This window comes from Herbaspirillum sp. 1173 (assembly GCF_031455335.1).
Classification (GTDB): domain Bacteria; phylum Pseudomonadota; class Gammaproteobacteria; order Burkholderiales; family Burkholderiaceae_D; genus Herbaspirillum; species Herbaspirillum huttiense.
Genome location: NZ_JAVDSP010000004.1, coordinates 1 through 115,343 on the forward strand (window position 1 = coordinate 1; position 115,343 = coordinate 115,343).

Consider the following 115,343-nt stretch of genomic DNA (forward strand, 5'->3'; position numbering starts at 1 on the left):
TTCTTCAACGTGATCCTGGGCGGCTTTGGCGGTGAAGCGGCGGCCGCCGGTGGCGGGGCGCAGCAGCAGCGCAACGTCAAGTCGGGATCGGCCGATGATGCGGCGTTCCTGATGGGAAATGCAGAAACCGTCATCATCGTGCCGGGTTACGGGCTTGCCGTCGCACGCGCGCAGCACGCACTGAAGGAACTGACCGAAAAGCTGACCCACAACGGCGTGACCGTGAAATACGCAATCCACCCGGTGGCAGGCCGCATGCCGGGCCACATGAACGTGCTGTTGGCCGAAGCCGAAGTGCCCTATGACCAGGTGTTCGAGATGGAAGACATCAACAGCGAATTCGCCCAGGCCGATGTGGTGCTGGTGCTGGGGGCCAATGACGTGGTCAATCCGGCGGCCAAGGATCCCAAGTCGCCGATTGCGGGCATGCCGATCCTGGAAGCCTACAAGGCCAAGACCGTGATCGTGAACAAGCGCTCCATGGCAGCGGGTTATGCAGGTCTGGACAATGAACTGTTCTACATGGACAAGACCATGATGGTCTTTGGCGATGCCAAGAAGGTCATCGAAGATATGGTCAAGGCGACAGAAGGATGAGAGCAGACATCATGGACCACAAGACTTTGCAAACTGGATCGAGCCTCCCTGCTGGCGTAGCAGCCTTCAATCTCACCGGCCGCATTGCGCTCATCACCGGCTCTACCAGTGGCATCGGATTTGCCCTGGCGCGCGGTCTCGCGCATGCTGGTGCCCATGTGGTACTCAATGGGCGAGACATGGAAAAACTTGCAGTCGCCGTGGAGCGGCTGTCAACAGAGGGGGGGCGCGTCACCGGGATGCCCTTCGATGTCACCGAGGCGGCTTCCGTCAATGCGGCTGTGCGGCGCATCGAGGAAGATGTCGGTCCCATCGAGATCCTGGTCAACAATGCGGGCATACAGCGCCGCTCGCCACTGGAACAGTTTTCCGAAGAGGACTGGCATGCGCTGATCCGCACCAACCTCGACTCCGTGTTCCTGGTGGGGCAGACGGTCGCGCGCGCCATGATCGAGCGAGGTCACGGCAAGATCATCAACATCTGCTCGGTCCAGAGTGAACTGGGCCGTCCGGGTATCGCGCCCTACACCGCTACCAAAGGGGCGGTGAAGATGCTGACCAAGGGCATGGCGATCGATTGGGGCAAGTACGGCATCCAGGCCAACGGCCTGGGGCCTGGCTACTTCAAGACCGAACTGACGGCACCGCTGGTGCGCGATCAGGTGTTCACGGACTGGCTGGTCAACCGCACCCCCTCGCGACGCTGGGGAGATGTCGAAGACCTGGTGGGGGCGGCCGTCTTCTTGTCCAGTCCAGCCTCTGATTTTGTCAACGGTCACATTCTCTACGTCGATGGCGGCGTCACCGCCACCCTTTGAATCCCGACCTCATTCAGGAGAACCATCATGCAGGCCATCATCGTTCATGCTCCCCATGATTTGCGCATCGAAGAAATTCCCACGGCCGAACTGGCCCCCCATCAACTGAAGGTACAGATCAAGGCCGGTGGCATTTGCGGCTCGGACCTGCATTACTACCATCACGGCGGCTTCGGGACGGTGCGCATCAAGCAGCCCATGGTGCTGGGCCATGAAGTCTCCGGCGTCGTTCGTGCCGTGGGCGAGGCGGTGCAGGATATCGCTGCGGGCACGCGTATTGCGGTGAGCCCGAGCCATCCGTGTGGCGTGTGCCGCTACTGCCAGGAAGGCAAGCAGAACCATTGCCTGGACATGCGTTTCTACGGCAGTGCCATGCGCATGCCCCATGTTCAGGGCGCGTTCCGCCAAGAGATCGTGATCGAGCGCCATCAGGCACACCCGGTGGCCGATCATGTCAGCGATGGCGTGGCGGCCATGGCCGAGCCACTTTCGGTGGCCCTGCACGCCGTGCGCCGGGCAGGTTTACTGGTGGGCAAGCGGGTCCTGGTCACGGGATGCGGGCCGATCGGTGCACTGGTCATCATCGCTGCGCGGCGTGCCGGGGCCGCGGAAATCGTCGCTACCGACATTGCGCCCAAGGCACTGGAAGCCGCCCGTGTCGTCGGGGCCGACCGTATCATCAACGTGGCGACCGAGGCCGAGGTGCTGCAATCCTATGCGCAAGGAAAGGGCAGCTTCGATGTGCTGTTCGAGGTCAGCGGTACCGAACGTGCACTGCGTGCTGGCCTGGAAACGATGCGTCCTGGCGGTGTAGTCGTGCAGGTCGGATTGGGCGGTGATGTCAATTTCCCGGCCAATCTGCTGGTGGCGAAGGAGCTGGAATGGCGCGGTGCCTTCCGCTTCCATGAAGAATTCGCCATGGCGGTGGAGATGATGAATCGGCGGCTGGTCGACGTGGCACCCCTTATCACGGCGAGCTTCCCTTATACCCAGGCGGTAGATGCGTTCAATGTGGCAGGGGACCGTAGCAGCCAGATGAAGGTACAACTCGCGTTCTGAAATTGGGAGCGAGACGATGTCGATGAGATTGCTGCGCAACCCCACCTTGGCCGTCAAACTGATGGCCTCATTCCTTGTTGTATTGGCCCTCACCGCTGTTCTCGGTGGCTTTTCGCTGATGCAGATCGGCCGGGTGCACGATGCGACGGGCGATCTGATCGTGCGTTGGACACCTGCCCAGCATATTCTGCTGGATCTGCGCAGCGAGTTTGCGCGGTTTCGGATAGAAGAATTTCGCCACATGCTGGCCACGCGCAACAGCGAGGCACGGGCCGCCGAGACGGTGATGCAGCAGATCATGCGTCGGCGGGAAGCGCTGGAGCAGCAATTCCAGGCGTTGCCCCTGACCGAGGATGAACGAAAGGTCTGGCGCGGGTATGGGGAATCCATCAAGCGCTACCTGGTCCTGCACGAAAAGCTGTTGAGCCTGTCGGATCAGGGGCGCACCGAGGAAGCCAAGGCCCTGGCGCAGGAGCAGGGTGCGGCCCTGGACCAATCCGTAGGGAAATCCTTGTCCACTCTCCTTGCTGCGGTCGAGCAAGGTAGCCATGCAAGCGGCCAGGAAGCCGATGCGACCTTCGGCCAGGCCCGTGTGGGAGTGGCTGCCTTGCTCGCAGTGGCCCTGGTGTGCGGATTGGGCTTGTCCTGGTTGATCGCACGCCGCGTCAGCAAGCCGCTCAATGAAGCCGTGGGAATCGCCAGTGCGGTGGCGCGAGGCGATCTGGCCAGCAGGATCCATGTGGCCTCACGCGACGAAACGGGCAGGATGATGGCGGCCCTGTCCGCCATGAATCGCAGCTTGTCGCAGATGATCAGGGAGGTCACGGTTCACGGGAAACAGATCGCGGCAGGAATAGAACAGTTGAGCACCGGCAACTCGGCGCTTTCGGCGAGAACCGAGGAGCAGGCGGCATCGCTGGAACAGACCGCTGCCTCGATGCAGGACATGGCACACACCGTGCGATCCAACTATGAAGCAGCGCAGGAGGCACGCTTGGCTGCCGACCGCGCCTGCGCACTGGCGCAGCGGGGAGGCGCGATGGTGCAACAGGTGGTAATGGCCATCGCTGCCATCAAGACATCCTCCGGCAAGATCAATGACATCATTGGCGTGATCGATGGCATCGCCTTCCAGACCAACATCCTTGCGCTCAACGCAGCGGTGGAGGCGGCGCGGGCAGGCGAACAGGGAAGGGGGTTCGCCGTGGTGGCTTCCGAGGTGCGCTCACTGGCGCAACGCTCAGGGGCGGCTGCCCGCGAGATCAAGCAGCTCATTGAAAGCTCGACCGGTCAGATCGCCTCCAGCAATGAGTTGGCCGCCGGGACGGGCGATGCCATGAAGGAAATGGTGGATGCAGCCAACCGGGTCAACGACTTGATGAGCGAGATCGTGCAAGCCGGCGACAGCCAGACGGCTGGCATTGATCAGATCGCGCAGGCAATTGTGCAGCTTGATGGCATCACCCAGCGCAATGCTGATCTGGTTGAGCAGGCAAGCGCGTCGGCTGGATTGCTCAAACATGAGATTGATGGAATGTCCAATGCCATCGGCAGATTTACCTTGGGTTCAGACTAGGGCTTGTTCACAGTCAATCTGAGAGTTGGCCTTCGATTGACTACTGCCCGGCCTGCGGCGGCCGCAACTCATCCAGCGGCCAGCGCGGACGCACGCCAAAACCGTATTCCTTGCGCGCCGCACCCGGCTCCTCGCGCAGGCGCATGGCACCGGCGAAGGCGATCATGGCGCCGTTGTCGGTGCAGAATTGCAGCTCCGGGTAAAACACTTCATAACGCCGCTTGGCCGCTGCCGCATTGAGGGCCGCGCGCAGCTGCGCATTGGCGCCGACGCCGCCGGCGATGACCAGACGCTTCAGGTTGGTCTGTTTCAGGGCCGTCATGCACTTGGCCACCAGTACATCCACGATCGCATCGACGAAGCCACGCGCGATGTTGGCCTTGTCCTGTTCGCAGATGTTGGCGCTGTGCTGCTTGACCACGGTCAGCACTGCCGTCTTCAAGCCCGAGAAACTGAAATCCAGATTCTTGGAATGCAGCATCGGACGCGGCAACTGGTATGCGCCTGGATCGCCGAACTCGGCCAGGCGCGAGATCGCTGGTCCGCCCGGATATCCCAGTCCCAGCAACTTGGCCGACTTGTCAAAAGCTTCCCCGGCGGCATCATCCAGCGTCTCGCCCAGCAGTTCATAGCGGCCCACGCCATCGACCCGCATCAGTTGCGTATGCCCGCCCGAGACCAGCAGCGCGATGAAGGGAAAGCGCGGCGGCTTGCTCGCCAGCAGCGGCGAGAGCAGGTGGCCTTCCAGGTGATGGATGCCCAGTACCGGCTTGTCCAGCGCCAGACCCAGTCCGCAGGCCACCGATGCGCCGACCAGCAGCGCCCCAGCCAGTCCCGGTCCTTGCGTGTAGGCGATGGCGTCGATGTCGGCGGCTTGCACCTGCGCATCGGCCAGAGTTTGCTGCAGCAGGGGAATGGCGCGGCGGATGTGGTCGCGCGAGGCCAGCTCGGGGACTACGCCGCCATATTCCTGGTGCATGGCAATCTGCGAATGCAGGGCATGCGCCAGCAGGCCGCGCTCGGTGTCGTACAGAGCAAGGCCGGTTTCGTCACAGGAAGATTCGACGCCGAGAACTAACATGGGGATGGACTCAATGAAGCCGCCGCAAAAAGAGCCCGGTGGGGGCCATGCGGCAAAGGCGCTATTGTAATGGAAAGCCACCGGGCAAGCGCCCCGGCTGCGGCAGGCGGCGGTTTTGGTGTACCCTTCGGCCATGCAAAACGATGCCCACATTCCTGCTCCGGCTGCCGCCGTCGAGCCTGTCGCCAGTGCCGCTGCCTCGTCACCGGCCCCGTTCGCAGCCGCCCGTTTCATCAAGGAAATCGGACGCGGCAAGGACGGTGCCCGCAGTCTTTCGCGCGAGGATGCGCAACTGATGTATGCCGCCATGCTCGATGGCCGCGTGAGTGATCTCGAACTTGGCGGCATCCTGCTGTCCATGCGCATCAAGGGCGAGTCGGTCGAGGAGATCGCCGGTTTCCTGGCGGCCGCCGAGGCCTCCTTCACGCCCCTGCATGCGCCGGCCGGTCCCTATGCGCCGGTGGTGCTGCCCAGCTACAACGGCTCGCGCAAGATGGCCAACCTGACGCCGCTGCTGTGCCTGTTGCTGGTGCGGCGCGGAGTCCCCGTGCTGATGCACGGCGTCACCCACGATCCGCAGCGCGTGACCAGCGCCGAGATTTTCACTGCGCTGGGGGTACCGCATGCGGCCTCCGCCGCCGAGGCCGAAGCGCGCATGGCCGCCGGCCTGCCGGCCTTCATCCCGATTGCTGCGCTGGCCCCGGCCGTGTCGCGCCTGCTCGATCTGCGCCGCATCCTCGGCGTGCGCAACTCCACGCATACGCTGGTCAAGATCATGCAACCGTTTGCGCAGCCCGCCTTGCGTCTGACGTCGTATACCCATCCGGAATACCTGGAGATGCTGACCGACTACTTCAGTCACGCCGCCCCGCATGATCGCGGCGACGCCTTCCTCATGCGCGGCACCGAAGGCGAGACCGTGGCCAATGCGCGGCGCGCCCAGCGCATCGACTGGTTCAGCCGCGGCACCCGCACCGTGCTGGTGGAAAAGCAGAGCGTGGCGGAGGAATTGCCCGACCTGCCCGAAGGCCAGGACGCCGCCGCCACTGCCGGCTGGATCAACGAGGTATTGGCGGGGCAGCGCCCGGTACCGCAAGCCATCGCCGAGCAGGTCGATCACTGCGTCGACGTGGCGGCACGCGTGGGAAATTGATGCACTGCTGCGTGGGTGATTCGCCACAGCCACTCCCGTCACGCGGGAAGCTGACAGATTGACAGGCGGGACGCGCGCAGCAGCACATGCCGGTGGCGGATCGCACGCGGGCGGAACAAGAACAAGAAAGGAAGGAAGCAAGATCCCAGGGGGGAGCGGGATCGTGATTCGGGAGGGGGAGAAATCTCGGGAAACGACACGAGAGGAGCACGCAGCGAACGCTGCGGGAGCGCGTCTTCAGGTGCGGGTGCGGCGGCGGGTGGTGGCGGTCTTGGTCGGTGCAGCGGCTTTTTCTGACGCCTGGATGGCGACTTGCGAGAAGGCGAAGATCACTTCCTTGACGATCTTGCGCTGGGGCGCAGGCAGATTGATGAAGGCTTCGAAAGCTTCGCGCTCGCGGTAGCCGATGGCTTCTTCCCAGCGCGCGCGGCGCTTGTCGATGCGCTTGCTGATCTCCTCGCCGAAGCGCAGATGCTGTGGCGTCACGATCAGCCATTCGGCCAGCGTTTCCAGCTTGTCCTGCTTGGGCATCGACTCGCCCAGCAGCCAGCGGCGTACGCCGTGCAGCGTCATCGGCTTGCCCCAGTAACGTAGATTGAATTCCCGTTCCAGAACGGCGGGCTTGGGTTCGTATCCTGCTTTTTCCATCGCTGCGCGCAGGCGCTTTGCGAATTTTTGATTGGCGGTTTCCATGATTTCGAAGGTACTTTGAGGTAGCGCTTTCCGGGGTACGTTTGCTTCCGAGGTGAGTTACGCCGCAAACGTGATTTATACTCACTGGTCGGAAAACGGGCGCCATCGCTCCTGCAGCGGTCCGCGCGTGATCGCGCCGAAGCAGTGCCGACAGGCATTTCCGGCCGATGGGAAAGCGTCCATGTGCAAGTCTCCAAAAGAGTCTTTGGTGCAACGAGCAGCCGCATTTGGCACGGGTCACCGTGCACAGATGTCAGGTCATCAGGCCACTGCAAGTACGTCGCGCGGAGCGCATGGCAGGGACTGGCCTGGTGCATCGCATGCTTGACGCAGGAGGGACGATGCCGGTCTTGTGATGCAGGCATTGTCGGTCCAACTCTCCTGCCTGTGCATCGGCAGGGCGCAATTTTTTAAGGTTTGTGTCCGCCGCGAGACACGCCGCAAGGAGCGAGACACGGCGTTCCAGATCTGATGCGACGCGGCATCTTGCGGCCGAAGCGCGCTAGAATAGCGGGAGATCGAAAAGCGCACCGGGCATCCGGTGAATGAATAGCCGATATCTTTCCCATTCCACGGGATGGAGTTTTTGTTAGATAATCCGGCCCGAGCTTTTGGGGGGCGACACCGTCCGGCGTCTTGCCGGGGAGTCACACAAGCAGCACGCTGGTTGCAACGAATCGAATAAATCAAAGAAGTCAGCAGCATCCCTGTGGTACGTTTTGGTTACGTAACTTTTTGAGGTTCCCGGAATGACGTCGGCGCGCGTCGTGGCAGCGGCATGGTTTCCTGCCGCGCACGAGGTGTGCGGGCGCTTTCCGGGATGGAACGCGGCGACCCGTTGCCCGGCAACGGCGATCGACTGACGTCCTGCGGCCCGCTGCGCCATGCTGCCAGCGCGCTCGTCGCCAGGACGGAACGGCCGCGATACCGAGCAGGCGTCCTTTCCTGCGGGCTCCCAGCGATCGCCCGCGTGGAAGGTGCGCACCCGAGCCCAGGTTCGACAATGTCAGCTTCCTTTCATTTCCTGCTGTTGGCCTTCGCCTTGCTGGTCGCCAGCCTCTCGGCCTACGCGGCGCTGGAGGTCTCCGAGCGCATCGTGCTGCAGGAGTCCCAGCACCGGCGCTTGTGGCTGGCCATCGGCGCGGTGGTATTCGGTCTCGGCGTGTGGGGCGCGATGCTGCTGACGGTGGCGTCGCTGGACGCGCCCATGCCGATCGCCTTCGATGCGCGCATGGTGGTGCTCACCCTGCTGCTGTGCCTGTCCAGCGCTTTCTACCTGATGCATCTGACGGGCATGCGGCGTCCGCAACCGGCCCGGCTGGTCATTGGCGGGCTGGCCATCGGTGCCGCCTTCAATGCCGCCTTCCATATCGCGCTCAAGTCGATGACGCTGGTGCCGCCGCTGGTGTATCACACGCCCTTGCTGATCGTGGCCCTGGTGGTGTCGGAAGTGGTGGCGGTCTTCATCGTCACGCTGTTTTCCGCCAGCAACGGACGCAAGCCCATGACCGGTTCGCTCAATTCCCAGCAGGCGCGGCGCGTGCTGGCGGCGCTGCTGGTGGGGGCCGGGCTGGTGTCATCGGCGGCCGCCGGACTGCGCGCACTGCTGATCGACCCGCAGGCGCAAAGCCTGGCCGGGGAAGGCATCACGCGCGAACACCTGGTCAATGGCCTGGTGTTCCTGGCCTTTCTGGCGATGGCCATGGCGCTGGTGGTCAGCGGCGTGCAGCGCAATCAGGTCTTGAAGAAGATCGTTGGCCGCACCAATGACAAGCTGCTGCACTTCGCCACCCATGATGTGCTCACCGGCCTGCCCAATCGCGCCTTGCTGGCGGACCGCATCCAGCATGCGGTGGAAGTGGCGCGTCGCAACGGCAAACCGTTCGCGGTGCTGTTCATGGATCTCGATGGCTTCAAGGCCATCAATGATTCGCTCGGCCACGCCGTCGGCGATGGCTTGCTGGTGGCGGTGGCGCAGCGCATCCGCGCCTGCATCCGTGGCGAGGACATGGTGGCGCGCATCGGTGGCGACGAGTTCGTGGTGGTGATGAGCAATCTGTCCACGCCCGAGGTGGTGGAGCAATTGTCGGAGAACATCCTGGCCGAACTGCGCCTGGATTTCCAGATCGAGGATGCGACCTTGCGCGTGACCTCCAGCATCGGCATCGCGGTCTATCCCAACAGCGGCGAGTCGGTCGATGCCCTGATGAAAAATGCCGATGCCGCCATGTACGAAGCCAAGCAGAGCGGACGCAATACCTATCGCTTCTTCGAGCCGGCCATGCATGCCAGCGCCATGCGTCATCTGCAGGTGCGGCAGGCGCTGCAGCAGGCGATTGACCAGCAGCAGTTCCGCCTGCATTTCCAGCCCAAGTATCGCGGTGCCGGCAAGGAACTGACCGGGCTGGAAGCGCTGCTGCGCTGGCATCATCCGGAGCTGGGCGAGATGGCTCCGTCCGAATTCATTCCCATTGCCGAGCGTTCGGGGCAGATCCTCTGCATCGGCGACTGGGTATTGCACGCGGTGTGCCGGCAGATCGTGTGCTGGGATGCGGCCGGCGTGAAGCCGGTCAAGGTGGCGCTGAACCTGTCGCCGCTGCAGATGCGCAGCGATTTGGTGGAGCGCATCATCAAGGTGGTCAGTGCGTCCGGCATCGCGCCGCAGCGGCTCATGTTCGAGATTACGGAGACCGCCGCCATGAAGGATGTGGAACGCACCACGCGCGTGGTGCGCGAACTGCAGTCGCTGGGCTTCGACATTGCCATCGACGACTTTGGCACCGGCTATTCCAGCCTGGCCTACCTGGCGCAGTTCCACTGCCGGCAGGTCAAGATCGACCGTTTCTTCACCTCGCGCCTGGATCTGGACGATCACTCCGGACGCGCCATCGTGGCCGCCATCATTGCGCTGGCACATGCCCTTCAGATGGAAGTGGTGGCCGAAGGCGTGGAGACCGAAGGGCAGCTGCGCGAACTGCAGCTGCTGCATTGTGATCAGGTGCAGGGCTTCCTGCTGGGGCGGCCGGACGACGCGGTCAGCGTGCCCGGTCTGGTCGACGCCAGCAATGACGATCTGTTTGCCGCCGGCGGCGTGATCAAACGCTGAGTTCGCCGCGCTGCGCGCGGCGCTGGATCACGCGCAGATAGGCCAGCAGGCCGAGGGCCACTAGGCCCAGACTCAGGCTGTTGGCCAGCCAGAACCCGGACGGGCCGCGCAGCGCCGGCGGTGCCACGCCCAGCGGATCGAGTCCCAGCAGATAGCCGCCGCCCAATCCCACTCCCCACAGCGTGACCGCGTAGATGACGGTGGGCACCACCGCCACCTTGTAGGCGCGCAGCACGAAGGCCGTGGTCACCTGCATGGAATCGAACAGCTGGTAGAAGGCGATGTAGAGGAACAGCGGCAGCGCCGCACCGACGATCACCGGATCGGGCGTGTAGGCGCGAATGATGTGTTCGCGCAGGAACCACACGATTACCCCGATCACCACCGACAGCGACACGGCCAGGCGGATGCCGGCGCGGCCGATCTTCTTGGCCTCCGCCATGTTGCCGCCGCCGATGGCTTGCGCGACCAGGGTGCTGGTGGCGCTGGCAATGGACAGCGGCAGCATGTACAGCACCGTGCCGACGTTGGCCGCGATCTGGTGGCCTGCCACCGGGACCGCGCCGAGGCGTGCGATGAACACGGCCATCAGCGTGAAGGCGGTCACTTCGATGAAGTAGGACATGCCGATCGGAATACCCAGCAGCAGCAGCGTGCGCTGGCTCTTCCACGAAGGCGCGACGAAGCCGCTGCCGAACAACTTGAGCGGACGATACAGCGGCAGGCGCGCCACCAGCAGCCAGGCGGCGATCATCATCAGCCAGGCGATCAGCGTGGTGGCAATGGCGCAGCCGGGGCCGCCGAAGGCCGGCAGGCCGAGCCCGCCGAAGATGAGCAGGGCGTTCAGCGGCAGCTTCAGCAACAGGCCGCCCAGCTGCAGCGCCATCACCATCTTGGGCCGTGCCAGGGCGGTGTTGAGCGAGGAATAGACGCGGAAGAACAGCGTGGCCGGCAGCGCCAGCGCTTCGATGCGCAGGTACAGCGTGGCCTTCTCCACCAGTTCCGGCGAGGCCTTGGCCACGGCCAGGAACAGCGGCGAAAACATCAGGATCAGCGAGCCCACGATGGACAGCAGCACTGCCAGCCACATACCTTGCTTGACCTCGTTGCCGATCTCGCCCACGCGGCCTGCACCGTACAACTGGCCGATGGTCGGCTGCAGTGCCTGCAGCACACCCGAGAGGCCGACGAACACGCTCACGTAGATCGACACGCCCAGCGCCAGCGCACCCAGGTCCAGCGCCGAGAAGCGCGAGACCATGGCGGTATCGATGACGCCATTGGCGATGATGGCCAGCTGCCCGATCAGCAGCGGCCACGCCAGCCGCGTGATGCGGCCGACGTGATGGCGGGAGGAGAGGGCGGGCAGTTCAGTCGTCACGCGGCAGCCAACCTTGCATCAGCGACCGGCACGGCGGTACAGGCGGAAGCGCTCGTCGCGGTCGGAGGGGCGGCGGCCTTCCCAGACCATGCGCCAGTTGCCGGGGTACTGGCGCAGCATGATGGAGGCATCCTGATTGCTGACGTCATCCTGCAGCAGCAGGTAGTCGCAGCTCTGGTCGCGCTCGTCGGCAAAGCGCACGTTGCCGAAATAGGCGAAGGAGGCGCGCTGCGCCGGTCCCACATTGCTCTGCACGCACTGCTTGACCGAAGTCAGTTTCGATTCGATCTGTTCGGCCACGCCGGCATAGCTCTTGCCGTAGTTGACCCAGGGCAGCCACAGCGTCATCAGCAGCACCCAGCACAGGATCACGCCACCCGACGACAGCACCACGGCCCGCCACAGCACCGAGGGACGGCGCGAGATGCGCCAGTGCACCACCAGGATCCAGGCGATGGTGGCGGCCACCGCAATGGCCAGCGAGATCCATTCGAAGCCGGGCTTGAAGCCGGGCGCGAGCTTGTAGGCATTGCGTGCGATCTTGGCCGGCCAGCCGGTTTCCTTGGCGATCCAGCCGATCCAGATGAAGGCCGCCGAGGTGGTCAGCGTCATCACCGAGAACCAGTCCACCGCATTGATGGCACCGCGCTTCATGGTCGGCAGGCCGAACGCGGCCAGGATCGCCAGCGCCGGCAGCAGCGGCAGCAGCATGCCCTCTTCGCGATGCACGTTGACCAGGATCAGCAGCGTGATGGGAATCAGGAAGGCCAGCGGCAAGGCGATGTGCAGCGAGCCCAGCTGGCGGCGCCAGGCGTACAGTGCCCAGCCGGCGAAGGGCCAGGCGGGCCAGGCGAACCACACGCCGTATTTGCCGAGGAAGGCCAGGGTGGCCAGCGTCGGGCGGTTGAGCTGATAGATGTTCCAGCTCATCCACAGCTCGAACTGGCTGGCCGCTTCAGCCGGGATCAGGCGGTGCAGCGCGGCCACCCAGGCGGCGCTGATCAGCAGCGCCATCGGCAGTGCCAGCAACAGCAGCAGGCCGAGGGCGCGGCCATCCTTGCGCAGGGCGGCCAGCAGGACCAGCGCGATCATCACGCCGACCGGCAGCAGCCAGCCATAGGTCAGCACCAGCATGCCCAGCGCCAGGCCCAGCCAGATGCCATGGCGCAGCTTGCCGGCATCGAACACGCGCGCCGCGCCGAACATGGCATAGGCCACCAGGGCGATCTGCAGGGTCTTGGGGCTGGTCTCGTGGCTGTGCAGCAGCAGGCCGAGGAAACCGAGATAGATCAGGAAGGCACCATCGGCCAGCGTGCGGCCGAAGTCCTTGGGTTCGGGCTGGCCGCCGAAGGCCAGCTTCAACGGCTGCGCTTCGGCGCGGCGGCCCAGCAGGTAGGTGGTGTACCAGATCGACAGCGAGCCGACCAGGAAGCAGCCGATGATGGAAACGCGGGCTGCCAGCGGGTCGCCCAGCAGCCAGCCGAACAGTTTGATGCAGATTGCACCAAACCAGTAGGCCAGCGGACTTTCCGCCGGCAGCGGCAGGCCGGCCACGTTGGGGGTGAGCCAGTCGGCCAGGTTGCCATGGGCCATGGTCCACATGATGCCGAAGCTGGTGGCATCCTCGTTCTTCCATGGATCGCGGCCGATCAGGCCGGGCAGGATGTAGAGGAGGGCGAGCGCAAGCACGGCCAGGCGCGGAAGCGCATTGGTCGCGGCGGCGGGAAGACGGACTGGCTTCATCAAGATCTTGTTGCTCTTGTTCTGTGCTGCGTGTTGGGTGATGCGCGGGCTGGGGTGGCCTGGGCCGCGCGGTCGCCGTTGTCGGCGGCTGGTGTTTTTGGCTGGTGTTTTTTTAGCAGGCCCTATTGTGCAGGAAAACCCGGTAAATAGTTGTTTCTGTCTGCTACATGATGGTGCAGCCCCTGATGCTGCCCCACCGGTGAGCCCAACAAAAAAGGCAGCCGGAGCTGCCTTTTTTGGAGGAAGTACTGATTACGCCTTCGAGACAGCAGTCTTCGAACCGACGGAACCGAACTTCTGGCGGAACTTCTCGACGCGGCCAGCGGTGTCGACGATCTTGTGCTTGCCGGTGTAGAACGGGTGCGATTCGGAGGAAACTTCGATCTTCACCAGGGGATATTGCTTGCCTTCGAACTCGCCGGTTTCGCGGGTGCCGATGGTGGAGCGGGTGATGAACTTGAAGTCGTTCGACATGTCGTGGAACAGGACTTCGCGGTAATCCGGGTGGATGCCTTCTTTCATGATTGCCTCAAGAGTAGTTTGGTAGCCAATCGCCACTTCGTCGGTCGCCCTGCTTCTTGACCCGATTGATGATCACTTGCCGGTTTGGAAAAGTCCGAAATTATACAGTGGAATCAGGGGCTTGGGTCAAGGCGGCCGACCGACCGGGCCGGCGCGGCGTGGTATTTCAGATGAAAATGCACATCCCTTGTTTCCCAGGGGGCAATGAAAAACGGCACGCCCGCTGAGAGACATGCCGTTTTCCGAACCTGCCAAAGACTTAGTTGCTTTTAAGAACTTAGTTGCCTCGACGCATCATGTCGAAGAACTCGGCGTTGTTCTTGGTGGACTTCATCTTGTCGAGGATGAATTCCATCGCCTCGATTTCATCCATGTCGTACATGAGCTTGCGCAGTACCCAGATCTTTTGCAGCTGGTCCGGCTTGATCAGCAGCTCTTCGCGGCGGGTGCCGGACTTGGAGAGGTTGATGGCGGGGTAGACGCGCTTCTCGGCCAGGCGGCGCTCGAGGTGCACTTCCATGTTGCCGGTACCCTTGAATTCTTCGTAGATCACGTCATCCATGCGCGAGCCGGTTTCGATCAGGGCGGTGGCGATGATGGTCAGCGAGCCGCCTTCTTCGACGTTGCGGGCGGCACCGAAGAAACGCTTCGGGCGCTGCAGCGCGTTGGCGTCGACACCGCCGGTCAGCACCTTGCCGGAGGCCGGGATCACGGTGTTGTAGGCGCGTGCCAGACGGGTGATCGAGTCCAGCAGGATGACCACGTCCTTCTTCATTTCCACCAGGCGCTTGGCCTTTTCCAGCACCATTTCGGCGACCTGCACGTGACGCGTGGCCGGTTCGTCGAAGGTCGAGGCGACCACTTCGCCGCGCACCGAGCGCTGCATTTCGGTCACTTCTTCCGGGCGTTCGTCGATCAGCAGCACGATCATCACGGTGTCCGGATGATTGGTGGTGATGGCGTGGGCGATGTGTTGCAGCATCACCGACTTGCCCGACTTGGGCGAGGCCACCAGCAGGCCGCGCTGGCCGCGTCCGACCGGGGCGATCAGGTCGATGATGCGGCCGGTGATGTTTTCCTCGCCGCGCATGTCGCGCTCCAGCTGCAAGAGCTTGTTGGGGTGCAGCGGCGTGAGGTTTTCGAACAGGATGCGGTGCTTGGAGGCTTCCGGCGGTTCGCCGTTGACCTTGTCGACCTTGACCAGGGCGAAATAGCGCTCGCCGTCCTTGGGCGTGCGCACTTCACCTTCGATGGAGTCGCCGGTGTGCAGGTTGAAACGGCGGATCTGCGAAGGCGAGATGTAGATGTCGTCGGTGGACGCCATGTAGCTGGCGTCGGGCGAGCGCAGGAAGCCGAAGCCGTCAGGCAACACTTCGAGGGCGCCATCGCCAAAAATCTGTTCTCCTGATTTTGCGCGCTTCTTCAGGATGGCAAACATCAGCTCCTGTTTGCGCAGGCGCGCAGCATTCTCGATGTCCAGGCTGATGGCCATTTCCAGCAAGGCAGAGACGTGCATCGCTTTTAGTTCTGATAAGTGCATATGAGTGTCCCGGGACGGGATAAGTAAAGGTGGGGGAGGGAATTGCGTGGTGTGGATCTAGGATAAAGCCGGGCACCGTGTGCCGGGCGGACGGCAGCGCGAGCGCGCCGCCGTCGGATGTTACATCAGAATCAGATGTTGCTGTCGATGAACGAGACCAGTTGGCCCTTGGCCAGTGCGCCGACCTTCTGGGCAGCGGCTGCGCCGTTCTTGAACAGGATCAGGGTCGGGATGCCGCGGATGCCGAACTTGGCCGGGATGGCTTGGTTGGAATCCACGTCCAGCTTGGCGATCTGCAGCTTGCCGTCGTATTCCTTGGCGACTTCTTCCAGGATTGGGGCGATGGCCTTGCAGGGACCGCACCATTCCGCCCAGAAATCAACCAGCACGGGCTTGTCGGACTTCAGCACATCGGCTTCGAAAGAGGCGTCAGTAATATGTTTGATATGTTCGCTCATGGCATTTCCTCGGTATGAGGCAGTGGTGTAATTAGTCAATCAGCGCCGTGGACAAATACCATCAGGCCTGGCGTGAGCCATCAACGCTTCCGGAGTTGCTAGGTCTACGTGGAGTCGTTGCGCGCCGATTCAAGTTGTAATTGAAGCGCGGCAGAGGTAAGCGGCGGGGTACAGGGGCAATCATAACCCATTTTGAGGGAAAGTGTGGACGCTCGCTCCGTGGCCTGTTGTCACCCGTCCTCATCCTGTTCATTGCAGCGCTGCGCGAGCACCGGCGCGGCTTTGCCCGTTGCGCCCGCAAGGCCGGCAGGGGGCCGTCTGGCATACAATGCGCAGCATCGTCTGCTCCGGCGCGATTGAAAAAATCTGTCGGAGCAAGAGAAAAATACAATGGCTGCACGGTCCGCTGACGCTCTTGTGCCGCCTCGGCCGTGTCCATACGCGCTATCCTCACCAGCCCTCATTGAATCCAGAGAACGCATGCTGCTTGCCACCGTACCGATCCCGCCCACTCCAGATTTCTGGCAACAGGCCGTGCGCGCGCTGCTGCGCGAGGGCCAGCCGCTGGGGCAGGCGCTGCAGGCGCAACAGCAAGGGGCGCTGGATTTCTCGGGCGTGCAATTGATGGTGCCGGCGTTTTCCCACGCCCAGAATTTCAAGGCGGCGCTGTCGCGCGAACTGCGCCGGCCCTACATCGCCCCGCGCATCAATACGCTGTCCGGCCTGCTGGCGATGCAGCCGCCGGGCGAGAGTGAGCCGCCCTCCGAGAGCGAGCGGCTCATGCAGCTCTATGCGCAACTGCGCGAACATGGCTGGCTCAAGAAAATGTTTTCCGCCCGCCGCAATGCCGACCTGCTGCCGCTGGCGCAGACGCTGCTGTCCCTGTCCGATGAGCTGACCCTGGCGCTGCTGCCCGAGATCCGCGCCAATGCGGATGGAGAAGAGGCTGCCGTTGGCCGCTGGACCCAGGCCCTGGCGCAATTGCTGGAGCCGCTGGCACCTTCTGCGCACGGCATGCTCTCCGACGAAGCGGCGCTGGTGTGGCAGGTGTGGAAGACGCAGCTCGATGCCCATGACCGCATCGTGCAACGTTTCGACGCGATGCTGGCGCTGGCGGACCAAGCCAGCCTGCCGCTGGTGTGGGTGAGCCCGACCGAACCGGAACCGCTGGACGCGGCCTTCCTGTCGGCCTACGCCCAGCGCCAGCCGGTGCGCATCGTCACGCTGGACTGGAGCCGCGCGGTCATCGCACCGCTGCATCCGCTGTATCTCTCGGCTTGGGAAGAGCTGGTGCGCGACGATGATGGTCTGCCGATGGAAGCGGACCAGGCTGCGGTCTCCCCCTCGCATCCCATCGCGCTGCCGCGCCTGTGTCCGGCCGGCGACCTCGAAAACGCCGCCATCCAAAGCGCGCAGATTGTGCTGCGCTGGCTGCAGCAGGGCAAGACCGACATCGCCATCGTGGCCCAGGACCGCGTCACCGCACGTCGCCTGCGCGCCTTGCTGGAACGCGCCGAAGTGGCCGTGGCCGATGAGACCGGCTGGAAGCTCTCCACCACCCGCGCCGCCGCTGCGCTGGCCGCGTGGAATGACCTGGTCTCGGCCCGCGGTGAAACCAATGCGCTGCTCGACCTGCTGAAGTCGCCCTTCGTTTTCCCCGATGATGCCGACCGCAGCGACCGCGTCATGCGCATCGAAGCCCGCCTGCGCCGTACCAATATCGCCGGCGACTGGCAGGCACTGCAATCGGCTTTCGCCGAAGCCGGGCAGGCCGATGATCTCGCTTGCATCATCACGCTGGCCAAGCAGGCTGCACGCTTCGGCGGCCGCAAGACGCTGGCGCAATGGTGCGAGACGCAGCGCGGCCTGTGCCAGGCGCTGGGCATGGAAGCTGCGCTGCGCGCCGATGGCGCGGGCGAGCAATGCCTGCTGATGCTCGACGAGATCGCCGCCGAGCAGGGCGGGCTGAGCGATACTTTCAGTTTTGCGGAATGGCGCGCGCTGCTCAATTTGCGTCTGGATGCCACTTCCTTCATGCCGCCCATCAAGGACCGTCGTGTCGTGATGCTGCCCCTGAACGGCGCGCGGCTGCGGCGTTTCGAGGCGGTGCTGGTGATTGGTGCGGATGCGGCGCACTTGCCTTCACCGCCGCAGGAAACCCTGTTCTTCTCCAATGCCGTGCGGCGTGAACTGAACCTGGCCACGCGCGCCACGCGTCAGCGCCAGCAGCTGCGCGACCTCACCGAATTGCTGTGCGTGAATCCGGACGTGGTGCTGTGCTGGCAGACCCATCAGGATGGCGAGCCCAATCCCGTGAGCCCGTGGATCCAGCGCCTTGAACTGAAGCTGGCGCAGCAGGGTGCCGCGCCACTGGAACGCGTGACGCTGCCGCCGCCGCTGAAACCACTGCGTGCGGTGCTCTCCACCATGCCGATGCCGAGCGCACCGGATCTCTTGCCGGCCTCGCTGTCGGCCAGCGGCTTCGGCAGTTTCCTGGCCTGCCCATATCAGTTCTTTGCGCAACGCATGCTGCGCGTGGCGGTGATGGATGAATTGTCGGACATGCCCGAGAAGCGCGACTACGGCAGCTGGCTGCACGAAATTCTTTACCGCTATCATGCCCATCTGCGCGACAACGACACCCCGCTGCCAGCCCGCGCGCCCTTGCTGGCGCAGCTTTCCGAGGAAGTGTTCCAGCGCGAGATGCAGCGCCATCCGGCCGCGCTGGCCTTCCATGCGCGCTGGCAGAAGGTGATGCCGGCCTATCTGCTGTGGGCCAACGAGCGCGAAGCCGAGGGCTGGCAATTCGCGTTCGGCGAAGAGTCGCAATCACACGCCCTGCAATGGCAGGATGGCGGCATCGAATTGTATGGACGCCTCGACCGGGTCGACCGCAATGCCGACGGCGAGCGCGCCGTGCTCGACTACAAGACCCGGACCGCCGGCGACCTCAGAAAGAAGGTCAAGGAAGCGGATGACCACCAGCTGGCCTTCTATGGCCTGCTGGCCGGTGGCGCGGTGGAACACGCGCATTACGTCGCCCTCGAACTGGGCCCTGACAAGAAGACCGGCGCCGCCGCCGCCCCCGATTTCGCACGCCAACAGAAGATGCTCCAGCAACAGATCACCACCACCATGCAAGCCGTCGCCCACGGCGCGGCGCTGCCGGCCAACGGCATCGAATCCGTCTGCCAGTATTGCGAGATGCGCGGCCTGTGCCGCAAGGGAGCCTGGCTGTGAGCGCCGCCGACAAGCAAGCAGCGGCCTATGAGGTCAATGGCGATGCCGTCGACGCCGCCGTCTTCACGCGCGCCGCCTGCGATCCGCGCCATTCGGTGGTGGTTGAGGCCTGCGCTGGCAGCGGCAAGACCTGGCTGCTGGTGGCGCGCATGTTGCGCTTGCTGCTGGCCGGGGCGCAGGCACCGGAACTGCTGGCCATCACCTTCACCCGCAAGGCCGCGCAGGAAATGCGCGAGCGCCTGCTCGAACTGCTGCACGAACTGGCCCTGGCCGACGATGCCCAGGCCGCCACGCTGTTGCGCGAACGCGGTGTGGCCGAGCCCGACTTGCCCCGCTTGCTGCCGGTGGCACGCGGGCTTTACGAGCGCATCCTCTCGTCTGAGCAGAGCCTGTCCATCGACACCTTCCACAGCTGGTTCGCCCGTTTGTTGCAGATTGCACCTTTGGCCTCGGGCGTGCCGCACGGCTATACGCTGACTGAAAAGAATGGCGAGCTGATCGATGAAGCCTACCGCCGCTTCATGCAGAAACTGCGCGAGCCCGAGGGCGCGCCTGTCAAGGCGGCACTGCTGGAACTCTATGAACTGGCGGGTGACTTCAATGCGCGGCAGTTGCTCGATGCCTTCATCGACAAGCGCGCCGAATGGTGGGCGGCCACGCAGGACGACGATGGCGAGGAAGACGAAGAGACAGCCGACATGCCATCGCCCCTGCGCTGGCTGGAATACCTGTGCGGCCCGGATGCCCAGCGCGATGCGCGCCTGTCGCTGTGGGACGATGCGGCACTGGTCGCGCGTGCCAGCCAGATCGCGGTCCTGCTGGGCCAGGGGGGGAGCGCCAACAAGACGCGCGCGGTGGCCATCGAGTCGGCCTTGACGGCGGGTTCCGCGCTGGAGAATTTCGACGCCCTCTACAGCCAGTTCTTCGATGACAAGGACAAGCCGCGCAAGAACGGCAAGGTCAAGTCGCTGCTGGCCGCCCTGGTGCAGCACTTCGGCAGCAGCGAGGAAGCCGCGCTGACGGCCTTTGAAGAAGAGTTCAATGCCATCGGCAACGCACTGCGCAAGCTGCAGGGACGTAGCAAGGAAAAGGCGGTCCTGCAACTCAACCGCGCCCTCTTCACCGCTGGCCGCACCTACCTGGCCTGCTATCAGGAGGTGAAATCCGAACAGCGCGTGCTGGACTTCGCCGACCTCGAATGGCAGGCCTACCGCCTGCTGCGCAACGAGGCCAGCGCCGCCTATCTGCAGACCCGGCTGGATGCGCGCTACAAGCACATCCTGCTGGACGAATTCCAGGACACCAACCCGCTGCAATGGTGCATCGTGCGCTGCTGGCTCGATGCATACGGTGGCGATGCGGCCCAGCCCAGCGTCTTCGTGGTGGGCGATCCCAAGCAATCCATCTATCGCTTCCGCCGCGCCGAGCCGCGCGTGTTCGTGGCCGCGCGCGAGATGCTGCGCGCGCAGGGGGCCGCCATCCTGCGCGCCAACCAGACGCGCCGCAATGCTTCGGCCGTGGTCGATGTACTGAATCGTTCATTCGTCATGGGCGGCAATCCGCTGTTCGCGCAGCAGACCACGCTAGGCCTTGCGGGGGGCGAGGTCTGGCGGCTTCCCCTGGCGCGGCAGGACGAGGATGCAGAAAACGTCATTTCGCCTGAAACCGCCGAGGAAGCTGTCTCCCCCGAGTCCACGGAAAACGCCGAGGACATCATCCCCTGGCGCAACCCCCTGACCACGCCGCGCGGCGAGGAAGATGATGCGCGCCGCCTGCTGGAAGGGCAGGCGCTGGCGCAGGCTTTGCTCAAAGCCTGCCGCGAAGTGCCGGTGGCCGACGGCAAGGGAACGCGCCCCATGCGCTGGGGCGACATCATGCTGCTGGTCCGCAAGCGCACGCACCTGGCGGCCTATGAGAGTGCCTTGCGCGCTGCGGGCATTCCCTTCATTTCCGACAAGCGCGGCGGCCTGCTCGAATCGCTGGAGATCGCCGACCTGATCGCGCTGCTGACTTTCCTCATCACGCCCAACGACACGCGCGCGCTGGCCCACGTCCTCAAGAGCCCGATCATCGGCGCGGCCGATGAGGACCTGGTGCAGATCGCGCGCCGTGTCGCGCAAGCCGAGGGCGGACACTGGTGGCAGCATCTGCAGGGCATGCAGGAGGAGGGCAGTGCTTCGGCCGCTCTGGTGCGTGCCGTGACCCTGCTGCAGCGCTGGCTGCAGGCGGCACCGCACCTGCCGGTGCATGACCTGCTGGACATGATCCTGCATCAGGGCGAACTGGTGGCGCGCTATGCGCAGCATGCCTCGCCGCTCACGCGCAGCCAGACCTTGGGCAACATTGCGGCCTTCGTGGAGCTGTCGCTGAACATGGATGCCGGGCGCTATCCGAGCTTGCCCAAATTCATCGATGCCTTGCGCGTCCTGCAGCGCACTTCAGGTGGCGATGCGCCGGACGAGGCGAGCGTGGATGCCAGCGCCGATGCCGTGCGCATCCTCACCGTGCACAGTGCCAAGGGACTGGAAGCCCCGGTGGTGGCCATCCTCGATGCCAATCACAGCGATTCGGTGGAAGACAATCTCGGTATCCTCTGCGCCTGGCCGCAGGATCAGGATGCACCCACGCACTTCTCGGCCTTTGGCCGGCGCAGCGAACGCGGCTGTGCGCGGGATGATCTGTTCGAGGAAGAAGAAAGCCTGAAGACCCAGGAAGACTGGAACCTGCTGTACGTCGCCGTCACGCGCGCCAAGCAATTGCTGCTGGTCTCGGGCGTGGCCGGTAATCGGGGGGCGGGCGAGGGCGGGGTGGTGGAAGGCAGCTGGTATCAGCGTCTCTTCGCCAGCGATGCGCCGGTGCGCGAGTTCAGCGAGGAAGCCGTTCACGGTGCCGATGCTGCCGCCATCGAAGAGCAATTCTCGCTGGCGCTGTTCGATCCCAAGCCTGTACCGATGTCGCTCTTCGGCGCAGGGCAAGAGGAGGAAGATGCGCTGCCCGAGGTCGATGCCGATGGCACGCTGGTCAGCACCGAGGCCATCGATGAAGGCGTGGCCCTGCATGCGCTGCTGGAACGGCTCACGCACGGCAACGCATGGCCGCTGCACTTGCCCTCGCCGCCTGCTCTGGTGCGCTGGCTGGGCATCTCCGCGGAGATGGCACAGGTAGTGCATGCGCAGGCGCGCGTGGTGCTGGCACAGCCGGAACTGGAGCGCTTCTTCAATCCGTCGTTGCATCGCTGGGCGCGCAATGAAATGGAGATCGTCGCCCCGTCTGGCGTCATGCGGCTGGACCGCGTGGTCATGTTCGACGACGAAGTCTGGGTCATCGATTACAAGCGCCGTCTGCTCGACAGCGAGCGTGCCGATTACGCAGCGCAGCTGGCCCGCTATCGCAGTGCGCTCGTGTCAGTCTTTTCTGACAAACGAATCAGGTCTGCTCTGATTACCGCTGACGGCATCCTGACGGAGCATTGAGGCTCCCCTAACTACATTCATCTTCTCAATGCGCTTCGGATAACTTCCAGAAATTCAATAAATATCAAATCAGGAAATTCAGATTTCCGTTGTAGGTAAAAAAAAGATCATCGCGTAGAGCAAGAGTGATATCTTCTGTACTCCGGTTTTTTGATGAGAGATTTTTTTCTTCAAAAATCTTCTTGTAAAAATCGGGCCCGATCTCGTCGGGCTGCTCGTGCCGCACATGCCCGGCATGTTGCTTACGCGATCCGCAACATGCATGTCATCGTCGAATGATAGTGTGCTGCTGCGGTTCAACACCACATCGTTACAGGAGGAGATATGGAGTGGGCTCTTCCGTCGTTCACCCTCGCACAGACGCTGCAATGGAATGCCCTGCTGGTATTCGGCGGCCTGCTGCTCTTCGGGCTGATCGCGGGCTACGTAGTTTCCAAGTCCCCATGGGTGCCTCGCATCACGGGTTATCTGCTGGTCGGTTTCCTCTTGGGTGCCGGCGGGTTCAATCTGCTTTCCGGTGAAGTCCTCAAGGTCACCAACATCTTTGCCGACATTGCCGTCGCGCTGGTGGTGTACCAGTTGGGACGCTACGTCGACATCGGCTGGCTGCGCCGCGAAAAATGGCTGATGATCACGGTCGCCGTCTCGGCCGTGCTGTGCTTCGGTTTCGTCAGCATCGCCCTGACCTGGTTCGGTACCGATTCGGTCATGGCTCTGCTGGGTGGCGTGATGGCCATTGCCACCGCACCGGCCGTGGTGCTGGTGGTGCTGCGCGACCTCAAGGCGGAAGGCCAGGTCACGCGGCGCCTGGCGGCCATGACCGCGCTCAACAACTTCGTGGCCGTGCTGGCCGCCTATGCGCTCTTGCCGGTGATCGCGCATGAGGCCGGTACGCCCGTCTGGACGCTGATCCAGCACACCCTGTATTCGCTGGTCGGCTCGGCCATCCTGGCCTATCTGACCTACTGGCTGATGATGCCGCTGGCGCGCCTGCTGGGCCGCGAGAACAGCTCGCAGTTCGTGCTGGTGATCTCGGTGATCGCACTGGCCATCGGCGTGGCGCATGCGCTGCATCTGCCGGTGATGCTGACCATGCTGATCTTCGCCATCCTCTCCAAGAACCTGGATCGCCAGTTCGATCTGATGGAGCTGGAGTTTGGTGTCGCCAATGAGTTGTTCGTGGTGATGCTGTTCGTCACCGTGGGCGCATCGATGAAGCTGTCGGACTTGAGCCTGCTGGGCTTCTCGGTGCTGATCCTGATCGCGGCGCGTTTCCTGGCGATGGGCTTGGGCGTGTTCCTGTTTGCCCGCTTTGCCCGCATGAACTGGCGCCAGGCCGGCCTGCTCACGCTGGGCACCTTGCCCATGACCGAGGTCGGCGTGGGCCTGATGCAAACCGTTTCGTCGCTGTATCCGCACACCACGGCCAATGTCTTGCCGCTGCTGGCGGGCAGCATGGTGGTCCTGGAATTCCTGGGGCCGGTGGCAACCCAGTTTGCCCTGATCAAATCTGGAGAGAGTGGACGCGAATGAATACCGAGACACTGATCCGCAACGAACAAGAGTCCCCCGGTACCCAGGCCCACGTGGCCGGTCCGCAGGGCAGCGCCGGCATCCTGCCGTTCGGTTCTTCCACGCCCTTCACCATGGGCATCGAGCTGGAACTGCAACTGGTCAACCGCCGCAACTACAACCTGGCCAGCGATGCGGTCGATCTGCTGAACTGGATCGAGCCGCGTGACCTGCAAAAGCAGATCAAGCTGGAAATGACGCAGGGGATGATCGAGCTCAACTCAGGCATCCACACCCGCGTGGATGAACTGATCGAGGAATTGAAGGGCTTGCGCGGCGCCTTGAACCGTGGCGCGCAATACCTCAACATCGATGTCTCCGGCGGTGGCGCGCATCCCTTCCAGCACTGGAACGAGCAGCGCATCACGCCCAGCGAGCGCTTCCATTACCTGCACGAGAAATACGGCTACCTGGCCAAGACCTTTACCGTCTTCGGCCAGCACATCCACATCGGTGTGGAGAACGGCGATGATGCGCTGTATCTCACGCACGGCTTCTCGCGTTACGTGCCGCACTTCATCGCGCTGTCGGCGGCGTCGCCCTTCTACCAGGGCGCGGACACCAAGTTCGATTCCTCGCGCAGCAACGTGGTGCGGGCGTTCCCGCTGTCGGGAACGGCACCGGTGCATACCAAGTGGGCCGAGTTCGAGACGTATTACGATGAACTGCACCAGATGGGCATCATCGCCAGCATGAAGGATTTCTATTGGGATATCCGTCCCAAGCCGGAATACGGCACCGTGGAAATCCGCGTCTGCGATACGCCGCTGACCATCGAGCATGCGGCGCACCTGGGTGCCTATGCGCAATTGCTGGCGCGCTGGATCCTCACTGAGCGGCCTTTCGTGGTCGGCGATGATTTCTATCTGCTGTACCAGTTCAACCGCTTCGAGGCCAGCCGCTTCGGGCTCAACGGCCAGCTGGCGCTGCACGGCGCGACACCTTCGCAATCGCGCAAGCTGCCCATCTATGAACACCTGCTGCAGCAATTGCAGTTGCTGGAACCCTATGTGGCCAACGAGGCCGAGCAGCAGACCATCACGCGCCTGCGCCGCATCGCGCATGATCGCTTGTCCGATGCCAGCTGGCTGCGCCAGATGTTTGCGCAGCGGGGCTCGCTCAATGACATGATGCGCTTGTCCTCGGAATTGTGGATGGGCGTGGAGCCGCCGCCGTATTTTCAGTAAACGATATAAATGATTTAAATTGCTGGTTAGGATAAAGTTGCACCAAAGTTGAGGCACCTGGCATTCCGCGTGTTTGCAGAGCACGCGGGATGATGGGAGGAAGAAGGCGAAGGGCCGGTATCGCAAGATGCCGGCCCTTGGTCTTTGTGGCTTCCCGAGCGCGCGTTGTTTCCTGGCTCTTGTGTTTTCGGGGCGGGATCGCGGACAATCACGGCTTTGAAGCGGCCTCGGGCTGCACCGAGATGCGTGCCGGAGGAAGCATGAGCAAGAACAATCCCAATCAATTTGATGTCGCCATCATCGGCGCCGGTGCGGCCGGCATGATGTGTGCCGCCGTGGCCGGCCAGCGCGGCCGCCGCGTGGTGCTCATCGACCATGCCGGCAAGCTGGCCGAGAAGATCCGCATCTCCGGCGGCGGCCGCTGCAATTTCACCAATGTGGGGGCGGGTCCGCAGCACTATCTCTCGCAGAATCCGCATTTCTGCCGCAGCGCCTTGTCGCGCTATACGCCGCAGGATTTCATCGGACTGGTCAAGCGCCATCGCATCGGTTTCCATGAGAAGCACAAGGGGCAGCTCTTCTGCGATGACTCCGCCGAAGACATCATCGCCATGCTCAAGGCCGAGTGCGAGGCGGGCAACGTCAGCTGGCGCATGCCCTGCACGGTGCAGGAGGTCGGCAAGAGCGGTGAACAGTTCCGCATCGCTACCAGTGCCGGCGAGATCCAGGCCAGCAGTCTGGTGATTGCGACCGGCGGCTTGTCCATTCCCAAGATCGGGGCCACCGATTTCGCCTATCGCATCGCGCGCCAGTTCGACCTGAAGCTGGTGGAGACGCGTCCCGGCCTGGTGCCGCTGACCTTCGACGGCAAGGCCTGGCAGTCGCTCACCGAACTGGCCGGCATCGCGCTGGAGGTGTCGGTGGAGACCGGCGAGAAGAAGGAGCGCGGACATTTCCTTGAAGACCTGCTGTTCACCCATCGCGGGCTGTCCGGGCCGGCCATCCTGCAGATTTCCAGTTTCTGGCGGCCGGGCACGCCGCTGCGGCTCAATCTCTTGCCGGAACTGGATGTGGCCCAGTTGCTTATTCACGGCAAGGGCACGCTGAAGAAGAATCTCGGCAATCTGCTGTCACAGTGGCTGCCCAACCGCCTGGCCGAAGGCTGGCTCAAGATCAATGGCTTCGATGCCAACGCGCGCATTGCCGACATGCCCGACAAGTCGCTCAAGAAGCTGGGTGACTCGCTCAATCACTGGGTGATCCTGCCCAGTGGCTCGGAAGGTTATCGCAAGGCCGAGGTCACGCTCGGCGGCGTGGATACGCGTGAGTTGTCGCAGCAGACCATGATGGCCAACAAGGTGCCGGGACTGCACTTCATCGGCGAAGCGACGGACGTGACCGGCTGGCTCGGCGGCTACAATTTCCAGTGGGCGTGGGCCTCAGGCGTGGCGGCGGGTTCCGCGGTGTGAGGGCGGCCTGGAAGGCAGGTGTTGGACTTTTTCCTTCATTTGCCCTTGACTTCAGGTGAAGGATCATCTTGACTGTGATAAGTGCCTGATTCTTATCCGTTTTTTACCACGGTGGTGGAAAAAATGCCACGTTTGGCCTTCCAATCGGGTGCCAGTCCTGCTACAATCGCTTTCTTTGCTAATCCAACCTAACCTTTCTGGTTTGAATTTACATGACCACTATTCGCGTTAAAGAGAACGAGCCGTTCGAAGTTGCAATGCGTCGCTTCAAGCGCACCATCGAGAAGACCGGTCTGCTGACCGAACTGCGCGCACGCGAGTTCTACGAAAAGCCGACCGCTGAGCGCAAGCGCAAGCTGGCTGCTGCCGTGAAGCGTCACTACAAGCGTATCCGCAGCCAACAGCTGCCGAAGAAGCTGTACTAAGAATTTCTCGCCGCGCACTCGTGCGGCCGATGTGTAAACCCGCTCCGGTGTTGGTCCGCAGCGGGTTTTCGCATTTATTCCCGATTTGTCGAGGTGTTTTCTCCGGGTGCCTGGCTGGCCTGGTTTTTCCTGTTGGCAGCCCCAAATAGGAAGGAAAGCACCAATTCGGGCTGGCGATAAGCCCATCCATGTTCTACGATGCCAAGACCGGGCCCTGCTTTGTTGCTGCCCGGAATACTGGATGCGGGATGGCGCCAGATCGCAGAATACTCATCCACCTCATCTTCGGAGTACCCCATGGGTTTGAAAGAGCAGATCACGGAAGACATGAAGGCCGCCATGCGCGCCAAGGACATGGGCAAGCTGGGCACCATCCGCCTCTTGACCGCCGCGATGAAGCAGAAGGAAGTCGATGAGCGCGTCGAACTGACCGACGCCCACGTGCTGGCCATCATCGACAAGATGGTCAAGCAGCGCAAGGATTCCATCTCCCAGTTCGAAGCCGGCGGCCGCCAGGACCTGGCTGACGTTGAAAAGGCCGAACTGGCCGTGCTGGCCACCTACATGCCGGCCAGCCTGTCGGATGACGAGATCAAGGCTGAAGTCCAGGCCGCCGTGGCTGCCACCGGTGCTGCCGGTCCCCAGGACATGGGCAAGGTCATGGGCGTGTTGAAGCCCAAGCTGGCCGGACGTGCCGACATGACGGCCGTGTCCGCCCTGGTCAAGGCCGCGCTGGCTGCGTAAGCAGCCCCTTCGCCTCGTTGCCTAACGCCTCGCTGCCCAGGTGATTCCTCAGTCGTTCATCCAGGACCTGCTCAACCGCGTCGACATCGTCGACGTGGTCGGTCGTTATGTGCAACTGAAGAAGGGCGGCGCCAACTTCATGGGCCTGTGCCCCTTCCACAACGAGAAATCCCCCAGCTTCACCGTCAGCCCGACCAAGCAGTTCTATCACTGCTTCGGCTGCGGCGCGCATGGTACGGCGATCAGTTTCCTGATCGAGTACTCGGGGATGGGATTCGTGGAAGCGGTGAAGGATCTGGCCCAGAACGTGGGCATGGTGGTGCCCGAGCGCGAAGACAACATCCCCCTGGCGCAGCGCCAGGAAAAGCAGGCCAAGAGCATGGCCCTGTCGGACGTGATGACGCGCGCCAACGATTTTTATCGTCATCAGCTGCGCAGTGCCCAGCCCGCGATTGCCTATCTCAAGGGCCGCGGACTGACCGGCGAAGTCGCTGCCCGCTTTGGCCTGGGCTATTCGCCGGACGAGTGGGACAGCCTGCGCCAGGTCTTCCCTGACTACGAGAACGAAGTGCTGGTCGAGTCCGGCCTCGTCATCGACAAGAGCGAAGAGGGTGGTGGCCATCGCAAGCGGTATGACCGCTTCCGTGGCCGGATCATGTTCCCCATCCGCAATACCAAGGGCCAGGTGATCGGCTTTGGTGGCCGGGTGATGGACGGTGGTGAACCGAAGTACCTGAACTCGCCCGAAACGCCGCTGTTCCAGAAGGGCAGCGAGCTGTATGGCCTGTTCGAGGCGCGCCAGGCGATCCGCGAGGCGGGTTATGTGCTGGTCACCGAAGGCTACATGGATGTGGTGGCGCTGGCCCAGCTGGGTTTCCCGCAGGCCGTGGCCACATTGGGAACGGCGTGTACGCCCATCCACGTGCAAAAGCTGGTGCGCCAGACCGATGAAGTGATCTTCAGCTTCGACGGCGACAACGCCGGCCGCCGCGCCGCGCGCCGCGCGCTGGAGGCCTGCCTGCCGCATGCTTCGGACAACAAGACCATCAAGTTCCTGTTCCTGCCCAAGGAACACGACCCTGACAGTTATGTGCGCGAGATGGGCGCGCCGGCCTTTGAAGAGCAGATCCGCGAAGCCATGCCGCTGTCGCAGTTCCTGTTGAAGGAAATCATCGGCGAGAACGACTTGCGTACGCCCGAAGGCCGCGCTCATGCGCAGTTTGCCGCCAAGCCGCTGCTGCAGGCCTTGCCGGCATCCGGTCTGCGCCTGCAGATCGTGCGCAGCGTGGCCCAGGCCACGCAGACCACGCCGGCCGAGCTGGAAGTGCTGTTTGAACTGGAAAAGCCGGTGGCGCGCGTACGCAGCGCCCCGCCGCGCACCAAGCGCACCGCCCCGGTCGGGCTGGAGCGCCAGATCATGCGGCTGCTGGTGGCGCATCCGCAACTCTCGGCCGACCTCGATGCCGCCGCGCTGGAAGCCATCGCCCGCATCGCGCCCGACCAGGCCGAGCTACTGGCGCATCTGGTCGGTGTGGCCCAGGGCATGGGCGAGCAGGCCAATTTCGCCGCGCTGGTCGAGCACCTGCGCGAGGGCGGCCCCGAGTTTGACTCGATGATCGCGGAAATCGCGGCCGAGTCGGAATCCGAATTTGATGTGGTGCGGGCCGAGATGGCCGGTGCCATCCGCCAGGCCAGGATCCGCGCACTCGATGACGAGATGCAGATGCTGGTGGCGTCCAACCTGCGCACCGAGGAAGAGCGCAATCGCTATCGTGAGCTGATGCAACGCAAGGAATGGCTCAAGCGCCAGACCGGCGGTGTGGTCGCGGCAGGTTGAGGGGCGGCTTTCCCGTGGAAGCGGGGAGGGGCTGAAAGAAGAATCGGCAGCGAGGGCCTTGCGTGATGTTTGCGTGACCCGATCTGAAGAGTGAGCAGGAGTAGGGAAGCAGAAATCGGCCTGGTGTGGAAAACGCGGTAAAGCACTGCAAATTGTCGTGTTTTACGCACCGGATCGCTGGCGGATGGCCGAATATCGCGGCTTGATCCCAGGGAAAAGAGCCCCATCTGTGCTATAATAGAGGGCTTTAGTTCCGCCGGATGGCTCTTGCATCCCCACCCTGCGGCGACATGCCTTCACCCCGGCGCATCGGGAGGGAGGACGGCAGACAGCGGTATCGCCTGCCGGATTGCAAGCGGCACGACTGCCTGCTGCGCGCGATCGATGGCCCGCCGGTAAAAGGAACGTTGCGCGTGCAGCCGGAGTCTACCGGGCAACCGGTACCGGAGTTGCATCATTAGCATGACTTGATTGGCGCAATGAGTGAATTCTCAATTGGCAGTTGATTCTATGGCAAATGCAATGAAGAAACCCGCGAAAACTCCAGCAGCGTCGGCAAAGAGCAGCAAGACGGCAGCGGCGGTAAAATCGACCGCTGCGGCCAAGACCACCCAGGCGGTAGCCGCCAAATCGCCAGTCAAGGGGACGGCGAAGGCTGCTGTTACCGTAAAACCCACGGCCAAGACTGCAGCAGCAGCGACGCCGAAAAAGACGGCAGCCCAGACAACTGCCGCCAAGCCGGCCCGCGCCGCATCGCCCAAAGCGACTGCAACGCCAGCCAACAAGTTACCTCAAGCCGCCGAACAAGCGGTTTCTGTGAAAGCGACGAAGACTTCCGTGACCACCAAGAAACCCGAAACCAAGACCGCCAAGACCACCAAAGCCGCACAGGTGGAAGGCAAAGACGTCAGCGCGACTGCTGCGTCGAGCGTAAGCCAAACCACTGATGCCGCTGCCCTGGCAGCCATCGACACGTCCGGCTATGTGCTGCCGAGCGTCAAGGTGCCGGGCCGCCGTGGCCGCAAGCCCAAGGAATTCCAGCCCGAGAGCGATGAAGTTGCCGCACTGAACACCATCGAGCGTACCGAACTGAAGGCGGCCGACAAGGCCAAGGCCAAGGATCGCAAGGCCAAGGAAAAGGCCTTGTTGAAGGACGCTTTCTCTTCCGACACCGAAGCCAGCGAAGAAGAGCTGGAGCGCCGTCGCCAGAAGCTCAAGACCCTGATCAAGCTGGGCAAGGAACGTGGTTTCCTGACCTTCTCGGAAATCAACGACCACCTGCCGGAAAACATCGTCGATCCAGAAGCCATCGAAGGCATCATCGGTACCTTCAGCGACATGGGCATCTCGGTCTACGAGCACGCTCCTGATGCGGAAACCCTGCTGCTGTCGGACAACGTGGCCAACGTGGCCAGCGATGATGACGCCGAAGCCGCAGCCGAAGCTGCACTGTCGACCGTCGATTCCGATTTCGGCCGTACCACCGACCCGGTGCGCATGTACATGCGTGAAATGGGTTCGGTCGAACTGCTGACCCGCGAAGGCGAAATCGAAATCGCAAAGCGCATCGAAGATGGCCTGAAGGACATGATCCAGGCCATCTCCGCCTGCCCGACCACGATCGCCGAGATCCTGGCTGCGGCTGACCGCATCTCCAAGGATGAGATCAAGGTCGACGAAATTGTCGACGGCCTGGTCGATCCCAACGAGAGCGAACAGCAGGTCGAGGCGGCCTCTTCCGATTCCGATGAGGACGACGAGGAAGAGGAAGAAGAGGAAGAAGACGAAGAAGAAGAGGAAAACGAGAGCAGCGGCTCTGGTGCCGCCGGCTTCTCCGCCGAACAGCTGGAACAGTTGAAGCGCGACGCGCTGGGCAAGTTCGCCGTCATCGGCACCCAGTTCGAGAACATGCGCAAGGCTTTCGAGAAGGAAGGCTACAACTCCAAGCCTTACGTCAAGGCGCAGGAAATCATTTCCAACGAGCTGCTGGGCATCCGCTTCACCGCCAAGATCGTCGAGAAGCTGTGCGACACCCTGCGTGCGCAGGTGGACGAAGTGCGTACCGTGGAACGCCAGATCCTGGACGTGGCCGTCAACAAGTGCAACATGCCGCGCGCGCACTTCATCAAGGTGTTCCCGGGCAATGAAGTGAACCTGGACTGGGTGGATGGCGAAGTCGCCGCCAACCATGACTACAGCGCCGTGCTGAGCCGCAACGTGCCGGCCATCAAGGAACTGCAGCAGAAGCTGATCGACCTGCAGGCGCGCGTAGTACTGCCGCTGCCGGACCTGCGTGCGATCAACAAGAAGATGGGCGCCGGCGAGAAGAAGGCGCGCATGGCCAAGCGTGAAATGACCGAGGCCAACCTGCGTCTGGTGATCTCGATCGCCAAGAAGTACACCAACCGTGGCCTGCAGTTCCTGGACCTGATCCAGGAAGGCAACATCGGTCTGATGAAGGCGGTGGACAAGTTCGAATATCGTCGCGGCTACAAGTTCTCGACCTATGCGACCTGGTGGATCCGTCAGGCCATCACCCGCTCGATCGCTGACCAGGCGCGCACCATTCGTATTCCGGTGCACATGATCGAAACGATCAACAAGATGAATCGCATCTCGCGTCAGATCCTGCAGGAAACCGGTGCCGAGCCGGATCCCGCGACCCTGGCGATCAAGATGGAAATGCCGGAAGACAAGATCCGCAAGATCATGAAGATCGCCAAGGAACCGATCTCCATGGAAACGCCGATCGGTGACGACGACGACTCCCATCTGGGCGACTTCATCGAAGACAACAACACGCTGGCGCCGGCCGATGCGGCCTTGCATGCCTCGATGCGCAACGTGGTCAAGGACATCCTGGATTCGCTGACCCCGCGCGAAGCGAAGGTGCTGCGCATGCGTTTCGGTATCGAGATGTCGACCGACCATACGCTGGAAGAAGTGGGCAAGCAGTTCGACGTGACCCGCGAGCGTATTCGTCAGATCGAAGCCAAGGCATTGCGCAAGCTGCGTCATCCTTCGCGTTCGGACAAGCTCAAGAGCTTCCTGGAAGGGAATTGATCTTAAGGGTGAGTCAGGATTGGCCGGCGAGATGTTAAAATCGCCGGCTGATTTTTTGGCCCCCTAGCTCATGCTTGGTTAGAGCAGCGGACTCATAATCCGTTGGTGCCGTGTTCGACTCACGGGGGGGCCACCAGTACTAGAGCGGCTTAGCGCTTAGTTGCGCTAAGCCGCTTTTTCTTTTGCTGGGGGATTTTTTGCCCGTTTTGGCAAAATGGCTGTAGGCCACTGGACTGTTGTGTTCAACTGCTTAAGCGAAATTTTCGGCTTCTTATTGATTCACCCTCGGAACTTGAACCTCTCCATTTGACCCACCTTCCACCGTTTCACAAAGGCAGCCACACGATCGTACGACCCTTCATATCCCAGCTCTAATAGATCCAGGAACATCTGTTTCAGGGCTCTTCGTTGCCTAGAGATTTAACGGATTCAGAGCTCAGCCAAGCGGAGAGCCTGGGAGTGAACTCATCAAGAGAGCTAGGCGAATGCCTTGCTGGGTATGCTGCCTCGATCGAGTCTGACTGGATACAACAGCGAACCGTATTCTGGGAGATGTCCAACGGCGGGCAATTTCGCGGATGGCAGATAGCGGATATCGCAGTGACCCGTCCATTTTTCCCGTGCCAAGCCAATTCGGAATAGCTCCGGTTGATATAGCCAAGATTCCATCCTATTCGTAAATCTTCCCCATGAACAGGATATCGGCAACCCTACGCCAAGGATTTCTGGGAACTTCATAGAGTTGGGGCCCATTTCTTGAATTCTCCACCCAACGGGCGGACGCTTTTAAAAAAGCGCCAATATTGCCGTTCTCCCAGCCCAGTGCCCCCGCAGAGTACGGCGATTGAGGTGACGCCGCGAGTAATTCAGTTTCTGCAAACCAGTCTGCGGAGAGTACATTCAGAAAATTGATGAAACTCACTTCGTCCACCACAGCATCTCGCGCAGACTCAAGTTGTCTTTGCATTTCTTGTTTAATGTATTTTGTGCTCATCTAGTATCCTCGTAACATTTCCCACTTTTGGGCTATAACCCTCGGCTTCCGATGCAAAGCCGCCATGGGCACCCAGGGAAGATCCCCACAATGCTCGATTTTTTACGTGACTGGCGGGCTTTGACCAAAAAACAATGCCTATAGACATGGGAAGGCAGGGCGGGATTCGTCCGTTATCCACCCTTCACGATAAGCGATCAGAGAGTAAATCAATAGCTTCAGGCTGATAGCGGTGGTCGCGTCGCCAGTGTCGCAGAAGAAAAGCCACCCGTATAGGTGGCCTTTTGAGGCGTGACGATTTCGGGACGCTCTCCGGCAGTAACGTCTAATGTTCCGTTAGTTATTTCTTGCCGATGCGGTCTATTGCACTTTTCAGTGAGCTCGTCGCGAGGTGAGCATACCGTTTCGTGCTGGAAGCTGTTTTATGCCCGAGAACTGCGCCGACTGTGTAGAGATCAACTCCATCATTGATCATTGAGCTAGCTGCGCTGTGCCGCAAGTCGTGAAAGTGCAGCCAATCTAAGCCCACCTTTCGGCGAGCATCCCTGAAGTGCTTGGAGATGCGGCTCTGGTCTGGAAGCATAATTTTTGCGCAGCAACGAATCTTGCGATGCATGGGAACGATCCGCGGTTCACCATTCTTTGTATCTTCCAGTATGAAAGAATCTTCGGTTCTAACTGCCAGCAGGATTTCGGACATCCGCATACCACTGTAGAACGCAATGCGAACAGCGGCCCGCATAGGACGATGGTTCGATGCTAAGCAAAGCTGCAGCATTTCTTTCCTGCTGATGTATCGACGGCGCTCATTGCGTACCATCGGGGCAACGACACGTTCGGCCGGATCATGTTCGGACATACCATGATGCTTCCAAGCATATCTGCAGGCCGAAGTGAGATAGCGAATGCGATTACGTAAAGTAGCCGCCGCTAGCGGCGTTTCATTGTCTTCGTTAACCCGCCCGGCTTTTGCCAGATAAGTCTTGCAAACTTGCGGGAGTTCGGACATATGACGGCCCTTGTACGCGAAATACATTTGCGCCAGCTCCCGCGCTATATTGGCACCGCTTTTCAAGAGCGGGATGCGCTCCTCGATATAGATATTTACTGCATCATCAATTAAGAAATTTGGCCGTTCAACGTTATTCGCTATCGCATAGAGACGTGCGGATTCTTCCCGGTCGAAGGCGTCGGCCTGGGACTTATTCCAAGTTTTCGGAAGGTATTTTCTAATCCTGATCCTTTTGCCTTTAAGACGGCGGTCGAATTCAAAGACGAAATTACCTCTTTCTTTGTCGCGGTATATCGGCATGATTCCAAATAGCTAAACAGGTCAATTCGGTTGAAAAGGATACGTCTGCCGATCCGATAACAAGGAATCGGGCCAGCAGGCGCAGCCAGGTCATATACGTGGCGCGGCGATACACCGAGAGTTACTGCAGCGGACGCTACTCCAATGAGAGACGGCTCAGTGTTCTCCTGAATCATCGTAAATTTCCTTATCGAGTTTTATGCGAATGCGACAGCGCGAGCGCTGAAGTCAGCTAGGGAAAGGCTGCGCTTCGACGTGGAGTTGCTCTTGGCTCGGCGAGCAAGGCCCGAATCATCGCAAGTGATGATGTCCGCCAGCGGGACGCCATGGAACTGTCCTGCTAGTTCGTTTTCCAGCTCTACCCAGGCGAACCGTTCGCCATTGCCCAGATGCTGACGAATGACCGACACATAACCGGCCAGCACGCCATCGTCGGGCGTGTTGAACGTGATGCGGTCCATGCTCTGTGGAGGCTGCATTACGAAGTCGCGCGGCTCTTTGGCAGAGGCGACGATTACATCAAATTTCACAGGTGCATTCATTGGTTCTTCTCCTTGGTGGCCGTAACAGAGCACACGCCAAAGCGATCGACGGCGGCGGCGATCACGTCGCAGCTATGGGCTGCGATGGCGGTGTAAGAATGGCGTGCGCTGGCAGTGCGCACGACGACACGAAACGCGGTCATGGGGCGTTCCCTTTCGTTGGATTGGTATCAATCGGAAGTTCGGTCACATCGAGCCGGCCAGCGCGCCAGTCGGCTACCTGGTGAGGCGTGCCGTGACGCGGTGACTTGTCCGGCACAGGCACCACGCGTGGCCAGGGGCATGCCCTGATGGCATCCCAGGCGGCCAGGGCCCGGCGCTGTTCGTCCACCGTCATGGCTGGTGTTGGCCATGTCGGCATGTCGTCTACCACCGGCCGGGGCCAGGGACATGCGCCCAAGGCGAGCCAGGCACGATTGATCTGCGCGGCCTGGTCGGGCTTGAACATGACCGGCGCTGGTGAAGTCTTCGGTTCGAAGGACACAGCGGCCGCAAAGTCACGCCCGGCGGGCTGCGTACAGTTATTTACACGAGTCCAAGGGAACCCCGAACCCGCCGATGCGCGGGCGTCGTGCCCTTGAACTGGCGTCCATGTGTGACGAACCGATTTAAAAACCACACCGGCCATCTGGCGGCATTGAACGCCATAGGGCATGACACGTTCGCATTCTTCATAGCGGCCGGTGACAGTCTTGGTTTCCTTGGCCAGCGTGACCATCAGATCGTCGCGTTTTACAAGCGCGCCGCCCTGCGCACGCAGATAACTGGCCCAGCATGCACGCTTCTCGCCTTCGACCTTCTGCACAGCATCCCATGCGGCGGCCATGGCCGGAGGAGCCTGTTTGACCATGTCTGCTGGCACGCGGCGCAGTTCGCGCCACACGCTTACCGGTGCGCCACCCCATTGCTGGAACTGGCGAATGCCCCAGCGGGCCGCCCAAGCTTCCACGCGGGCCGAGGGCGTTAGCTCACGATCCCCCGCCATATCGGTGGTGATGAGGTAGCCTTCTTTGGTCTTGTGGTCCGCCACGCCATCGATGTTCTTGGCCACGTACTTAGCGATATAACCGGCAGCACTGCCTTTCGCCCAATCAATGCGTTTCACGTCAAGCCGGCGCTTGAATGCACCCGGTTCGCCGCGATCCGCACGCCAGGCGTATCGCTTCATGATGCGGATAGCGCGGCTGGCCACGTCCTTGACGTGCGGCGTGGTGTAATCCGGCAGCGCGCGCACGAACACCAGCATGTGCCAGTGCGGGCAACCGTCATGATGCGGTTCAGCAATACGGAAGCCGTACAGCCCGATACCACGTCGAGCGAGCGCCGAGCGCGCCAGTGCCGTCATCTTGCCCAGGTACTTATTGGCTGTGCGCGGGTCGGAGCCGTCATACCTGGGATTCGGCTTGCCGGTGTGCAGGGTTGCATGGAAGCGCGATGGACACGACCATGTGAGGAACAGGCCCTGATCGTTGCACTCCTTCGCGATGGTCTCGAAACCATTGATGCGCAACATGAGTTCGCCGCGACGAATAGTCTTGTTCGCAGTCGTTTTCTCGGCCAGCTCAGCAATGCTGAATTCCTGGCCTGCCTCATTGCGCACAATGGTCGCTTCTAGAGCGGCGGCATTTCTTCTGTTCTGCGCCAGGCGAGAGAGTACGGCGTCATTACTGGCATAGGGCTCACCGTGATAGTGGACATAACCCAGGCGGATATTTCCACCTTCAAAGGCTCTTCCGACTACCTTGCGCAGTTGCCTGCGCCACCAGCGCGGATCCACGACACGCGCAATGATGGCACGCAGATCGTCATCATCCACTTCAGGCATATCAATGCCGTAGTCACTACACTCTTGCTCGATGAGGTCGCGTGCGTGGGTATCAGAAATCGCTTTCCACAAGATTTTCTTGACGTTCTCGGCGGCTTTCTCGGCCGTGGCGCAGATATCGGCATCATCCTGCGACAGATCCACGCCGGCCGGCACATACTGCGCAGCGAATTCCCGGACGAACTGAACCGCAACCGGCTCAAAAATCTTGTTCCAGTGCCATACCGACATCAGTTCCAGTGCCTGACTCACGACACGTCCGCGCCACTTCAGCGGAATACGTGCCAGTTCTCCGGCAAACTGCCGGGACTCCACGAAGGCCCGATGCCGACGGCGTGTCTTGGCATCGACTGTTCTAGACTGCATTGAGGGCTCTTTCATACGTCGTAATGGCCCGCAGCACTGCGTGGCGCATGGCCAGGCGTTCAGCTTCAGTGAAGGAGTGAATAGGGCATTCCCAGCGATCTGCCGAGAGTCCCGCCAGGGCCAGGATGTGTCGACGCACTGGCTTGGGCATCGCCGCCCAGGAATAGGCAATCCCGGTTTGGAGATTGGGACGCCGCCGGTTGCGCAGCAGCGAAATGGACTTCTCTAGCTCAGCCTTAGCGGCCTCATTGCCCGGAGGCGTGGGCACCCATGCCGCGCGCTCGCGCAGCAGGTCCGATGCCGGGCGGAATGACGCATGGTCCTTAATTCGTGCACCGCGCATCATCACCCCCGTACCAGCCCGAGAGCCGCCAGAAGAGATGGTGCAAGCAACAGAAGAGCAGCGATGCCATGAGCGATCACAGTACGCATTACCATGCCCCCATCAGACCGCCGAGGCGCTGCAAGCGCTGAACGAGGCGGGCGGATATAGCGTTCTTCCCTTCCCAGATCACATTCCACTGCAGGTCATCCTGTAGCACTGCCTTGCGCAGCAACATTCGCTGCGCACATTGAAATTCTTTAATGTCGTCGCCCATACGAAGCCGCAGCGAGGCGAGCGCAAGCGTTGTCTGTTGCTGATCGAGAGCCATGTGAGGTTTCTTTAGGGTGAGCGAATCCCGCGTGCGCCAAACGGCGCACGACAGGTCTTAGTTAAATTTGGAGGTTCAGCGACCGGCTAAGCGGTCACCGGTAAGTCAGGCAGTGCCTGTTCCTTGGGGTGCGAGATACGCACGGGGCGAGATGGGAAGGCTCACCTCTGGATTGGGCATCGCGGACATCGACACGGTACGAGAAATCTCCAGCGTGGCAACGAAGGTATGGCCGCAATCGACGTTTTGGCATCGATAGGTGATTTCCTTCATGAGCGTGGACATGGTTCGACTTTTGGCTGCACGTACAGGGCTTTGGCAATGAGGGCACGGCAGGCTAATTACACGCATGTTGTTTTCTTTCCCTTGATGGCATAGAGTGCACGCCCCTTGCCTGTAACACGTTTGATACCTTCTCGAACAGATTGCGCTAGAGCGAACTCAGCGGCCTGTTCAATCGTGTCGAAGCCTTCTCGCATCATGATCACTTCCAGGGCTTCGACTAACGCAGGATGGGTGAACGGCAATTCGATATCAGGCATTGCGAGGCACTGAAAAGTGGCTCGTGAGCGCCTTTGCTTGCACGTTCTGCTCGGATAAGATCGGCATCGAATAGGATTGCGCCAGGGCGATGGCCTGATGCATCAACAGATCATGGGCCAGCGTGGCCAGGTTTTCACCCTGGTACTGCGCCAGGGCTTTCATGATGTCGTAGTTGTCATCGTTGACGCGCACTACGATGCGGCGGTGACGGATTTTGCGGGGATCGTCGTACATAGCAGCCTCCTATGTTCAAGCCCGTCCGGCCTTGACGTCTTTGTCGTAGGCGGCCATGCCGCGTAAGATCAGCAGGCGCACAAAAGAAGAGCGCGTGCGCAAATCCTGGCGGGCCAACTCAGCCAGTCTTTGCTCTTCATCAGCTTCAAGGCGGAAGGTAACGGCCACCGAAGTATCGGTATGTGGGCGGGATACGTGCTTGGAGAAAGTAGGCATATGGGATAATTGGATGTACACGTCACTTAGCAATGACGTGAATATTAGTTCTCAAAAACGTACCTGTCAAACAAATATTTGCGTAATGAGTACCTTTGGTCAAAGATTAAAAGATGAGCGTAAGCGCCTAGGCCTTACTCAACCGGAGTTTGCTGCCGTCGGTGGGGTGGAAAAGGGAGCGCAAATCAACTATGAGCAAGACAAGCGCTTTCCAGGCGCGGACTATCTAATTGCCGTTGCGGCGCTTGGTGTTGACACCCAGTATGTTTTACTTGGTGTTCCGTCTTCCGACGGGTTGACGGAAGACGAATCGGAGCTTCTGGTGGGATATCGGAAGTTGGATCTTCGTGCGAAGGCCCGCGTCCTTGGCGTGGTCGAAGGAGCGAGCGATACAGATACACCGGCACCCGCTCCAAAAGGTCGGGCGAATATCACAATTCACGGCGGTGTAGGGCAACAAATTCAGGGCGAGACCTTTAAAAAGGTGGTTGGCCCTCAGATGGTCAAAGCCCCGTCTAAGAAAAAGTCATGAAATGGAGCAGTGCCTCTTCGATGTGATAGATGGCTGCGTTAAGGGTTATTTTTGCGAAGTAGGGTGGTAATGGTAGGGAAAATTAATATTCGGGGAAGCGTTTCTCAATTCATCAATGGGAATGTGCACAGTATCAGCGGCCCAACGACCGTTGGTACTCGGAAGTCGAGTGAAGTACGAGACGTAGAGGGCCCCCAAAGGATCACTGAATTCCAGCGGAAAAGGATTACCGTATTAGTGAAAGAATGGTCTGCCATTTCCGGTGAAAAGGAGGTCGAAATTTATAAGATCTTTATGAAAGACTTTGGAGTTCGATATTTCCGAGAATTTCCAAGTGAGCATTATTCGACCGTGAAAGAAACGCTAGAGGGATGGATTGCGTCCGGCGCGTGCAAAGCGGATCGGGTTGCGATTCCAGGAGGGATGAAAGTCGTGCAGAGCGCAAAACTGCAACATCATCTTAGATGTCTCGTTTGTCTTGAAAAAGATGCAGCTTTCGCCCGTGCTCAAAGGGCTACATTCGCACTGGCGGCTTTGGCGTTCGCGCTCTCGCTATTATGCGGGTGGCTGCTCTATAAGATGCCTGTTTCTTGAGTGGCGTCTAATTTGGCTCTTATTTGAAGTGAATTAATCCCTCAATCATCCCGGTCCGGCCCGGGGGAGTAATCCAGGAGACGGCCAATTCTGCGAGCAAATCAACACATCGGATAGTTTCGGCTTAAGAGACCGCCGAAGAGCCATACGTCAATCTGCTCATATAACTATGCAGAACGAACTCGTCGCGACGTTTTTCTATGTTAGGTACCGAACAGTTCGGTACAAGCCAAATCGTTACCTTAAGCTACTGAACGTCTGTTCAACTAATTCCTTTATCGCAAAAGTCGGCAAGAGGTTGTCCGGAAGTCTCGAATCCAGACGTGCCATTTGTCTTTTATTCGCCAAGGAGTTCATATGCTTACTTACGAAACTGATGGTAGCGATGGTAGCTTCTGCTACCGATTGGAGTACTCAAAGTGTGATGCTGGCTGGTCTCTCGAGTCCATGCAGGTGAAACGAGTCGGTGAATCGGTACTGCTAAAGCGAGGGCTAAAGAAGGTTTATCGAACAGAGGCATTAGCCATTGCTTACGGAATCAATAGTTGTGAGGACATGGTAAGCAGTTTCACGCTCGGAGCTTTGAGTTGGAACGAATTCATGAATTCGCACGGGCAGTTACCTTGATGGGGGTAATCATTCATTCGCCTCTAAGTTTCTCTCTTCCTCATGTTTTTACGAATTATTCTGGCCTGTTGCTAGATTGGAATCATCCAAGCGTGAATTAGATTTCCTTCTTTCGAAAGCGGACAGATTCATCCCAAGGCATCATCCAGCACCGCATCTCTTGCAGCGTTTAGTAGAGCTTCTTTGCACACCTGTGCTCTTGCTTGCGGTGTGGCTATCGGTATAGGCCGCCACTGGGCTATCCAAAGAACGCCCCGTTCAAAAGAAGGAGCTCTTGTCGTCGCTCCTCTAACCTCATCTACGATTTTGTGCCACCTATTTTGCGAGATGTCGAGTGCCCTTGCTTCTTCGGTATGGTTGAATATTTGCCGCCTGCGACCGGGTCGCCGTCGCTATCGCGGCGGGACTTGCCGCTACTCTCTCCTGCATCCACTAATTTTTGGGCACTGCTAGTGTCTTTTCTACGTTGATTGTTGCTAGACATATCATTTCTCCTTGGGTTCAGGTTGGCAATCCGCTAGCGCTTCCGATATGGCTACGCTGACGATGAGACATGCTGTTCCTATTGAAATCCAGCGGATGTAGGTGTAAGGCCTATGTAGCTGTAGTCATATAGGCTATACGCAGATTCATTTACGCCATTGGTTCTTAAGGGATGTGGAACTGCATCCTCTATGGTTATCAGCGCACACACCAAAAGCTTCTTCTGGATTATCGTAAATGTTGGACACTAGGCAGGATAATGGCCGCAAAAACGCTCGTCTCTCTTCTGAGAAGTTCGCTATCTTTATAACCCTCGTCGCCGCGACACTTTTTTCGTCTATCGATAAAACGTCGCAGCCCGTACGTTAGCTCGCATAAGTGAACTCAAAGAATGAAAAAGATACTCTTCGAAAAAATATAAAAATTGTTTCGTAATGTTCGGTGACGAACAGATAGAGGATGTCCGCTTAGGCGATGCTTCGTCCTGGAGTAAAGGTGAATGGCAGATGGCTTGCCATGGCGTCAACACTGTTAATTCAAATAAGCGCGTCGTGCCAGGAGCTTCCCAAGGCGCCAAGAAGAATCAAATCGCAGCAGTTTGCTTTCCCCTATCTTTGCCACATTCAACCTAGAGGTCACTCAATGAAAAACGTCATTTCAGGGGTATTCCTATCCGTTTCCTTGATGCTGTCCAGCGCAGCTGTCCATGCTTCGACCGACATCAACAACACTTCCACTATCACCTTCAACGGCCCCAGCTCGTCGATTGGTGCCTCATACGGTGCCGGCACCAGCGGCAAGACTTTCACTGAGAATTTCACTTTCGGACAGGGTAGCGTCTTCAACGTTTCGTCCGCGGTGATCTCGATCGCACTGGACTCCATCTCAGGGCTCAACATCAGTAGTTTCACTCTGAGCGGAAACGGGGTGACCGCGACTGGCCATTTGACTTCCAGCTCAGGCTTGCAAACATGGACCCTGCATGCATCCAATCTTACTTCCGGGCTGTACACCCTGTCAGCGATCGGCAACGTCACGGGCACTAACGGCGGGAGCTTCGGAGGCAACATCAGCGTTGCAGCGGTTCCGGAGAATTCCACTGTGGCAATGATGCTGGCGGGGCTTGGCCTGGTAGGTTTCGCTGTCCTGCGCCGTCGTCGCAAATCGACCATGCATGGGACAAATTCGACCGGCCTCGTGCCGGTGTAAAAGGCAAAGCGGAAGAACTTTGAAACTGCCCATGCGGGCAGTTTTTTTATGCTGAACGCTTCCATGTCTCTGGTATCGAAAATCTATGGATCCGAAGTCCACCGATATTTGCCGGTCGGTATTCAGTCTCGCTCGCCCCAATTGGATTAATGCATGTCTAATTCAGATCTTCCATTAATGAATCACCTTCTGGCCGCCTTGGCACCGGAGGTGCAGCATCGCCTGCTTCCCCAGCTGGAATGGGTTTCCCTCCCCTTAGGGATGGTGCTCTACGAATCGGGCGATACGCTGCAGCATGTATATTTTCCGACCGACTCCATCGTGTCGCTACTCTATGTCATGGAAGACGGTGCGTCGGCAGAAATTTCCGTAGTGGGTAACGACGGTTTTATTGGCATCGCCATTTTGATGGGAGGAGAAAGTACTCCCAGCAGAGCGATCGTACAGAGTGGCGGTAGCGCTTATCGTCTTTCTGCCAGCCGCTTCAAAGAGGAATTCCATCGCGATACAGGTACGCTTCATCTGATGTTGCGCTACAGCCAGGCGCTGCTGACACAGATGGCGCAGACCGCAGTGTGTAATCGACACCATTCCATCGACCAGCAGTTGTGCCGGTGGTTATTGTTATCTTTGGATCGACTGTCCGGCAACCAGCTGACGATGACCCAGGAGCTCATCGCCAACATGCTGGGCGTCCGGCGCGAGGGCGTCACCGAGGCAGCTGGCAAGCTGCAACGGCAGGGGGTGATCGAGTACAGCAGGGGACGGCTAACGGTACTGAACAGACCAAGACTGGAAGAGCTGTGCTGCGAATGCTACGCGGTGGTCAGAAAGGAAACTCAACGTTTGTTGCCGCCGACTCGCTTCGAAAGTTGATGAGTCTGTCACGTTGATCTAGCGCCTGCGCGTAGCTTGTCGAATGGTTGGAACTTGGCAGCTTGGTCAAGCCGCTTTGGTCACGTAGTGCAACGACCGTACGCGAGGTCATGATTACGATCAGATTTAAGAGGGATATCAAGCTTATCGGCGCGCCCCTAGCGGCTAGATAGAGCTCATCTTGAGCAGGGAGCCGATTACAGGAGTTCAAGCATGCACACCAGCCGCATCAAGTTCTTCAAGGGATTTCAGATCGAGGTCACGGTAACTCGTTATGGTAATGATTGTTGTATCTTTATCAGAATACGGCGATTCGCCAGGATTTCCGCGGCGGGTGCCGATGTCATTTTTGCGCATTGGATGGATCGGCGGGCGAGCTCCTTCGCCACAGCCTTTCAGTGCGCGTTCGTACGCGCACACTCCGAAATAGAGAAGCGTGAAGTGCAGGGCGAGCTCACAGGCACTTAGACGGCAGATGCCTACGCAAGGTTCAGAAGTGTCTTCGATCTAGCCTCAGCTAAGTGAGGTAACGAACAGAGAAGCGACCACTAAGGCAATAAAATGCGGGTAATGGCATAGTACTTTCTTAAGGTCCGCCAGAGCCGGATCGGGACAGTTGGCGGTATCAGCCGCGATTTCGACGGCAATGCGATGGATCAACTTGAACTGCGTATCGTCAAGTTTTCAGCCATGCAGCAGAAGGATCTGGCGATTGCAATGGACAACCAGAACGGGCATCTTTATGGATTCATCAGAGTGGGTTCGCAGTCGGATCTGTTCATCTTGGTCAGCTCATGGCAGCGCCTGAGCTGCAACCATGAGTTTATGCCTGAGCGAAAGTTCCAGATAGTCCCGTCACCGCAGGTTAGCGTGCCAGTGCGTGCAGGAAGCAGCACAAACATAGCCGCGCGGGGGACGTAGCGTAAGCTTGTTAAAGCGTTTTTGTATAGAGTTTAGTTTCGTCGATGTAGCAAGAACATGCCTGCTTTTCAAGGTGCTTGCGGTTAAGAATGGTCATGTGACCGCGACTGTATTCGATAATTCCTTGACTCCGCAATTGGGTGGCCGCGGCAGTGATACCAACACGTCGCACCCCCAGCAACGATGCCAGTGTTTCCTGCGTGATTGAGAATTCTTGCGCGTTGGAGCGATCCTGACTCATTAGTAGCCACTTTGCGAGGCGCTCGTAGAGAGTATGGAATTTGATGCAGCGGCACGTGCAATAGAGTTGCTCGATGACGATGTTGATGTATCGATTCAGCGCCAGTTGTAGTCCCTTGTTTTGGTTCAATTCTGTCCGGAAAGTCGCGGCGGAAATACTCCATGCTCGGCCCGGATAGAGTACCGAGGCGTGGAAATCTGTGGACTTCAAGCCCAGCGCGTAGGGAATCCCATACATGCCTTCTCGACCAACCATGCTGACCTCGAAGTTAGGTGTCGCATCTCCCAGCGAAAGGATTGAGATCAGACCATTGATTGGGAAGTAAATCACGTTAGCACGGGGCGACGACAAGATCCGCCCGGCGTGCAGGTCAATCAAAGTACATTGCTTTAACAGGTGTGCCCGGTCGGCTTGGGACAGTGACGCGATAATATGGTTCTGGTCATTTTCCAATTCATCTCTCAGGTAATGTGGCCAAAAAAGTAGGCATGTCGAATGTCGTAATACCGTTTTAATGAATGGAGTATGAGCCTTTTGTATATTTGTCACCGTCCTTTAACGAACATACGAGGCCATTAATGACCGGTAAATCAACGGGTCGGAAGGGCTAGAAAATCGCTACGAACTGACAGCAAGAAAGACTTCAGAGGACAATCGATCGAAGGTTGTCATTAAGACGCCAGAGCCGTATGGTACTCAACCAAAACCCTGATAACTTCTTCGCAGAGAAACAAAAAACGGCCTGTTATACTGCCCATCTTATCCCCGGTATCGGCTTCAGCCAGTCAACTAGCGGAGCAGTTCGTGAGTCTTAATCAGGCATTAGCTCTAACTGCAATGCCGACCAAGGAAAGAAGGTTCGGCCGGGTCGCGAGGAATACGCCGATGCGGCGCAGCTTCACAATCAACGATTACACCATCGGGCGTAAAGTGATGATCCGTTCGGTAATAATCGAAGGTCCGGGCCACGTGTGGAGCGGAGGAGATGACGCGATGTCCTTTAACGCTCAAGGACCGGACGCGAGCCAGCTGATGCTGAATTTCCTTGAGCGCCGCCGCCGGTACTGATCGTGTACGTCATTAGCTTTAGCTCCGACAGCGATACTACTAATAATAAAAATGTTTGCCGCGCCTCCCTGTTTCGGTGGCCGTGCTTTTTTTCGTCGCCGCAGAGCAGGTATACAAGCCCATTCGTCTAAAGCATGAATCCGCTTTTCCTCCGCTATCTCTGAGAAATCCGTGACGACGGTTTGGTGTAATCTTCAAGAAAATCTACATCCTTTCAATTTAAATTCCTACGCACTTAGAGTCTGTTCGATAACGAACAGAAATCTTTAAGGCCAGAGACCAGAATAGGAGTTCATATTTTCAAAAGGAGATCTTATGAAATCCGATGCGCAAATTCAGGAGGCCGTGTACGAAGAGCTGAAGTGGGAGCCCTCCGTTATCGCAACTGATATAGGAGTTGAGGTTTCAGCTGGCATCGTGACTCTTTTCGGTCATGTTGGGAGCCACTCTGAAAAGGTGGCAGCAGAGCGTGCTGCCCAGAGGGTTATAGGTGTTAAGGGAGTCGCCATTGCGATATTAGTAAAGCTACCGCTTTCCAGTCAGCGTGAAGATGCCGATATTGCACGTACTGCCTCTAATGTGCTTTCGTGGTCCACCCATGTGCCTTATGACAACCTTCAGGTATTGGTTGAGCACGGTTGGATTACGCTAACCGGAGAGGTCAGATGGGATTTTGAACGGCGCGGAGCAGTTGCCGCAGTACGTGATCTTATGGGAGTTGTAGGTGTCATTAGTCACATCCGAATTAGGGAAGCGGTATCGGTAGCATCTCTCAAGTATGAAATAGAAGCCACTCTAAAACGACGTGCTCATAATGAAGCAAAAGCTATTTCCATCGATGTCGTTGGAGCGGAGGTGACGTTATCAGGATCTGTCCATAATTTGGCGGAACGGGACATGGTCACTAATGCGGTTTGGGGAACGCCTGGGGTATGCAATGTTATTGATCGGCTTTCTGTAACTTAGAAAATCTATAGTCAGAAATCGATCCCCAAGAATCACGCTTCCAAAGGGCTGGCGATTACATGCGCGCAAGAGATTTTTTTTAAGAAATTTTTCACTCTGTTGATTTTCTCGCGAATTTGACCCTGGTCATTTGAATCACCTTCCGACGTCTGATACAGGCTCCCGCGTGATCATACGTCTCTTCATATCTCAGATCTCTTAGGTCAAAGAATATTTGTTTCAGGGTCGTCTCTCAAGTTAGTAGAGTAGGTCTCCACGCTAGAGAAGTCACGAAGCGGCTGACCATTTGGAATCTACTCAGAGGAGTTAGTTCGGTAGCTCTATGCAGGTGGTTTGCAACCGTTTTGCTTGAACACTCGCTCTGTCATTGCAGGGTTGTTCGCGAGCTTTTCCCTGGATCTTCGGGGGCGTGCGACTAGTTCCCCGCCACAATTAGCGCACCTACCTTTCAAGATGTCCGTCGCACAATCATTACAGAAGGTGCACTCGAAGGAGCAAATCTTCGCGTCCGTCGAATCTGGAGGCAGGTCCTTATTGCAACATTCACAGTTGGGTCGTAAATCGAGCATTTTTTATCCTATGTATAGCGATTAGGTTTGAGTGGATGCGCACATCTTATTCGAAGAGCGAATTTCGTTGGTATCTCTCGACAAGGATAAAGCGGACAAAAAATCGTCATTTTTAGCCACGTACGCATTTCATCGATGGTGGCGCTATAGGGTTGATCATGCCAATAGAAAAATAAATAGTATCTATTCACGTTCTGAAGAAGGAATAGGAGTAAGGTCTGTATAGTCCTTCGCGATTCAATGCTCTGGAAAAAAGCTCCCCTCTTGATTGGCTTCTCCATCCCGACTCTGCTGTCTCTCCAATTTTTGAGTCCCTCCGTTGAGATGCTTTTGTGTCTTTCTCATTGGAGAATCATATGGACAAGACCAATCGCCTTCGATTAGTGGAAACGGTTCTCGACTATCAATTTCCGCTTTCGGGAAATGCTTTCTATCTAGACTATTCACTGCAGCTTGCGGATATCGAGAGTATTTATCAATTTCTTGCGGACCTCGCACTTAGTCGAGGAAAGACAAACGATCTTTGCGATCCAAAGCGTCTCATTTTGTCAGAGGATTAAAGAGAAAGAGCGTGCTTATACACCGCCCGAAAAACCGGATTTGGAATTTTGGAACCTGTTGATTCTCTGCGCTTGATGTCAACATTCGTACTTTCGCTAAATACTTTCTTCAAGTTGAACTGGGCGCGAAAATAGGTGAGATCGTGTATCGATTGGCTTAATGATTTATCCCTTCCTGCCTGGAGGCAGAAATGCGAATTCATCCCAACATCCGCTTTAATAGTGACGAAATTGAAAAAGCGATAGATAAGCATCGACGAGAACACGGTGAATGTTGCTTTGAAAATAACGAGATCAAAAATTCCACAACAATTAATGTAAAGACGCAGAGCTTTCGTGAAAAGAAGTTGGGATGGCCGATGAGTCCGAACAGCTATCGACGAGTCACATCTGCGAAGGTCAAAAAAGCAGATGAGAAGTAGAACTTGGTAGCCAAATGTGGGCGGCTACTTTTGGTGCATCCGGAAGGAACAACTATCTAAGATGAGGATGTCAAAAGATCTGAAAAGCCCACACATATAAACTACGCAAAGGACGAATATATATGTCAGATACCAAATCACCGGTAGATCAAAAAAATGAAAACCAAGAACATGTCCCAACGAGAGGACATCCGCAGCAACATCAAGGGCATAGACCGAACCAAGAGCAAGTAGGGAGCGAGGAGTGGCGAGGACGTCAAACGGCAAACGATACCGAAGGTAAGCGGAATCAATCTCAGCAGCAAGAAGACGCTAGAGAACCATATAAAAATCGTACTAAAGACCACCTTGAATTGGTGAAAAAGTAGGTCTCCGAAAACTGATATTGCAAGGTCTCGCTGTAAAGAATCCTTGGACTAGTTATAGGTTTGGCATAGAGAGGATTTGATCGATGCTGAATAGAAGGCTGCGAAGTACTTAGTCGAATTCAAATAAAAATACCTTTCCAAGTCGCCAGCAAAACTGCCAGCAATGCAATCCTAACTAAAGATTCCCAAGTCCACTTTTCAAACTTCGGACAACAGATCCGTAAAATTTTCCTGCGAGCTTAGATATTCGCGTCCCTCAGATGTGTGGAAATGAAATGAATATCGCTTGAATGACGCGATCATCAGATTTTTTCAAAGAAGAATCTCGTAGGGATTTGCCGCGCTGAAGTAGTGTTGCTTGAGCAGAGCGTCAATATGCGTGAAGCGCCAATCGCACATTTTAATCTGAAGTCGGTTTCGTATTCGTAGCAGCGGTACGCACCTCTGCAAACCTTTGATGGTATCGCTGCAGCCCAGTGCAATATGCCCACGAGTTGGAGAAATTATGAGCAAAGTAAACCGGTGGCGTGAGTTTTCCGTCACAAAGACTGTTGCCGCATCAGAAAAAGGCATTGAGGCAGAATTGTTGACGAGAACTGCTGGGAAATTGGCTGCTGAGAAAATCTTTGGATCCGATGCTCTTAAAGATGAACAAGCAATCTTAGCAGCTGAGTCTGAAGGACTGCCGATTAAGAGAAACTAGACCTTCTCGGTTATCGGTCAGGCGTGGATCAACAGCGATTTTGTTTAGCTTTAACGGAATTTTTCGTTCGCTAATGTGGATATTTAGCATTTTCTTTGGTTGAATGATTTTCGCGATCTGAATATCGCGACAACGGACATCGCGGCCTGTTCCATTGACTCCCTAACCTGACCGCGATGCGAAGGAACGATCGTGTCAAACTTCAATAAAACCCAAGGCTCCCATCGCTTGGAGCAGCAAGGATTTATCTCCCACAAGGAGAAGACTTCGAGATCCAGCGATGGCCGATACTCTTCACGAGAGGGCGAGAAGAAAAAGCAAGAACAGGCTGATCAGCAAAGTGATGCAGGTCCGCGCCGCTATGAAGGTGGTGAAATTTATCGAAAGAACTACATGAGAGAGGATGGGAAATCTGATCGCTCGCGGTAATGGGGTATATGGGAAATCAGTTCAATTTAGTAAAGAGGCCGCAGTTGCGGCCTTTTTTTAACTAAGGGGATTGTCATGCGATTTTATTTCGAAGACGAGGACCATGAGGCCGGTTTTGTATGGCTGCGAATTGGGAGGCTTGAGGTTATTGAAGTGACGAGTGGTTTAGGAAGTATTCGTACCAGAACCGAGTTTCAAATTAGAAATGCACCGACAACTATAGAAGGTCAGATGATCGTCTGTCGAAAAGCGATAGCTCAATTTATTCGTGAAGCTACCGGATCAAAGGAAATGTCGATTTCAATTTTCGATGATTCGATTGATCCGTGGAAAGGACAATTATTTGCGGTAACGCCGCTGGATGATCGTCTCGGCGTGTCATGAATCGCTGATCAAGGTCCATTCCTAATGTACATGCCGACCATTTTTGTCGAGCGGTTGAGTACCTCGCCCTTTATAACGGGCCAACATCGAAGAGTAGGAGCATTCCATGGCAGAAAAAGAGCAAAAGCGCGGTAACCGAGAACCAAAGAAACCTAAGAAGAAACCAGTGCCGGCAGTTCCGGCTCAGCGGTCTCGGCCGGGACTGTAATGGCATCGGTAAGGAATCCGAAAAATCCTGAAAAGCGCAGGGCCACATCACCTGGCCGTTCCTCCTTAGGGCTTTAGAGCCTAACTTTTTTCGGCGGGTTTATCGCGGGGCCTGCCTGCCCGCGGTGCCCTGAAAGGCAAACATGCGCCGATTTATTCAATTTGCGTTCCAACGCTCCGCCCCAGATCCGTGGGCCGATACCGCACCTGTACGTGAGGAACTATTCGGCATCGAGCGCTTAGAGCAGCACGCGCGTAGTCTCGCCGCGGCTCAGACGATCAGCCTTCATCCGCCCCGGGTGCCGTCGTTACACAGTCGGTTACGCGACAACGCCGCTGATCTGCTAGTAGCCTACCGCGCGGGCGCTGCGGAAGTGGCTGCAGGACACCGCGTCGTCCCGGCCGCTGAATGGTTACTGGATAATTACCACGTTGTCGAAGCGCAGATCCGAGAAATTCGCACCGACCTGCCGCCTGGCTATTATCGGCAGTTGCCCAAGCTGGCATATGGGCCGTTGGCGGGCTATCCACGCGTCTTCGGAATTGCATGGGCATTCGTCGCCCATACCGACAGCCACTTCGACCCTGTTGTCCTACGTCGCTTCATTGCAGCCTACCAGGAGGTTCAACCGCTGGATATCAGCGAACTATGGGCTGTGGCGATCACCCTACGCATCGTACTCGTGGAGAACCTGCGTCGCCTGGCCGACCAGATCACTGTCGGGCGTGCTGCACGCGCCGATGCGCAAAGGCTTGCCGACCGGCTGCTGGCGCCGGGCGCTGCCTATTCCGCGCTGAACCAGGACATCGCGACGCGGCCGATAGGTCCGGTGTCCGAACTATTCGCGGCACAGCTCGCCAAGCGCCTGCGCGACCAGGATCCCCGCATTACACCCGCCCTGCAATGGCTCGACGAGCGGCTGCGCGAGCAGGGTACGGATGCCGACCAGGCGATCCTGCATGCACAGCAGCGTCAGGGTGCGTCCAACGTCTCTGTGCGAAACGTCATCACCAGCATGCGTCTGATGTCCGACATCGACTGGGCAGATCTGTTCGAGAGCACCAGCCTAGTAGATGTCTCCTTGCGCGCCAACAGCGCTTTCGCGGAGATGGATTTCCCCACGCGCAACCGCTACCGTACGGCGATCGAGCAACTGGCACGAGGTTCGTCATTGTCCGAACTCGCTATCGTTGAGCGTGCTTTGGCGCTAGCGGCTGCGCCACAGTCGCCCGAGCGTCTCGATCAGAACGCCACTAGAATAGATCCTGGTCATTACCTAATCGCTGAAGGACGCTCCGAACTGGAGCAGACCATCGGATTCCGACCATCGCTGGCGCTTCGCATCGACCGTTTCAACGTCCGCCTCGGGCTTAGAGGGTACTTGACCGCCATCCTTGCGCTGGCGGTCATTCTGCTGTGCCTAGGGTTCTCTGCTGTCTTTGGTATTGGTGGCTTGGCTGCAACTCCCACAGCGCTATTGGTAGCGCTCGCGCTGGCCTCATTTCTCCCTGTCACCGAGTTGGCCACATCCCTGATCCAGCGAGCAATTACCTCCTGCTCTGGTGCCGCGGCTCTCCCAGCCTTGGCGCTGGCCGATGGGGTTCCCCCGCATCTGCGCACACTAGTCGTCGTACCTACGCTGCTATCCAGCGAAGAGGAACTGCGCAGGCACATCGAGAGCCTCGAAGTTCACCATCTGTCTGGCGCAGGTGGTGACCTGTCCTTTGCGCTACTATCGGATGGCCTCGATGCAGATTCGGAAGTGCTCGACGGGGATTCCTACCTGATCCGTATCGCGCAGGAGGCCATCGCCACGCTGAACCAGCGGCATGGCCCGGCCCCAGGTGGTAAACGCTTTTACCTTTTGCATCGACAACGCCGGTTCAACGCCACCGAGAACCGCTGGATGGGATGGGAGCGTAAGCGAGGCAAACTTCATGAACTCAACCGGTTATTGCGCGGCGCAACCGACACCAGCTTCATAACACTGGGTGGTGACGATACTTACAATGCGCAGCAGCCTTCCATCCTGGCAGGTGTGCGCTACGTTATAACGCTGGACGCAGACACTCGGCTGCCGCGTGACGCCGCCCTGCGTCTGATCGGCAAGATGGCCCACCCCTTGAACCACGTGCGCTGGAGCGTTTCCGAACAGCGTGTAGTAGGCGGTTACGCTATCTTGCAGCCACGCGTGACACCAGCACTGCCGTTGGGCCGCGAGGGCTCGCTCTATCAGCGCCTCTCGGCCGGTTCAGGTGGTATGGACCCTTACGCGTCTGCCGTGTCTGACGTCTACCAGGACCTTTTCGGTGAGGGATCCTATACTGGTAAAGGCATCTACGACGTCGATGCCTTCGAGACCGCGCTTGCGGGCCGCATTCCTGAGAACACGATGCTCAGCCACGACCTGTTCGAGGGTGTGTTCGCGCGTGCCGGGCTTGCCTCGGACGTCGAGGTGGTCGAAGAATTTCCGGCCCGCTATGACGTGGCTGCGCGGCGTCAACACCGCTGGACGCGCGGCGACTGGCAACTCCTCCCCTGGGTACTCGGACGACGTTACGCCGGCGCGACCGTACCGCCGGTGGGCCGCTGGAAAATGATCGACAATTTGCGTCGTTCCCTGTTGGCCCCCACGAGCCTGCTGACTATCGTGCTGTGCGGGTGGCTGCCCTGGCCTCAATCACTACAAGCCATGGGGCTGCTGATGCTGGCGCTGGCACTGCCGTTCTTCCTTCCCAACATCTCCGGTCTTGTGCCACCGCGCTCAGGAATTGGACTAGGTAGTCGCCTACGGCGACTGGCCAGCGATCTTCGGTTAGCTGCACTGCAGGCAACCTGGACTCTAGCCCTCCTTCCGGACCAGACTTGGCGCATGTTGGACGCCATCACGCGCACTCTGACCAGGCTCTATGCGACTCATCGGCATTTGCTGGAATGGACAACAGCTGCCCAGTCCGCTGCTCGCCCGCGGCCCGGCATAACTGGCTTCTATGGCCAGATGGCCGGAGGTGTTCTGCTGGCCCTGGGATTGGCGGTGATCGTCGGCGTGTTCTCGCCCATGGCATGCGTCACCGCATTGCTGCTGCCCGCACTCTGGCTCGCTGCACCATTCTTGGCCTGGCGTGCCAGCCGCCGCCCGCGGCTCTTACGATCCAGTGTGACTCAACTCACCGATGCCCTGGCCCTACGGCGCACCGCGCGACGCACTTGGCGCTTTTTCGAAACCTTCGTAACGTCGGCCGAACATATGCTGCCACCGGACAACTTCCAGGAAGACCCGAAGCCAGTGACCGCGCACCGCACCTCACCTACCAACATAGGCCTGTATTTGCTGTCGACGGTTGCTGCCCGCGATTTTGGCTGGGCTGGTGCCCTACAGACTTGCGAGCGCCTGGAAGCGGCTTTCGTCAGCTTGCAGACATTGGAACGGTTCCGAGGCCATTTTTACAACTGGTACGACACGCGCACGACCCATGTGCTGGCTCCGGCCTACGTGTCCTCGGTAGATAGCGGCAACCTTGCTGGTCACTTGATCGCGCTAGCTAATGCCTGCGAAGAATGGATGGGTGCACCTCAGCCAGGGGATTGGGCCGAGGGCGCTGGCGATGCACTCGCGCTGGCCCGGGAGTCGGCGTCGGCCAAGCCTTCGGCTCAAGGGCCGCAGGGGCAACGGCTACTGAACATCCTCGACGAGATTGATGCGGGGTTCCATGGCACTGCAAGCATGTCAGTTCCGGTACTTCAGCGCTTGGCCGACAAGGCCTCAGAAGAAGCGCAAGCGTTGGTCTCGGCAGCACAAGCGGACGGTGACGACCTACTGTTCTGGACCAATGCGCTGCGCGGACGGATCGAGCAGCAGGCACGTGACACTAAGTCATTCGCCGCAGCGGCGCATGACATCGACGCTCGCTGGCGGGCGTTGGCGCAAAAAGCGCGCACCCTTGCACTTGGAATGGACTTCGCCTTCCTAATGGATCCCGAGCGGAAACTGCTGTCCATCGGTTATGCCGCAGCAGATAACGTGCTCGACGACAACTGCTACGACTTGTTAGCGTCTGAGGCGCGGCTTGCCAGTCTGTTTGCGATCGCCAAGGGCGACGTGCCCACCCGTCATTGGTTTCGTCTGGATCGAACGGCCATCCCTGTAGGCCGTGGATCGGCCCTTGTATCTTGGTCTGGGTCGATGTTTGAGTATCTGATGCCCTCGCTGGTTATGCGCGCGCCGGCCGGCAGTCTGCTGGAGCAGACCAATCGCCTGGTCGTGGAGCGTCAGATGGCCTACGGCCGGCAAATGGGGGTGCCATGGGGTATTTCCGAATCGGCGTACAACGCTCGCGACCTGGAGTTCACCTACCAGTACTCCAACTTCGGCGTACCGGGCCTGGGTCTCAAGCGTGGGCTGGCTCATGATCTGGTAATCGCGCCTTACGCCACCAGCCTCGCCGCCATGATCGACGCGCCGCTCGCACAGCGTAACTTCGAGCGTCTGAAAGCGCTGGGCGCGCTCGGGCGCTATGGCTTCTACGAGGCGCTGGATTTCACGCGTGCGCGGGTGCCCGCCGGGTCGAAGGTGGCTATTGTGCGCAACTTCATGGCGCACCATCAGGGTATGACACTTGTCGCAATCGCTAATACTCTGCAGGACGCGCGGATGCGCGAACGTTTCCATCGTGAGCCGATGATCCAGGCCTGCGAGCTGCTGCTGCATGAACGTATGCCGCGCCTTGTCGCCGTGGCGCGTCCGCGCGCGGAAGAGGTACGAGCCAACGTAGCCAATCCACATGGCGACTTACACGCAGTGCGGCGCATAGATCCGTCTGCTACAGCAGCGCCCGCCACGCACCTGCTGTCCAATGGGCGTTACGCCGTCATGCTGACCGCGGCTGGCTCCGGCTATAGCCGTTGGCGCGACCTGGCGGTGACCCGCTGGCACGAGGACGCGACCCTTGACGACTGGGGTACCTACGTCTATCTCCGCGACACGGAAACCGGTCAGGTCTGGTCCGCTACGGCCCAACCTCTGGGCGTGGAGCCCGATAGCTACGAGGTGGTGTTCGCTGAGGACCATGCAACCTTCACGCGACACGACGGCAACCTGACAACCACGATGGAAGTTCTAGTGTCCGCAGAAGCGGACGGCGAGGTACGCCGCGTCACGGTCGCCAACACAAGCCGTAAGACTCGCGAAGTCGAGCTCACCTCCTACTCCGAAGTAGTGCTCGCGTCGCCCGCAGCCGATGATGCCCATCAGGCCTTCTCTAAGATGTTTGTACAGACTGAATATCTACCCGAGTTCGGTGCACTGATCGCCACGCGCCGTCCGCGCACGCCGCACGAACCGATGGTCTGGGCCGCGCATTTCGCCGTTGTCGAAGGCGTCGCCACGGCACCGGTACAGTTTGAATCTGACAGGGCTCGCTTTCTCGGTCGAGGACGTACGTCTGCCAAAGCACAGTGTATGGCCGACGGTACCGCGCTGTCAGACACGGCAGGTACGGTGCTCGATCCGGTCTTTTCGGTGCGGCACCGCGTGCGTATCGCTCCCGGACGGATGGCACGCCTGGCCTTCTGGACGCTAGTGGCACCTACTCGCGAAGTGCTGCTTGAACTGGTGGACCAGCACCATGACCGTAGCGCCTTTGAGCGCGCACGCACGCTCGCGTGGACTCAGGCACAGGTACAGTTACGACACATCGGTGTAGAAGCCGATGAAGCCGCGGACTTTCAGCGGCTGGCGGCACCGATCCTCTATGCAGATGCACGCTTTCGCGCGTCGGCCGAGGATATCGCTCGCGGTGCCGGTCTACAGTCAGGCCTGTGGCGGCACTCTGTCTCCGGCGACCTGCCCATCGTATTACTACGCATCGATGACATTGAGGATATCGTCCAAGTACGCCAACTTCTGCGCGCACACGAGTACTGGCGCATGAAGGGGCTCAGCGTCGACCTGGTGATCATCAATGAGCGTGCCTCCTCCTATGTACAGAATCTGCAGACCGCCATTGAGACGGCCGTCCGCCGCAGCCAGTCACCCCCTCAACTGGACGGCGTGGCGATGGCCAAAGGGGTGGTCCATACGCTACGTGCAGACCTTATGGATGTGTCGGCCCGTGCCCAACTACAGTCAGCAGCCCGCGTGTTACTACTAGCGAGTCGTGGCGCTATCGCTCGACAAATCGCCTGCCTCCCCGAGATGATATTCACTGCGAGTCCTGCGCTCAAACCAGCTGCAGTGTCTCCATCGTCCGCCTTGTCGAGGCAGGCGAAGCGCGCTGATACGGCGCGGCTGGAGTTTTTCAACGGACTTGGCGGCTTCGATCAGGGCGGTCGCGAATACGTGACCGTACTCGCTGACGAACAGACTACCCCCGCACCCTGGATCAACGTCATCGCTAACCCGGGATTCGGCTTCCATGTGTCGGCTGATGGTAGTAGCAGCACTTGGGCTGGTAACAGTCGTGAGAATCAACTCACTCCATGGTCCAACGATCCGGTGACCGATCCGACGGGCGAGGCGTTCTTCGTGCGTGACGAAGCGAGCGGCGAGATCTGGAGTCCCACCGCGCAACCGATTCGCGACGGCGGTACCTACGTCGCGCGCCACGGTCATGGCTACAGCCGCTTCACGCACGAGGCGCACGGTATCGCGCTGGAACTGCTGCAGTTCGTGCCGCTGGACGACCCAATAAAGGTCTCTCGCCTGACCCTACACAATATCAGCCCTCAGACTCGACGCCTATCTGTCACAGCCTATACAGAATGGGTGCTGGGCACCTCGCGTGCAGCTTGCGCCCCCTTCATTCTGACTGAGATCGATGCTGCTAGCGGCGTGCTGCTGGCACGCAACCCTTGGAGCACCGCCTTTCCGGGCAGAATCGCTTTCGCTGACCTCGCGGGCCGACAGACTGCTTGGACCGCCGATCGCACGGAATTCCTCGGCCGCCGAGGCAGCCTAGCGGCACCGGCGGCATTACAGTGCGAGGCGTCTCTGTCTGGAGCGGTGGGGGCGGGCCTGGACCCATGTGCCGTGCTGCAGTGCAGCCTGGTGCTCCGGCCCGGCGAGTCGGTAGACGTGATCGCCTTGCTAGGGCAAGGCGGCAGCCCGCAGGAATGCCTGGCGCTGGCAGCCCGCTGGCGTCAGGCCGACCTAGACGCCGAACTGCAGCGTGTCCGCGACCATTGGAACGACGTGCTCGGTGCCGTGCAAGTACGCACGCCCGACAGAGCGATGGACATCCTGCTCAACGGCTGGTTGCTCTACCAAACGCTGGCCTGCCGGATCTGGGCCCGCTCGGCGTTCTACCAGGCCAGTGGTGCCTACGGCTTTCGCGACCAGTTGCAGGACGGCATGGCGCTCATATTCGCGCGACCTCAAGAAACGCGTCAACACTTGCTGCGCGCCGCAGGCCGTCAGTTCATCGAGGGCGACGTGCAGCACTGGTGGCTGCCGCATTCGGGGCAAGGCGTGCGCACCCGAATCTCGGACGACCGGATCTGGCTGGCCTTTGCCGCGGCCAACTATGTGAGTGTCTCGGGCGATACAGCGGTACTTGACGAATCTATCGCTTTCCTGGAAGGCCCGGCGCTGCAGGGGGGCGAACATGAAGCATTCTTTCAGCCGATGCCTTCGAGTACCTCAGCGACGCTGTTCGAACACTGTGTGCGAGCGTTGGACCAGAGCATCGAGCTTACCGGCGAATTGGGCCTGCCGCTGATGGGGACCGGCGATTGGAACGACGGCATGAATCGTGTGGGCCAGGAAGGCCGGGGCCAGAGTGTTTGGCTCGGCTGGCTGCAGGTACGCACGCTGATTCTATTCGCACCGCTAATAGCGGCACGCGACCCCGCCCGGGCGGCGCGCTGGCGGACTCATGCCCAGTCTGTGACTGCCGCCCTGGAGCGCGAGGCCTGGGACGGTGCCTGGTATCGGCGCGCCACATTTGACGATGGCACCTGGCTGGGCGCAAGCGACTGCGACGAATGCCGCATCGATTCGATCGCCCAATCCTGGGCCATACTGTCTGGCGTCGCAGATCCTCTTCGCGCACAGGTGGCGATGGATTCACTGCGCTTGCACCTGCTGTTACCCGCAGCGGGGCTGGCACTGCTCTTCACCCCGCCATTTGATCGCACGCAGAGAAACCCCGGCTACATCTTAGGCTACCCGCCAGGCCTGCGCGAGAACGGCGGTCAGTACAGCCACGCGGCTATGTGGGCCATCCTAGCGCTCACGCAGTTACGCACCGACCCGCAGGCGGGCGAGCATGCTCATGCTCTGTTCGCTCTGGTCAACCCGATCAACCATGCTCGCACGCCAGTTCAAACGGCGCGCTACCGCGTAGAACCGTATGTGATCGCAGCCGACGTGTATTCGGTACCACCGCACGAAGGACGAGGTGGCTGGACGTGGTACACAGGTGCCGCCGGCTGGATGTATCGCGCTGGCATGGAGGGAATTCTAGGCATTCGTCGCGAAGGCGAGGTTTTAGTCCTCGATCCATGCATTCCGGCAGAATGGCCTGGCTTCGAGGCAGAGATCGTCCTGGGCGCGGCGCGTTACACCATCCAGGTCGAGTCACCGGGGAGACGGTGCGCCGGTATCTCTGCGGCTAAACTGGACGGAATGACTCTAGCCTGCGATGGTGGTGCATTGCGAGTGCCAATCACACCAGGTGAGCATCGGCTGGTGGCTATATTGTGAAAGTACGCTTATCCCGCTGGACTTGACGCTGAAGCAGACACGGCTTCGGCTTATTCTTCGACCCCGTCGGTCGTCCCATATTTTTCGGCTCTGAATAGCATCGCATCAGTCTTCCGGTTGCGAGAAACTCGTCAATGCTCCACTGATCTTTGAGACAGGATTTGAATGGGAGGAGGGCATCCAAATTATTATCAAAAATATAATATTCAAAGACATATGGGGCTCGGCGCGCGCGGTTGCCCCCACCCCGCGCCTGCCCGCTACATTGGTCGGTTTTGACTCAGATTTGTATCAGGCGCCGAAGACCGTCCAGCCTAGCCGGGCGGCCTGGCTGACAGACATCAAATTTGATGCATTTTGATGCAGCCAGGGTAAATTTGCGGTTGGCCCTGAAGCCAATGAATGAGCCAACCCTTCGCAAGCGTTAAGCGGCTACGCTAAGGGGAGCAGGGCACTACACGTCGCAGCGATAATTACGTGTAGTACTTAAAGTTGTGCTTCCACTTGTCTCTAGGCAGACCGGGATTGGCGAGGAGAATTTCGCCAACTCGATCTGAGTACTTAACAGTGATTGGCTGTCCTTCCCCAAGTTGACAAGAGTTATAGTTCAACTTGGTAAGCCCCAAGATATCTCGCGCTACCTGAACTAGGTCGGCACTTCCATGTTGAATTGTAATAGCGAGAGGGACAGGAACCTCAAAACCATCATAGGTGCCGATCCTTGGTTTAAATCCGTTGGTGAACAGCAGACCGTGACGCTCGGAGCGCTCCCAAAAAACTCCACGCTGCACAGGATGCTGACCTCGTTTGGTAACAGTGGGATTCTCGTCATATCTGAAAAGACGAAGGCCGGCTCGATCTTGACGAACACGTATCGCCACTAAATTGACCCCAGCCGGGCAAGCTCGAGAAAATCCGTCATATTCCTCAGAATCAATTCCGGATCGTGCGTGCAAGAAAATTTCCCTTAGTGGTCGGCCGTCCTCTTGCTTATACGTCTCGATAGTCCCGCGCAGTAGTGCCTCAGCCTTATCGGGAGGAAGGTGAAATTCTCCACGGTCAGCGGAATACCATGGCCCAAATTCGCCAACAAAGACCATTCCGTCACCGCTGTCGAGAAACATCTGCGCGGCACAGCACGCATTGCGGCCATCCTCTGTAAGCTTGTATGCTAACCCTACATAACACACACCGTCTCTCGCCCAAGGTGTTTTCCAGGGCTTGGAACCATACTTGTAGTAGACGGCGGTACCAAAATTCCAAAGCCGATCAGAAAGTGGGTTCGTCCCCTTCTCCCCATTCCGAACCTGAGGTGTGACACTCAGCGTAGACTCCTTAATCAATTGAAGCGGCAGCTCATGGGTCATCATCCTTGCCTTTAATTGCCGTCTAAAGTCCGGAGACAGCCCGCGAGCTTCTTCAAACTCATCAATCTGGCTAAGCACGGCAGCAGCGGACGGATCATCATCAAACATTCGAATTTGCCCGCTGCTTCTATCGTCAATGGCCTTACGGAGAAAATTCGCTACTTCTTTTGTTCTTGCTGTGTCACTTCGCTCCGAAAAAACTACAGCTGAATTTGGGCGGCAGTTTTCGTACACCTCGTCCGGAACGATGCAAATTGCAAGCGCCGGTCGCATGTCCATTTTAGACAGACGATCCAACGGCTCCATGTAGAGGTTTGCCACTGCAAAGGAGCGCTCGAACTTATCTGTCTTCCGTGAAGCATCTGAAAGCTTGCTGGCATCGATTGCGAAGCTCCGAATCGGATTTGGCCAGCGAGCACCGAAAGCGACATCGTATCCAGGGAAAGGCGGCCATGCCCGATGACGGCCAGAATCAACACATGCAGCCGGCGCATTCAGTGCGGAACACCACTCCTTCCAAAGCTCCATACCTTTGGCTGTACCTATGACAATGTTGTCGGGCAGTTGAGTCCGTGGCTCCGCAGGTCCAAAGAGTGCCAAGCCATCATGCGGGTCTTCGGCAGTTTGACCATGCCCAAACTGAAGCAACGGTTCGCCCAGAAAATGGAATTTCTCACTCATGATTTTCCTCTGTCAAACTCGTTGACCGAATCATCGCTCTCGTCATCCTCTACGTTACGAAATTCAGCCATTTCTTCGCCAATGTCATTCATGCCTGACATTCCGACCACATCCAGGCCCACTGGGCATTCCCACATCAAAGGGCGGGTGAGCATTACAACGGCCCGTGAATCCAGCCCCACTTCCACCCGTCCGGTAGAAGTTTGTAATGCCTGAACTACGCCAAGCAATCGCGCTAACCACTCCTTGTTCCACCAGTTCTTGGTCACCGCCTTTCTGCGTCGACCGATTTCCTTGCCTTCAAAAATTTCCCCCCCGGGCCCGGCCACTCGTACGTAGACTCTAACGATTACGTTCCAAGTACCGTCGTGATCGCGTTGAGGAGTAAATCGAGGTGCTAATTGATATGAGAAACGTGAAGCGCGCTCTCCCCAGCCCTTTGTCCTTTCACCAGTCAACTGCACCGTCGTAGCGCGGCCGTCAACATGTTGAATAGTTTGGGTCCATTCGCGGGCTTCTTGCCTGGGAAAATAGAACAATCTCCTATCGTCACAAAATTCCAACCCTTTCATCGCGCAAGCTACCTCAAGACTTCGCCACGCAAGTTCTTTGGCAATATCAAAAGTTCGCTTCCCGTCCCTATGCGGAATGTTGGGCCATAAGAATTCTGGAGTGTTCTCTACCCGAACTTCAGAAATGCTTCGAGGGGGTGGTGGCGTGAACGCAACCAGCCGAATGGCGCTGAGTTTGACGAACGCCCATGTCTTTCGAAGCTCTAGCTCTTCATGTTCGGAAAGCACTTTTCGCAAGTCATAGACAAGCATGGTCTTCGGCAACTGCAGAGGGAAGATATTTGCAAAGACAGGTTCCGGTTTCGAGACGGTCACGTGGGTTGATAAATGCGCCCCTAAGGCAATTGCGCGGCCCTGTTCAACTCCCATCAACGGCTTAATCCCAAGCGTCTCAAGCCGCGCCAACACATCAGCAAGACCGGTCTTCCACGAAGTTGTGAAATCTGCTGGTGCCAAATTGGCTACCTTTGACGGAAGACGGTCTTCCTGGGCAACCGCTATGCGACAAGGAAGGACAAGCCCATCTTTAACAGCAGCAATTGTGCACCGCTCCAAGAACGTAACGTCGGACACGCTTGCCGGTGAAAAGAGTGGCAGATACTGAACAGCACGAACCTCAATTAATTTGCGGACTGAGTCGTCAACATTTTCGCCAGCAAGCGGCGCGGCTCCAAAACACCAGGCCCGGAAGCCAGCTAATGATAGCCTTTGGGAAAGCCAGGTTGCGACAGCCCTATCCGCCGCAACGTGATCGATGATCAAAGTATCTCGACTCTCAGCAATTGATTGACCTCCTCGTTGTGGAAAGAACGGAGGTGTAAATATGCTTGGATGTTGCGCTATCAAATGGCGCTGAGGTCCAACTAACTGAACTCTCAGCCTTTCAAGATCAAACAAGTCTAACGTCCAGCCGTAGTCCATGGAAACAAGCCTATGGGCGATGTCCTTTTCTGAGGCGGAAAGCGCCTGCGTACATACAAATACGAATACATCGGGGCCATGCCCCTTTTCCTGAACGCGTTTGCAGTCACTGGCGAGCTTGGTACGCCAATCTGCGCGAACAGTGTACGCAAAGCCGATCTTGCGGCCACTTTCATCTCTACGAATAATCGCGTCCCGCCCTTCGTCTCCAGTTCCGCCGAGAGGATCGATTCCGCTATATCCAGCACCCGCCAAGATGGCGGAACACAGCCGTTCAAAATCTCGGTAGTCAGAAATGTGTTCAAGGCAATAAATGATCGGATCGGCAGACATTGGTTGGACGTATTCGTTTTTGACGATGAACCACAGTCGATTTGACCAAATTCACCCCTTTGTTGCATCAGGGTAACTAACAGGCGAAAGGTTGCCAAACCTCCGGTAATTTACCGTAACTAGTGTGGCAGAATTAAGTAATTATTAACTAGTTTGAGGGCAACCGTTATGTTTGACTTCAAGAGCCTGGTCAAGGCCCCTCCCGCAGAGATGCCCGCTACGCTCGGGGCACTATTTAGCCAGCTCGACAGAAAGGCAACGCATACGAGTCTTCGGCCTGTGCAGGTTTCTGCCCTCGGCTCATTGGACAAGTACATCAATGAACGAGACTTAGTAATTAAGCTCAGCACCGGTTCTGGAAAAACTGTCGTCGGGCTTGTATATGCTGAAATGATGCGCAGGCGCTACAAAGCCGAGCCTGTAGTCTATCTGTGCCCCACCACTCAACTTGTTGATCAGGTCCTACAAACTGCGGTTGCAATTGGAGTCCCCGTAACCAAATTTCCCGTCAAGGGGCTGCCGTATGAGGCTCTTTCCGGGGACAACGTACTTGTCTGCACATATGACCGCTTGTTCAATGCGAAAAGCACATTCGAGAACAAAATAATTCGACCATCCTGTTTCGTGCTTGATGACGTACATGCCGGCATGGAAAGGACAAAGCAGTGCTACACCGCCCGTGTTCCAGAAGAGTGCTATGAACAAATAAAAGGTATTCTGCACCCGCTATGCGAACGAACTGATCCCGCGACGTGGCGCGGCATCAGCAGTAATGCCAACGACTCGCGGTTTGAAGTTCCGTATTGGATTTGGGCGGGAGTTCAGGCACAGGTCTGCGATATTTTGCAGAACTATAAGGATGAAGGTGAACTGCTTTTTAGATGGGACAACATCAATCGCTACGCTGAACTCGCTCGCGTGTGCATCTCCGGCACTTCGGTTGAGATTGCCTTGCCGGTAGCCGCCATAGAAGAAAACCTGGCATACAGCAATGCCAAGCATCGCCTTTTTATGTCTGCAAGCATCAAGGACGGTGCATCCTTGATTACAGACCTCGCGTGCGATCCAGCCGCATTTACTCGGGTAATTGAGCCGCCCGAAGACGAAGGCGCGGGTGAACGCATGATTCTGCCTACGTCCCTGATATCGCCCGAAGTCACGAAGCAACAGATCGCTGCGGTTTGCGCAACGCTCTCTAAAATTGCGAACGTTGTAGTGCTAACAAGCTCAACCGCTCAGGCGAGAGTTTGGGAAGAAGGTGGAGCGACCCTATATTCTGGCAAGGATGTAGATGCGGCCATTGATCATCTTAGAACCACCACAAGGAATTTTGCAGTCTTCGCACAACGCTTTGACGGGGTGGACCTCCCTGACGACGCGTGTCGCGTTCTTGTAATTGACGGCGTGCCAACCGGCGACCGGCTGTGCGACCAAGTAGATTCTTCGCGGCAAAAAGATTCGCCCGAGTACGACATCCGTACGGTCAACAAGTTCGAACAAGCGCTTGGTCGAGCAGTGCGCTCAAGTGCCGATTATGCTGCCGTTCTGCTCGTCGGCCCCGACATCGCCGCGTTCATTGGCAAGAAGTCCGTGAGGGCACTTTTTGAGGGGCGCACGGATGTGCAGGTCGAACTCGGAAAAGAACTTGCGAAGATGGGCCCAGGCAAGAGTATCAATGACGTGGTGCTGGGGATGGTGACAGGTCTGCTCACTCGAAATGAGGGGTGGAAGGAAGCTCATCGCGCCCGGGTCAGCGGCGCACCGAAGGTCGTTAGAAAACCTGAGCTTACTCAACATGAACAAGTTGCTGTGGCCTACAGAGAGAGCTGGAAGTTTGCCAAAGCGAGAAATTTCCAAGCTGCCATTCCTCCCTTGAGGCAAGCCGCGAATGCTTTAGCACTTCATCCGATACAACGCGCGGAATTGACTTACCGCATAGCGACCTACCTGCATCAATTTGATCCAGCGGCGGCAGTTCAAGTTTATGCCGGCGTGTTCGATGCGAATAGTGACTTCCCCCGACCCGACATCGTCGCCGACAAGCGCTTTGTGCGAGTAACGGATCAAGCAGTTGCTGCTTGTCAATTTTACGGACAGTTCATTTCGGCCAATGCAGCAATCGCTCGGCTGGATGAGATTCGCGCAAAACTGAGCTTCGCACTGCCGGCCGAAGTCGTCGAGCAAGGATTGTGTGAACTTGGAATTGCTCTTGGAGCAACTTCGAGCAGGCCAGAAAAAAGCACCGGACGGGGCCCGGATGATCTGTGGATTTTCGATGATATCGCTTTCTGCCTGGAAGCAAAGAGCGAGAAACACGCGACGATCCACAAGAGCGACGCCGGCCAGCTAACGCTTAGTCTTCAATGGTGTCATCAATTTGTCGATATTCCAGCTAATGCGATTTTTCCGATCTTCGTTACAAACGTGACTCAAGCGGATCGCAAGGAAGATGTCGCCTTTGCGCCTGTGGTTCTGACGGAAGAATTGGTTTTTGGCATATGCGACCGTCTTCGCCAACTGGTTGTGGGCCTTTCGTTCGACGGCCCACTTTTCACAGACCCCGCCGCCATTGGTCAACGGATGAAAGAACTGAACCTTGGCGGCAGACAGATTTTGGCGCACGCGCTAAAGGTAACCTGGCTGTAAAGAAATGGGTACACCAAAGGTACAGTGATTAGATTCACCCTCCAAGACATACTGTATTCCGGGCTAATTTGTAATCATTGGGGAAGGAGGGGCTATCCTAGCTTTATGCATTGTTTCTTAATAACAAATCCCGCCCGGCATTTCTAGAGGTAATCCCCCGCTTTCTTGCTGGGGAATATTTTGACCAAACGAGCGCAAAACCGCGAATTGGCGCACTGTATGCGTAACCAGTGGCCCGCGTCGGATGGCGCTTTGCGGCGTGCCGTCAACATACGCCTTTGACTCATAATCCGTTGGTGCCGTGTTCGACTCACGGGGGGGCCACCAGTACCAGAAAGGGATTCCGTGAGATCGGAATCCCTTTTTTATTTGCAAGGTTCAACGGAGGTTCAACGCTCATTCAATTGGGCGAGTGGATTGAGGCGCTTGGCCTCCTGTAGGTGGTCGGGTGACAAGTGGGCGTACCGGATCGTCATAGCAAGGCTGTGGTGCCCCAAAATCCGCTGGAGAGTCAAAATGTTGCCACCATTCATCATGAAATGGCTGGCAAACGTGTGCCTAAGAATGTGCGTAAGCTGCCCACGGGGTAGGAGCAGTTTTGCAAGTCGAATACCCTCTCGGAATGCCTCATAGGAAGACTGGAAAAGCCGTTCTGTAGGACTTACCTTTTCATGATGTTGGATGAGCTCGGTTTCCAAATCCTCGGTGATTGGTACCGCCCGAGCTTTGCTAGATTTTGTTTGGACAAACTGAATTAAGCCGTTACGAATTTGGGAAATTCTTAGTTCTTCAGCTTCGCCCCAGCGAGCGCCCGTGGCCAGACAAATTTTGGTGATGTGCACAACGTCGCGGCATCCCACTTTTTCTAGGGAGGCCAGCAAGGTTTTGATTTGGGAGTGCGTTAGATAGGATAGCTCGCGCTCCTGAATCTTAAATGAGCGTAGCTTCGTGAGCGGATTCTCTTTTTTCCAGTGTCCAAGACGAATGTTTTCGTTAAAGACAGCACGCAAATACGCTTGCTCGCGGTTCATTGTGTTTTGCGTTATTCCCTTTTCAATTCGTTTGAGTCTGTATTCAGCGAATTCATCTGCTGCAAATCTCTCAGCATATGGATCGCCCATTGCCGCACACATAGCTATCAAAATTCGCTTTCGACTTTCTCCGTCTCGTAAGCCTGAGCCATGATGCCTATGCCAAAGATCGACTAAGTCAGTGAGACGTCTCTGATCCTTTTTTACCGGCGCCCATTCCGGTTCCAACTGTACTTTTGCTCGAATATATCGCTCCCAGGACAATGCTTCTGCTTTGCTCGCGAACGTCTTCTTAACCCTTTTTCCGCTTCTGCCTCCTGGCTGGATATTGACTTGCCATCCCGTCTGAGTTTTCTTGATAGTCATGCCTTCGTAACTTTTCCCTTTAATACATTCCAGAACTTCAGGAAGAATTTTTCGGCTTTAATATTTTTATAAATATTTTCTCGCCATTCGATTACATTGCGCCGGAAGTCTTCGATTTGGGATCGGCGATTTGCTCGTAGCTCGCACAGTACGGGATTGATTTCCGCCATATAAAGCTCTGGACGTCCCGCTTCTCCATACCCTCGCATGGCCTTATCGAAATTAAAGTATTTGTTTTTGATAAGGTCATTCTCTCTCTGCGTGTGCACGGCTTCGACCAGCTCCGTCAAAACTGTTTGCATTCCTTCCTCTGTTTCTGGTTCGGCCTCAACCTCATTGATTAGGTATAGGAATTCTTGCGTCGAATGTTCTTGTTCGATGCCGCGCACAACGTTGTAGCTGGCTTGTGCAGTTCGAGGAGCTACGTGGCCATAGTCCGGGTCTGTGATACCGGTTGCCACCCAAAAAGCATATTGAGGCCACCGTCGACATACAGCTTCAATCATTTCCGCAGTGGGCCTTTGCTTTTTGTACATAACCGACTTCCAGCTTTCGCTAGAAATTTTGGTCATGTCCTCCAGATTCTTGAACCTTTTCACTACCGCCGTCTTTTCGAAGATGACGTTTCTTACTCGCGCAGATAGTTCTTCGCTCATCGATTTCTCCTTGACATGTATTTTTCCATAGGGATACTATATACCAACAGGGGAAATAATCCCCTGTTGGGGTAAATTTGTCTTTGGCAGCATTATGAATTGCGGGCGATAACTAGGCAACGTTCATAAGTGTTTATCAAAAAGGTTCTGATTCATGAGTGCGAATAGTCGGGTTGGTCAAATCAATATTCCAGTCGGTGGGTACAGCCCTCTGGTAAGCCGTGAGCAATTTGCTGAGATGGTATTTGGGACAAAGGATGCGGTGGGAATAGTCATCGGCTGGTGCAACAAAGGACTTGTGCCGACCCTGACGGTAGGTAAATACAGTCTGATTTCGATCGAATTGCTGCGGAAACAGTGCCTTGAACGGGAATTCTCATGAGCCGGATCAAGCGAGCGATTGATGCTCATCACACCGTTCGCGGTGCTGCTCTGCCCGCCCGCAGCGCGAAGCGCGAGGACGGACAGCAGCGGCAACGCGCACCGCAAAAAAAATCGCCAGTGCAGCGTATCGAACCCCTCCGAGCTAATAGAGGGGTACATGCAGATGACTACGTTCAGTTGGTCCTCGCTGATGGGGCTGTGAAGCAAGTACTTAAGCGGAGTTCATCGGACAGTAACGTGTTTATCGACTGGTTGACCTTCACCGCCAATGTCGATGGCTTTCTTAAGATGAATGGCTACAAAGCATTTACCGATGATGACATTGCCGGTGCGATTTCAGCACTGATGGAAGAGTTTTGTGGGGAAGGTTTTGGCATCAGCAAGAAGAATGGCTTCGGGATGCATTTTCATAAAGAGAGCTACGTCATCGGTGACAACTGGGGTGTGTTCTGCATCGGACACAGAAACAATCGATTTCTGGTTTCGCTCTCCGGTGACGGTTGGCTTAACGCGGATGCTAACGCCACAATAAAAATCTACAACTTCCTTTCTCGCCTCAACGAATATGGGTGCGACGTTCGAATCAGTCGCATTGATTTGGCTGCTGATTATTACCAGGACGGTCCAAGTCATGCTGAATTTGAGGCGGCATATCACCGAGGCGAATTCGTTCGCCAGCGGCGACATATTGAGTCGCAAGACTCATGGCCGAACTACCAAGTATTCGGATGTGTTCATACCAATCGTGGAGTCCAAGCTGGCATCACAGACGCTGTGGGTGCACGAACATCAGATCTCTATCTTCGTCGCTATGACAAAGGGCGGCAACTGGGTGATCCAAACTCTACTTGGGTACGCGTCGAGTTGGAGATGAAAAACAAAGATACGGTCATTCCTCTTGAAGTTCTCCTTCGACCGGAGACGTATTTCTGCCAATACCCATGGTTGCAGAATTTGCGAGACAGCACTGCGCTGAAACTTGAGACAAAGAGGCAGCGAGCGGAGATCACGGTTGAAGCCTCGAAGAAAATCATTAAGCAGCAATTCGGGAAATATCTGCGCGTGTTGCGAGGCCTTGCTGATTCAGATGAGCAATTGCTTGAGCAGTTGCAGGCCGATGATGAAGATGCATGGCCCCCTCGGTTAGCGAAAATCGCGCCATCGATCTTCGTTCCTTTCCATTTTCGACATACCCAAAACGTCTATCGGTTTGACGACGAAACAGCCACATCTGATACCGGCTACGCAGATGACTCCGGCTATTGCTGTAGCCATGAATTCTAAAAGGAACTCTATATGAAATTCACCTCGCAAATCAAAGTACTCGGCATGAAGGCATCAAAAGGTACGTTGGAGAATGGAACTGCCTATGACAGCACGAAGGTGTATGTCGAAACTGGATTGGACGACTCAAAAGGAAATGCGAAGGGATTTTCAGCGGTCGAGTATTCGTTCGGAACGTCCGATGAATACAACAAGTACAAGCATTTGCCGTTTCCCTTTGTGGCTGAGGCCACGCTGGAAATCGTGACTACTGGAAAAGCGCAAAAGACCCAGTTGGCTGATCTGAAACCGATTGAGATCGCGAAACAGAAAGCGGCAGCATAAGCATGAGGCGCGTTTTCATTGTTCAGGACAAAGAGAGCGCGCTTTTCCTTTGTCCTCATTTTGGTGATGTTAGCTACACGCCCTGGTTCAATGCAGCTGGTCGATTTGATGACTATGAGTCCGCCGTCGAAACCGCAGGCGTTCATTGTGGCGAAGGGTACTTCGTTGAGTCGTTTTATGAGGCCTAAGAGGAGACGATGCAAGTGGGCGCGGTACAGACAATCTTGATTTGTGTTCCCTCGCAGTTTGGACAGGCTCCATGTCCAGCCGGGACGGCGATAAGCACTATTCAGGGTTACATAATTGATCCGTCGCAGGCTCAGAGCATAGAAGCTCAGAATGCGCCATTCGACTATAGCTTTGCGGCGAGTTTGTGGACATTGGGATTCACTTTCGTAGTTGGATTGTTTCTGGTTTCTAAGTCAGCCGGAACCATCCTAAACATGATTCGCAGGTAGCGAGTAACCGACCGGACGGTAATCCGGATTTTTATAGGAGAAATTTATGAACAAATTCGTGAAGCGCGGTATGGCCGCTGTTGTTACTACCGCCGTAGCAGGTTCGGCGATGGCGGCAAGTGGCGGTCCAGACATGAGCGGTCTGACGTCCGCAGTGGACTTCGGCACAGTGACCACCGCAGTCTTGTCGATTGCCGGCATGTTGGCTGTCGTATACATCGCCGTGAAGGGCGCAAAGATTGCGCTGGCAATGTTGAAGGGCGGTTAATCGAATGCGTTGTTGGGGTGCGATGTTGCACCCCAATTTTTTTAAGGAGTGCGCCGTGACGATCAATCAGCTTTGGTATCTAGCGATGTTCATGTGGGGGATAGCTTCTGCATGGGCGGTAATCGAAGGTTTAAAGAACGGATGATTCTATGGAAAAGATAATTTTTCTAGTCCTGTGTATTTTCTATTTCCTCTCCCTTGCCTTCCAGTTTCTGAATGACGATTTTGATCATTGGTCAGATCCATTTATCCACGCATTCTGCCGACCTCTTGAGTTAATCGGTTATCAGCGCGCGCTCTTTCTCTTGTTGGTCGTCGTACTAATCGCTCTGGCTATTCCTATCGAATTTCTTTGACTATGTGTAAACACATTTTTTGCTTCGTGATGGGGCTGCTGGTCATGTTGAGAGTCGATGCCGGAGCACTTCCAAATTTCTCCGGCTCGGTCAATAAGGCTGTTGCTCAGACCATCGAAAAAACGGCAATACGGCGCGGATTTGCAGCCAACGACCCGAGGGTTGCGGTCACCTATACAGGAGTTGCCTCCGTTGCAGCGGGTATCGCTGCTGATGTTGCAGTAACCGCCGCGACTGCTGCTACTGCGCCAGTTTGGCTTTCATTAGCTGCCGGTTTGGGAGCTGCGGCTATCGTCGGCGGTCTTGCGTATGGTGCTTACAAGGTCTTTTTTGATGACGATAGTTCTCCCGCAAAATTTGTCCTGCGAACGGCCACCGGTACGCCAACTGGAACAGTGACCACGCCTAGCGGTAGCAACACATATGTTCAAAGCGGCTTGAAAGTGGACAGTCTTAACCATTTAGTGGGGTCTACTCGGTTGCGAATTCCCAATGGTATGCCGTTCAATTTCCACGGTATTAGCGTGTACTGCGATGATCCAACGATCTGCATGCAGCTAGCGGTTCAGGGATGGATCAATATAGGCGGTGGTACGGGGGCCGTGTTCGATGTGCCATGCAGTGCTGAAGTGAGTTCTGTCATTACGTGCGGTGCAAGAAGAATTGGATCTGGTGGAAATACAACGCCTCAATCCTCTTGGATGGTTGGCACCTATCAATTCAGTATGGTCAATAATTCTTTGTATTCGGCTACAGTCAAAGGAAAGATTTCTGATATCGCGGCCGCAGTCCCTCAAACGGAACTGGATAAGGCCGCCGACGCCTCAGTAATCGCAGCTTTGGCCAATATGCTGTGGCAGCGAGCCGCGTCTCAGCCTGGCTATCAGGGCGTTCCATATTCCACCACAGACCCGGTTACAACTGCCGACGCGGCTAGTGTGCAGTCAGCTAATCCATCTACCTGGCCTAGTAATTCGGAGCTTATCGCTCCCGTGTCGAGCGGCGCAGGCCAGACCGTACCGATTTCTCCGTCTATAACACCGGGGCAACCTTCAACGAACCCTGGTACCGATCCGGGCGTAGGAACAAACGTCAACGTGGTAAACACCCCGAATGTGAATGTCGTCAACAAGGTTCAGGTAGATCTCGGAGCTGACCCGGCTGTGACAACGCCAGCGCTCGAATCAGCCCCGACCGCGAAAATGATCCTTGACCCGCTGCTGAACCTCTTTCCTACGTTGAAGAATTTTGCGGTTCCTTCTCATGAGTCAATCTGTCCCAAGCCGACAATGAACTTGTTCGGTAAATCGCTGGTATTGAGTGTGCATTGCGATCTTCTCGAATCGATCAGGGCAACGCTGTATGCAACGATGGCCTTCGTTTGGACCATCGCTGCTATGTTCATCGTCCTGAGGGCCTGAGAATCATGTTTGCAATTTTGGCATCAGCGGTCAATGTTCTCCTTGGCTTCGTCTTCAGGTCAGTGATAGTGAAGTTCGTTTTGTACTTTGGCCTATTTTTTGTTGTCACTGAGTTTCTTCAAATACTTTCGCCGCTCTTGCCTACAGCCTCGGGCCTAACAAATTCACTGGCGGGAGTGCCGAGTGGGGTGTGGTACTTCCTCGACCTGTTCAATATTTCTTACGGTATGCCAGTGCTGCTATCTGCATTTGTGACGCGATTTGTCATTCGCCGCTTACCTATCATCGGATAGCTTATGCCCATCAATGCATATACCGGCCTGATGCGCTCTGGAAAAAGCTATGAGGTCGTGTCGGAAGTAATCTTGCCGGCAATCGCTCGTGGTCGGCGCGTGGTGACGAATATCGATGGCATTTCCGAATCGAGAATTCATCAATACATCTTCGAAAAACAAAACATTCCCCTCGCGTCTTTGGGGAAAGTAATTCATGTCGATAATCAGGACGTCTTTCGGGAAGATTTTTTCCCCTATTTCGATGACCTGAAGAGCGCTCACGTCAATACTGTCGTCCAGCCCGGGGATATTGTCTGCATCGATGAAGCATGGCGGTTCTGGGGCGCTGGAAAGATTCACAAAAACCATCAGTCATTTTTTCTGGAGCATGGGCACTTCACTGATGAAGAGACTGGTGTGGCATGTGATCTTGTGTTGATGGTGCAGGACATTAGTACGCTCAATCGATTCTTAAAGAACGTTGTGGCCTTCACATTTAAGACACATAAGAAGGTATCTCTGGGCATGAACAATACCTACAGCATCAACTGCTGGGAGGGGTACAAGCTCAATAAGGCAGCGCTTGTTGGTACGTGGATACGCAAATATAAAAAAGAGATTTTCCCTCTCTATAGTTCGTTTAAAGGTGGAGTTAGTGGAAAGACTGAGACGGTCGATCAGCGCCAGAATAAATTTGGCGGAAAGCGGATTTGGATCACTTTGGGGATCCTCGTAATAGTCACTCTGGGCTGCGGATTTGCGATATGGCGCTTCTTTCATCCTAGGCAGAGCAACGAGAAGCTTGATCAGTCAGTTGCTCAATCAGGTATCGCTGCAAAACCGACTCCCCAAGGTTTGCCAGGAAACGTTTCGGTAGCACCGCTTCAGCGCAGTGAGATATGGCGCATCGTCGGCAGCTACATGGTGCGCAACGAGTCATTCGTTGTACTGGCTGATTCTCGTGGTGTTTTAAGAGTTGAGTCGCCATCTGTCTTCAATGGGTCTCGCTATTCAATGACGGGGAGCGTGGATCAATCATTAGTGACGGTATGGACAGGGTCTTCTGGCGTACCAATTGGCACCGATGCCGTAGTTAAGCCACCTCTGCCACCTCTTGGCCAGATGCCAACTAATCACCCTTGACGGCCATGAAAAAATTTTTGCTTGTGATTCTTCTATGTTTCTCAATGCCATCGTTCGCTGTAAAGAAGGACGTGGTGCCTTCACGTTTGGAGTTTCGCGAAGTGCAGATTGCACAGATCGTGCAATTGATATATGCCGAAACAAAAGACACGCCTTATGTGATTGATCCGGGTGTTTTAGCGGACAAGCGTATCGTTTCATTTCGATACGACGCTCAGATGGGGGACTTCTCTCGATTCCTATCTGGCTTTCTCGAATCGGTCGGCTTGGTAATCACCAATCGCGACGGAATCGCATATGTCGCCAAGAAGATTAAAGAGGAGCAGGTCGAGCCGCCCCTTGAGGCATATGTTTATCGGCCTCGATATAGGGATGGGTCGTACTTGAGTGACCTCTTGGCTCCACTATTCAAAGGCCAGTTCACCGCGAAAAAGGCAATTCATACTGCTCCAGAAAACATGGCACCTCAACAATCGGTACCAGCGGGCTCTGCCGCTGCACTCATTGATCGAAGAAGTGACATCTTGGTATTTCTGGGGTCAGCAGAAGAAATTGCACGGCTGAAGCAAGTTATGCCGCAGGTGGATACCCCGAAGAAGAGTGTCATGGTTCAGGCCATTTTGTACGAGGTTCAAACCTCCAATAGCGACGGAAGTGCGTTCAATATCGCGTTGAATCTTTTAGGAGGAAAAATCAGTGGTTCGCTTGGTCAAGCAATCGATCCCATGGCGAATATTTTCAAGTTCGCTAATCTCAGTATCAACGCTGTTTTGTCGAATCTTTCATCTGATAGCCGATTCAATGTGGTTTCGACGCCGAGCTTGCGCGTGACTTCGGGGGAAACAGGGCATATGGTCGTTGGTCAGGATGTTCCCGTGTTGTCTCAAGTTAGCTATGGCGGAAATGGAAATACACCGTTGCAATCCGTCGAGTATAGGTCGAGCGGCGTCATATTCGATCTCCAGCCAATAGTGCGTGAGTCAATAGTGGATCTTAATCTTACGCAGCAGGTTTCCAATTTCGTCAGTACCAATACGGGGGTGAACGCTTCGCCGACATTGATAAAGCGGGAGATAAAAACCGCTCTTTCCTTAGAGGACGGGGAGTTGGTTGTGATAGGTGGAGTTGCAGAGGATAAGAACAGTAATTCTCGAAGCGGACTTTCGTTCCTTCCAAAATTTTTTCAATCAACAAACTTTAGCAATACGAAGACAGAGATTCTTCTTATTTTAAAGATGACACGGATCTAGATAATGATGCTGCTATCAAGAAATCGTGTAAAGAAAATTCGCGACCGCTTCACCGGTCGCGTCAGGTATGTCGCTGAGTCGCAAGTCAAAATGCGTCGTGGAAAGGTATGGATCAGGATTAACCCACGCCTAATGCAAAGAGCGGATATTTACCGAGGAAGCCCGGTAGCTGTCTTTGCAACATCAGGCATGCGAATGGTGGTCGTGAAACGTCTAAGGCGCGTCAAGGGTAAGATTGGTCACACTGGTGTCATTGAAGACCAAGCCCTCTAAATCCTAGGCATACTTATTCTTAAACATGGCGCGGTCGGGCGGATGGCCGCCCGATGCTTGCCGTAGGGGCCGGGTCGGCAGACCAACGCGAATGCGTTCCCCGTATCCGGCAGGCAAGCATGTTTAAGCGCGCTGTCGTTTGCGATCGACGAGTGCAATATAATTGAGGGTTAAGGTTGTTATTGCCGTATGGATATGAAATTTGAGTTGATCGCTAGATGTTGGGGGGAGCCAAAATTGAGCGGCAAGGCATCATTACCAATTCCGGAAGTCGAAGCGCTTCGGCTTCTGGCGAGAATATTTACGCGATCCGTTTTTTCTGCTCTCGCGGACGGCAGGGTGTTGCCAGCTGCGATGGGCGCGCTATATAAAAATCGGGTCGTGGTTGCTGGGGAAGAGCAGCCCCTCTGGACATTTTTTGATGATGCCTGGCATGTACTGCGACGCGCATATCGAAGCGAGTACATTTATAAAACAGAGCTTGCCAACCGAATTGTCTTTGGGAAACATCGTCCAAGTACCGCAGCGCTCCATATTGAGCTACCTGTTGGTCGTTCGATTGTTGACGCAGCGGTGTTCAACGGAACATCAACTGCGTATGAGATCAAAACGCAATTCGATTCGCCTAGAAGGTTGCTTTCACAAACTGGCGATTATCTAAAAGTATTTGACAAAGTTTTTGTCGTTAGTCATCCATCGCAAGCGCTAGCATATCAAGAGGTCGTGGCTCCCACAGTGGGTATCCTCGCGTTAAACCAGAAGGGACAGCTTACTGTCGTGAGAGACGCATGCTCAAACCGTGCCAATATTGTTCCGCGTTATGTGTTTAAGTGTCTCCGACGAGCCGAGTATGTCGCCGCAATTCAGGCGCTGACCAATGAGCGCGTGTCCGAGTATCCAAGCGCGTTAATTGAAGCGCGATGCGAAGAGATTTTCTCCACGTTTACTCCTTTGGAGTCCCATGATATCTTTGTCAACGCAGCACGGAGTAGAACAACAAATTGTCAAACGGTCAGTTTCGTGTCTCGGCTCCCTCAGAGCCTTCGAGTATTGGGGTACTCGACGCCATTGTCAGAGCGTCAAAGGTTGAAAATAATTGATACCTTATCTTTGCCTTCAAAGTTAAAAGTGTCGATTTAAGATCTTTGATTGATGGGATGCGGATGGCCATCTTCGGGGGGGCTTATGTATTTTCCGTATTTCTATGGTCGTCAATCTGAGTTTTTGGCTTTGAGAGACATCGAAGGCGACCTTTCTCCTGTCGATACGATCACGCCGGTCATAGAGCCTGTTTTATTGCGTGCAAATGGCTTAGTCCGTTGTATGAAGGATTTAGGCACGGGCGGTATGAGTGGTATCGTCATCATTAATCCCTCTCAGGGCGAGTTTAAAGGTGTAGAGCGGGACCTCTCTAAACAATGGAGAGGTGAGCTAGACGAAGCTTTTGAGAAATATGAGCGCTTGTGTCCTGCGTTTAACGTAACTCAGACAACTACAAAAAAAATGCTGGATAGCTTTCTCAAGCGTTATCCAGACAAAAGTGTAGGCCTAATACTATCTAGCCCCGCTCTGTCCAATGCTGAATTAGGTGAAATTGTTAGCAATAAGCGTGTTCGTTATTGCGGCTGCTTTCCCGACAAAATGTCTGCAGTCCAAAGAGGCTCGCTGCCCTCGAAGAAGGTCTTCGAAATTACCGATGGTTTCGTGAAGTTAAAAAGGAATTCTGATTACGCAGGTCAGGAATTTTTTACTGATCGACATCTTAATTTTCAGAAAAATTCGATTGGATTTGGTGACTACTTAGCTCTTGGTGCAGCGTTGTCCCTTACTGGTGGACAACCTCATGCGATTGCGATTCATTTGACCTATAAGCGCAAGTTAGATTCTGATATTTGGATCGAGCACTTTGTTTCAACAGACATCGATAAGGACGTTGGAACGATCGGCAACAAGTATCTTCAGGCCGTAGAGAAACTCGTGGCCCAAATTCGCAAACGCAGAAATGAATTTGGCAACAATGAAGCGCTTAAGGCTTACGAGTCCGATCTGAAGATGGGAAAATTCCCAAATCTTCCTTCCAATAAGCGACGTCAGATTCGACATCATCTATCGCTAATGCATCAAGTCTTATCTGGGGAAATCTAAAACCGGTCTTGACGTAAACGACTTTGATCACGCTTCTGCTCGACACCTATTACAGCTTATGACTTTGAACCCGTCACATGTGGGATGGCGCCACAAATACTCCGCTGAGTTGGCAAAAATTAAAAACTGCCCTCCTAGAGATCTGCAGACAAGTATCACAGAAGCGTATCGCTTCGCGATGGCGGATATCAACCATAGAAATAATGTTCTGCCGGTTGCAAAGATTAAACCGGACAGGGTTCTCCCCAATGGAGGGCCAATTGTGGAGTGTTGTGTTGCGTTCTCGCTTTCCATGTATGTTTCACTTGGGGACATAAGAAGAAAGCTTGAGATGGCCGGTGATACAGCTCCGTTAATGATGAAGCGCTTAGGCAACCATTATGTGAAGGTGCTGCTGAAGGATTCTGACGGCCAGCATACAAATCCCAATAGATATGGACACTTCGAATTTTTCGAGCGGGATCAATTTAATCTCCTTGACTCAATAACTGAGTTTCAGCCGATATGAGTTCGTTGATGAAACCACTGAAAGGAACCCGCGAGACTTTAGGTTTGCTGGATAAGCACATTTACATGTGTGATCTGGTTTATCTGGAGGGCCCTGTGCTCTCGTTGTTCAGAGATCATAAGCAGAATTGGTTATATCTTTGGTGTGATACCGATAATGTAGAGAAAGAGCGCTGGCTTCTTTTTCCAGTATCGCGTACTGATCTCATCGATTATTTGGAGAAACGGGCTCCACTTCTTGACCTCGTAAAAAAGCCGGTACCCAAGTATTTGCTGGATTTTAGGCAAAAGTCCGACGATGAAAAGAGTGCCGGGAAGGATGACTCGGTATCGACATATCGACATCTTGTGCGAGTCGGTGATATGCAGTTCCTCGATGAGTATTTGCCAACTGAGCGCTCTTACTTCAATGAGGAATTGGCTCCCAATATCTCGCTTGCCCAAGAGTTGAATCCAGGCACATTTGAGGTGCCAATCAAAGGCGATTGGTTTATTAGTGACTTGGATAATTTTTCAAATCTTTATTCTCAGTTGTATGCATTTTTTTATTGCACTAAGCCTCAGTTCATCACTGATATCGGCGCGCGCGTAAAACGCTATCTGACAGCTCCGTGGCAAGGGGGATTTAGTCGTGTCCATCTTTTTGACGCTTTGGCCAGGATGATTCCCTCTATTCATGATCTGAAAATTAAAAAGATTTACTACGCATCTCCTGGTGGTGTAAACATTGAGGCTTTGAGTTCGGTGGGAGATCGAATCAGAGATAGTGTTTTAAGATTCCTTGAGAATCAGAGCGATATAAAAAGTTCGATAAAGAGAATAAATGCGTTTTTGAGTTCTTCTAAGCTTAGAAAGGTCGATTTATCGGCCGTGAATGATTCTCAGCTGAGCTTGCCTAAGGAAGAAATTGCGTTTCTTCATGAGGAAATAGCTTCTGTTATTAACGCTCTTAGCATGACGAAAGAGTGGTCTGACATTTCATCGCACTCTCCAAATGTCGTCGTGTCAAGTAAAGTGCTAATCGCCGTCATAGCGCGTATTGAGCGTCTTGCAGAGTTTCAACGAACGGGGCTTCTTGACTATTTGCGTGGCCAAGGGGCTGTGATTGTTGACGGCATTTGATACTGGTCGCGGGTACAACCAAGGGTCAACGCTGATGAAAGATGACGGTGATCTGTTGTGCGATGACGCATGTTTTCTGGGGTGATGTCAGATAAAGTCACGTATTGGATATCGTTGTGAAGGACTCATAATCCGTTGGTGCCGTGTTCGACTCACGGGGGGGCCACCATATAGAAGGGCTTACGGTAAAACGTAAGCCCTTTTTTTTTTGACTTCCGACGTTTGCCCGACCTGCCGCCGGAGTTTGAAGAACAGGCTATGACGAGCCCTAAGACCGCGTGGCTGCCTTTGGCAGGCAGTGGAAAACAGGTCAATTCGCGAGGGTCAGTCAGCTCTCGCGAGCAAATCACCATCCGTGAAGCACCCCGCTCCCGACATGATTTAACCCGCCCTCTACCTTCGCACGCGACCTCAACCTCAGCGCTGAGAATCCATCACCCTGACCTGCAACAAGTCCCGCCGATAAGCCCCAGGGCTTTTCCCTGTCCACTTGCGGAAGGCCCGGTGAAACGCACTGGCTTCAGTAAAGCCAAGATGCACAGCAATGGCAGCCACGCTCAATTCATTTTCTGCGAGCAATGTCTGGGCGATGCCGCTGCGTATCTCGTCCTTGAGCGATGCATAACTTTGTCCTTCTTCGCGCAGGCGACGTCGCAGGGTCGCAGGCGAGACGCCGAGGCGCTCTGCAATGGCATCGAAGTCTGCCCAGTCGCTGGGGGAGGATTGCTTCAGATGGGCTCGCAGCTTGGTGACCCAACCGGTATCGTGACGGTAACGCACCAGCAGGTTGGCGGGGACATCGCGCAGGAAGGGCTTCAAGGCGATGTCCGAGCGGATCACCGGAAGGTCGAGATAGACGGCGTCGAAGCTCAGGGCGCAGCGCGCTTTGTTGAAGTTGACGGGCACCCCGAAGAATTCCAGGTAATCAGGCCGCCCTTCCGGAATCGAGCAAGAAAAGTCGATGCACTGCAAAGGAATGCGCCGGCCGACCAGCCAGCAGGCCAGTCCCAGCACCAGTAGCAAAAATGTGCGATAGGCAAAGGCAGGATAGGGCGATCTGTTCTTGATCAGGATGATGTGGGCCTTGCCGCCATCAATCTGCAATTCTCCATACGGCTCATCAAGCACGATGCGCAGAAAACGCAACGCGCGCCGCAAGGCCTGCCCAAGCGACTGTGCATGCAGCACGGCATGGCACAGCAAGGTGAAGCTTCCGTGGCGCATCGGCCGCGCAGAAAGGCCGAAGAATTCATCGTCCGTAGTCCGCGCAATCGCCACCCACAATGCCCCATATTGCTCTGCAGTGACAGGCCCCGCCTGCGTCATGTCCAGTCCCGCCTCCTTTAGCAGCGGGGCAGTCTCGTATCCCTGCCTGACCAGGCAGCGCAAGGCGTCTTCAACAAACGAGAACTGGATGGAAGGCGTCTCGCTGACCTTTTTCAACATGGTAAATCCGATCAAGGAATCAGCAGGTATTTGTCATTGCTTGCAATGTTCTGCCCGCCTAGTATCTATTGCCATACACATCGAAGTCATAGTGTAAGCGCAAAAATACAAAGTGGAGACGACACCATGCCTGACCCTACCCCCGAGCCGCGCAAGCCGGACTATGCAGACGCCTATGCGGCATTTCGCATCGAAGCGCTGCGAGAGCAGTTCCAAGGAGATTTCGAGACGGGCATCAACGCCTGTGTCGAATGCTGTGATCGTCATGTCGACGGGGACAAGATCGCCCTGGATTTTGTGTCCGCACAAGGCGAGCATCGCCAGTACAGTTTTGCCCAGTTGCGTTCGATGGCAGCGCGGGTGGCCAATCTGCTCAGGCAGCAAGGGATACAGCCGGGCCAGATCGTGGCCGGCATGCTGCCGCGCACGCCGGAACTGTTGGCCACCGTGCTCGGCACGCTGCGCGCCGGTGCGGTCTATCAACCTCTGTTTACGGCCTTCGGACCCAAGGCCATAGAACATCGGCTGGCACTGAGCGGTGCCAGCCTGATCGTCACCAATACGGCCAACCGGGCCAAGCTGGATGAGGTCGCCAATTGTCCGCAAGTCTGCACGATCAGGGAGAGCAGCGAGCCCGTGCGCGCGGGTGATCTCGATTTCCGTGCGGCCGTGGACGCCCAGTCCGACGACTTTGCCCCCGTCATGCGAACCGGCAGCGACCTGATGCTCATGATGTCCACCTCGGGCACCACGGGCGCTGCCAAGGGGGTACCGGTGCCGCTGTCTGCCCTGCCGGCGTTCGCGCTCTACATGCGCCAGGCAGTGGGCTTGTTGCCGGAGGACAGATTCTGGAATATGGCCGATCCGGGTTGGGCCTATGGCCTCTATTACGCCATCATCGGTCCCTTGGCCCTCGGTCAGGGCATTACCTTCAATGAGGCCGCATTCACCGTCCAGGGAACCTACGAGATCATCCGCCGCCTGGGCATCACCAGCCTGGCCGGCGCCCCCACCGCCTATCGCATGATGATGGCCGCCGGCGAGGAAGCGGCAGCCAGCGTCAAGGGCCAGCTACGCACCGTCAGCAGTGCCGGCGAACCATTGAATGCCGAGGTGGTGCGCTGGTTCGCCAGCGCTCTGGATGTCCCCATCCATGACCATTACGGGCAGACCGAGCTGGGGATGGTGGTCAACAACCATCACGCCTTGCAGCACGAGGTCGTGCCCGGGTCGGCCGGTTTTGCCATGCCAGGGTATCGCGTGGTGGTGCTTGACGAGAATCTGCAGGAGCTCGGTGCGAACCAGCCAGGCGAACTGGCCATCGATATTGCGCGCTCGCCCCTGTTCTGGTTTTCCGGTTACTGGAAGCAGGAAACCCCGGCCATTGCCGGCGGCTATTACGCCACCGGCGACAACGTCGAGCTGGAGAAAAACGGCAGCATCAGCTTCATTGGTCGCTCCGACGACGTGATTACCTCAGCCGGTTACCGGATCGGGCCATTCGATGTCGAAAGCGCGCTGCTGGAGCATCCTGCGGTGGCCGATGTGGCCGTCATCGGCTTGCCCGACCCGGAGCGCACCGAGATCGTCAAGGCCTTCGTGGTCCTGTCGGACAAGTTCAAGGCCCATGACAAATTGGCGGAGGAGTTGGCACAACACGTCAAACGGCGACTCTCCGCCCATGCCTATCCGCGTGCCATCGAGTTTCTCGAGGCGCTGCCCAAGACGCCCAGCGGCAAGCTGCAGCGCTTCATGCTGCGCCAGATGGAAGCGGATCGGCGGACTGACCATTCCTGAAGCATGATGATCGAGTTTGATGCAATCAAGAATAATCGAGGATAACCATGGCCATTAAACAAGGTGTCTATGTCGTCACCGGCGCAGCTTCCGGACTGGGTGCGGCGACCGCCGAGCAGCTCATCAAGGCCGGTGCGAAGGTGGTGCTGGCGGACGTCAACCCGGTGGCCGGTGAAAAGATGCAGGCCACACTCGGTGCCAATGCCCGATTCGTGTTGACGGACGTCACCAGTGAGTCCAGTGCGCAAGAGGTCTTTGCGGTCGCCGCCACCATGGGCCCGGTGGTCGGCCTGGTCAACTGCGCCGGCATTGCACCGGGGGAAAAACTGCTGGGCAAGAGCGGCGTGCATCGATTGGACAGCTTCATGCGCGCGCTGAACATCAACCTGGTCGGCTCGTTCAACATGGCACGGCTGGCGGCACAGCACATCAGCGGCGGCCAGGCTGACGCAGAGGGCGAGCGTGGCGTCATCATCAATACGGCCTCGATTGCCGCCTTCGACGGACAGATGGGGCAGGTGGCCTATGCCGCCTCCAAGGGCGGGGTGGTATCGATGACCTTGCCGATGGCACGCGAGCTGGCGCGTCATGGCATCCGGGTCATGACGATTGCGCCCGGCATCATCGAGACGCCCATGATGCTGGGGATGCCGGAAGAGGTGCTGGAATCCTTGAGCCGCAACGTACCTTTTCCACCTCGCCTCGGAAAACCTTCCGAATTCGCCGGCCTGGTCATGTACATCCTGGAAAACCGCTACCTGAACGGCGAGGTCATCCGGATGGATGGTGCGCTTCGCATGAGCGCCAAGTAGCGGCACCAGGCCCGATACGTCAGCAAGCGAGAGAAAGACAGATGAATGAAAAAGCAAAAGGAGCCAGCATGTCCGCAGACCCGGTGGTGATCGTGTCGGCTGCCCGTACGGTGATGGGCAGTTTCCAAGGCGCGCTGGCGGATCTGCCGGCCCCGCAACTGGGGGCAGTGGCGATGTCGGCTGCCCTGCAACGTGCCCGCCTGTCCGCGCAGCAGATTGCGCAGATCGGACAGGTATGGATGGGCTGTGTGCTGCAGGCAGGCCTGGGACAGTCCCCCGCACGCCAGGCCGCCTTGCGCGCCGGCTTACCGCAGTCGGTAGCCTGTGCCACCTTGAACAAGGTCTGCGGCTCGGCCATGCAAGCGGTCATGCTGGCGCATGACAGCATACTGGCCGGTTCCGCGTCGATGGTGGTGGCAGGCGGCATGGAGTCGATGTCCAATGCGCCCTATCTGCTGCCCAAGGCGAGGCGGGGTTACCGTCTGGGACACGACAGGGTGCTGGATCACATGTTCCTCGATGGACTGGAAGACGCGTATTCGGACCAGCATCGCGGTCGACTCATGGGAAGCTTCGCCGAGGATTGCGCCAGTGAGTTCGGTTTCACTCGCGACCAGCAGGACGCCTACGCGGTCCAGTCCACCTTGCGCGCGCGCGAGGCGATCAGCAACGGCGGCTTCGACTGGGAAGTGGTTCCCGTCGATGTGACGGGCAAAAAGGGCAGCCTCGTGATCCGTCACGATGAGGGACCGATGGCGGTGAACCTGGAGCGCATCGCTACCCTCAAGCCAGCCTTCCGTAGCGATGGCACCGTCACTGCGGCCAATTCCTCTTCCATCTCGGACGGCGCGGCGGCCCTGGTACTGATGCGCGAATCGCAGGCAGTGAAGCAGGGCTTGACGCCCCTGGCCAGGATACTGGGTCATGCCTCGTATGCCGGCGCGCCCGAGAAATTCCCCACCGCGCCAATCGGCGTGCTGCGCAAGATCTTCGCCAAGACCGGGTTGGATGCCGCCAGCACCGACCTGTTTGAAATCAACGAGGCGTTTGCGGTGGTGCCCATGGCGGCCAGCCGGGAACTGGACATCGACATGGAGAAGATCAATGTCCATGGCGGGGCCTGTGCATTGGGACATCCTATCGGTGCTTCCGGTGCGCGCATCATTGTGAGCTTGTTGGGGGCACTCAAGGCACGCGGCCTCAAGACCGGCATCGCAAGCCTGTGTATCGGCGGCGGCGAAGCGACGGCCATCGCCCTGGCACTGGCGTGACGGTCGCACGCCGTTTAAACGGAGAAAGAGATGGAGATGTTGCTGAGCCCTGAGCACGAGATGATTCGCGACGCCATGCGTCAGTTTGCACAAGAACGCCTGTTACCTTTTGCCGCAGACTGGGACAGAAATCATACCTTTCCCGCCGAGGCCCTGAAGGAACTGGCCGAGTTGGGCGCCATGGGTATGTGCGTGCCGGAGCAGTGGGGCGGCGCCGGAATGGATTACATGAGCCTGGTGCTGGCGCTGGAAGAGATTGCCGCAGGCGACGGGGCGACTTCAACCATCGTCTCGGTCCAGAATTCCCTGGCCTGTGGCATTACCGAGAAGTACGGGAGCCCGGCCCAGAAAGAGCAGTGGCTCAAGCCGTTGGCACGCGGCGAGATGTTGGGCTGCTTCTGCCTGACGGAGCCGCACACCGGATCGGACGCGGCAGCCATCAAGACCAAGGCCGAGCGAGACGGTGACGATTTCATCCTCAACGGGACCAAGCAATTCATCACCAGCGGCAAGCACGCCGGGGTGGCCATCGTATTTGCCGTCACCGACAGGTCAGCAGGCAAGAAGGGCATCTCCTGCTTCCTGGTGCCGTGCGATACCCCAGGTTTCGTGGTCGGACGCAGCGAAGAAAAGATGGGACAGCATGCTTCCGATACGGTGCAGATCATGCTCGACAACTGCCGTGTTCCCGTCGCAGCCTTGCTCGGCAAGGAAGGGGATGGATATCGCATCGCCTTGTCCAATCTCGAAGCTGGCAGGATCGGCATTGCCGCGCAGAGCGTGGGCATGGCGCGCGCCGCCTTCGAGGCCGCCGTCAGCTATGCCCGGCAGCGGGAATCGTTCGGAGTCCCCATCATCGAGCACCAGGCCGTCAATTTCCGCCTGGCCGACATGAACACCTTGCTGGACGCCGCCAGGCTCATGGTGTGGCGCGCCGCCCAGTTGAAGGATCAGGGACGACCTTGCCTCAAGGAGGCGTCGATGGCCAAGATGTTTGCTTCCGAGGCCGCCGAGAAAATTGCCTCCGATGCGATCCAGATCCATGGGGGCGTCGGCTATACCAGCGACTTTCCGGTCGAGCGCATTTACCGTGACGTGCGCATCTGCCAGATCTATGAAGGGGCCAATGATATCCAGCGCCTGGTCATCGGTCGAGCCATCACCAGCGATCAAGCGCATTCGTGAAACGTGACGTAGGTCGAACGAAAGAATAAAGGCTGCCAATCGGCAGCCTTTATTCTTTGTTCTTTATGGAGCAGGGACCTAGTGCGACAACAGGCTCTGCGGGGTACAGCCAAAAGCGGCCCGGAATACCCGGCTGAAGTGGGACAGATCGGAGAACCCGGCGTCCAGCGCCGCCGTGGTGACATTGCCGGCATTGCCTTCGGTGAGGGCGCGATAACTGGCTTGCAGTCGCACCCGGCGCAGCACGTCCATGGGAGTCTGGTTGTGCTGGGCAAAGGCGCGTGTCAGCGTTCGTTCAGAGACGTGGTGAGCGGCGGCTAGGACGTGGAGGTTGAGTTGCGGGTCGGTATAGTTCTCGCGCAGATAGGCGAGGACACGTTTGTAGAGATCATTCTTTTCTGCCGCAGTTGCCCTGGAACCGGGCGCGGCCAGGCTCAAGGCGAGCACGTCCAGCAAGGCAGCGCTGTAGCGCACCGCCGACTCGGCGTCGTTGAATTCGCAAGTGCCTGCTTCTTCCAGCATCGAGCGCAGCGCCATCACACCGGGCCGGCGGACATCGATCAACTGCGCGGTCAGGTGTTCGGCTTCGGGACAGCGGCTCAACAATGACTTGCGGGGCAAGCGGGTCAGATAGATCTTCTCGGGACCCAGTGCGAACTCGAAAGGCCGAGCGCCGTCGTACAAGGCCATGTCACCCGATTGCAGACGGGTCTGGCGACCGTCCTGCGCCAGATAGGCTTCGCCGCAGACCATGAAGGCAAGCCACAGGTCATCGTCGGGATTTGAGCGAATATGGTGCGCATCACGTCGCCAATGGTGCAGGGGCGAGCTCATGATGGCCATATCGAGCATCCCGATGGAACTCACTGACATGGCGCCGTTGAAGACTGGCGCGCCCAACAGCTTGCTGTCGGCCTGAAGGCAATGGCGACAAACGACATCATTCCAATACTCGAAGCGCCGTGGCGCTTCGACGATCTCAGTGGTGTATTGAGCCTTCATAAGGGGCACTCCTGATGTATCGAGTCGATGCAGATATGCTGGCTGATGACCGGCCTGGCGAATGGGCTTGGCTGGCTGGTTTCGTGCAGCGTTGTGGCTGCTGGAGGACCGATCCCCGGTAGCAAAGTATCCGCCAGATGAACGCGCAAGGGCAATAGAATTTCATGCATCGCTGCCAATGGCGCTACATATTTTGTGCAAAATTTATGCCTGCCTTCGGATATCTGGACAAGCTGCGCTGAAGGAGGAATTTGATTGATGGATTGCGTGCAGTTCACGACCCTCGATTGCCCGGAAAACGGCCAGGGGAAAGCGTTTTCAGCGCAGCGCAGCAAATGCTGGCTGGTGAGGCGGCGTCGTTCCAGGCAGGGCCCAGGATGTTGCTCAGGGCGAAAAAAAACCACTGGGTGGATTGCCCAGTGGTCTTGCCGATGACCTGTCGGGTGACTGGCTCGGGCGTTTCTGCTCAGGAAGTCTTGGCGTCGCGCAACATGCCGGTTTGCGGATGGCAGTTGATGTATTCCAGCCATTGCGTAGCACCATCGGAAACTGATACCTCGTGATAAAGCCTGAGTTTTTTCAAACCGGTGACGACCTTGAAGAAGGTGGTGAAGATGCGCAGGTGGGTGGGATGTGATTCGGCCCAGCGTTCCAGCAGATCCAGCGAGCGCCAGTGGCCGATGTCGTAGGCAATGTCGAGCAGATTGCCCTCCAGGTCCACATTGCGCACGAAGCGGTTGCTGTAGCAGCCGATCTCCTTTCCCTGATCCCGCAGGAAGTCCATGCCATCCTGCAGAGGTGGCAGCATCTCGTTGAAATAGAGCGCGCGCTCCTCCAGGTCGGCATCGACCCAATCCTGGCCGGAGCGGATCAGGGCGATGTTGTCATGCCCCTTGAGCCGCACCCGGCCGCCTTTGGCGGGCTCGCCGTAGATCACTTCCAGCTGACCTGAAGGGCGCATCCGGTCCACTTGTGAAGCGGGAATACGGTCACGCATCGACCCCCAGTATCCGTGCTCTTCTATGTCGTCGCTGATGCGGTCCATGACAGCGCCCACCCCTGGCAGCTCTTCCTTGAAGGCATACAGGGTCTCGAACTGCTCGGCGCGTGGCGAGAAGACTTCCTTGAAGTAGCCGACGCCATCGGCGAGCCGGGCATCGCTGTCCCACCATCCGGCGACGTCGGGGGAGCGCATCCAGCGGCAATAGCGGCCCGCATCACGCCAGTAGCCGACGACGATGAAGTTGCCATAGCCCTGGTTGTCGAGGTGATAGCTCATGTCATGGTTGCCTGGGCCATCGGGCAGAGCGAAGCTGGAGACGATGTGGCGCATGGCCTGCAGCGCGTCTGCCCGCTTTTCTTCCTTGAACTGGATGCCCAGGTAGGCCATCGTTACCTGCGTCAGGTTTTCGTCAGCGCGGCCGACCCACATCGGGAAGGGCGGCTGGTAATCGTCGCCCACCCGGCGTGAGAGCGTGCGAGGACATTTGAGATGCTGGTCGATTGCGGATTCCATGCGGGATCTCCTTCTGGGAAAAATATCAATGCAAAGTGGTACTGGCGCGCTCGTCGAACGCGGCAGCACCGTATAGCTGTGCCCAGGCGTCCGGACCGGCTTCGATTTCGGTGGTGGTAAGCAGGCAGGCGTCGAGCTCCTCGGTCAGCAAGTCCCAATCGATACCTTGGCCAATGAAGACCAGTTCCTGTCGGCAGTCGCCCGCCAGTGCGTCCCACTTTTCCTGGATGCCTTGCCGGCGATAGCTGTCCTGCGGCCATTGGGTCTGCTCGATGAAACGCCACCAGCGGCCCACAAAGCCCCACTGAAACTGGCCGCCAGTCTGGACCAGCATGGCAATGTCGGAATATCTGCTGGCCATCCACAGATAGCCTTTGCAGCGCAGCAGGCGGCCGTTGCGCCAAGGACGTCCGAGCCAATCCAGCAGCCGGCCGGGATGAAAGGGCAGTCGTGCGCGATAGACGCTGGAAGAGATGCCGTAGGTGTCGGCCTCCGAAGGTGGGTGGGCGCCATCCATGGTCTGCATCCATCCTGGCATGCGGGCCAGGCTGGGCAGATCGAACAGTCTGGTGTCGAGTACCTGATCCAGATCGACCTTGCCGTGCGCCATCGGCAGAATCCGTGCAGTCGGATTGAGCTTCTGCAGCACTGCCTTGAGCGCGGCGAAGGCGCTGGCGTCGATCAGGTCGATGCGGCTGACCAGGATCACGTTGGCATACTCGACTTGCTCGATGAGCAGGTCGGAAAGCGGGCGCGTGCTGGCGCCATCGGCCTGGGCAATGGTGACGTGGTCAGCCAATTGCTGTTGGAACGTTTCGCCGTTGACCACCGTGACCAGCGTGTCCAGTCGCGCCAGCTCGCTCAGGCTGAAACCATCGCTGTCGAGAAATGCAAAGGTTTCCGCCACCGGAATGGGCTCGGAAATGCCGGTCGATTCGATCAGCAGATAATCGAAACGGCCCGACCTTGCCAATGCGCTGACCTGCTCCAGTAAATCAGCGCGCAAGGTGCAGCAGATGCAGCCATTGCTCATCTCCACCAGCTCATCATTGCCGCGGTAGAGTTCGGTATTGCGCCTTACATCGTCGCCATCCATGTTGACTTCGCTCATGTCATTGACGATGACCGCCACTTTCATCCCCGCCCGGTTGCGCAGGATATGGTTGAGCAAGGTGGTCTTGCCAGATCCGAGAAATCCCGATAACACCGTCACCGGGACCCTCTGCGCCTGAGCATTCAGCAATACCTCGGGCGCGGGTTCGTTCATGCGCGTCCACCTTGTTGCGCTACTTTGTCCAGATAGCCTTCGAACAGGTCGACCACCACGAAGCCGTCGTCGCAGGCATCGCCCCACACATCGCGGTTGCTGAACTGGACGTGATAGGTCGGCTGCATCACGGCGCTCTTGTCGCCGTGGCCGATGGTGTCAGGGAAGGGCCATTGTTCGGTGGTACGGTGCAGCACCACGCCCTCTTTGCCGCGTACATAGCCTGGGCAGCGGATGTGGCCAGTGACACGCTCGTCGCGTACCAGGACGCGGTCGCCCACTTCGAAGGGCGGGCGGCCGGTGATGGCGGGGCGGCCCTGGGATTGTGCGGGGCGGGCCAGCTGGAAGTGGGAACCCAGCGCCTCGTCGAGCTCCTGCTGGGTGAGCACGCCTAGCTCCACCAGCAGCGATGCGGTGGCGATCACATAGCGTTCGTAGTACTGGGTGTTGGCGTGCTGGCGGAATTCGATGCGTTCCACCGCGTGACGCACTTCGTCCACGCTGTAGAGCTTCATGTGATCGGCACCCAGGAACATCAGGGTATAGGCCAGGTGTTCCCAGTCCTGCTTGAAGACCTTCTTGTAATCGAGGCTGTTGATGGTATGCGGAATCCGGCCGAAGCCCTGAACACCGCCGAGGTCGTGAAAGCCATCCATGTTTGAATCTCCAGTGATTGAATATGAAATAAAAGCCAAGCTGCGGTGGAGCAGACCGGCGCTCAACCCACCTTTGGCAGGGCCACGCCGATGAGCACGTCCTTTGTGATGAGCTTGCTGAGCGCCTCTTCGCTCCATCCTTCGGTGCCGGCCGGACGCATCGGCAGCACCAGGTAACGGGTCTCGGCGCTGGTGTCCCAGACTTTCACCGTCATGTCCTTAGGCAGTTCGGTGCCGAGTTCGGCGAGCACCGTGCGTCCCTCGCGCACCAGGCGGGCGCGGAATTCGAAGCCCTTGTACCACTCCGGCGGCAGGCCCAGTACTGGCCAGTTGGTGCAGGAGCAGAGGCTGCAGACGATGACGTTCTTGAGTGTGGGCGTGTCTTCCAGCGCCACGATGTATTCGCCCTGCGGGCCGGTATAGCCGAACTCTTCGCAGGCGGCCGTGCCGTCACGCAGCAGCAGTTCGCGGTATTGCGGATCGCTCCAGGCCTTGGCCACCACGCGGGCACCGTTGGCCGGGGAGAATTTGTTGGCCAGCAGATCGGTCAGGCCTTCGATATAGCCTTCCGGAATCAGCTTTTTGTCGTTGAGAACCTTGAAGAGCGCCCACGCCCGTTCACCCGGGGTGGAAGTTTGTGCGGAAGAGGATGGATTGCTCATGATTTTTTGACTCCTGGCTTGAAAATGCGGGGTGGTAAAAAATGCCGCTAAGAACTTCACGAAAGAAACATCAGTGCTGCTGCCAATCCATGCTGGCCTCGAAGGCTGCCGCTGCCTGATAGAGCGTGGCTTCGGCGTAGTGTTTGCCGACCAGCATCAATCCCACGGGCAAGCCATCGACCGTGCCACAGGGAATGGACATGGCCGGGTGACCTGTGATGTCCAGCGGTGCGGTATTGCCAATCATCTCGAAGGCGCGCGCGACGTACTCGGCCAGGGGGCAGCCTGCGGCCGGCAATGGCTGCGCGATGATGGGGACGGTGGGCATGACCAGCAGATCGAAATCGGCCAGCGCCTTGTCGTAGCCGACGCGCGCACGGCGGGCGATGTTCTGGGCCTTGGCGTAGAAGCGGCCCTGATACCGGGTCAGCCCGTATTGGCCGACGAACATGCACAGCTTGAGCGTGGCCGACAGATCGTCGGCATGTTCACGCCAATGGGCGTGGTGCTGCAGCAGGCCAAGGTCGTAGAGCCCCTTCCAGTTGAAGCCCATGCCGTTGCTATGCATCATCTGCATGGTCAGGCCTTCGCAGCCGATGGGCTGCCAGAGCGCACCGGCGAGCACATGTTCCTCGACCGATACGGGGGCTACGGATGCTCCCAGTTTTTCCAGTTGGGCAATCGCATCCTGCACCTTATCTGCCACCCGCTGATCCATATTGCCCAGGGCAAAACCTTCGGTGAGGATGCCGATCTTCAGGCCACGCACGCCCCGGTCAAGCGCTGCAGTATAAGGCTGCACCTGAGGCGCGTATTGACGTGGATCGAGGCCGTCGGCGCCGGCGATGACTTCCAGCATCAGCGCGTTGTCGCGCACGTTGGCGGTGATCGGCCCCACATGATCGACCGTCGCTTCAATGGGCATGACGCCGGTATAAGGAACCAGGCCATGCGTGGCCTTCATGCCATAAGTGCCGCAGAAGGCCGAGGGAATGCGGATCGAGCCGCCCTGGTCGCCACCGATGGCCATCTCCGCTTCGCCTGCCGCCACCAGCGCCGCACTGCCCGACGAGGAGCCGCCCGAACCATAGCCGTGGCGGCGGGGATTGTGAACCGGAGCCGGGTCGGAGGTATGGCTGCCGCCCGACAGGCAGAAATGCTCGCAGGTGGCCTTGCCAAGAATGGTGGCGCCGGCATCGAGCAGGCGGGTCACGATGGTAGCGTCGTAGCTCGGCACGAAACCTTCCAGTGTGGAAGAGCCGTTCATCATCGGCACGCCTGCCAGGGCCACATTGTCTTTGAGCACCACGGTGCGGCCCGCCAACTTGCCCTGGGGGGCGCCCTTGACGGTGCTTTTGCACGCCCAGGCATTGAGGGGATTGTCCTTGGTTGCCGGCCGGGCGGCAGCCGCGCGCGGATACTTGACGGCGGGAATTTCATCGGGCAAGCCATCGATGACATCGTAGGCATCGAAGCTTGCCTGCATCAAGTCCAGGTATTGACTGGCCTGCTCCGTGGTGAGCTGGATGTGCAGGGAACTGGCGAGCTCCTTGAGTTGCTCTGGGGTGGGTCGGACGATAGGCATGAAATTCGCGCTCCTGTATTTCGAATGCCCCGTGATGGGGCATTGCACTGCAATGGGAAGGTCAGCAGCGGCGGTCAGCAAGCTCGTCGCGGCCACCGTGCATCGCTATCATTGGCGAGCATTACTGTCGATGCTTGTCCGTGCAGGTCATTCGTTTGTCATTTGCGGACAAGCCAGCCAGTGTCGTGAGGAAAAATGGGAAATCGTTTACGTATTTCCGTCTTTGCGTTCTGCACACCAGGAGAGGCACGACAGGCATGCAATCCACGTCAAGGCGGGCGTGGAAAGTATCAGTTTTCAGAATGTCTTGTTATGGCAAGTACCTTGGCCTGATTTGACGAGTCAGGCGGGCCTTGCCTCTTTATCTTTTCATCACCGTCGGATCGGTGCAGGCATGTGACGACGCCTGTTCGGAACACGGCGATTCCATCCATATGAAAAGAGAGGACAAGATGAACATGCACTTGAAAGCAGGACGCCGTTTCGCCTCGTTGCGAACGGTCTTATTCTCCATTGCCGTTGCCCTGGCGATGGGCGTGATGGCCGACGCTTGCGCCATCGATGTCGATCCGGCAGATTATGTGCCGGCCCCTGCGGGGACCACCGCCGGTCTGCTGTATCAGCAGCATGCCGAACGCGACGCCAGCTACAGCGGTGGTACCCGCAGTGCTGGCAATCCTTTGCTGACCACTGATGTGACCATCCTGCGCCTGGTGCATTACATGAACATCGGCGGCTATACGGTGGGTCCCCAGGTGCTGCTGCCCTTCGCCAGTCTGCGCAGTGGTCGCGACATCAAGGCGCTGGGCAGTGAGAACGCCCTGGGTGACCTGATCCTGGCCGCGCCTGTGTGGCTGGTCAACGATCCTTCAAAATCGACCTTCTTTGCGGTGGCCCCGTATCTCTACCTGCCCACTGGATCGTATTCCGACAGTCGCGCGCTCAACGTTGGCGAGAACCGATGGAAGTTCGACCTGCAAGCGGGTCTGGTTCAGCGGATATCCGGTCCCTTGTATCTCGACCTGACCGGGGATGTGATGGTCTATGGCAAGAACAACGATTATGGAAGCGGTCGCGGCAGTATGCGCCAAGCACCGCTTTATCAATTGCAGTCCTATCTGCGCTATCAGTTTTCTGCCACCACCAACGCCACTGCGGGGCTGTCGCGGACCTGGGGCGGAGAAACCAGCGTCAATGGCGTGGACAGCCACGACCAACCCAATCAGTTGAAGATTTCCTTCGGTGGCAGTACCTTCGTGGCGGCCAAGACGCAGATCATGGGCAGTATCGGTCGCGACTTGTCGGTCGACAATGGGTTTAAAGAAAACTTCCGTCTGAACCTGCGACTGCTGCAGATTTTCTGATTGAGCGGGGATCCATCGTTGTGCATGCTTGATCGCTCCGATGGTTCGCGGCTTGGCTGCCGAGCTGCGGGGCGAACAAGCCATGCTGTCTGAATCTACCTTGAAGGATCACTATGAAGCTGAGTATCGTGTCTCGCTTGAATCTGGTGAGTTTTGTGTTGGCACTGGGATTGCTGGGTGTCAGTAGCATGGCCTGGATTTCACTGAACAACGTCTCTGCCATCGCCGAGCGCACTGCCAGTGTGCGGGTAAAGCAGCTGGAGCGCATTGCAGATGTGGAATTGATGATCACGCGTATCTCTGCACAGTTGCGTCATACCATGCTCAATGCCCGGCAGCCGCAGGCGGTAGCCGAGATTCAGGCAGCCATGCGCAGTGACGAAAAGAAACTGGGCGAAATTTTTGTCGAGTATAAAAAGGAAATCCATACCAAGGAGGGAGAAGAATTTTTCGCCAGAGCTGTCACCTACAAGACTGGATTCTGGGACGCTGCCGAATTCAATATCAAGCTCATTGAGGCAGGCATCGCTTCCGGCAGTCAGGATGAGGCCTTTGCGTTTCTTAATGAGAAGACCCTGCCCGCGCTCAATACCTGGCTCAACGGTTTGATAGGGGAAAAGAAGGTGCAGTCGGATCTTCTGCTGGAGCAAATCGCACTAATCCAGGAAAGCAGCAAATCCTTGCGTAATCTGCTGGTAGGGCTGACCGCTATCGTAATTGCTGGCCTGGTCGCGTTTTCGTGGTATTGCGCGAGAGTGCTGCGTCGTCGATCAGAACAGGCACAGCGAGTAGTAGAGCATATCCGTGATGGAGATCTCATGGTCAGTGCTCGGGACGACGATCGTGATGAGTTCAGCCCCTTGTTCCAGGCTTTGTCCGATATGCAGAGATCGCTTGGGCGTGTTGTGTCTTCGGTTCGCAAGGGGTCGGAAAGCGTGGCGACTGCCTCAGCCGAAATCGCACAGGGTAATCAGGACCTGAGCAGGCGCACGGAACAGCAGGCCAGTGCATTGCAGCAGACCGCCGCCACGATGGAGCAACTCAACACGACGGTAAGGAACAATACTGACAGTGCCGAACAGGCTAATCAGTTGGCTCAGGGCGCTTCGGCAGTCGCGGCTCAAGGCGGTGAAGTCGTGGGACGGGTAGTTAGTACCATGCAGGGCATCAGCGACAGCAGTCGCAAGATCGGTGACATCATCGGTGTCATTGATGGCATCGCTTTCCAGACCAATATCCTGGCTCTCAATGCGGCAGTGGAAGCCGCTCGCGCCGGCGAAGGGGGACGGGGCTTCGCGGTGGTGGCCAGCGAGGTGCGCAATCTTGCGCAACGTAGCGCGGGAGCGGCCAAGGAGATAAAGGCCTTGATCAGTCGTAGCGTAGAGCAGGTCGAGCAGGGAGCTGTGTTAGTTAATCAGGCTGGCAAGACCATGGATGAGATCGTAGCCTCGATCGGGCATGTCAGCGGTATCGTGGCGGAGATTACCTCGGCCAGCGTCGAACAGACCAGTGGAATATCTCAGGTAGGCAATGCGGTGGGTATGATGGACCGAGCCACCCAGCAGAATGCTGCCCTGGTCGAGGAAAGTGCAGCTGCAGCACAGAACCTCAAGGAGCAGGCGCTGCAGCTCGTGCAGGCCGTTGCCACCTTCAAGTTGGCGGCTGACCTACCGGTGTAATTTGTGCCCTGTTTTGTCCAGCAGGGGGGAAGATGGGGGAATTCCGGTAGAGCAAATGCTCTTTTGAGGATCCCATCTTGTCGATCGATTGCACCGGCGCGCACTATCGGTCAATTCTGAAAAAATCCATGCCCAGAATTGGTGATCAAGGGGGGGATTGATCACCAATTTATCAAGATCCGTACTACTCCGAGGCTCAAGGTTTTGGCCAAGTGATGCCTACGCTTTTCATTCCTTTGGCCACATCCATTTCCGGATGGGCCAGCACGACGTCGCGGTAGGATGGGCTGCCGATGACAGCGGGCTTGAACTTTGTCAGAAAGGCCGTCACTTCTTCCCGTATATCTGCAGGCACTGCGAAGTTGTCGTAGCATTCGTCCATGCATTCCATCACTGCTTGCCAATGAACTTCAGTTAGGCCCATGCCACGGTGTGCGGTCACCATGTCACGCCCTCTGTATTGAGCATTTCCGCCCCAGTGAACTGACAGGAAATCGACAAAATTGATGTGCTCCTTCTGGAAGGTGGATTCCGACATGTGGCTCCAGATATGACCTATGGCGGGGTGTTTCATACAGGTCCGCAGCACTTCTCCTGCAAACTTGTAGATCGCGTCGTAGCCTCCCAGACGTTCGTAGAGGGAAGGCTTTTGAGGCTCGGATGCTTGGCTGTCAGTCATGTTATCGCTTCTCCATGTTGATGTGATTCCTGGTATTCCGGCGGGGAGGAAGATCTTTTCCATACGCAGTCGGGGCATACGCAAGCGATGACGTTGCACGTGAATTCAACGAACAAGCTTGCCGTGTCCAATGTAGCGACGATGGTTCATTGCAGCTTGCTTCTGAGGGGCAATCAACTTGACGGAAATAGACAACGTCGCAGATCGTTGTGCAAATTAATGCCCTTCAGCCGGGGTGACTGGTTTCCCAATTCAATACGAGAACGACTTGGAGCCTGCGGTTGTGGTACCAGGTATTCTGAATACTTCGGGCACTTGATTCTGTGTTAAAAACATGCCGCTCGGGAGTCGGCGACTACCCAGTGGCATCGCCATGTTGTTTGCGCTTTTATTCCCGTGGATGTTGCTGCCCCAACAGGGTATTAAGCTCCAAGCCAGATGGTGCTCCTGCGAATTCACTGAATTTTCCATCTTGCAATATGGTACGGGCAGCGTGTAGAGCAGATCCCCATGCTGCACGAGCAAGCGCCCCGCCTAGACTGACACGTCGCACCCCTAGATTCTCCAGATCTTGCAGCGTCAGGTCCGATGGCCAGCCAATGAGAACATTAACTGGCTTCGGCGCCACTGCTTCGACAACTGCCTTTATTTGGTCGGCTGTTTTGATGCCTGGAGCATATAGGCAATCCGCCCCGGCATCAGCGTAGGCTTTTAAACGGCGTAACGTGTCATCAAGGTCTGACCTGAGACGAATTTTGTAGCGCCCGGATAAGTGAGTTTTTTATGATGCGCCGGCTCATCAGGGGCGAGATGGAAGGCGCTGCAACTAACTATTGTCGCGCTCTCGCCCTCGGCGCAGGATCGCAACGTTGTGAGACAAGCGTTCGCGCAACATGGCTTGCCATTCCTGATCCAGGCAATTTGCCACCGCATCAAAGCTGCCCGTAATACGCGCCAGCAGCGCGTCGAGACACCTCGCGGCCTCCTCCCGACTGGCAAATCCGAAACGATGTGCGTCAGCCAAAACTGCGTCGCGCGAAATGTCGAAGCGTCCCTGCGATAGCTGCATGTGCAGGCGAGCGGGCGTGTCCACCGGATTCGGAACCACGTCAAACGATGGTGCGAGACGCCAGCGGCGTTCCTCCTCCGCATAGACGATCGCATGATTGCGTACATGGTCATCATCGTTGCCGCAAACGGCATTGAAGACCATGCGACCGAAAAGTTCGATACGGTCAGTACCTGGTGCGCCCGCCAGCCTGAGTTCTTCGGCCAGACGTGGATAGCTCCAGCGGTCCGTCTCATGACGCCCGGGATATTCAGCCTGCAGCAAGGATGCGGCGCTCACACACAGGTGGCGTTGTTGTCCGGTGCGGTCAAACCTGAGAACGCGTACCGACTTTCTGCCACCTGCGTCAGCGTGATAAACGGTTTGAGCAAAATTCAATCCACTGGCCAGCCCCCATTGCTGGCCCACGTGCTCAAGCAGCGGAACAGGGCCGGCGTCTGTAGCAATCTCCGGCTTGATCAGCCAGAACTGACCGTGGTCGCCCCGTACCGTCGCTTTGGGCCGCGCACCGCCCACGCTGGCGGTCTGGATCAGCCGTTTGCGAATGCTGGCCCGGATAGCAGGACGATGCTCCGCGAGCGCCGCCAGTTCTTCAATCACTTCATCGAGTTGAGGCAGGCCAGGGGTGTTCATTTGCGCAGCGGGCGGCTTGGCACTTGTTCCTACGGCCAGTGCACCCCAGCGGTCCAGATTGCTGGCCTTGAGCAGATATTGCAGCGGCGGAGCATCTTCCGAAAGATTGTGTTCGCGACGCAGCAGCGCTTGTCCCCAGGCATCCGGGCAGGCATCCCGCAATACGTCATGCAGACCTTGATAGCGTAGTGCCCGGAAATCCGTCTCGGGCAAAAATTTCAAGTTCTGCGGATCAATGGCCCAGGTATGCCCGGCCTCGATGTAAGACGGGGCATACCTGAAAAATCCCTCTCCGGAATCGCCTGCCTTGTACCGGCCAACGGTGAGCCACTCGCCATTGTCAGGACGCTGCAGATAGACATAGACCGGTTTAGAAATAGTCATCGTCGCCAGCTCCCTTCTGCTCCCGATTGAGTCTGACACGCTGGCCATAGTCGCCTTGCCAAAGTTCGGCAGGCAATGCCGGTACGGCCTGGTCTAAGATGCCCAGCGCCAGAAGCGCGGTCAGATAAGCACCCACGCCGGCACCGGGATCGCCCTTTTCCAATCTGGCCAGCGTCACCCGCGAGATTCCCAGCCGGGCAGACAAATCAATGGCAGTGATGCGCTGACGCAGGCGCTGGGTAGCAATACATTTGCCCCAGGTCGTCAGGCGCTCTTGTACCAGTGTCGGCCAGTCCTGTGCCGTCGAGAGTTTCTTGGGCATGCGTTTCTCCGTTCATAGATGTGACATTATAGGGTTTAATGCATTATCTATGTTCTGACGTTTGCAATTCCATGCCTCATAAATATTGCTTTATTCTACTTAACGTAATCTCTATGATGCACTCTGGAGGGGCTCGCCGCCGTCTCTCTTGTCGTTGATCTACCCCATCTTCCAGTCTGCTGCAGGATAGGGCATGCATGGCCGCCAGGGCGTACGAGGAGCCCGCCAGCGACAGCAAGCCCGATAGTTCTCCCCGGAAATAGTAACGTATGTGACTATCTCACCCGCCCCCAACCACTTCCCGCCAAACAGGAAACAAGCCCCAATCTCCACCTCACCTCGTCTGCTCATCACACAACATCCCGCGCTATAGTCGACGCTGACCCCATCGACCTCCTGCATGCCACGATGAAAAACCAAGCCATGGATTACCTGCCCCGCATGGTGATCTTCTCCCGCGTCGTCGAGCTGGGAGCCTTTTCCAAGGCTGCTCGCGAACTGGGGCTGACCTCGTCGTCGGTCAGCCAGCACATCAGTGCGCTCGAAGCCATCCTCGGTACCACCCTGCTGCACCGGACCACCCGCAAGCTCAGCCTGACCGAAGCCGGCCAGGGCTTCTATGCCCACTGCGCGCGCATCGTCGCGCTGGCCAATGAAGCGCGCGATGCCACCGAAAGCCTGCACAAGGAACTGGTCGGCGAACTGCGCATCGCCTCCTCCAGCTTCATGGCCCCCGAATACCTGGTGCCCGCCCTCGACCACTTCATCCGCAGCCATCCCCAGCTGCGCATCAGCATCCACGTCAGCGATCACAACGTCGACCTCATGGACCACAGCGTCGACCTGGCCTTGCGGGTAGGCAAGACTCCCGGCCCCGGCGATATCCCGCTGGCCCGCATGGGTGCCGTGCTGTGCGCGTCCCCCGATTACCTGCAGGCCAGGGCCGCCATCCGCCGTCCCGAGGATCTGCTTCAGCATCAGATGTTGTTCTTCACTCCGCATGGTCCGGATGCCGTGGTCGATCTCACCCTGACCAATCGCGCCGGGCAATGCGCGCAACTGCGCCTCGGTCCGCGCATCACCGCCAACCACGCCCGCTCGATCCGGCAGCTGGCCGTGCAGGGACATGGCATAGGCCGCTTCCTGCGCAGTAAGGTGCAAGATGATCTTAAGTCCGGACGCCTGGTGGAAGTCTTGCCGGACTGGTCGCTGGAAGGCTATTGCGCCTTCATCACCACCCGCCATCGCGACGCCGTGCCCGCCAAGATCCTGGCCTGCATCGCCCAGATCCAGGATTATTTCGCGCGCCGTCATCCGCCTGAAGACGAGGAAACGGCTGCGCGGTAAAGCGTTGCGGCGCTTGCATTGTTCAATTTGATTAACGAGTACGTTCGCAAAACGACGGCTAATCAAATCGCTGCGCTTGTAATACAGTTCCCCTGTCGTTCCCTGCCGGTCATGTGTCGGGGGGCACTGCGGGCTGCAAGCTCGCGCCGGCGTTGCGTTACCGCGGAGGGGGTTTTCGGTGGCGCAACACGGTAGAGGGAAGAGGGCGATGCCGACAAGCGCAGGATGCACCCGCCTTTCCTCTCTGGGACGACAGTCAATGGACAGATCAGCATCTGCTCGGCATCGTGATCGACATTGGCATATCAACCGCATGGGCTGCCCCTGCCCCGTCAGCCGGCTTGTGCGCTCCACTCCCGCTCCTGCCCTTGCATGAGTAAAAGGCATCGAAGCCCCAGAATTTATCGTTTTATTTGCCCCCCGCGCTGCCCTTACCATGAGGCTATCTCATAGTCACCCGGTCAAAGGCACGCAAATGACGATCTCCGCGCAGCACAGCAATCTCCATCAACTCCTGCTTTCCCACTACGGCGACGAGGCCCTGGTGCAGCGCCAGTTCGCGCGCCTGGAAGTCCCCGCCTCGACCCTGCGCCCCGCCGCGTCCGAGGTCTCGCGCCTGGAACTGGCGCAGGCCCTGAACATGCTGCTCTTCGAAGGCCTGCTGCAACAGGTCGCCACCGGCCGTGACTACGTGGCCGATGCCGAGCGCGAGGGCGTGAAGATCTGCTTCGACCACGGCGCCGTGCGCACCGTGCGCCTGGGCCGCGACAGCGGCTTCCCTGATGGCGAAACCCTCTTCACCAGCGTGCTGTTGCCGCTGGGCTACCAGCAGACCGGTACCTACCCGCTGGCGCGCATCAAGATGACTGGCCGCGTCTATACCCACATCGACGATGCCGAACAGATCGCCCAGTTCTTCGTGAGCGAACTGCATCCGGAACAGTTCTCGCCGCAATTCCAGCAGACCGTGGATGCCGTGCTGGCCACGTCGCGCAATCCGCTCTCCGATGAGGTGCTGACCCTGCTGGCCAAGCTGTCCGCACAAGGCAAGCTGGACATGGACGAGGCCAAGCGCCTGCTGCCCGCCATGCTCAAGTGCTTCGCCCGCCATCACGACCTGCCGACCCTGGCGCAGTACGAAACGCTCAAGGCCGAGTCCGCCGAGATGGCCTGGATCTCCACCGAAGGCAATGCCTTCAATCACGCCACCGACCGGGTCTCCGACGTGGTGGCCACCGCCGAACGCCAGCGCCAGCTGGGACGTCCCATCAAGGATCAGGTGGAAGTTTCGCGCAATGGCCGCGTGCGCCAGACCGCCTTCCGCGCCGTCAAGGTCGATTACCAGCTGCAGGGCGAGGATGGCCAGCCGGTCGCCGTCACCGTGCCGGGTTCCTTCTACGAATTCATCTCGCGCGACTATTTCGCCGACGAGGCCGGCCAGCGCAAGCTGGACCTGACCTTCGACAGCGGCAACGCGCAAGGCATCTTCAAGATGACCGAGGCGGTGGCATCGGGCGCAGCCGGCGGCGAGGCGGCCAGTGTCTGCTGAGGCCACGCTGGCGCGTCTGCAGGACCTGCTGGGCAGCGCCGGCCTGATCACCTCCGCGCCCGAGCGCCAGCCCTACGAGCACGGCCCGCGCTATGGGGCCGGACAGGCGCTGTGCGTGGCGCGTCCGGCCAATGTGGCGGAAGCCGCCGAGCTCATGCGCCTGTGCGCAGCCGAAAATATCCGGCTGATCCCGCAGGGGGCCAACACCGGCCTGGTCGGTGCGGCTTCGCCTGATAGTTCGGGTTTGCAACTTATCCTCAGCATGGAGCGCATCAAGGGCGTGATCGATATCGATCCGGTCGATGGCGTGATCCAGGCCTGGGCCGGAACCCGCCTGTCGGACCTGAACCAGGCGCTGGCCCCGCACGGGCTGTGCTTCCCTATCGACCTGGGGGCCGATCCCTCGGTAGGCGGCATGCTGGCCGCCAATACCGGCGGCGCGCGCCTGATCCGCTATGGCGACGTGCGGCACAACACGCTGGGCCTGCAGGCGCTGCTGATGCAGCCGCCCGGCGAACGGCTGGAGATGGGCAACCGCCTGCACAAGAACAATACCGGCCCGGACTGGAAACAGCTCTTCATCGGTACCGCCGGCAGCTACGGCATCGTCACGCAAGCGGTGCTGCGCGCGCATCCGCTGCCGCGCCAGCGCGCCACCGCCTTGATCGTGCCGTCCTCGCTGGAAGCGGGTTTGCGCCTGCTGCAGGATGCCCAGGCGCAGTTCGCCGATTTCCTCACGGCCTTCGAAGGCATCGCGCGCAATGCGCTGGCATCGGTCTTGCGCCACCTGCCGCAGGTGAATGCACCCTTTGATCCATTACCGGACTATGCCTTGCTGGTGGAGCTGAGTTCGTCGTCGGCGGCCAGCGAGCACTTCGATCTCGACCAGCTCTTCATGGCCTGGCTGGAACGCCACTTCGACGATGCCATCGTCGATGCCGTGGTCGACAAGCCCGAGACCCTGTGGCGCCTGCGCCATGCCATCAGCGACAGCGTCAAGCAGGAAGGCAAGATTGTCGCCTTCGACATCTCCGTCTCGCGTTCGCGCATGCCGGCCTTCCGTGCCGAGGCTCTGGCTCTGGTAGAACGGGACTTCGCCGGTGCCGAGGTGTTCGACTTCGGCCATTGGGGCGATGGCGGCGTGCATTTCAACCTGGCCATCCCGCCGGCGCAGCAGCCGCAGTTCCCGCCGGAGCGCATCGAGGCCTTGCGCACCGCGCTGTATGACTTGGTTGCAAAACGTTACCAAGGCAGTTTCAGCGCCGAGCACGGCATCGGTCCCTTCAACCAGCATTACTACCAGCGCTACACGCAGCCCGAGCAACGCGCGCTGGCTGGCCGCGTGCAAGACGTGTTCGATCCGCACTGCCTGCTGGGCAATACGCGCTTCACATGACGGGCAGCGTGCCGGGACGCTCTGGAGGGGAGGGCACGCCATTTGCTATAGTGCGGGCTCCTTCACCTTCTGCCCCGCCTTCAGCCAGCGGTCTTCGTCCCATGCGCCGTTTCATCCCGTCAACGTCCTGCCTGATCGCCTTCGATACGTCGGCCCGGCACATGTCGTTCACCAAGGCGGCCAATGAATTGCACATGACGCAGGGTGCGGTGAGCCGCCAGGTGGCGATCCTGGAGGAGTACCTCAACGTCAAGCTGTTCGAGCGCATCAACCGCCGCCTGATCCTCACCGAAGCCGGCCGCGATTATGCGGGCCAGGTCTCCACCATCTTGAAGCAGATCGAGATGGCGACCTTCCAGGTCATGACCTACAACAGCCTGGCCAGCGTGCTCAACCTGGCGATCCTGCCGACCTTCGGCGTGAAGTGGCTGATCCCGCGCCTGGCCAAGTTCGCTGCCGCCTATCCCGATGTGCTGCTGAACCTGAGCACGGAAGTGCTGCCCTTCGATTTCAATACGCGCCAGGTCGATGCCGCCATCCACTTCGGCGAACCCGACTGGCCCGATACCGTGATGGTGCGGTTGATGGGCGAGGAAGTGGTGCCGGTCTGCAGCAAGGCATTGGCCGAAGGCCTGGGCTCGGTGGAGGACTTGGCCAACGTCACGCTGCTCCAGCACACCACGCGCCCGCAGGCCTGGCAGGACTGGTTCCGCCATGTCGGGGTGGATTGCCCCAATGCCTTGTCGGGCCCGCGCTTCGAGCAACTGGCCATGGTCATCCAGGCCGCCGTCGCCGGCATGGGCGTGGCGCTCATGCCCAAGTTCATGGTCGAGACCGAGATCAGCCTGGGGCAGTTGCACGTACCCTTCCCGCTGGCGGTCAAGAGCCCGCAATCCTATTACCTCGTCTATCCCGAAAAGAACGCCGGCAAGGCGGCCATCCTCAAGTTCCGCGAGTGGATCCTGAGCGAAGCACAGGGCGGCTGAGGTCTTCCATCGGGCTGCATCGATTCGGTGCAGCGATTTCCCTGGCTGACTAAAACTCATGGCCGCGCATTTTTCTCCTGCGTGCAGATGCATCTCGTGTCATGCCATGAGGGCGCTGCAGGCCGCCACCGGCGCGGCCCCGGTACCGCGGCTGGAAGCGCCACGGCACGGGGGCTTGCGGCCGATATGAAGTGATGCGCTGCACCATCCTCGCCCATCCTCGCGCATTCTCGCGCGCCAGGCCAGTGCATTCCAAAAACTCATGATGTGGTGAAATTTTTTGGTTTTAAGAAGTGGGGCGGCTGTCCTTATACTCCATCGTTCCAGACCCATCCCACTCCACTTTTCAAGGGAACCCCATGTCTTCTCCACGCATCTTCTCCACCCTGGGTGCCGACTTCTCGGCCTACGCCGGCAACGATCTGGTGATCCGTTCGCCGCGTGATGGCGAGGTCATCGCGCAACTCAAGGCGCAGTCGCCGGCCGACGCCGAAGCGGCCATCGCCGGCGCGCAACAGGCCTTCCTGGCCTGGCGCGAAGTGCCGGCGCCGGTGCGCGGCGAACTGGTGCGCGTGCTGGGCGAAGTGCTGCGCGAGCATCGCGACGAACTCGGTGCCCTGGTCACCCAGGAAGCCGGCAAGATCCTCTCCGAAGGTTTGGGCGAGGTGCAGGAAATGATCGATATCTGCGACTTCGCCGTGGGCCTGTCGCGCCAGCTGCATGGCCTGACCATCGCCTCCGAGCGCCCCGGCCACCGCATGATGGAAACCTGGCATCCGCTGGGCGTGGTCGGCGTGATCACCGCCTTCAATTTCCCGGTCGCCGTGTGGGCGTGGAACGCCGCGCTGGCGCTGGTGTGCGGCAATGCCGTGGTGTGGAAGCCTTCCGAAAAAACGCCGGTCACGGCACTGGCCGTGCAAGCCCTGTTCGCCAAGGCCGTGGCGCGTTTCTCGGCGCAGCGTCCCAACCTGGTGCCGGCGCAATTGTGCGGCCTGTTGATCGGCGGTGCCGACCTGGGCGAGACCCTCTCGCGTTCGGCCACCGTGCCGCTGGTGAGCGCCACCGGCAGCGTGCGTATGGGCCGCAAGGTTGCCACCGTGGTGGCCGAACGCCTGGGCCGCAGCCTGCTGGAACTGGGCGGCAACAATGCCATGATCGTCGCGCCCTCGGCCGACCTGAACCTGGCGCTGCGCGCCATCACCTTCTCCGCCGTGGGCACCGCCGGCCAGCGCTGCACCAGCCTGCGCCGCCTGTTCGTCCACAGCAGCATTCATGACCAGGTAGTGGCGCAGATCAAGCGCATCTACGCCAGCGTGAAGGTCGGTGATCCGCTGCAGGGCGATACCCTGGTCGGCCCGCTGATCGACCAGGCTGCTTTCGATGCCATGCAGGCGGCACTCAAGCAAGCGCGTGCGCAGGGCGGTGAAGTCACCGGCGGCGAACGGGTGGACGTGATGGGCCAGCAATCCTGGTACGTGCGCCCGGCACTGGTGACCATGCCCGGCCAGACCGCGATCATGCATCACGAGACCTTCGCGCCCATCCTCTACATCGTCAAGTACGATGAACTGGGCGATGCCATCGCCATGAACAACGCCGTGCCGCAAGGCTTGTCCTCGGCCATCTTCACCAATGACATGCGCGAAGCCGAGCTGTTCGTCTCGGCCGTGGGCAGCGACTGCGGCCTGGCCAACGTCAACATCGGCACCAGCGGGGCAGAAATCGGCGGTGCCTTCGGCGGCGAAAAGGAAACCGGCGGGGGCCGCGAATCCGGTTCGGACGCCTGGAAGAACTACATGCGCCGCGCCACCAACACCATCAACTACAGCAAGACCCTGCCGCTGGCGCAGGGGGTGAAGTTCGATATCGACTGAGCGACGGCCACGTCCACCTGCAGTACCCCAAGCAAAAATGCAGCACCGCTGCCGGATTCCTGCTCCACCTGGGAATCCGGCATGGCATCCCACGACCCACGCCCGCGCAAGCGGGACCCACAACGGCAAACCGGCAAGGAGTGCAGTAATGAAGATGAAGACCCTGGCAGTGACCTGTGCAATCGCTGCGACCCTGATCGCCTCTGGCGCGCAGGCGCAGACCAAGACCATTTACGTCGGCATGAACGGCGGCACGATGGAGAAAAACTACACCGCTTCGATCTTCCCCGACTTCGAGAAGGCCAACAACGTCAAGGTGGTGGTGGTGCCCGGCACCTCCTCCGACATCATCGCCAAGATGCAGGCCCAGCGCGACAAGCCGCAGATGCACGTGGCCTTCCTCGATGACGGCATCATGTACCGCGCCATCAACATGAGCCTGTGCGAAAAGGTCAAGGACGCCGCCGTGCTCAAGGATGTCTATCCCTTCGCGCGCCTGGCCAACGACCAGGCCGTGGCCATCGAGATGGGCGTGCTCGGCATCGGCTACAACAAGAAGCTGTTCGCCGAGAAGGGCTGGCCGGCACCGACCTCGTGGATGGATTTCGCTGATCCCAAGTACAAGCAGAAGGTGGTGTTCCAGTCGATCTCGGCCAGTACTTTCGGCCTGTATGGCTTCATGATGTTCAACCGCCTGGTGGGCGGTACCGACAAGAACGTCGACCCCGGCTTCAAGAAGTGGGGCAGCACCATCGGCCCCAACGTGGTCGAATATCTCTCCAGCTCGGCCAAGATTTCCGAGATGGTGCAGACCAATGAAGCGGCCATCTTCCCGCTGACCGTGACCGGCATCGCCAACCTGAAGGACAAGGGCATCCCCGCTGAATTCGCCACCCCCAAGGAAGGCGGCGTGCTGCTCATGACCGGCGCTTGCCCCATCAAGGGCAACAGCGAACCGGAATTGGCGCAGAAGCTGCTGGAATTCCTGCTGACCCCGGCGGTGCAGGCCAAGAGCATGGCGCTGGCCAATTCGATTCCGGTCAACCGCAACGTGCCGCTGTCGGATGCCGCGCAGGCCAAGCTGGGCAAGAGCGAAGTGCTGACCAAGAACCTCAACACCGTCGACTGGGATACCGTCAACGAGAAGCGCTCCGAGTGGAACAACCGCTGGAACCGCATGATCGAGCAATAAGCCTGTATCGATCATGACCGCAGCTTATCGTTTCAATCCGGCCTTCCAGTCGCCCCAGGGGTCGCCCATCCGGGAGCTGTTCAAGTACACGCAGCAACCCGGCATGATTTCCTTTGCCGGCGGCTATCCGGCGCCTGCGCTGTTCGATACGCAAGGGCTGGCAAAGAGCGCCGCCACCCTGCTCGACAGTGCAGCGGCGGCCTGCCTGCAATACGGGGCGACCGAAGGCGCGGCGCAACTTGCGCAAGTGCTCAAGCAGGTCACGCGTGCGCGCATCGGTGGTGCCGATCCGGGCGAGCTGATCGTCACCACCGGTTCACAGCAGGGGTTTGAACTGCTGTTGCGCATCCTGCTGGAGCCGGGTGATGGCGTTGTCATCGAGCGGCCCTGCTATCCGGCGGCGATCCAGGCCTTGCGCCTGGCGCATGCCGAACTGCTGGAAATTCCCGGTGACGCCCAAGGCATGGATACCGATGCCCTGGAAGCCTTGCTGCTGGCGGGTGCCCGGCCCAAGCTGCTGTACCTGGTGCCGAGCTTCGCCAATCCGACCGGCGCCACCTTGCCGCTGGCACGCCGCCGTCATTTGCTCACGCTGGCGGTGCGTTACCAGTTCATCGTGATCGAGGATGATCCCTACGGCCAGCTGCGTTTTTCCGGGCAGGCCGAGCCGCCGCTGCTGCAGGTGGCACAGGAGATCGAGGGGGCGCGTGACTGGCTGGTGTACCTGTCGAGTCTGTCCAAGATCGTGGCACCGGGTTTGCGCATCGGCTGGATGTGCGGCCCACCGGAAATCCAGCGCCGTGCGGTCATCGCCAAGCAGACCGGCGACCTGTGCACTGCGCCGTGGATGCAGATGGTGGCGGCGCAGTATCTGCAGGCCGGGCTTCTGGAGGCCCATCTGCCGCACATCATCGCCACCTATCGCGAACGTTGCGCGATCATGCTGTCGTCCTTGCGTGATGCCTTCGGTGATCGTCTCTCTCTGATTGCGCCGGAAGGCGGCATGTTCATCTGGGCCAGCTGGAAGGATGGCACCGATGCCACGGCGCTGTTGCAGAGCGCGGTGCGCCACAACGTGATGTACGTGCCGGGCAGCGCCTTCTATGCCACGCAATCCGATCCGGGCCATTGGCGACTTTCTTTCGCCAATGCCCAGCCGCAGGAGATCATCGATGGCGTGGCTCGCCTGAAGCAGGCACACGAGGAATGGATGCACGTGCAAGCATGACTTTTCTTCATGCATGAAAAACGCCCCGATGCGCAGTGCGGATCGGGGCGTTGTCATTGCGGCGTCGTGGAAACGATTTACAGGTCGATCTTCATGCGCGCCACGACAGTGCGTTCCGCCCCCGGCATCACGTAGAGGTTGTTCCACGAACCGGGATAGTAGTTGCGGTTGAAGAGGTTATGCACGTCCAGCGACAGCCGCACATTCTTGCTCACCTGCCAGTAGCTCAGGAGCTTGACTGTCGCATACGCCGGCAACGAATAGGTGTCGGCGGTATTGCCCGAACGGTTGCCCACGTAGTTCACGCCGCCCCCCAGTCCATAGCGCGCGCCGTTGGCCGTCGCATCCTCACGCATGACCAGAAGACCTGCGCTGTAGGCCGGAATGTTGGCCAGGCGCGTGCCGGCGGCCAGGGTCTTGTCCTTGGTCACGCGCGCATTGTCCCAGGCGAAATTGGCCGAAAGACGCCAGTGCGCATCGATCTGGCCATAGGCATCGGCCTCGAAGCCGGTGCTCTTGGCTTCGCCGGCCGCCACCTGGAAGCCGGGCGTATCGCTGGCGGTAAGGACATTGGTCTTGGTGATGTCGTAGACCGCGAAGTTGGCGCCCAGGCGTTCATCCGTGGTCTGCAGCTTGAGGCCGGCTTCATAGGCGGTCGAATGCTGCGGATCGAAGGCGCGGCCGCTGGCATCCACGCCGCTGTTGGCACGGAAGGATTTGCCCGCCGTCACATACACCGAACTCCAGGCCGTCGGCAGATAGGTGATGCCGGCGCGCGGCGACACGGCGCTCTGTTGCTGCGAGGTGGTGGTGACGCCGCCCACGCGGTTCTCGATGCTCTGCTTGTATTGATCCCAGCGCAGGCCCGCCACCAATTTCCATCGCGGCGACAGGCTCAGCTGATCCTGCACGAACACGCCCTTCACGCGCTGTCTTTCGTCCGAACTGCTGGTGCGGTTGGTCAGCGGCAGCAACGGGCTGCCGTAGACCGGATTGTAGATATCGATGGGGGTATTGGCCGAGCGCAGGATTTCCGTATTCATCCACAGCGTCGATGCTTCTGCACCGATCAGGAGGGTGTGGCCGATGGCACCGGTGTTGAAGTTGCCCTGCAGCTCCGCCTGGAAGGAGGTATCGCGCGAGGGAAGCTGCCGCCAGGTGCGGGTGCGGTTGAGCGTGCGGTTGTCAGCGGCCAGCGGATTGGAGAGGGCCGCTTCGGTGTAATAGCCATCGAAGCTGCTTTCCTTGTAGCTGGCACCAAGCCTGGCACGCCACTGCTCGGACAGCGTGCGCTCCAGCGTCAGCTGATGCGTATTGCTGCGCATGGCCATGTTGCCATCCGAGGGTTCGTTCAGGACGCGGTCACGTGGCAGCGTGCCCAGCACGCCGCGCACGTTGATGAGGCCGCGGTCCAGCGGCGTGCTGGCCTGCAGGAATTCGGCCTCGTAGTTCAGCAGGGTGTCCTTGTCGATCACCCAGGCCAGCGACGGGGCCACCAGCGAGCGGCGGTTGTTGAGCAGGCTGGAACGGCTGTCGCCTTCCTCGGTCATGGCGATCAGGCGATAGGCCAGGTTCTGGCTCAGGGGACCGGTGCTGTCGACCGTGGCACGGCGCAGGCCACCAGTACCGGCACTGAGTTCGGCGCTGTTCTTGCGCGTGAATTGCGGTTTCTTGGTGACGATGTTGATGGTGCCGCCCGGCTCGCTGCTGCCATAGAGCGCGGCGGCCGGACCCTTGAGGAATTCGATGCGTTCGATGGTGGCCGTATCGCGGCGCGGATTGTAGCCGCGCGAACCGGGGAAGCCATTGACCAGGAAACCCATGTCGGTACTGCTGAATCCGCGAATGGCGAAGTTGTCCCAGGTGCCGCCGAAGTCGTTGAGGCGGCTGATGCCGCTGACGTAATCGACCGTATCGGCCAGACGCACCGCACCCAGGTCCTCAATCTGCTGGGTGGTCATCACGCGTACCGACTGCGGCAGCTCCATCAACGGCGTATCAGTGCGCGTGGCACCGCTGGTGCTGGTGGCGTTGTAACTGCTGCTGGCCTTGTCGCGGCCAGCAGAGACGCTGATCTCGGGCAGGGCCGCTGCATTGCTGCCTGCGGCCGTGGCCGCATCGTCGGCCCATGCCAGGGGCGCCACCGCCAGCAGACTGGTCAGCAGCCACGCGGCGCTGGTGGCGCAGCGGCAGGGAAGGGAAGTCGCAAATCCTCGGTGCATCATCATCGGTATTCAAACAGCCAGGCAAATAATCGGGCCGATGAATATAAATGATAATCGTTAACAATTGTTGGGAAATTGTAAGTTTATTGTGAAGAAAAGTCTGTTCAAGTTGTTATTTTGCAATGAGCGTCATTTCAGCGCCGAGATTTGCCCATTGCGGATCAGCCTTGCCCGCAGCACGTTGCGGCTGATGTCGAGCAGGCGCGCGGCCTGTACCTGATTGCGTTCGCAAAACTCGAAGGCGGTACGAAATACCGTGTCTTCGATTTTTTCAAACAGGCCCGCCTGCGATTGATTGAACAGGTTCTGCAAGGCCTGTTCCAGCGCTTGCAGGGGATCGTTGCTGCAATCGATGCCGCCATGCGCGGCGTACACCGGGCGCCGCTCCACATGGGAGAGATGGAAGTGCTCGGCGCGCAGGCTGTCTTCCTGGCAGATCAGCAGCGCATGGTGGATGGCGTTTTCCAGTTCGCGGATATTGCCCGGCCAGTCGTGCTCGCGCAGTTTGCGTTCGCCTTCGGCATCGATGCGGGGCGCGCCATAGCCCAGCCGCTGGCGATATTCATGGAGGAAGTGATAGGCCAGCGGCAGGATATCCGCAGGCCGCTCGCGCAAACGCGGAATGGCCAGTTGCACCACCTGCAGCCGGTAATACAGATCCTGGCGGAAATGGCCGGCCGCCACCGCATCCTGCAAGCGCACGTTGGTGGCGGCAATGACGCGCACGTCGATGGGGATGCTGCGCCGTGATCCCAGCCGCACCACTTCGCGTTCCTGCAGCACCCGCAACAGCTTGACCTGGATGGCCAGCGGCAGGTCGCCGATTTCATCGAGGAACAGCGTGCCGCCATTGGCCGCCTCGAACCAGCCGGCCTTGTGCGCGATGGCACCGGTGAAGGCGCCTTTCTCATGGCCGAACAATTCGCTCTCGGCCAGGCTCTCCGAAAACGCACCGCAGTTCACGGCCACGAAGGGTGCATCACGGCGATGGCTCAACGCATGCACGTGACGCGCGATCAGTTCCTTGCCGGTACCGGTGGCACCGATGATGACCACATTGGCATCGCTCGGTGCCACACGCTGTACGCGTTCCAGCAGGGCCACCGAGACCGGATCATGGAACACCTGCGCCGTGGCGCGAATGGACGTGCCCAGCTTGCGCGCATGCGGCAAGGTCAGCAGCGGCGATGCGGTGCGCGCGGCAAGGTCGCCATCACCCTCCGGCGAAGAGGGCAGCGCATACAGATGGGCAGAGCGAGGGCTGGCATGCATGTCAGGCTCCGGGCTTGTGGAATCTCCTGCTCCGGGGGGAGAGGCAGGAAGGGAAGGTGAAATGATTCTAACAATATGCAAAGAGCGAATTAACGACCAATTCAGCATAAGCATGCTCGGTATACGTTGGGTCATCGCCCGCAAAAGCTTGTCTGACAAGGAACTGACGATAATCCGTCGCCGTCTGGCGACAGCTTCGGCAGGAGAATGCAAAGCTGTCATACAGCTTTGAAAACTTAGTAAATAAGGAGGCACATCGGAGCAAGCCTGGCGCAGCATTCTTGCTGCTCCAGCAGCAGCGCGGGAGCAGATTGCTGCTGCAGCAGTAGCCCGCATTTTTGCAAGTCCTTGATTTGAAAGGTTTCGCAGGGTGGCACGTTCTTCGCTGAATGAGGAGGGAGGATGCGATCGCGTCCTTCCTTCAGTCATCCAAGGAGAGCCTTCTTCATGAGCCGTCCCCTGCAAGTCGTCATCGTCGCCGGAAGCGGCCGCCGTCCCTCCCGTACGCTGGGCCTGCTCAATGCCATTGCAGCGCAGCTGGGCCAGCACATCGCCATCCAGACGGAAGTGGTGGCGCTTTCCGACCTGAGCGGCCAGTTGCTCAGTGCCACTGAACTGGCGCAGTTGCCCGACGCCGTGCGCCAGAAGATCGCCGCCATTGAAAACGCCGATGTACTGCTGGCGGGCAGCCCCGTCTATCGCGGCTCCTATTCGGGGTTGTTCAAGCATCTGTTCGACCTGGTGCCGCAGGAGTCGCTGTTCGGCAAGCCCGTGCTGCTGGCCGCCACCGGCGGCAGCGATCGCCATGCGCTGGCCATCGATCACCAGTTGCGTCCGCTGTTCGCCTTCTTCCAGGCGCTCACGCTGCCGCTGGGCGTGTATGCCAATGCCCGGGAGTTCGACAACGAAACCATCATCAGTGCGGCCCTGCAGGAACGCATTGCCCTGACCGTGCAGCGGGCGCTGCCGGTGTTGCAAGGCCTTGCCGCATCGGCGGCACCGTCCCGCGCCGCCCGCTGATCACCGCGCGCCATTTCATTTTCGATCACCCGATCATCCTCTTTTTCACAGGAGTTTTTTCATGAGCCAAGCCCCCGCTACCACGACCTCCACCACCCCGCGCACCGATGCCGTCAAGTTCGCCTATTGGGTCCCCAACGTCAGCGGCGGCCTGGTGGTGAGCACGATCCCGCAACGCACCGACTGGAGCCTGGAGTACAACCAGCGCCTGGCAGTGGCCGCCGAAAAGGCCGGCTTCGAATACGCCTTGAGCCAGATCCGTTTCACCGCCGGCTATGGTGCCGAATACCAGCACGAGTCGGTCTCCTTCAGCCAGGCCCTGCTGCACGCCACCACCAAGCTCAAGGTGCTGGCCGCGATCCTGCCCGGTCCGTGGCATCCGGCCGTGGTGGCCAAGCAGATCGCCACCATCGACCACATCTCGCAGGGCCGCATCGCCATCAACGTGGTCAGCGGCTGGTTCAAGGGCGAGTTCCAGGCCATCGGCGAACCCTGGCTGGAACATGACGAACGCTATCGCCGCTCCAATGAATTCATCCGCGCACTCAAGGGCATCTGGACCCAGGATGACTTCACCTTCAAGGGCGATTTCTATCGCTTCAACAATTACACCCTCAGTCCCAAGCCGGTACAGAAGCCGCACCCGGAAATCTTCCAGGGCGGCAGCTCCCGTGCGGCGCGCGACAACGCGGCCAGCGTCTCGGACTGGTACTTCACCAACGGCAATACGGTCGAGGGGCTCAAGGCACAGATCGATGACATCCAGGCCAAGGCCGCGCAGAACGGCCACAAGGTGCGCATCGGCGTGAACGCCTTCGTGATCGCCCGCGATACCGAAGAAGAAGCGCAAGCCGTCCTGCAGGACATCATCGACCACGCCCACGTGGAGGCGGTGCATGCCTTCGGCGACGCGGTCAAGCAGGCGGGCAAGGCTTCGCCCGAAGGCGAGGGCAACTGGGCCAAGTCCACCTTCGACGACCTGGTGCAATACAACGACGGCTTCAAGACCAACCTGATCGGCACACCGCAACAGATCGCCGAACGCATCGTCGCGCTCAAGGCCATCGGCGTGGATCTGGTGTTGACCGGCTTCCTGCACTTCATCGAGGAAGTCGAATACTTCGGCCAGAAAGTGTTGCCGCTGGTGCGTGAACTGGAAGCGCGTCAGGCCACGGCCACGGCAGCCCCGCATCAGGCGCAGACACTGGAAGCGGTGGCATGAGCATGAGCGGCACGCTTGAGCTCGCGCTGCCCGCCCATGCGGACGCTGACGCCGGCACTTCGGCGCAGCGCTCGGTGCAGGCCGGCGTCGCGCCGGTCCTGCAACTGGAGGGCATCAGCCTGTCCTTCGGTGGCGTGCAGGCCTTGCGCCATGTCGACCTGGCCCTGCATGAGCGCGAGATCCTGGCCGTGATCGGTCCCAACGGCGCGGGCAAGAGTTCGCTGGTCAACGTCATGAGCGGACTGTACCGGCCCACGCAGGGCACGGTCAGCCTGGCCGGCAAGCGTTTCCGGCAGGTGCCCACGGCACGCCTGGCGCGGCTGGGCGTGGCGCGTACCTTCCAGAACCTGGCCCTGTTCAAGGGCCTGAGCGTGCGCGACAACATCGTGCTGGGCCGCGTCGATGCGATGCGGTCCAGTTTCATGGAACAGATCGCCGGTCTCGGCCGCGCCCGCCGCGAGCGCAACGAGGCCCGTGCACTGGCCGCGCAGATGATGGACTTCCTCGACCTGCGCGCGCATGCGGAGCGTCCGGCGGGTGGCTTGCCCTATGGCCTGCAGAAGCGCGTGGAACTGGCGCGCGCGCTGGTGGCGCAACCCCGGGTGCTGTTGCTGGATGAGCCGATGGCCGGCATGACCGTCACCGAAAAAAGCGAGATGACGCATTTCGTGCGCGCCGCGCGCGATCAGTTCGGGACCGCCATTCTGCTGATCGAACATGACATCGGCCTGGTCTTCGGACTCTCCGACCGCGTGGTGGTGCTGCAGCATGGCAGCAAGATTGCCGATGGCGCACCGGCCGAGGTGCGCCAGGATGCCGCCGTGATCGAGGCCTATCTGGGCGTGGCCCAGCCTGAGCATCACACCACGCAGGAGGCCGCGTGATGGCTGACTTCGATTGGGTGTTCTTCGCCGAAGTGCTGACCGGTGGCCTGCTCTCGGGGGTGATGTATTCGCTGGTAGCGATCGGCTTCGTGCTGATCTACAAGACCTCGGGCGTGCTCAATTTTGCGCAGGGCGCGCAACTGCTGTTTGCCGCGCTGACTTTCGTGAGTCTGGTGGAGCGCGGTGTTCCTTTCGCGCTGGCCTTGCTGCTGACGCTGGCGGCGATGATCCTGCTGGGCCTCTCGATTGAGCGGGTGGTATTGCGCCCCTTGCAGAACCAGTCGCCGATGACGCTGTTCATGGCCACGCTGGGTCTGTCCTACGTGATCGAGGGCGCGGCGCAATTGCTGTGGGGCACGCAGGTGCATGCGCTGGAGCTGGGCATCGCCGATACGCCCCTGCAACTGGGCGGGATGATGATCTCTTCCTTCGATCTCTTTGCCGCCGCCACGGCGGCCGTGATGGTGGCGCTGCTGTCGGCCTTCTTCCGTTACACCCGCCTCGGACTGGAATTCCGCGCGCTGGCTGATGACGGCTTTGCCGCATTGGCGGTGGGCTTGCGCTTGCCGCGCATTCTCGCCGCCGTGTGGGCCACGGCCGGATTGATCGCACTGATCGCCGGTCTCTTGTGGGGCGCGCGCCTGGGCGTGCAGTTCTCGCTGTCGCTGGTGGTGCTGAAGGCCTTGCCGGTCCTGGTGCTGGGCGGTTTCGATTCGGTGCTGGGGGCCATCGTCGGTGGCCTGCTCATCGGTG

Annotated in this window: 99 protein-coding genes, 1 tRNA gene and 2 pseudogenes (1 of these 102 running past the window's edge); 63 read left to right on the forward strand and 39 right to left on the reverse strand. The window is 58.3% G+C overall.

Features of this window, described 5'->3' with window-relative positions; genetic code table 11:
- The 4 genes from J2X56_RS14725 to J2X56_RS14740 form a co-directional block, all read left to right on the forward strand.
- Nucleotides 1-597: NAD(P)(+) transhydrogenase (Re/Si-specific) subunit beta (locus tag J2X56_RS14725; RefSeq protein WP_310160672.1), on the forward strand; the 597-nt coding region annotated here is incomplete at its 5' end.
- 11 nt (nucleotides 598-608) lie between these two features.
- Nucleotides 609-1,415, forward strand: a complete 807-nt coding sequence (locus J2X56_RS14730; RefSeq protein WP_121044776.1) for an SDR family NAD(P)-dependent oxidoreductase — start codon at nucleotides 609-611, stop codon at nucleotides 1,413-1,415.
- Nucleotides 1,416-1,442: 27 nt separating this feature from the next.
- Nucleotides 1,443-2,474, forward strand: coding sequence for an L-idonate 5-dehydrogenase (locus J2X56_RS14735; RefSeq protein ID WP_209567968.1), 1,032 nt, complete (start codon nucleotides 1,443-1,445; stop codon nucleotides 2,472-2,474).
- 22 nt (nucleotides 2,475-2,496) lie between these two features.
- Nucleotides 2,497-4,050 carry a methyl-accepting chemotaxis protein gene (locus tag J2X56_RS14740; protein ID WP_209567967.1) on the forward strand — a complete coding sequence of 518 codons (1,554 nt, stop codon included), beginning with the start codon at nucleotides 2,497-2,499 and terminating at the stop codon, nucleotides 4,048-4,050.
- A 40-nt stretch (nucleotides 4,051-4,090) separates the two neighbouring features.
- Here J2X56_RS14740 and tsaD read toward each other — a convergent pair whose 3' ends face one another.
- Nucleotides 4,091-5,131 carry a tRNA (adenosine(37)-N6)-threonylcarbamoyltransferase complex transferase subunit TsaD gene (tsaD, locus tag J2X56_RS14745; RefSeq protein ID WP_121044770.1) on the reverse strand — a complete coding sequence of 347 codons (1,041 nt, stop codon included), beginning with the start codon at nucleotides 5,129-5,131 and terminating at the stop codon, nucleotides 4,091-4,093.
- A 133-nt stretch (nucleotides 5,132-5,264) separates the two neighbouring features.
- Here tsaD and ybiB point away from each other — a divergent pair, with 133 nt between their 5' ends.
- Complete coding sequence (ybiB, locus tag J2X56_RS14750) at nucleotides 5,265-6,284, forward strand: DNA-binding protein YbiB (RefSeq protein WP_310160673.1); 1,020 nt, start codon at nucleotides 5,265-5,267, stop codon at nucleotides 6,282-6,284.
- Nucleotides 6,285-6,521: 237 nt separating this feature from the next.
- Here the strand turns inward: ybiB and J2X56_RS14755 are convergent, their stop codons facing one another.
- On the reverse strand, nucleotides 6,522-6,977 hold the full coding sequence (locus tag J2X56_RS14755; protein ID WP_034334286.1) for a hypothetical protein: 456 nt from the start codon (nucleotides 6,975-6,977) through the stop codon (nucleotides 6,522-6,524).
- A 1,003-nt stretch (nucleotides 6,978-7,980) separates the two neighbouring features.
- Here J2X56_RS14755 and J2X56_RS14760 point away from each other — a divergent pair.
- Nucleotides 7,981-10,083, forward strand: a complete 2,103-nt coding sequence (locus tag J2X56_RS14760) for a bifunctional diguanylate cyclase/phosphodiesterase (protein ID WP_121044768.1) — start codon at nucleotides 7,981-7,983, stop codon at nucleotides 10,081-10,083.
- On the opposite strand, the gene J2X56_RS14765 is transcribed toward J2X56_RS14760, so the two are convergent.
- The 5 genes from J2X56_RS14765 to trxA all read right to left on the reverse strand — a co-directional run bounded on the left by J2X56_RS14765 (nucleotide 10,073) and on the right by trxA (nucleotide 15,727).
- On the reverse strand, nucleotides 10,073-11,464 hold the full coding sequence (locus tag J2X56_RS14765) for an MATE family efflux transporter (RefSeq protein ID WP_121044766.1): 1,392 nt from the start codon (nucleotides 11,462-11,464) through the stop codon (nucleotides 10,073-10,075). The genes J2X56_RS14760 and J2X56_RS14765 overlap by 11 nt on opposite strands.
- Nucleotides 11,465-11,482: 18 nt before the next feature.
- Nucleotides 11,483-13,207, reverse strand: coding sequence for a glycosyltransferase family 39 protein (locus J2X56_RS14770; RefSeq protein WP_121044764.1), 1,725 nt, complete (start codon nucleotides 13,205-13,207; stop codon nucleotides 11,483-11,485).
- Nucleotides 13,208-13,459: 252 nt separating this feature from the next.
- Entirely contained in the window at nucleotides 13,460-13,729 is a 270-nt protein-coding gene (locus tag J2X56_RS14775) for a type B 50S ribosomal protein L31 (RefSeq protein ID WP_034331092.1), read from the reverse strand.
- A 277-nt stretch (nucleotides 13,730-14,006) separates the two neighbouring features.
- Entirely contained in the window at nucleotides 14,007-15,269 is a 1,263-nt protein-coding gene (gene rho, locus J2X56_RS14780) for a transcription termination factor Rho (protein ID WP_008325783.1), read from the reverse strand.
- A gap of 131 nt (nucleotides 15,270-15,400) precedes the next feature.
- Nucleotides 15,401-15,727: a thioredoxin TrxA gene (gene trxA, locus J2X56_RS14785; protein ID WP_006462943.1), complete on the reverse strand. Its 327-nt coding sequence runs from the start codon at nucleotides 15,725-15,727 to the stop codon at nucleotides 15,401-15,403.
- Nucleotides 15,728-16,207: 480 nt separating this feature from the next.
- On the opposite strand from trxA, the gene J2X56_RS14790 reads away from it, so the two are divergent.
- From J2X56_RS14790 to dnaG, 8 genes are all read left to right on the forward strand, one after another.
- Nucleotides 16,208-18,967 carry a PD-(D/E)XK nuclease family protein gene (locus tag J2X56_RS14790; RefSeq protein WP_310160674.1) on the forward strand — a complete coding sequence of 920 codons (2,760 nt, stop codon included), beginning with the start codon at nucleotides 16,208-16,210 and terminating at the stop codon, nucleotides 18,965-18,967.
- Nucleotides 18,964-22,440 (forward strand): UvrD-helicase domain-containing protein, encoded by a 3,477-nt coding sequence (locus tag J2X56_RS14795; protein WP_310160675.1) that lies wholly within the window; start codon nucleotides 18,964-18,966, stop codon nucleotides 22,438-22,440. Before J2X56_RS14790 ends, J2X56_RS14795 begins: the two co-directional genes overlap by 4 nt.
- Nucleotides 22,441-22,764: 324 nt before the next feature.
- Nucleotides 22,765-23,973: a cation:proton antiporter gene (locus tag J2X56_RS14800; RefSeq protein WP_034331088.1), complete on the forward strand. Its 1,209-nt coding sequence runs from the start codon at nucleotides 22,765-22,767 to the stop codon at nucleotides 23,971-23,973.
- Nucleotides 23,970-25,199, forward strand: coding sequence for a YbdK family carboxylate-amine ligase (locus J2X56_RS14805; RefSeq protein ID WP_039790074.1), 1,230 nt, complete (start codon nucleotides 23,970-23,972; stop codon nucleotides 25,197-25,199). The genes J2X56_RS14800 and J2X56_RS14805 overlap by 4 nt, the downstream gene beginning before the upstream one ends.
- Before the next feature lie 260 nt (nucleotides 25,200-25,459).
- Nucleotides 25,460-26,668, forward strand: coding sequence for an NAD(P)/FAD-dependent oxidoreductase (locus J2X56_RS14810; RefSeq protein WP_310160676.1), 1,209 nt, complete (start codon nucleotides 25,460-25,462; stop codon nucleotides 26,666-26,668).
- Nucleotides 26,669-26,880: 212 nt separating this feature from the next.
- On the forward strand, nucleotides 26,881-27,093 hold the full coding sequence (rpsU, locus tag J2X56_RS14815; protein WP_006462949.1) for a 30S ribosomal protein S21: 213 nt from the start codon (nucleotides 26,881-26,883) through the stop codon (nucleotides 27,091-27,093).
- 297 nt (nucleotides 27,094-27,390) lie between these two features.
- On the forward strand, nucleotides 27,391-27,837 hold the full coding sequence (locus tag J2X56_RS14820) for a GatB/YqeY domain-containing protein (protein WP_121044756.1): 447 nt from the start codon (nucleotides 27,391-27,393) through the stop codon (nucleotides 27,835-27,837).
- A gap of 40 nt (nucleotides 27,838-27,877) precedes the next feature.
- Nucleotides 27,878-29,674, forward strand: coding sequence for a DNA primase (gene dnaG, locus J2X56_RS14825; protein WP_310160677.1), 1,797 nt, complete (start codon nucleotides 27,878-27,880; stop codon nucleotides 29,672-29,674).
- 491 nt (nucleotides 29,675-30,165) lie between these two features.
- Here dnaG and J2X56_RS14830 read toward each other — a convergent pair whose 3' ends face one another.
- Nucleotides 30,166-30,459 (reverse strand): hypothetical protein, encoded by a 294-nt coding sequence (locus J2X56_RS14830; RefSeq protein ID WP_227022640.1) that lies wholly within the window; start codon nucleotides 30,457-30,459, stop codon nucleotides 30,166-30,168.
- A 52-nt stretch (nucleotides 30,460-30,511) separates the two neighbouring features.
- Between J2X56_RS14830 and rpoD the strand changes: the two genes are divergently transcribed.
- Entirely contained in the window at nucleotides 30,512-32,737 is a 2,226-nt protein-coding gene (gene rpoD, locus J2X56_RS14835) for an RNA polymerase sigma factor RpoD (RefSeq protein ID WP_008325811.1), read from the forward strand.
- 57 nt (nucleotides 32,738-32,794) lie between these two features.
- A tRNA-Ile gene (locus J2X56_RS14840) sits at nucleotides 32,795-32,873 on the forward strand.
- Between the two features lie 534 nt (nucleotides 32,874-33,407).
- On the opposite strand, the gene J2X56_RS14845 is transcribed toward J2X56_RS14840, so the two are convergent.
- The 12 genes and pseudogenes from J2X56_RS14845 to J2X56_RS14895 all read right to left on the reverse strand — a co-directional run bounded on the left by J2X56_RS14845 (nucleotide 33,408) and on the right by J2X56_RS14895 (nucleotide 39,374).
- Nucleotides 33,408-33,731, reverse strand: a complete 324-nt coding sequence (locus J2X56_RS14845; protein WP_310160678.1) for a hypothetical protein — start codon at nucleotides 33,729-33,731, stop codon at nucleotides 33,408-33,410.
- Between the two features lie 340 nt (nucleotides 33,732-34,071).
- Nucleotides 34,072-35,043: a site-specific integrase gene (locus tag J2X56_RS14850; RefSeq protein WP_310160679.1), complete on the reverse strand. Its 972-nt coding sequence runs from the start codon at nucleotides 35,041-35,043 to the stop codon at nucleotides 34,072-34,074.
- Nucleotides 35,044-35,096: 53 nt separating this feature from the next.
- Nucleotides 35,097-35,219 (reverse strand): annotated as a pseudogene (locus J2X56_RS27035) (hypothetical protein); the annotation flags it as partial.
- A gap of 21 nt (nucleotides 35,220-35,240) precedes the next feature.
- Complete coding sequence (locus J2X56_RS14855) at nucleotides 35,241-35,585, reverse strand: hypothetical protein (RefSeq protein WP_310160680.1); 345 nt, start codon at nucleotides 35,583-35,585, stop codon at nucleotides 35,241-35,243.
- Nucleotides 35,582-35,728, reverse strand: coding sequence for a hypothetical protein (locus J2X56_RS14860; RefSeq protein WP_199181604.1), 147 nt, complete (start codon nucleotides 35,726-35,728; stop codon nucleotides 35,582-35,584). The genes J2X56_RS14855 and J2X56_RS14860 overlap by 4 nt, the downstream gene beginning before the upstream one ends.
- Nucleotides 35,725-37,776: a replication endonuclease gene (locus J2X56_RS14865; RefSeq protein WP_310160681.1), complete on the reverse strand. Its 2,052-nt coding sequence runs from the start codon at nucleotides 37,774-37,776 to the stop codon at nucleotides 35,725-35,727. The genes J2X56_RS14860 and J2X56_RS14865 overlap by 4 nt, the downstream gene beginning before the upstream one ends.
- Nucleotides 37,766-38,122: a hypothetical protein gene (locus J2X56_RS14870; RefSeq protein WP_242405628.1), complete on the reverse strand. Its 357-nt coding sequence runs from the start codon at nucleotides 38,120-38,122 to the stop codon at nucleotides 37,766-37,768. Before J2X56_RS14870 ends, J2X56_RS14865 begins: the two co-directional genes overlap by 11 nt.
- Nucleotides 38,123-38,207: 85 nt before the next feature.
- Entirely contained in the window at nucleotides 38,208-38,429 is a 222-nt protein-coding gene (locus J2X56_RS14875) for a hypothetical protein (protein WP_310160682.1), read from the reverse strand.
- A 105-nt stretch (nucleotides 38,430-38,534) separates the two neighbouring features.
- A complete protein-coding gene (locus tag J2X56_RS14880; protein WP_075259284.1) occupies nucleotides 38,535-38,780 on the reverse strand; it encodes an ogr/Delta-like zinc finger family protein in 246 nt (81 codons plus the stop codon).
- On the reverse strand, nucleotides 38,771-38,971 hold the full coding sequence (locus tag J2X56_RS14885; protein ID WP_044530748.1) for a hypothetical protein: 201 nt from the start codon (nucleotides 38,969-38,971) through the stop codon (nucleotides 38,771-38,773). Before J2X56_RS14885 ends, J2X56_RS14880 begins: the two co-directional genes overlap by 10 nt.
- The gene (locus J2X56_RS14890; RefSeq protein WP_006461600.1) at nucleotides 38,964-39,206 is read right to left on the reverse strand and encodes a hypothetical protein; all 243 of its coding nucleotides are present in this window, start codon (nucleotides 39,204-39,206) and stop codon (nucleotides 38,964-38,966) included. Before J2X56_RS14890 ends, J2X56_RS14885 begins: the two co-directional genes overlap by 8 nt.
- Before the next feature lie 15 nt (nucleotides 39,207-39,221).
- Nucleotides 39,222-39,374, reverse strand: coding sequence for a hypothetical protein (locus J2X56_RS14895; RefSeq protein WP_233207678.1), 153 nt, complete (start codon nucleotides 39,372-39,374; stop codon nucleotides 39,222-39,224).
- A 133-nt stretch (nucleotides 39,375-39,507) separates the two neighbouring features.
- Between J2X56_RS14895 and J2X56_RS14900 the strand changes: the two genes are divergently transcribed.
- From J2X56_RS14900 to J2X56_RS14925, 6 genes are all read left to right on the forward strand, one after another.
- Nucleotides 39,508-39,954 (forward strand): XRE family transcriptional regulator, encoded by a 447-nt coding sequence (locus J2X56_RS14900; RefSeq protein ID WP_310160995.1) that lies wholly within the window; start codon nucleotides 39,508-39,510, stop codon nucleotides 39,952-39,954.
- 237 nt (nucleotides 39,955-40,191) lie between these two features.
- The gene (locus J2X56_RS14905) at nucleotides 40,192-40,548 is read left to right on the forward strand and encodes a hypothetical protein (protein ID WP_310160683.1); all 357 of its coding nucleotides are present in this window, start codon (nucleotides 40,192-40,194) and stop codon (nucleotides 40,546-40,548) included.
- A gap of 1,752 nt (nucleotides 40,549-42,300) precedes the next feature.
- Nucleotides 42,301-42,867: an FxDxF family PEP-CTERM protein gene (locus J2X56_RS14910; protein ID WP_310160684.1), complete on the forward strand. Its 567-nt coding sequence runs from the start codon at nucleotides 42,301-42,303 to the stop codon at nucleotides 42,865-42,867.
- 153 nt (nucleotides 42,868-43,020) lie between these two features.
- A complete protein-coding gene (locus tag J2X56_RS14915) occupies nucleotides 43,021-43,743 on the forward strand; it encodes a Crp/Fnr family transcriptional regulator (RefSeq protein ID WP_145604161.1) in 723 nt (240 codons plus the stop codon).
- A 213-nt stretch (nucleotides 43,744-43,956) separates the two neighbouring features.
- Complete coding sequence (locus J2X56_RS14920) at nucleotides 43,957-44,211, forward strand: hypothetical protein (protein ID WP_145604160.1); 255 nt, start codon at nucleotides 43,957-43,959, stop codon at nucleotides 44,209-44,211.
- Nucleotides 44,212-44,394: 183 nt separating this feature from the next.
- Nucleotides 44,395-44,664 (forward strand): hypothetical protein, encoded by a 270-nt coding sequence (locus J2X56_RS14925; protein ID WP_145604159.1) that lies wholly within the window; start codon nucleotides 44,395-44,397, stop codon nucleotides 44,662-44,664.
- A gap of 10 nt (nucleotides 44,665-44,674) precedes the next feature.
- Here J2X56_RS14925 and J2X56_RS14930 read toward each other — a convergent pair whose 3' ends face one another.
- A complete protein-coding gene (locus J2X56_RS14930; RefSeq protein WP_198984259.1) occupies nucleotides 44,675-45,358 on the reverse strand; it encodes a Crp/Fnr family transcriptional regulator in 684 nt (227 codons plus the stop codon).
- 212 nt (nucleotides 45,359-45,570) lie between these two features.
- On the opposite strand from J2X56_RS14930, the gene J2X56_RS27040 reads away from it, so the two are divergent.
- The 3 genes from J2X56_RS27040 to J2X56_RS14940 all read left to right on the forward strand — a co-directional run bounded on the left by J2X56_RS27040 (nucleotide 45,571) and on the right by J2X56_RS14940 (nucleotide 46,939).
- Nucleotides 45,571-45,720 (forward strand): catalase, encoded by a 150-nt coding sequence (locus J2X56_RS27040; RefSeq protein WP_409025218.1) that lies wholly within the window; start codon nucleotides 45,571-45,573, stop codon nucleotides 45,718-45,720.
- Nucleotides 45,710-45,973 carry a hypothetical protein gene (locus tag J2X56_RS14935; protein WP_198984260.1) on the forward strand — a complete coding sequence of 88 codons (264 nt, stop codon included), beginning with the start codon at nucleotides 45,710-45,712 and terminating at the stop codon, nucleotides 45,971-45,973. Before J2X56_RS27040 ends, J2X56_RS14935 begins: the two co-directional genes overlap by 11 nt.
- A 315-nt stretch (nucleotides 45,974-46,288) precedes the next feature.
- Nucleotides 46,289-46,939: a BON domain-containing protein gene (locus tag J2X56_RS14940; RefSeq protein WP_145604155.1), complete on the forward strand. Its 651-nt coding sequence runs from the start codon at nucleotides 46,289-46,291 to the stop codon at nucleotides 46,937-46,939.
- A gap of 320 nt (nucleotides 46,940-47,259) precedes the next feature.
- On the opposite strand, the gene J2X56_RS14945 is transcribed toward J2X56_RS14940, so the two are convergent.
- On the reverse strand, nucleotides 47,260-47,508 hold the full coding sequence (locus J2X56_RS14945) for a DUF1272 domain-containing protein (RefSeq protein WP_198984261.1): 249 nt from the start codon (nucleotides 47,506-47,508) through the stop codon (nucleotides 47,260-47,262).
- Between the two features lie 356 nt (nucleotides 47,509-47,864).
- Here J2X56_RS14945 and J2X56_RS14950 point away from each other — a divergent pair, with 356 nt between their 5' ends.
- From J2X56_RS14950 to J2X56_RS14980, 7 genes are all read left to right on the forward strand, one after another.
- A complete protein-coding gene (locus J2X56_RS14950) occupies nucleotides 47,865-48,068 on the forward strand; it encodes a hypothetical protein (RefSeq protein ID WP_198984262.1) in 204 nt (67 codons plus the stop codon).
- A 191-nt stretch (nucleotides 48,069-48,259) separates the two neighbouring features.
- Nucleotides 48,260-48,490, forward strand: a complete 231-nt coding sequence (locus tag J2X56_RS14955; RefSeq protein WP_310160685.1) for a hypothetical protein — start codon at nucleotides 48,260-48,262, stop codon at nucleotides 48,488-48,490.
- A gap of 122 nt (nucleotides 48,491-48,612) precedes the next feature.
- Nucleotides 48,613-48,858, forward strand: a complete 246-nt coding sequence (locus J2X56_RS14960; protein WP_145604153.1) for a hypothetical protein — start codon at nucleotides 48,613-48,615, stop codon at nucleotides 48,856-48,858.
- Nucleotides 48,859-49,363: 505 nt separating this feature from the next.
- Nucleotides 49,364-49,561 (forward strand): hypothetical protein, encoded by a 198-nt coding sequence (locus J2X56_RS14965; protein ID WP_145604152.1) that lies wholly within the window; start codon nucleotides 49,364-49,366, stop codon nucleotides 49,559-49,561.
- 192 nt (nucleotides 49,562-49,753) lie between these two features.
- Nucleotides 49,754-49,990 carry a hypothetical protein gene (locus tag J2X56_RS14970; protein ID WP_310160686.1) on the forward strand — a complete coding sequence of 79 codons (237 nt, stop codon included), beginning with the start codon at nucleotides 49,754-49,756 and terminating at the stop codon, nucleotides 49,988-49,990.
- Nucleotides 49,991-50,065: 75 nt separating this feature from the next.
- On the forward strand, nucleotides 50,066-50,374 hold the full coding sequence (locus tag J2X56_RS14975; RefSeq protein WP_310160687.1) for a hypothetical protein: 309 nt from the start codon (nucleotides 50,066-50,068) through the stop codon (nucleotides 50,372-50,374).
- Between the two features lie 350 nt (nucleotides 50,375-50,724).
- Entirely contained in the window at nucleotides 50,725-59,283 is an 8,559-nt protein-coding gene (locus tag J2X56_RS14980) for a GH36-type glycosyl hydrolase domain-containing protein (RefSeq protein WP_310160688.1), read from the forward strand.
- A 473-nt stretch (nucleotides 59,284-59,756) separates the two neighbouring features.
- On the opposite strand, the gene J2X56_RS14985 is transcribed toward J2X56_RS14980, so the two are convergent.
- Nucleotides 59,757-61,331 (reverse strand): hypothetical protein, encoded by a 1,575-nt coding sequence (locus J2X56_RS14985; protein ID WP_310160689.1) that lies wholly within the window; start codon nucleotides 61,329-61,331, stop codon nucleotides 59,757-59,759.
- Nucleotides 61,328-63,157 carry a restriction endonuclease gene (locus tag J2X56_RS14990; protein ID WP_310160690.1) on the reverse strand — a complete coding sequence of 610 codons (1,830 nt, stop codon included), beginning with the start codon at nucleotides 63,155-63,157 and terminating at the stop codon, nucleotides 61,328-61,330. The genes J2X56_RS14985 and J2X56_RS14990 overlap by 4 nt, the downstream gene beginning before the upstream one ends.
- 168 nt (nucleotides 63,158-63,325) lie before the next feature.
- On the opposite strand from J2X56_RS14990, the gene J2X56_RS14995 reads away from it, so the two are divergent.
- Entirely contained in the window at nucleotides 63,326-65,803 is a 2,478-nt protein-coding gene (locus tag J2X56_RS14995) for a DEAD/DEAH box helicase (protein WP_310160691.1), read from the forward strand.
- Between the two features lie 389 nt (nucleotides 65,804-66,192).
- Here J2X56_RS14995 and J2X56_RS15000 read toward each other — a convergent pair whose 3' ends face one another.
- Nucleotides 66,193-67,200, reverse strand: a complete 1,008-nt coding sequence (locus J2X56_RS15000) for a tyrosine-type recombinase/integrase (RefSeq protein WP_310160692.1) — start codon at nucleotides 67,198-67,200, stop codon at nucleotides 66,193-66,195.
- Entirely contained in the window at nucleotides 67,197-67,856 is a 660-nt protein-coding gene (locus tag J2X56_RS15005; RefSeq protein WP_310160693.1) for a hypothetical protein, read from the reverse strand. Before J2X56_RS15005 ends, J2X56_RS15000 begins: the two co-directional genes overlap by 4 nt.
- A gap of 154 nt (nucleotides 67,857-68,010) precedes the next feature.
- Here J2X56_RS15005 and J2X56_RS15010 point away from each other — a divergent pair, with 154 nt between their 5' ends.
- From J2X56_RS15010 to J2X56_RS15065, 12 genes are all read left to right on the forward strand, one after another.
- On the forward strand, nucleotides 68,011-68,238 hold the full coding sequence (locus tag J2X56_RS15010) for a hypothetical protein (RefSeq protein WP_310160694.1): 228 nt from the start codon (nucleotides 68,011-68,013) through the stop codon (nucleotides 68,236-68,238).
- A complete protein-coding gene (locus tag J2X56_RS15015; protein ID WP_310160695.1) occupies nucleotides 68,235-69,524 on the forward strand; it encodes a replication initiation factor domain-containing protein in 1,290 nt (429 codons plus the stop codon). The genes J2X56_RS15010 and J2X56_RS15015 overlap by 4 nt, the downstream gene beginning before the upstream one ends.
- Before the next feature lie 12 nt (nucleotides 69,525-69,536).
- On the forward strand, nucleotides 69,537-69,848 hold the full coding sequence (locus J2X56_RS15020; RefSeq protein WP_310160696.1) for a hypothetical protein: 312 nt from the start codon (nucleotides 69,537-69,539) through the stop codon (nucleotides 69,846-69,848).
- A gap of 504 nt (nucleotides 69,849-70,352) precedes the next feature.
- Nucleotides 70,353-70,574: a hypothetical protein gene (locus J2X56_RS15025; protein ID WP_310160697.1), complete on the forward strand. Its 222-nt coding sequence runs from the start codon at nucleotides 70,353-70,355 to the stop codon at nucleotides 70,572-70,574.
- Nucleotides 70,575-70,974: 400 nt separating this feature from the next.
- On the forward strand, nucleotides 70,975-72,351 hold the full coding sequence (locus J2X56_RS15030) for a hypothetical protein (RefSeq protein WP_310160698.1): 1,377 nt from the start codon (nucleotides 70,975-70,977) through the stop codon (nucleotides 72,349-72,351).
- A 5-nt stretch (nucleotides 72,352-72,356) separates the two neighbouring features.
- The gene (locus J2X56_RS15035; RefSeq protein WP_310160699.1) at nucleotides 72,357-72,644 is read left to right on the forward strand and encodes a DUF2523 family protein; all 288 of its coding nucleotides are present in this window, start codon (nucleotides 72,357-72,359) and stop codon (nucleotides 72,642-72,644) included.
- Between the two features lie 3 nt (nucleotides 72,645-72,647).
- Complete coding sequence (locus J2X56_RS15040; protein ID WP_310160700.1) at nucleotides 72,648-73,769, forward strand: zonular occludens toxin domain-containing protein; 1,122 nt, start codon at nucleotides 72,648-72,650, stop codon at nucleotides 73,767-73,769.
- Between the two features lie 5 nt (nucleotides 73,770-73,774).
- A complete protein-coding gene (locus tag J2X56_RS15045) occupies nucleotides 73,775-75,019 on the forward strand; it encodes a hypothetical protein (protein WP_310160701.1) in 1,245 nt (414 codons plus the stop codon).
- 510 nt (nucleotides 75,020-75,529) lie between these two features.
- Nucleotides 75,530-76,432 carry a sce7726 family protein gene (locus J2X56_RS15050; RefSeq protein ID WP_310160702.1) on the forward strand — a complete coding sequence of 301 codons (903 nt, stop codon included), beginning with the start codon at nucleotides 75,530-75,532 and terminating at the stop codon, nucleotides 76,430-76,432.
- 45 nt (nucleotides 76,433-76,477) lie between these two features.
- Nucleotides 76,478-77,437 carry a sce7725 family protein gene (locus J2X56_RS15055; RefSeq protein WP_310160703.1) on the forward strand — a complete coding sequence of 320 codons (960 nt, stop codon included), beginning with the start codon at nucleotides 76,478-76,480 and terminating at the stop codon, nucleotides 77,435-77,437.
- A 58-nt stretch (nucleotides 77,438-77,495) separates the two neighbouring features.
- Nucleotides 77,496-77,945, forward strand: a complete 450-nt coding sequence (locus J2X56_RS15060) for a hypothetical protein (RefSeq protein WP_310160704.1) — start codon at nucleotides 77,496-77,498, stop codon at nucleotides 77,943-77,945.
- 8 nt (nucleotides 77,946-77,953) lie between these two features.
- Nucleotides 77,954-79,066, forward strand: coding sequence for a hypothetical protein (locus tag J2X56_RS15065; protein WP_310160705.1), 1,113 nt, complete (start codon nucleotides 77,954-77,956; stop codon nucleotides 79,064-79,066).
- A 417-nt stretch (nucleotides 79,067-79,483) separates the two neighbouring features.
- On the opposite strand, the gene J2X56_RS15070 is transcribed toward J2X56_RS15065, so the two are convergent.
- The gene (locus tag J2X56_RS15070; protein ID WP_310160706.1) at nucleotides 79,484-80,512 is read right to left on the reverse strand and encodes an AraC family transcriptional regulator; all 1,029 of its coding nucleotides are present in this window, start codon (nucleotides 80,510-80,512) and stop codon (nucleotides 79,484-79,486) included.
- A gap of 126 nt (nucleotides 80,513-80,638) precedes the next feature.
- On the opposite strand from J2X56_RS15070, the gene J2X56_RS15075 reads away from it, so the two are divergent.
- The 4 genes from J2X56_RS15075 to J2X56_RS15090 all read left to right on the forward strand — a co-directional run bounded on the left by J2X56_RS15075 (nucleotide 80,639) and on the right by J2X56_RS15090 (nucleotide 85,577).
- On the forward strand, nucleotides 80,639-82,309 hold the full coding sequence (locus J2X56_RS15075) for an AMP-binding protein (RefSeq protein ID WP_310160707.1): 1,671 nt from the start codon (nucleotides 80,639-80,641) through the stop codon (nucleotides 82,307-82,309).
- A 47-nt stretch (nucleotides 82,310-82,356) separates the two neighbouring features.
- Nucleotides 82,357-83,121, forward strand: a complete 765-nt coding sequence (locus J2X56_RS15080) for an SDR family NAD(P)-dependent oxidoreductase (protein ID WP_209567954.1) — start codon at nucleotides 82,357-82,359, stop codon at nucleotides 83,119-83,121.
- A gap of 68 nt (nucleotides 83,122-83,189) precedes the next feature.
- The gene (locus J2X56_RS15085; RefSeq protein ID WP_209567952.1) at nucleotides 83,190-84,392 is read left to right on the forward strand and encodes an acetyl-CoA C-acyltransferase; all 1,203 of its coding nucleotides are present in this window, start codon (nucleotides 83,190-83,192) and stop codon (nucleotides 84,390-84,392) included.
- A gap of 36 nt (nucleotides 84,393-84,428) precedes the next feature.
- On the forward strand, nucleotides 84,429-85,577 hold the full coding sequence (locus J2X56_RS15090) for an acyl-CoA dehydrogenase (protein WP_209567950.1): 1,149 nt from the start codon (nucleotides 84,429-84,431) through the stop codon (nucleotides 85,575-85,577).
- A 78-nt stretch (nucleotides 85,578-85,655) separates the two neighbouring features.
- On the opposite strand, the gene J2X56_RS15095 is transcribed toward J2X56_RS15090, so the two are convergent.
- The 6 genes from J2X56_RS15095 to J2X56_RS15120 form a co-directional block, all read right to left on the reverse strand.
- Entirely contained in the window at nucleotides 85,656-86,579 is a 924-nt protein-coding gene (locus J2X56_RS15095) for a helix-turn-helix domain-containing protein (RefSeq protein WP_209567948.1), read from the reverse strand.
- 466 nt (nucleotides 86,580-87,045) lie between these two features.
- On the reverse strand, nucleotides 87,046-88,095 hold the full coding sequence (locus tag J2X56_RS15100; protein WP_209567947.1) for a phenylacetaldoxime dehydratase family protein: 1,050 nt from the start codon (nucleotides 88,093-88,095) through the stop codon (nucleotides 87,046-87,048).
- Between the two features lie 25 nt (nucleotides 88,096-88,120).
- The gene (locus tag J2X56_RS15105; protein WP_310160708.1) at nucleotides 88,121-89,362 is read right to left on the reverse strand and encodes a GTP-binding protein; all 1,242 of its coding nucleotides are present in this window, start codon (nucleotides 89,360-89,362) and stop codon (nucleotides 88,121-88,123) included.
- Entirely contained in the window at nucleotides 89,359-90,018 is a 660-nt protein-coding gene (gene nthB / locus J2X56_RS15110) for a nitrile hydratase subunit beta (RefSeq protein WP_310160709.1), read from the reverse strand. Before nthB ends, J2X56_RS15105 begins: the two co-directional genes overlap by 4 nt.
- 62 nt (nucleotides 90,019-90,080) lie before the next feature.
- On the reverse strand, nucleotides 90,081-90,680 hold the full coding sequence (gene nthA / locus J2X56_RS15115) for a nitrile hydratase subunit alpha (RefSeq protein ID WP_252697441.1): 600 nt from the start codon (nucleotides 90,678-90,680) through the stop codon (nucleotides 90,081-90,083).
- A 70-nt stretch (nucleotides 90,681-90,750) separates the two neighbouring features.
- Entirely contained in the window at nucleotides 90,751-92,265 is a 1,515-nt protein-coding gene (locus tag J2X56_RS15120; protein ID WP_310160710.1) for an amidase, read from the reverse strand.
- Between J2X56_RS15120 and J2X56_RS15125 the strand changes: the two genes are divergently transcribed.
- The 3 genes from J2X56_RS15125 (at nucleotide 92,264) to J2X56_RS15135 (ending at nucleotide 95,308) form a co-directional block, all read left to right on the forward strand.
- Nucleotides 92,264-92,665 (forward strand): hypothetical protein, encoded by a 402-nt coding sequence (locus tag J2X56_RS15125; protein WP_209567936.1) that lies wholly within the window; start codon nucleotides 92,264-92,266, stop codon nucleotides 92,663-92,665. The two genes, J2X56_RS15120 and J2X56_RS15125, sit on opposite strands and share 2 nt — an antisense overlap.
- Before the next feature lie 58 nt (nucleotides 92,666-92,723).
- Nucleotides 92,724-93,629, forward strand: coding sequence for a transporter (locus J2X56_RS15130; RefSeq protein ID WP_245202094.1), 906 nt, complete (start codon nucleotides 92,724-92,726; stop codon nucleotides 93,627-93,629).
- A 113-nt stretch (nucleotides 93,630-93,742) separates the two neighbouring features.
- A complete protein-coding gene (locus J2X56_RS15135; protein ID WP_310160711.1) occupies nucleotides 93,743-95,308 on the forward strand; it encodes a methyl-accepting chemotaxis protein in 1,566 nt (521 codons plus the stop codon).
- Between the two features lie 196 nt (nucleotides 95,309-95,504).
- Here J2X56_RS15135 and J2X56_RS15140 read toward each other — a convergent pair whose 3' ends face one another.
- The 4 genes and pseudogenes from J2X56_RS15140 to J2X56_RS15155 all read right to left on the reverse strand — a co-directional run bounded on the left by J2X56_RS15140 (nucleotide 95,505) and on the right by J2X56_RS15155 (nucleotide 98,395).
- The gene (locus tag J2X56_RS15140) at nucleotides 95,505-95,987 is read right to left on the reverse strand and encodes a group 1 truncated hemoglobin (RefSeq protein WP_209567931.1); all 483 of its coding nucleotides are present in this window, start codon (nucleotides 95,985-95,987) and stop codon (nucleotides 95,505-95,507) included.
- A gap of 388 nt (nucleotides 95,988-96,375) precedes the next feature.
- Nucleotides 96,376-96,732: pseudogene (locus J2X56_RS15145) on the reverse strand (isocitrate lyase/phosphoenolpyruvate mutase family protein); the annotation flags it as partial.
- A gap of 81 nt (nucleotides 96,733-96,813) precedes the next feature.
- Nucleotides 96,814-98,073 (reverse strand): HipA domain-containing protein, encoded by a 1,260-nt coding sequence (locus J2X56_RS15150; protein ID WP_310160712.1) that lies wholly within the window; start codon nucleotides 98,071-98,073, stop codon nucleotides 96,814-96,816.
- On the reverse strand, nucleotides 98,060-98,395 hold the full coding sequence (locus J2X56_RS15155) for a helix-turn-helix transcriptional regulator (protein WP_310160713.1): 336 nt from the start codon (nucleotides 98,393-98,395) through the stop codon (nucleotides 98,060-98,062). Before J2X56_RS15155 ends, J2X56_RS15150 begins: the two co-directional genes overlap by 14 nt.
- Before the next feature lie 408 nt (nucleotides 98,396-98,803).
- Here J2X56_RS15155 and J2X56_RS15160 point away from each other — a divergent pair, with 408 nt between their 5' ends.
- From J2X56_RS15160 to J2X56_RS15190, 7 genes are all read left to right on the forward strand, one after another.
- Nucleotides 98,804-99,742: a LysR family transcriptional regulator gene (locus J2X56_RS15160; RefSeq protein WP_245202095.1), complete on the forward strand. Its 939-nt coding sequence runs from the start codon at nucleotides 98,804-98,806 to the stop codon at nucleotides 99,740-99,742.
- Between the two features lie 475 nt (nucleotides 99,743-100,217).
- The gene (locus tag J2X56_RS15165; RefSeq protein ID WP_121044644.1) at nucleotides 100,218-101,291 is read left to right on the forward strand and encodes a DUF1338 domain-containing protein; all 1,074 of its coding nucleotides are present in this window, start codon (nucleotides 100,218-100,220) and stop codon (nucleotides 101,289-101,291) included.
- Nucleotides 101,281-102,687 (forward strand): FAD-binding oxidoreductase, encoded by a 1,407-nt coding sequence (locus J2X56_RS15170; RefSeq protein ID WP_310160714.1) that lies wholly within the window; start codon nucleotides 101,281-101,283, stop codon nucleotides 102,685-102,687. Before J2X56_RS15165 ends, J2X56_RS15170 begins: the two co-directional genes overlap by 11 nt.
- A 101-nt stretch (nucleotides 102,688-102,788) precedes the next feature.
- Entirely contained in the window at nucleotides 102,789-103,673 is an 885-nt protein-coding gene (gene gcvA, locus J2X56_RS15175) for a transcriptional regulator GcvA (protein ID WP_121044638.1), read from the forward strand.
- A gap of 359 nt (nucleotides 103,674-104,032) precedes the next feature.
- Complete coding sequence (locus tag J2X56_RS15180; RefSeq protein ID WP_209567923.1) at nucleotides 104,033-105,547, forward strand: aldehyde dehydrogenase family protein; 1,515 nt, start codon at nucleotides 104,033-104,035, stop codon at nucleotides 105,545-105,547.
- A 154-nt stretch (nucleotides 105,548-105,701) separates the two neighbouring features.
- Nucleotides 105,702-106,739: an ABC transporter substrate-binding protein gene (locus J2X56_RS15185; protein WP_375166039.1), complete on the forward strand. Its 1,038-nt coding sequence runs from the start codon at nucleotides 105,702-105,704 to the stop codon at nucleotides 106,737-106,739.
- 13 nt (nucleotides 106,740-106,752) lie between these two features.
- Nucleotides 106,753-107,967: a PLP-dependent aminotransferase family protein gene (locus J2X56_RS15190; RefSeq protein ID WP_209567921.1), complete on the forward strand. Its 1,215-nt coding sequence runs from the start codon at nucleotides 106,753-106,755 to the stop codon at nucleotides 107,965-107,967.
- 77 nt (nucleotides 107,968-108,044) lie between these two features.
- Here the strand turns inward: J2X56_RS15190 and J2X56_RS15195 are convergent, their stop codons facing one another.
- On the reverse strand, nucleotides 108,045-110,195 hold the full coding sequence (locus J2X56_RS15195; protein ID WP_310160715.1) for a TonB-dependent receptor: 2,151 nt from the start codon (nucleotides 110,193-110,195) through the stop codon (nucleotides 108,045-108,047).
- Nucleotides 110,196-110,321: 126 nt separating this feature from the next.
- Nucleotides 110,322-111,464 (reverse strand): sigma-54 dependent transcriptional regulator, encoded by a 1,143-nt coding sequence (locus J2X56_RS15200; protein WP_310160716.1) that lies wholly within the window; start codon nucleotides 111,462-111,464, stop codon nucleotides 110,322-110,324.
- Between the two features lie 447 nt (nucleotides 111,465-111,911).
- Here J2X56_RS15200 and msuE point away from each other — a divergent pair, with 447 nt between their 5' ends.
- From msuE to J2X56_RS15220, 4 genes are all read left to right on the forward strand, one after another.
- Nucleotides 111,912-112,484: an FMN reductase gene (gene msuE / locus J2X56_RS15205; RefSeq protein ID WP_310160717.1), complete on the forward strand. Its 573-nt coding sequence runs from the start codon at nucleotides 111,912-111,914 to the stop codon at nucleotides 112,482-112,484.
- A 61-nt stretch (nucleotides 112,485-112,545) separates the two neighbouring features.
- A complete protein-coding gene (gene sfnG, locus J2X56_RS15210; RefSeq protein WP_209567915.1) occupies nucleotides 112,546-113,706 on the forward strand; it encodes a dimethylsulfone monooxygenase SfnG in 1,161 nt (386 codons plus the stop codon).
- Complete coding sequence (locus J2X56_RS15215) at nucleotides 113,703-114,590, forward strand: ABC transporter ATP-binding protein (protein ID WP_310160718.1); 888 nt, start codon at nucleotides 113,703-113,705, stop codon at nucleotides 114,588-114,590. Before sfnG ends, J2X56_RS15215 begins: the two co-directional genes overlap by 4 nt.
- Nucleotides 114,590-115,343: the 5' portion of a branched-chain amino acid ABC transporter permease gene (locus J2X56_RS15220; protein ID WP_121044613.1), read on the forward strand. Its footprint extends 143 nt past the window's final position; the window shows 754 of its 897 coding nt (coding positions 1-754); its start codon is at nucleotides 114,590-114,592; its stop codon lies beyond the right edge, outside the window. The genes J2X56_RS15215 and J2X56_RS15220 overlap by 1 nt, the downstream gene beginning before the upstream one ends.

Coding starts and splice junctions, on each gene's coding strand:
- gcvA (WP_121044638.1), top strand. CDS start 102,789: ATGCGCCGTTTCATCCCGTCAACGTCCTGCCTGATCGCCTTCGATACG.
- J2X56_RS15080 (WP_209567954.1), top strand. CDS start 82,357: ATGGCCATTAAACAAGGTGTCTATGTCGTCACCGGCGCAGCTTCCGGA.
- rho (WP_008325783.1), bottom strand. CDS start 15,269: ATGCACTTATCAGAACTAAAAGCGATGCACGTCTCTGCCTTGCTGGAA.
- J2X56_RS15125 (WP_209567936.1), top strand. CDS start 92,264: ATGAAATTCGCGCTCCTGTATTTCGAATGCCCCGTGATGGGGCATTGC.
- J2X56_RS14985 (WP_310160689.1), bottom strand. CDS start 61,331: ATGAGTGAGAAATTCCATTTTCTGGGCGAACCGTTGCTTCAGTTTGGG.
- J2X56_RS14915 (WP_145604161.1), top strand. CDS start 43,021: ATGTCTAATTCAGATCTTCCATTAATGAATCACCTTCTGGCCGCCTTG.
- J2X56_RS15075 (WP_310160707.1), top strand. CDS start 80,639: ATGCCTGACCCTACCCCCGAGCCGCGCAAGCCGGACTATGCAGACGCC.
- J2X56_RS15180 (WP_209567923.1), top strand. CDS start 104,033: ATGTCTTCTCCACGCATCTTCTCCACCCTGGGTGCCGACTTCTCGGCC.
- J2X56_RS14885 (WP_044530748.1), bottom strand. CDS start 38,971: ATGCCTGATATCGAATTGCCGTTCACCCATCCTGCGTTAGTCGAAGCC.
- J2X56_RS15140 (WP_209567931.1), bottom strand. CDS start 95,987: ATGACTGACAGCCAAGCATCCGAGCCTCAAAAGCCTTCCCTCTACGAA.
- sfnG (WP_209567915.1), top strand. CDS start 112,546: ATGAGCCAAGCCCCCGCTACCACGACCTCCACCACCCCGCGCACCGAT.
- J2X56_RS15165 (WP_121044644.1), top strand. CDS start 100,218: ATGACGATCTCCGCGCAGCACAGCAATCTCCATCAACTCCTGCTTTCC.
- J2X56_RS14900 (WP_310160995.1), top strand. CDS start 39,508: ATGAGTACCTTTGGTCAAAGATTAAAAGATGAGCGTAAGCGCCTAGGC.
- J2X56_RS14980 (WP_310160688.1), top strand. CDS start 50,725: ATGCGCCGATTTATTCAATTTGCGTTCCAACGCTCCGCCCCAGATCCG.
- msuE (WP_310160717.1), top strand. CDS start 111,912: ATGAGCCGTCCCCTGCAAGTCGTCATCGTCGCCGGAAGCGGCCGCCGT.
- J2X56_RS14890 (WP_006461600.1), bottom strand. CDS start 39,206: ATGTACGACGATCCCCGCAAAATCCGTCACCGCCGCATCGTAGTGCGC.
- J2X56_RS14740 (WP_209567967.1), top strand. CDS start 2,497: ATGAGATTGCTGCGCAACCCCACCTTGGCCGTCAAACTGATGGCCTCA.
- J2X56_RS14865 (WP_310160681.1), bottom strand. CDS start 37,776: ATGCAGTCTAGAACAGTCGATGCCAAGACACGCCGTCGGCATCGGGCC.
- J2X56_RS14755 (WP_034334286.1), bottom strand. CDS start 6,977: ATGGAAACCGCCAATCAAAAATTCGCAAAGCGCCTGCGCGCAGCGATG.
- J2X56_RS15090 (WP_209567950.1), top strand. CDS start 84,429: ATGTTGCTGAGCCCTGAGCACGAGATGATTCGCGACGCCATGCGTCAG.
- J2X56_RS15215 (WP_310160718.1), top strand. CDS start 113,703: ATGAGCATGAGCGGCACGCTTGAGCTCGCGCTGCCCGCCCATGCGGAC.
- J2X56_RS14990 (WP_310160690.1), bottom strand. CDS start 63,157: ATGTCTGCCGATCCGATCATTTATTGCCTTGAACACATTTCTGACTAC.
- J2X56_RS15070 (WP_310160706.1), bottom strand. CDS start 80,512: ATGTTGAAAAAGGTCAGCGAGACGCCTTCCATCCAGTTCTCGTTTGTT.
- J2X56_RS14845 (WP_310160678.1), bottom strand. CDS start 33,731: ATGAGCACAAAATACATTAAACAAGAAATGCAAAGACAACTTGAGTCT.
- J2X56_RS14960 (WP_145604153.1), top strand. CDS start 48,613: ATGTCAGATACCAAATCACCGGTAGATCAAAAAAATGAAAACCAAGAA.
- J2X56_RS15135 (WP_310160711.1), top strand. CDS start 93,743: ATGAAGCTGAGTATCGTGTCTCGCTTGAATCTGGTGAGTTTTGTGTTG.
- J2X56_RS14870 (WP_242405628.1), bottom strand. CDS start 38,122: ATGATGCGCGGTGCACGAATTAAGGACCATGCGTCATTCCGCCCGGCA.
- J2X56_RS14860 (WP_199181604.1), bottom strand. CDS start 35,728: ATGACCGCGTTTCGTGTCGTCGTGCGCACTGCCAGCGCACGCCATTCT.
- J2X56_RS14775 (WP_034331092.1), bottom strand. CDS start 13,729: ATGAAAGAAGGCATCCACCCGGATTACCGCGAAGTCCTGTTCCACGAC.
- J2X56_RS15100 (WP_209567947.1), bottom strand. CDS start 88,095: ATGGAATCCGCAATCGACCAGCATCTCAAATGTCCTCGCACGCTCTCA.
- J2X56_RS15160 (WP_245202095.1), top strand. CDS start 98,804: ATGAAAAACCAAGCCATGGATTACCTGCCCCGCATGGTGATCTTCTCC.
- J2X56_RS15020 (WP_310160696.1), top strand. CDS start 69,537: ATGAAATTCACCTCGCAAATCAAAGTACTCGGCATGAAGGCATCAAAA.
- J2X56_RS15065 (WP_310160705.1), top strand. CDS start 77,954: ATGAAACCACTGAAAGGAACCCGCGAGACTTTAGGTTTGCTGGATAAG.
- J2X56_RS14995 (WP_310160691.1), top strand. CDS start 63,326: ATGTTTGACTTCAAGAGCCTGGTCAAGGCCCCTCCCGCAGAGATGCCC.
- rpsU (WP_006462949.1), top strand. CDS start 26,881: ATGACCACTATTCGCGTTAAAGAGAACGAGCCGTTCGAAGTTGCAATG.
- J2X56_RS14880 (WP_075259284.1), bottom strand. CDS start 38,780: ATGCGTGTAATTAGCCTGCCGTGCCCTCATTGCCAAAGCCCTGTACGT.
- J2X56_RS15150 (WP_310160712.1), bottom strand. CDS start 98,073: ATGACTATTTCTAAACCGGTCTATGTCTATCTGCAGCGTCCTGACAAT.
- J2X56_RS14730 (WP_121044776.1), top strand. CDS start 609: ATGGACCACAAGACTTTGCAAACTGGATCGAGCCTCCCTGCTGGCGTA.
- J2X56_RS15120 (WP_310160710.1), bottom strand. CDS start 92,265: ATGCCTATCGTCCGACCCACCCCAGAGCAACTCAAGGAGCTCGCCAGT.
- J2X56_RS14735 (WP_209567968.1), top strand. CDS start 1,443: ATGCAGGCCATCATCGTTCATGCTCCCCATGATTTGCGCATCGAAGAA.
- J2X56_RS15155 (WP_310160713.1), bottom strand. CDS start 98,395: ATGCCCAAGAAACTCTCGACGGCACAGGACTGGCCGACACTGGTACAA.
- J2X56_RS15045 (WP_310160701.1), top strand. CDS start 73,775: ATGAAAAAATTTTTGCTTGTGATTCTTCTATGTTTCTCAATGCCATCG.
- J2X56_RS14770 (WP_121044764.1), bottom strand. CDS start 13,207: ATGAAGCCAGTCCGTCTTCCCGCCGCCGCGACCAATGCGCTTCCGCGC.
- J2X56_RS14910 (WP_310160684.1), top strand. CDS start 42,301: ATGAAAAACGTCATTTCAGGGGTATTCCTATCCGTTTCCTTGATGCTG.
- J2X56_RS15015 (WP_310160695.1), top strand. CDS start 68,235: ATGAGCCGGATCAAGCGAGCGATTGATGCTCATCACACCGTTCGCGGT.
- J2X56_RS15095 (WP_209567948.1), bottom strand. CDS start 86,579: ATGAAGGCTCAATACACCACTGAGATCGTCGAAGCGCCACGGCGCTTC.
- J2X56_RS15060 (WP_310160704.1), top strand. CDS start 77,496: ATGACTTTGAACCCGTCACATGTGGGATGGCGCCACAAATACTCCGCT.
- J2X56_RS14790 (WP_310160674.1), top strand. CDS start 16,208: ATGCTGCTTGCCACCGTACCGATCCCGCCCACTCCAGATTTCTGGCAA.
- J2X56_RS15195 (WP_310160715.1), bottom strand. CDS start 110,195: ATGATGATGCACCGAGGATTTGCGACTTCCCTTCCCTGCCGCTGCGCC.
- J2X56_RS14920 (WP_145604160.1), top strand. CDS start 43,957: ATGCACACCAGCCGCATCAAGTTCTTCAAGGGATTTCAGATCGAGGTC.
- J2X56_RS14760 (WP_121044768.1), top strand. CDS start 7,981: ATGTCAGCTTCCTTTCATTTCCTGCTGTTGGCCTTCGCCTTGCTGGTC.
- J2X56_RS15000 (WP_310160692.1), bottom strand. CDS start 67,200: ATGACTATCAAGAAAACTCAGACGGGATGGCAAGTCAATATCCAGCCA.
- J2X56_RS15040 (WP_310160700.1), top strand. CDS start 72,648: ATGCCCATCAATGCATATACCGGCCTGATGCGCTCTGGAAAAAGCTAT.
- J2X56_RS14945 (WP_198984261.1), bottom strand. CDS start 47,508: ATGCTCGATTTACGACCCAACTGTGAATGTTGCAATAAGGACCTGCCT.
- J2X56_RS15085 (WP_209567952.1), top strand. CDS start 83,190: ATGTCCGCAGACCCGGTGGTGATCGTGTCGGCTGCCCGTACGGTGATG.
- J2X56_RS14855 (WP_310160680.1), bottom strand. CDS start 35,585: ATGAATGCACCTGTGAAATTTGATGTAATCGTCGCCTCTGCCAAAGAG.
- J2X56_RS14965 (WP_145604152.1), top strand. CDS start 49,364: ATGAGCAAAGTAAACCGGTGGCGTGAGTTTTCCGTCACAAAGACTGTT.
- J2X56_RS15105 (WP_310160708.1), bottom strand. CDS start 89,362: ATGAACGAACCCGCGCCCGAGGTATTGCTGAATGCTCAGGCGCAGAGG.
- J2X56_RS14820 (WP_121044756.1), top strand. CDS start 27,391: ATGGGTTTGAAAGAGCAGATCACGGAAGACATGAAGGCCGCCATGCGC.
- J2X56_RS14975 (WP_310160687.1), top strand. CDS start 50,066: ATGCGATTTTATTTCGAAGACGAGGACCATGAGGCCGGTTTTGTATGG.
- J2X56_RS15190 (WP_209567921.1), top strand. CDS start 106,753: ATGACCGCAGCTTATCGTTTCAATCCGGCCTTCCAGTCGCCCCAGGGG.
- J2X56_RS15055 (WP_310160703.1), top strand. CDS start 76,478: ATGTATTTTCCGTATTTCTATGGTCGTCAATCTGAGTTTTTGGCTTTG.
- J2X56_RS14925 (WP_145604159.1), top strand. CDS start 44,395: ATGGATCAACTTGAACTGCGTATCGTCAAGTTTTCAGCCATGCAGCAG.
- J2X56_RS15005 (WP_310160693.1), bottom strand. CDS start 67,856: ATGAGCGAAGAACTATCTGCGCGAGTAAGAAACGTCATCTTCGAAAAG.
- J2X56_RS15035 (WP_310160699.1), top strand. CDS start 72,357: ATGTTTGCAATTTTGGCATCAGCGGTCAATGTTCTCCTTGGCTTCGTC.
- J2X56_RS14850 (WP_310160679.1), bottom strand. CDS start 35,043: ATGCCGATATACCGCGACAAAGAAAGAGGTAATTTCGTCTTTGAATTC.
- J2X56_RS14940 (WP_145604155.1), top strand. CDS start 46,289: ATGAAATCCGATGCGCAAATTCAGGAGGCCGTGTACGAAGAGCTGAAG.
- J2X56_RS15030 (WP_310160698.1), top strand. CDS start 70,975: ATGTTGAGAGTCGATGCCGGAGCACTTCCAAATTTCTCCGGCTCGGTC.
- J2X56_RS14875 (WP_310160682.1), bottom strand. CDS start 38,429: ATGGCTCTCGATCAGCAACAGACAACGCTTGCGCTCGCCTCGCTGCGG.
- tsaD (WP_121044770.1), bottom strand. CDS start 5,131: ATGTTAGTTCTCGGCGTCGAATCTTCCTGTGACGAAACCGGCCTTGCT.
- J2X56_RS15025 (WP_310160697.1), top strand. CDS start 70,353: ATGAACAAATTCGTGAAGCGCGGTATGGCCGCTGTTGTTACTACCGCC.
- J2X56_RS14955 (WP_310160685.1), top strand. CDS start 48,260: ATGCGAATTCATCCCAACATCCGCTTTAATAGTGACGAAATTGAAAAA.
- J2X56_RS14810 (WP_310160676.1), top strand. CDS start 25,460: ATGAGCAAGAACAATCCCAATCAATTTGATGTCGCCATCATCGGCGCC.
- J2X56_RS14800 (WP_034331088.1), top strand. CDS start 22,765: ATGGAGTGGGCTCTTCCGTCGTTCACCCTCGCACAGACGCTGCAATGG.
- ybiB (WP_310160673.1), top strand. CDS start 5,265: ATGCAAAACGATGCCCACATTCCTGCTCCGGCTGCCGCCGTCGAGCCT.
- J2X56_RS15130 (WP_245202094.1), top strand. CDS start 92,724: ATGCACTTGAAAGCAGGACGCCGTTTCGCCTCGTTGCGAACGGTCTTA.
- J2X56_RS15185 (WP_375166039.1), top strand. CDS start 105,702: ATGAAGACCCTGGCAGTGACCTGTGCAATCGCTGCGACCCTGATCGCC.
- J2X56_RS15200 (WP_310160716.1), bottom strand. CDS start 111,464: ATGCATGCCAGCCCTCGCTCTGCCCATCTGTATGCGCTGCCCTCTTCG.
- nthB (WP_310160709.1), bottom strand. CDS start 90,018: ATGGATGGCTTTCACGACCTCGGCGGTGTTCAGGGCTTCGGCCGGATT.
- J2X56_RS15010 (WP_310160694.1), top strand. CDS start 68,011: ATGAGTGCGAATAGTCGGGTTGGTCAAATCAATATTCCAGTCGGTGGG.
- trxA (WP_006462943.1), bottom strand. CDS start 15,727: ATGAGCGAACATATCAAACATATTACTGACGCCTCTTTCGAAGCCGAT.
- nthA (WP_252697441.1), bottom strand. CDS start 90,680: ATGAGCAATCCATCCTCTTCCGCACAAACTTCCACCCCGGGTGAACGG.
- J2X56_RS14950 (WP_198984262.1), top strand. CDS start 47,865: ATGGACAAGACCAATCGCCTTCGATTAGTGGAAACGGTTCTCGACTAT.
- J2X56_RS14805 (WP_039790074.1), top strand. CDS start 23,970: ATGAATACCGAGACACTGATCCGCAACGAACAAGAGTCCCCCGGTACC.